Here is a 112,900-nt window from a genome sequence, read left to right as displayed (position 1 = left end):
GCGAGTTCAGTGGAGAGCTTCTTCTGCAAGCCATTTGACGGCCAGGCCCTACTCGCGGCGATCGCGAGGGCATTAACCCAACAGGGACGTAGAAGGTGAACATGGTCATTGACCGCTCAGGCGCTGCTCGATTCCGGCACGCTCGACCAGCCGGGATGTCTTATTCTCGACGTGCGCATGCCCGGCTTTAACGGCCGCGACCTACAGCGCCATCTCGCCTCAAGCGGGAACCCCAAGCCGGTCATCTTCCTCACCGCGCATGGTGATATCCCCATGACCGTCCAAGCCATGAAAGCAGGCGCGGTGGATTTCCTGACGAAACCCGTTCGCGACCAGACGCTTCTGGATGCGGTCAACGCGGCGATTGAGCAGGACTCGGTAGGAAGAATGGAAGCTGCGAGGATCAAGGAATGTGTCGAGCGCTTGCAGACACTGACGCCTCGGGAGCGTGAAGTTATGTCAGGAATTGCACGCAGCCGCCTTAACAAACAAATCGCCTTCGACCTCGGCATCAGCGAGGTCAGGGTCAAACTGCATCGAGGCAACCTGATGCGGAAGATGGAAGTTGCCTCCCTCGGCGAACTGATCAGGGCGTGGGAGGCTCTGCCGGCCGGCATGCGTATGGCGAACGCCGCTTAGCCTTGGTGAGGCCGGAGCACAGGAATCGATGCTCGAGAATTCATGGTCTCAGGTTGATACCTCGTCCATTCGCCGGAATAGGTTGGCGAAGGATCAGTGTGCGCTCTAGTAAGTGTCTTTTCCTTGCCGGATCGATCGATGGCCGGCCGATGTTGCTGTAGAACGGCCGCAGATGCGCGCGGCTGCCAGACAGATCGACGAAGCGGTCGATCGCGCGGCAAGATGCTGAGACGGAACATGCCGCTCCAGGCTGAACTCGTAGAACAGCGCGTCCTCCGCCACTGTTCGCTCGCCCATCATCGGCCGCCCTCGTTTCCGAGGATGACTGAATCAGGATTTCAAGCCCGCAGCAACGCGGACTCTTCAATACGATCGGCCAAGAGCCGCAATCAGACCTCAATGACACAGCGCGGGTCGAAGCCGGGATTTTCTCGATCACCGTGGAGATTTGGATAGCCGGCCTGGTTGGCCAAGACACGGGTACGCCCGACTCTGTAGTCATGTGATCCGTGATCATGACCATGAATCCAGAGCTCGGGCTGGTACCCACCGATCAGAGCGCTCAGGTCCGATGCAAAGGCAGGCGAAAGTGCGCTCCCCTGGTGCCGGGGCTGGACCGACCCGGAATGCGGCGCATGGTGGGTGACGACAACCGTTGGCCCGTGGTGCTCGGTCGCGAGTTCACTGCGAATGAAGGCCAGGTCGAGCCGGTGCTCCGCGGCTGCATGCCAAGGCATGAACCGGCTGTAGTGGCCGTCGTCCTCGCGATACCGGATCAGACGATGATCGTTGAGCTCCTGCCCGGCCACAATCATCGAGATTTTGGGCTTCCGTAGCAGCCTATAATCCGTCCACAAGATGCAGCCGATGAAGCGCACACCATCGATAACGACCGACTGGCGAGCGAGAAGATTGATGTCCGCCGCCGCCGCCGCCGCGCTACCGTCGACGAGAGCGGATTTCATCTCGCTCCCGTAAAACTCATGGTTGCCGGGCACATAGATGATCGGGCGGTCCTTCAAGGACTTCTGCCGTTCGGACTGGATCCATTCGATCGCCGCGGAGATCGGTTTTCCAATGTCGCCGGCGAACACTGCGACGTCGAAGTCCGGGAGAGGCGAAGGGAGTTTGAATGGACCGAATTCGAGGTGCAGATCGGAAATGACGAGCAAGCGCATGCAGCCTCCAATCGATTGAGATCGAGGGAACTCGAACGGATGCGGGCCGGCGGCTGTCAGCCTGCCTTTGCCGCGGCAATTCGTTCGAACAGTTGGACGACGACGGGCGGGGCATAAACGGACGCGTGCGTCGCGTAGGACGCCTCAAACTCAGCGATAGGCATCGCGAAGGCGCCTGCATCGCTCGGCCCAATAACATCCGCCTCTCGACTATCGCCAGTGAACAGAACCTCCGACGGCCTCAGCCCAAGTTGGCTGCACACCATTTGATAGATCTCGTATTGAGGCTTCATCAGTCCTGCTCGAAATGACAGAACAAGCGCATCCGGAACCCCAGGAAGCTGAGCGAGCAAGGCCTGTTCGTAGGGAGCTGCCAAGTTTGAGCAGATTGCGATCTTGAGCTCTGCGCGCTGTAGTGCTGACCATACTTGTTCCATGCCCGGCCGCCGTCGCGTCGAAGCGCACTCCGCCTCGATATCTGCTTCGAGTTCGGCAAGCCGCCGCTCGCCTTCAGGGATGGCCAAATCTCGCGAGAGCTCCCGCAAGCCCACGGATTGGGTGAGTGCTCTCACGGCGAGCATGCTCGAAGGCTCGTTCCGGAGCAGCGAGCGAAATGGACGGCGCTTATCGACGATCTCGACAACGGTGCCGAACGCGTCAAAGCAAATGGCCTTGATCCCCTCAGATGGGATGCCCGTCCACACGATGTCGCTCTCCGAGTAAGCCGGCACATCCGGAGCGATCTCGGTCCGCGGGCTTACGCCCTCTCCCGCTGCAGAGAGGTGCCGCCGAACCGCCATCTGTTCCTCGAATGACCCGCAAAGAAGCTCGAGCGGAGCGCGGCCGTGGAACGGAGCAAGCCGACGCGGGCGCGACAGCCACCTTCGCTCCTCATGCGCACCCGCGATCGACATAAAGAGCTGACGGAGGTCGGCAAAAACACCAAAAGCAACGGAAACACGCATCAACGTATCGGTTTCGAGGGCGAGTGATTTGTGTTGTTGGGCGATCTCAGCCCATTCGCGTAACGTCGCGACGTCGCAAGCCAGCAGGCTTGACTGCTGCTCTTCGGATAAATTCCATCGGCGCCCAATGTTTAAGAAGGTCCGCATCGCCGGTGCGCTCAGGCGAACGCGTTCCTCGAAGCTCCGTTCGATCATGACAATCCTCGTATTGGAGTGAGCTTCCTGGCCCGAGATAGCGACACACTGGCGCGCAGCCGGAAAATCGGCTCCGCGCTTCAAGCCATTGCCACGCCAACGGACCAGCGCGGGTACTGTGTCAAAAGTGATTGGGTGGGAATTGCGCGCCGCTGCCCTCGACCGACAGCAGCGCATTTGTCATGTTTAACGTACGACAGAATCCGACATCGACCGACAGCCCGAAGCTCCCTTTGTGCGGCCCGCCGTGACCGGTAGATCCGATGTCAGAGTGTCATGGGGAACTTAGTGAAGAGCGCAGCAGCACGGATGACATCTCCGTCCAAAACCCGATCGCCGAAGGAGAAGCCGCCGAGCGCTGATAGGCCGTTCAGCGAGGAGTGCTATTATACAAGTTCTATAAAATTATACCACCTCAATGAATCCGGACCGGCAATTTTGACCGGCCAATCGCTTCTCCCCCTCCCCCCAGATGCGCCGATTCCAGGCTTTATCTGCAAAGCAGCACGACTGCTGTTGGATAAGGCGCAAGCCTGGCTTTGGGAAAAATCCGCGGTGTCGCGTAAAACGATCAACGACTTTGAAAGTGGTGCCATTCAGCCAAAAAAAGCATTAAATATGCGCATTCGGCAGGCTCTAGAAGCCGCCGGAGCCAATTTTGTCAGCGGCGAATCCGTCATTGGAGTCGTGGTCTATACCAAGCCGGCGCTGAAAGCGAAGCCCGCCCAATCGACTGGCCAGGCCGCCCGTTAACCATACCAGCAAACCGTCAATGCAATAATTTATACATTCTATATAATTTTATCGTTGCTAACCCTTGCAACGATTGTCCGCGGACGCTTCCGCAACGCATGGAGCAACACGCCCGCGCCTACTGGCTAGCCTGGACTTCTCCCTATCGCGAGGACTTCAATGATCCACGTTGTGCGGCCCATTCCCACGCAAGCACGAGCTGCGATGCGCTCAGCACCGATCGCTAGCTCAGATTGGCAACGCCCACATTCCGCTCGCCGCTGGCCAGGCGGAAATCCTATGGACGACCCATCAATCCTCGATGAAGAGTTCGATGAGATGGGTTGCGAGGTGCCGACGCTCCTCCGCATCGTCAACCAGCCGTAGCAGCCACAGCACTCCTGTGCCCTTGGTCGCCATAGAAATAGGCCAGGAGTGCACCCTTCCCCAAAACCGGCCTGCCTAGCGAAGGTGCGCACTCTAAGACCGAGGTGAGCGAAGTTTCGACGCCTAGTGCGGTTGCCGACACTCGATCGCGCGCCGCGGGCGTTCGCCCCGTTGTTACTTGATCCAATTCAAGCTCAAAGAGAGACGGGAGGCGATCATGTATTAAAATCAACATGCGGGTATCCAGTCGAGTAAGACGACCCGAAATGTGGTGGGATCGTCACCAAAATATGCGGCCAATTGTCGCGCAACCGGCGCAAAAATCAAATTAAAGAGACTTTTTTGACGTGTAGAAAATACCAATTGGCGCGTCAGAAATCTCGTCAAATTACTATACTGATTTTTAGGAGAAACATTTTCAGCGCAAAATAATCCCGCCTGCCGCAAAATAATTCGCGGCAGCGAAATCACGCATTCGAATCAGCCCCACGTAGCGGCAGCAATAATTTCCGTCAACGCGAAAAATAATTGGCTGCGCTTATCGCTATTTTGGGCCCTATATTTGATTTTTTTGCCGATTTTTTTCGGCTTGCCTAGAGAGTCGATCATTCGGCAGAAACGTACTTGCCGAGCGAATCAGTTCGCTGAGGGCCAATCACCGGCCAATTCCAGAACGGAATAGAGGGCTGCGAGAACCGTGATCGGAAGACCGATCCCGGTCTCAAATCCAATGAACCGTAAGGAAGAGGGATAAGCATGTAGATAAAATTTCGCCTCGCGATTGATCGCGAGAGCGCATCGCCATGGCCTTTGCAACAACGGAGGTGTGCAACATGACGAGCTTGGCAGGGATCGTACTCAGACTGGTGACAATCAAAGTCGAATTCGGCGACACTGCTTTCGAGCGAGCATCGCATGCCGCCTCGATCGCTGTTGCTCGGTTCGTGCTCGAACTCGCCGAACAGCGAGCTGCGATAGCGACCAAGCCACCCTGCGCAATCGTGCCCCTAGTCTTAATTTCACGAGACGAAGGTGAGTAAAAGCAAAAAGGACACCATGCCTGCAAGCATGGTGCCCTTTTTGATATCCGTTCGATCGAAGTCCTCAGAGGCCTGAGAACCCACGGACATTCGATCGGTGCCTTGTAACGGCCGAAGCCGCAACTCGACTACGCGACTCTTGTACGCGCGCATCCACGTTCGCGCAAGGGGAGTCGCTTGGTCGAGACCGTCGGCTCGCGCCCAGATCGGTGCTCCAGACCAATGAGCTATAGCCAAACGCAGAACTTTTACGCGGTGCATACCAGCCCAGCGCCTTCGCGCTCTGATCGAGCCATCTCGATCATAAACAAGAACGGCGTACCCAAGACCTCAACACGAGGCTCTCACGTCTGCTCCGTTGGCGAGCCACGCGTCATGTTCTTTGAGAGCAGCCTTGAAAAGAAGGTCCAGGTCCTATCGTTTTCCCGCCCGGGTACGAAGGAAGTGAGGGAACAGCAACTCGTTGACTATATCGATTTCGACGGTCGGCCCGCACGGCACTGGTTCGACCTTCTGCTGCAGACAACCAGCGGCGAGACAATCGCGATTGCTATCAAGCCTTACGACATCGCCGAAAAAAGCGATTTCCGTTCGTCGCTCGAGCTGATCGCAAGTCAAACTCCCAAAGCATTTGCCGATCGAGTTGTGCTGGTCACTGAACGCAATTTCACACGTGATCTTGTTTACAATGCAGAACTCATCCACTCCGTCCGGCTCGATCCAGAGCCTGACAGCGACGACGTTGTGCGCAGTCACCTCGGCGAGTTTCACGGTTCCCTGAGAATTGCGGAATTGACCAGGCGATGCGGCATCGGAGGCTCTGCCTTCCGCTCGGTCGTCCGCCTGATTGCAGCGGGTGACATCCACCTACCTGATCGACGAGCCCGTATCACGCCGGAAACACCGATCAGCCTTCTGGCTCTTGGCGAGGTGCGGTCATGAACGAGATCCGCCCCAGTTCCGAATTGTTGTTCCCCAAATTGCTGCTCTCCCCGGACGATGAGGTTTCGATCGCCGGCGTGATGTATTTCCGCGCCGTGGAGACAGACGACGGCTACATCCTCCGTCGCGTCGACAGCAGGGATTCAGCGAAAGCATTCACGCATGCCGAAATTTGGCACGCCTCGAAGGCGCACGATTGGGAGCACAAGCCCGGTAAGTTCGATCCCAATAGCGTGCGGGTGAAGCAAGCGGCGGGTGTTGACGCCTTGCATCAGCTCGCTGAGGCAGAAGCACCCAAAGTTTTTATGAGGTGGCAGTATGTCACACGAGCCGAACAGTACGTAGCGGCCGGGAAAACCAATTGGACTGAGGAACAGCTGGAAGCTGCTCTTCCTCAGATCGAGAATGACATTTTCAACGACACCCGAACTCAAGAGATTATTGCCAGGAACGTTCGGCGGAGGAAGGGTAAGGCCGGCGAAAAAAGTGGCGCCCACGGAACAGCCAAGAAGCTACCCGCCGGAACCAATATCCCTCACATAGAACGGCCAACGGCTCGAAACCTGTTCCGTTGGAAGCGAAAACTAGCGGAAGGCGGCTTCGTACCATGGGCATTGCGCAACCACGCCAGAAAATCGGGCGGCGGTCGGCGACTGTGCGCAAAACAATCCGAACTGCTGGTCAAGTACGGTTCGCAGTACGCCACCCTCGATCGCCCGACATATGCTCAGCTTCACCAGGATATGAAAGATGAGGCTGAAGAATACAACGAGACGGTAGCACCGGAACGGAAGATCAAGTGCCCCTCAATTGACAGTCTAAAGCGATATGTGGCGGGCCTGAGTAGATTCGCCGTCTGCGTCGGTCGCTTTGGCGAAGAAGAAGCTCGGAGGCGGTTTATCTGGACCGGTCAAGGTCCTGACGTTGTTCGGCCCGGCCAACGCGTCGAAATTGATCATCATGAGATAGATCTCATGACGATCTTGAAGCGTCAGGGGCTTTGGGACGATCTGAATCCAGAGCAGCAGATCCGCGTACAGCGGATGCAACTCTGCGTGGCCCTGGATGTCGCCACAAATTGCGTGTTGGGGGCATGCCTTTCTGAAACACCTTCATCGGCCGACACCATTCGGGTTCTTCGAATGGCAGTTTCGGACAAGTCAGACCTCGCAGAAAACGCGGGAGCTGAATCCGGTTGGCCGCAGCGTGCAAAGCCGGACACCGTCGCGACCGATGGCGGACCCGCTTGTATCGAGCAGAATTTCGTCTTTGCGATCCATGACCTCAAAGCGTGCCACGAGGTCGCGCCTGGTGGGCTTCCGTGGCTTCGCGCAACATTAGAGCGCTTTTTTGGGACGTTTGAGACAAGGTTCGTCTCGGGCTTTAGTGGCCGAACGTTCGGAAGTCCGGCGAAGGTCTTCAACTACAAATCGGAGAAGCTCGCCCATCTGACGACCGATGAATTGGCCCAACTTCTCATTCTTTGGATCGTCGATGTCTATCACAACACACCCTCAGACGGCTTAGGCGGAGAGACACCAGCTTGTGCCTGGAAACGACTGACCGAGACCGTCGGGATTCGGCCAGTACCGGATCGGCGCACAATGCGATCGATCTTCGGGCTAAAGCTTACACGCGAACTCTCGAGCGAAGGCCTGAAGGTGGCCGGGCTTCACTATTCGTCGGAGAAGCTCGGGCGGCTCTTCCTGAATCGACGAGAAGTCGAAGTCGACATCCGCTTCGACCCCAGCGACATCGGCGCGATCGCATTTCGAGTCGGAAATGAGTGGCCGGAAGCTCGCTGCACCGAACCAGGTTTCGACGGCGCCTCGTTGGCCGAATGGTCCCAAACAGTTCACGACCTGAGGCGGTCATTCGCGGCTGACAACAAGCTGACCGGTCCAATCGTGCGCCGAGCAATGCGCACTATCCGCGCAGCGGCGAAAGCTTCCCGCGTCCGAGAAAACATCGCGACCAAGGAATACACCGCTAACGATATCCAGCGGCTGGAGGACGAGGTGTTTCTCGGCTTCTCGATGCCCAAGAGCCCGAGCGCTGAAGCGGACAGCAGCGGCGACTTGCTGGACGGCGGATTTGCGACCGGCACCGCCCTGCTGTCGCCGCCAACGCGGCAGGAACAAACAATCGAGTCCGATGATGCTCCGGACTCCGACGAGTCTGACGATTTCAGCTTCGAAGGATGATTTCCGTGAAACCCAAGCTTGTAGACATTGTGATCGACGGCGATTTCGATCCGACACTTCCTATTCGCAACCTTCAGACCGAGAAAACTCGCCGCAGATCCGAAATCATGGAATCTGTGCGGAGCGTCCACGCCGTCATGCAACGGGAAAGGTTGCTCGCTGAGGCTGTCAGCGATGTGCTGGAAGATTTGGCGGAACGTCGCCAACCAAACGCCTCGCATGGCGCAGAAAATCGGGGCGAAGGCAATGTCGTGGTTGTCGTGGGTGCTAGCGGAGCGGGCAAGAGCACGTCGATCCGCCGGTTGCTCACCAGTCATCCATTGACGGCCGACGGCAAGCTGAACGCACCGGGCAGCAAGCTGATCTCAGTTTCGGCGCCCTCGCCCGCGACCTCATCGGAGCTTAGCCGAGAGGTCCTAAGCGCGCTTGGGTATCCTTTGGTCCGGACACGGATTGATGCGCCTGAGGCTTGGCGCATGGTGCGTGAGCGCATCCGGCACTTGGGCATCGTTGCGCTGCACCTCGATGAGCTCCAGCACGTAGTCCAGACCGTGAATGCAGCTGAGTTGCAGAAGGTCCGGAATAATCTGAAAGCCTTGCTCGTCGATCCGACGCACCCCATTGCGCTTATCGTGTCGGGTACGCCGGAGGTTATCCAGCTCATGCAGCCGGATCGCCAAGTATCCCGGCGCGGTTTCTGGATCGAGTTTCGATCACTTTCCGCTGCGTCGGACGGCAAGATGGTAGGCTCCTTCGTCCAGCAGCTCGCCGAGCGGGCTGAACTGCATGTGGAGTCCTCCGAGATTACGCGCATTGTGCCACGCGCCATTCACGCAGGTTGCTGCCAACTCGGCGTGATTGCCGAGGAAATCCAGTTTGCCATTCGCGAGGCGCTTCGGTCGGATTCGAAGCAGCTTAGCATCGAGCACTTTGCTCGGGCCTACGCGAGACGAACAGGCAATCTCTCTCCATGGAACCCATACATTTCCGAACATTGGCGCGAGATTGATACCGCTCGCGTACTTGCGACCTCCGAAGAGGCAAAATCACCCGGCCATTCGAAGAAGTCACGGAAAGGAGCTACCAAGTGACCCGGCTCCTTTGGCTGCGCGCCGCCCCCCTGCCCTATGAGACGCCGATCTCAAACGCGAGCCGCAACGCGGTCCTGAACCATCAGATGCATGGGGTTCGTGCCTTCTGCACGGACTTAGGCCTGGACTTGAGGGGGTTGCAGGACGGCGAAGAGACGGCGATTGCTCAGCTCGCTCAAATGGTAGGTGTGTGTCCCTCGGCATATCACCGCGGAACAATGCGCCGCAACGGCGATGAATTTGTCCTGCGCGGTGAACGGCTGTTGCAAACGTCCGTAAGGCGAAAGCGCATATTCGTTTGCCCGGCTTGCGTATCGGAAGACATCGCATCCTCCTCCCTGCCGCCGCCTGCGTCAGCCTGTTACCGAAGCCACTGGTTGCTAGATTCAGTTCGGAGCTGCCCAGAGCACGAACTGGAGCTCGTTGAATTGCAGCCCAGCGACCACAAAGCGATAGACGATTTCTCAGTCCACATTGCGCCGCATCTCGACGCCCTTGAGGCATTGCCGAGAAAACGAGCCCCTAGGCCAGAGTTCCGCTTCCAGGCCTATCTTAGCGACCGCCTGGACGAGGTTGCCAGCGCGGGGTTTCTCGATCAGCTGGAATTCCATGTCGCTGCACGCTTTTGCGAGTTGTTGGGCGCGACTTTGAAGATTGGTGAGAACCAGACGCTGAGCTCGCTGTCGAATAGAGATTGGCTGTCCATTGGCGAGCTAGGCTTCGCTTACGCACACGAAGGACCGGACGGAATCCGGGCGGCCCTGCACGAAATACAACGAAAAAGCACATACTCACGCAGCGGGAATGATGGGATCCGCGCCATGCATGGCCGCCTTTTCAAATGGATCTCGCACTATCACGACGACGATGCCCACGCTCCCATCAGGGATATCCTGCGCGAACACATCATAGCTACGGTCCCAGTTCGTCCTGGCGAAACCCTCCTCGGCAAGGTCATCGTTGAACGTCAGAAGCTGCATTCCGTTCGCACGGCCAGCATCGAAACTGGCATTCCTCCGAGGCAGTTGCGCAAGATCCTGCAGGCTCTTGGCCATTTGGGACCGGAACACGCTAACCGACCGAATTCGTGGACGGTGTTCGACGCCGAGCAGCATGCCAACCTGCTGAACGATATCCGTCATTCCATGCCGTTATCGGTGGCGAGCGAGTATTTGGGCGCCGGACCGGCACATGGACGGCTGCTTTTCGAATGGGGCTTCATCCAGCCCTTTGTGCACAAGTCCGCCGAGCACCCGATCAAAGAGCATCAATTTACCAAGCGAGAGCTGGATGACTTCCTATCTCAACTATTGGAGGGCGCCTCGATGGCTACTCCCTCCGATGTCGAAAGGCTTGTCTCGTTGCCCGTCGCGGCCAAACGGGCAATCTGCTCGTCCATGGAAATCGTAGAGCTGATATTGAACCGCCAGCTTCCGACAGTGAAGCGCGCTCCCGGTATCACTGGATTTCTCTCCCTGCTCGTAGATGTCGACGAAATTCGGCCCAAAGTGCGCGGCGAGTACCATGGTGAGGTTACAGCTCGCGAGGCCTGTGCTCTAATACGGACACGGAACGAAGTAGTACTTGCTTTGATCTCGGAGGGTGTATTGCCATCGAGGATCGTGAGAAGTCCTAAAAGTCGACGTCCGGCTCGCGTTATCCCGCTCGTCGCAATTGAGGATTTCAACAAGGCCTATTGCACGCTCGCCGAAATTTCTCGATCCAGATCCGTAGCCTATTCGAGCGTTAAAAGCGCCCTCGCTAGGAATGGCGTAAAGCCCGAATTCTCCAAGGACAGGTTTCAGGTGGAATTCTATCGACGGTCAGAAATCGTATCGATCGAGTTCCAATAGCCCCAAAAAATCGATCAAGCTTTGTGGCCCGGCAGCTCAAACTGCCGGGCTTTTCTTTGCCTGTAGCTCAGCTACGGCTAGTTCGCTAAGTGACACTTTCATTGCATCGTAGTGACACGATCAAAAGCACCGACTTCTATAACTCATTGAAATTGCTAGCGCCCAGATGACAAACTCATTGCATCTTGAGACAAATCTCAAGATGCAAAGAGTTGGTCAACGACACGCGTATTCTGTCACCGTGGCGCAGTCAGTTTGTCACTTGGCCTAAAAGCGTCGGCGTCTCGCCGCCGCGCTTCTGCGCACGGCAGCCATAAAAAGAAGCGGTTCGATCGAACGCGGCACGGCGGGTTCGCGCCAGGAGCGGAAGTCGAGTATTTGCCCAAAAACTGACATTCGGGTTACCTGAGATGGGGGGCACCTGTGTGAGGTCAGCTTTCGACTCTCCTAGTCAATTTTGGAGTTTGGGCTCGCTACGGCCACTTGCCCGCCTTGATTAAGGCGCCAACGCTTCGCGCAGCGGCACCATGAACTCGCGCGCGAGCTGTGACAGCTCCTCGTGCAGCGGATGCAGGATGGCGATCTCATAGGAGATCGACGGCCGGAACGGCCGGCGCACGACGTCGGCCGTGAACGGCGCGCTGACCACGGGATCGACGATCCCGACGCCGACGCCGGCGGCGACGAGTTCGCAGGCCGAGGAGAAGAACTCCGTCTCGGCGACCACATTCCAGCGTGCGCCATATTCCGAGAAGGCGGCGGCGAGCTTCTGGTAGACCGGATCGCCCCGGAACAGCGTGACGAAGGGCGCCCCGTCGAGATCGGCCGGGGTGATCTCCTCGCGCTCCGCCAGCGGATGGCCGAGCGGCAGCATGCACTGGCACTGATAGCTGAAGACCTCCATCTGCGCGGTCGGATAGTCGAGCGGCAGCTCGGCGATGGCGAAATCGAAGGTCCGCGTCGACATCAGCTCCTTCACGCTCTGCGATGCCCGCGTGATGATCTTCATCTGCAAGCCCGGCCGCTCGGCGGCGAAGACCGAGAGCAGCCGCGGCAGCAGGGCGATCGAGATGCTGGGATAAGCGGTGATGGCGAGATGGCCGCGTTTGCCGGCGCGAATTTCGCCTGCGACCCGCGCGGTATTCTCGACCGCCTCCAACGCCCGGCTCGCTTCGGCATAGATCAGGTGGGCTTCAGGCGTCGGCTGGAGGCGCGTGCCGCGGCGCACGAACAGCGGCACGCCGAAATCATGCTCTAGCGCCGCTATCATCGTGCTGACGCCGGGCTGCGAGATCCCCAGCAGTTCGGCGACGCGCGTCATCGTGCCGTGGATCATCAGGGCGCGGAAGCATTCGAGCTGGCGCAGGCGCATGTCGCTTCATATGACTTTCTAATAATGAAGCCAAATCAAATTATTGGATTTGCATAACGCTTGGGCGTTTCCTTGCCGGCATAGCGAATGAGCCAGCGAGGAGATCGCCATGAACAAGCAGGTCGGAGCGCTTCAGCCCGCACTCGAACTGATCCCGGCCCGCAGTGGCGTCGCCGCCAGGGTCAAGCGCGGCCAGAGCATCCGCGTCGTCAACACCCATGGCAAGCAAGTGGTCGACACCTGGGCCTTCAGCGCCGTCGATGTCGACGAGCATTTGTCGATGGAACACAGCCGGGCCGCCATTCTGAAGCTGATGCCGGCGGTCGGCGACACGCTGACCAGCAATCGCCGCAACCCGATGCTGACCGTCGTCGAGGACACCACCCCCGGCATCCACGACATGCTGATCGCCGCCTGCGACGAGCATCGCTATCGCCAGCTCGGCGCGCACGGCCATCACGACAGCTGCACCGACAACCTCAAGGCTGCGCTCGCAGCGCTCGGTCTCGCCGTGCCGCTGACGCCGAGCCCGCTCAACCTGTTCATGAACGTGCCGGTCCGCGCCGATGGAAGCCTCGCCTTCGAGGCGCCGGTCAGCGAGCCCGGCCAGCACATCGCCCTGCGGGCCGAGATGGACCTGATCGTCGTCTTCTCGGCCTGCCCGCAGGACATGGTGCCAGTCAACGCCATGCATCCCACTGACGCGCACTACCAGATCGCCTGACGGGAGGCTCATCATGCGCAAGCTGCCCTCGCTCAACGCCGTACGCGCCTTCGAGGCGACGGCGCGCCACCTCAGCTTCACCCAGGCCGCCAACGAGCTCTGCGTCACGGTGACGGCGGTGAGCCATCAGGTCCGCCATCTCGAAGCCGTGCTCGGCCTGAAGCTGTTCGAGCGCCAGGCGCGGGCGCTCGCGCTGACCGCCGCAGGCGAGACACTGTTCCCGCTGCTGCGCGATGGTTTCGACCGGCTCGCCGACGCCTTCGCCCTGCTCGACGATTCCCGCTCGGCGGACGCCGTGACAGTCTCGACCACGCGCGCCTTCGCCGAGCGCTGGCTGATGCCGCGCCTGCCGGCCTTCCACGCGGCCCATCCGGCGATCACCATCCATATCGATGCCTCCGAGGAGGTGATGGACCTGCGCGCCGAAGGCATCGACCTTGCCATCCGCTATGGCACGGTGCCGGCCGACCAACGCCAGAACGTGCTGCTGGAAGACAGCTACATCGCCGTCGCCTCCGGCAGCCTCTGCCCGGCTGGCCGCAGCACCGGGATCGCCGACATGCTCGGCCGCCCGCTGATCGGCTATCGCTGGAAGAACCGCATGCTCGAAGCGCCGGACTGGCCGGCCTGGCTGGCGCAGGCGCTGCCGGAAACGGCGCCGGATTTCCGCCAGTCCTGGTTCAGCGAGGAAACGCTGGCACTCCACGCCGCCGATCGCGGCCTCGGCCCGCTGCTGTGCAGCGATGTCCTGGTCGACGATGCCTTGCGCAATGGCAACCTGGTCCGCCTCGGCGGCGGCAGCCTGCCGGGCTTCGCCTTCCGGCTGGTCGAGGGCGCGACGCCACGCAAGCGCTCGACCGTGCTGTTCCGCGACTGGCTGCGCGCCGAGGCCGCTGCCTTCCGCCAGCGCGAGGCGCCCGAGCTCAGCCTGTCACGGGCTGCGTGAAATAGGGCAGTTCCTCCGTCCGGACCTGGTATTCGCCGGCCGCGACCAGCCGCTCGACATAAGCGACGATCTCCTCCAGCGGCGCGAACCAGACCTTGCGCGTCGCGAGCACCTGCTCGAGCCAGCGCTCGACCACCGCCCAGCGCGCCAGGCGCCCGGTCAGGAACGGGTGCCAGATCCCCATCCAGAAGCCTCCGGCCTCGTACTGCGCCTCGAATTCGGCGAAAGAGGCGGCGAGGCCCTGCTCCGGCGGCTGCACCGGCATCATATAGCCGATCTCGGCATAGTGCGCGAAAGGCGGCCAGTCGTCCGAACCCCAATGCGGCGGCACCTCGTAGAGATATTTGCCGCCCGAAAGCATCCGATAGGGGATGTCGTCGGCCATCAGCGAGGAATCATAGGAAAAGCCGTGCTCGATCAGGAGGTCGATCGTCGCCTGCGTCGCATTGTAGACCGGAGCGCGATAGCCGCGCGGCGTGCGGCCCGTCATCCGCCGGTGGATGGCGAGCGCCTTCTCGAAGGCGCGGCGCTCGGCCTCCGGCGAGATCTCGGTCGGGTCCTCATGCAGATAGCCGTGATGGCCGATCTCGTGGCCGCCCGTCAGGATCGCCTCGACGGCCTCGGGGTAGCGCTCCATCGTCCAGCCCGGGATGAAGAAGGACTGCTTCAATCCGAGCCGGCGGTAGGTCTCGAGGATGCGCGGCACGCCGACGGTCGGCCCGTAGCGCCCCATGGTGATCGGATAGAGCCGGTTCCAGCTGTCCTTCGGCCTGGCGATATGGATCAGGCTGTCGGCATCGACGTCGAAGGTGATGGCGCAGGCACAGCGCGCGCCGTTCGGCCATGGGATCGGGTTCTGGATCAAGGCCTCGTGCCTCCCATCAAAAAGCACCATTCCGCTCTTCTCGTCATTGCGAGGAGCACAGCGACGAAGCAATCCAGGAGCGGCAGAGCAAAACCTCTGGATTGCTTCGCTGACGCTCGCAATGACGGCGCACCACTACGCCGCTTCGGCGCGGCGGCCGGCGATGAGCTCGTCGACCAGCCCTGGCACCGCAGCATGCGCCTCGGCGATCGAGCGCTTGTGCCGGGCGTCGCCGAACTCCTGATAGTCGATCGCAATCGTATGGATCGACTCGACACCGAGATAGTGCGAGCAGGTCCGGATATGCGGGTCGAGCTGGTTCATGTCGGCGCGCACGCCGCCCGGCCCGAAGCCGAACTCGCCGCGCGAGCTCAGCACCACCAGCGTCTTGCCGCTGAGGATCGGCTCGAGCGGAAAATCGCCGCGCGCCAGGTCGAAGCTGAAAGTCTTGCCGATCCGGATGATCTTGTCGAACCAAGACTTGAGCTGCGCCGGCATGCCGTAATTGTACATCGGCGTGCCCATCACGATGACATCGGCCGCGGCAAGCTCGGCGATCAGCTCGTCGGACAGAGCGAGTTCCGCCTTGTGCTCCGGCGTGCGGGCCTCCTCCGGCGTGAAGGCGGCCGCGACCCAGGCCTCGTTGAGGAAGGGCGGCGGGTCACGCCCGACATCGCGGGCAATCACGTTCGCATCGGGCTCGCGGGCGAGCCAGGCCTCGACGAAGGCCCTGGACAAAGCGCGGCTGAGCGAGCGGTCGCCGCGGGCGCTGGCATCGAGATGAAGAAGCGTCGTCATGGCAGGTCCTCGTTGAGGCGGCAGGCCACCAGGCTCGCCGGTTGCAACGAAGATGGGTTGCCGCCCGTAGTCGCACCAACGAGTTTTTCTTCAGGGCTCTGAAGAGATTTTCATCACACTCCCCGGCGCCGCTAACTGCTTGCCGAAGCGCTGTTTTCCGGCATTTCCGGCCGTTCCAAGAATCTCTCAAGCCGGGTTGAGCAAATCTCACTTTCCGAAGTCGATGCGTGCTGCTGCCATCGTAAGGGATGGGCCGAAAACGATCCGAGGGCAGCCCAGTCCTCATTCCAGCACGGGAGATCAGCATGACCCTGACCAGGCGAGACATGGCCGCGGCGCTCGCGGCGAGCGTCGGCCTCGCAGCCCTGCCGCGGTCGGCGCACGCCGCAGGCGGGCCGCTCAAGGTGGCGATCGCATTGCCGGGCAGCATCGCCGACGGTGGCTGGAGCCAGTCGGCCTTCGAGGTGCTGGCTCAGGCCCGCACCGAGCTGCAGGCCGAGACCGCCTATAGCGAGAAGGTGCACCAGCCGCAGCAGGTCGAGGTGCTCTCCGACTATGCCAGGCGCGGCTACAATCTGGTGATCGGTCATGGCGGCGAATTCCAGGATGCGGTCGATCGCGTCGCCGGCCGCTTCCCCAAGACGAGCTTCCTCGTCACCAACGGCCTGCGCCCCTCGGCCAATGTCGCGACGGCCGATTTCCACTTCTCGCAGCCGGCCTATCTGCTCGGCTTCCTCGCGGCACGGATGAGCAGGACCGGCAAGGTCGGCATCATCGCGGCGCAGAAATTCAAGTTCACCAATGACAGCGTCGCCGGCTTCGAGGCCGGCTTCCGCGCCGCCCGCAGCGACGGCCAGGTCGTCACCACCTGGACCGGCGACTGGGACGATGTCGCCAAGGGCAAGGAAGCTGCCGTCAACCAGCTCGCCCAGGGCGTCGACATCGTCTGGCCGACCATGGACAGCGCCACGGCCGGCAGCCTGCAGGCGGTGCGCGAAAAGGGCGCGATGGCCTTCGGGCTCTATTACGACGCCATCACCAAGTGGCCCGACATCATGCTGCAATCGGCCATTCTCGACGTGCGCGGCCTGCTTTTTGATATGCTGGCCAAGGCCAAGGCCGAGGGCATCGCCGGCCGCAACTACAAATTCGACATCACCATGCCTCAGGCCGTCCGCCTCGGCAGCTTCGGTCCGAAGGTTCCGCCCGAGACCGTCGCCGAGATCGCAACGCTGGTCGAGCGGATGAAGTCCGGCCAACTCGCCGTCCAGCCCGTCTGAACCAAAAGCCAATTTGAGGCCGGGCGTGCCGCAAGAGCGCGCCGGCCAGCGAGGGAGGATCGCATGGCAGTGTCCGATCACGACTATCTCGTCGTCGACGGCGTCTCGAAGACGTTTGGGCGCTTCCGGGCGCTGGACGGCGTCCACCTCACGGTCGCCAAGGCCAGCATCTATGCCGTCCTTGGCGAGAACGGCGCCGGCAAGACCAGCCTGATGAATGTTCTCTACGGCCTCTACCGGCCGGATGAGGGCGAGATCCGCATCGCCGGGCAGCCACTCACGCTGCATTCCCCCGCCGATGCGATCAGCCACCGCATCGGCATGATCCATCAGCATTTCCATCTCGCCGAGGCGCTGAGCGTCACCGAGAACATCGTCCTCGGCCTCGGGCGGCCACTGGCGCGGCTGCGGCTGGCCGAGCATGCGAAGCGCATTGCCGAGATGAGCCGGCAGATCGGCTTCGAGGTCGATCCTGCCGCCGAGGTCTGGCGCCTGCCGATGGGAATGCGCCAGCGCGTCGAGATCCTGAAGGCGCTCTATCGCGGCGCCGACATCCTCGTCCTCGACGAGCCGACCTCGGTGCTGGCGCCGAGCGAGATCGACGGCTTTCTCGCCAGCCTTCGGCGCCTGCGCGCCGACGGCACCACCATCCTCTTCGTCACCCACAAGCTCGAGGAGGTCATGGCGGTCGCCGACGAGGCCTCGGTGATGCGTGCCGGCAAGGTCGTGGCCCGCCGTCGGATCATCGATACGTCGCCAAGGGAATTGTCGCATCTGATGATCGGGCGAGAGCTCGCGATAGAGCCGACCACCCGCAGCACCAGCCCCGGCGCGGACCGTCTGGTCCTGCGCGACCTCGTCGCCGACAATGACCGCGGCGCCCGGGCTCTGGATCAGTTCTCGCTCACCATCCGCGCCGGCGAAGTGGTCGGTCTCGTCGGCATTGACGGGAACGGCCAGCGCGAGCTCGCCGAAGCGATCACCGGGCTGCGGCCGCTGATCTCAGGCCAGATTGTAGCCGATGGCCGCGATCTTCGCCCGCTCGATGCCCGCTCCCGCCAGCGCGAGGCCAGGATCGGCTTCGTGCCAGAGGACCGACACGGCACCGGCCTTGTGCTCGACCATTCGGTCGAGACCAATCTCGTGCTGCGCTCCTTCGATCTGCCACCCGTCGCGCTGCGCGGGCTGCTCGACCGCGCGATGATCGCAGCGACCGGCAAGCGGCTGGCTGCGGAGTACGACATCCGCCTGCGCTCGCCGCGGCAAGCCGCGCGCGACCTTTCCGGCGGCAACCAGCAGAAGATCATTCTGGCGCGCGAGATCGAGGCCGCGCCGCGCATCCTCGTCATCGCTCAGGCGACCAAGGGGCTCGACCTCGGCGCCATCGCCTTCGTTCAGCGCCAGATCCTGGCGCAGCGCGAGAAGGGCGTCGCCATCCTCTACATCTCGACCGAACTGGAGCATGTCATGGAGGTCGCCGACCGTATCGGCGTGATCTGCGCCGGCCGCATCACCGGCGAATTGACGCCGCAGGAGGTCAGCGCAGAGCGCATCGGGCTGCTGATGGCTGGAATCGCCGCGGAGCGCGCAGCATGAGCACGGTCCTCGACATCGCCATCCGGCTGCGCAGCCTCTGGGCGACGCTGATTGCATTGCTGCTCGGCGCCCTGCTGATCGGGCTCGCCGGACACGACCCGCTGACGGCCTATGCCGTGCTCTTCCGCGAAGGCTTCGCCGACTATTGGGGCTTCGCCAACACTTTGGTGAAAGCCAGTCCGATCGTGCTCGCAGCGCTCGCCGTCTGCCTCCCCTACCGAACTGGGCTCTACAATATCGGCGGCGAAGGCCAGATCTATATCGGCGGCCTCTGCGCCACATTGGTGGGACTCGCGCTGCCCGATTGCCCGCCCTGGCTCGGTATTCCGCTCGTGCTCGCGAGCGCCGTGATCGGCGGGGCGGCCTGGGCTGCGATCGCCGGCACACTGAAGGCGTATCGGGGCGTCAACGAGGTCATCGTCACCCTGCTGCTCAATTTCGTCGCCATCCACATCGTCAGCTACGCGGTGAGCGGCCCGCTGCTGGCGGAAGGCGCGCCTTATCCGTTCTCCGAGCAACTGCCTGCGAACCTGCATCTGCCGATGCTGCTGCCGCAGACGGACGCCCATCACGGCGCGCTTTTCGGCCTCGTGCTCGCAGCCTGTCTGCACGTCCATTTCACGCGCACCAGCCACGGGCTCGCGCTCGATGTGATCGGCCGCAACCCGCAAGCTGCGCGCTATGCCGGCATCGCGGTCGAGCGCCAGATCGTCGTGGCGATGGCGCTTGGCGGCGGCCTCGCCGGTCTTGCCGGCGGGCTCGAGATCGTCGGCCTGAAATACCGGCTCTTCCATCTGTTCAGTGCCGGCTACGGCTTCGACGGCATCGTCGTCGCTTTCATGGCCGGCGCGCAGCCGCTGCTGGTGCCGCTCGCCGGGCTGCTGATCGCAGCGTTGAAGGCGGGTTCCGGCAGCATGCAGCGCGCCATCGGCCTAGACGGCAGCATCGTCGAGGCGATCCTCGGACTGGTGGTGATGACCGTCGCCGCCGGCCTCGCCTGGAAGCCTTCGCCGGCATCGCTGCTCGCTTTCCTGCGCTCAAAGCCTGCCCCGGCCGAGCCGATCAACCTCAGCCCGCGAAAGGCGACGCCATGACCGATCTTGCTTTCGACGCCGCCTTCCTCGCAGCCTTGCTGGCGGCTTCCGTCCGCCTTGCCATGCCGATCGCCTTCGCCGCACTGGGCGGCGTCATCGCCGAGCGCAGCGGCGTCTACAACATCGCGCTGGAAGGGCTGATCCTGACCGGCGCGCTCGCCGCGGCCGCCGGAGCCCATGCGACGGGCATGCCCCTTATCGGCCTCGTCGCCGGCATCGCCGCCGGCGCGGTCGGCGGTCTCCTCGTCGCTCTGCTGACCGTGACCTTCCGGGTCAACCAGCTCGTCGCCGGCATCGCCGTCAACATCTTCTGCGCCGGGCTGACGGCGTTCCTCGCGCGGGCCGTGTTCGGCCTCACCACCAGCACGCAGGTGCCGGGCTTCCCAGTGCTCGATCTCGGGCCGCTGTCGGGCTTGCCGATCCTGGGGCCGGCCCTGTTCGGGCATGATGCGCTGACCTATGCCTTCGTCGCACTCTGCCTGCTCGTCACCGCCCTGCTCTTCCTGACGTCCTGGGGGCTCGCCCTGCGCGCAACCGGCGAGAACCCGCGCGCCGCCGACAGCGCCGGCCTGCCGATCATCCGCATCCGCTATCTGGCGCTGATGCTCTCGGGCATGCTGGCGGCACTGGGTGGCTGCCATCTCGTCCTTGCGCAGGTCCACATCTTCTCGGACGGGATGAGCGCCGGAAAAGGCTTCCTCGCACTTGCCGCGATCATCCTCGGCCGCTGGCATCCGGGAGGCGTCGCATTGGCTGCACTGTTCTTCGGCCTTTGTGATGCGCTGCAGTTCCGCCTGCAGTTCGCCATTCCCGGCGTGCCTTACCAGATCTTCCAGATCCTGCCGTATCTGGTCTCGATCGCGGCGCTCGCCTGGACGATCGGGCGCTCACGCCAGCCGGCGGCGGCGGGTCTGATCTATGTCCGCGAGCAGCGGTAAGCTACAGACTTACCCGACGCCGAATTGGCGACCAGCGGGCCGGTCTAGTATCGGCGGCAGACTCAGCCGGAACGCGCCAGAAGCCGATATTGGCATCGCATCCGAAACCGGGCATTCGTCTCGATCATAGCGCAAAACCGGACAGCCTCGGCAGGTCGAGGTCGGGTACCGCGCCGAAGAACGCGGCGACGGCCACCGGCAGCATCGCCGCAGCAAGGATGAGTGCGGCACTTCGCTAGAGATACCGCGGCGCGAAACAGTAGGGATCCGGGCACGGTTCGAAGCGATAGGCGCTGAAATCGCGCAACCAACGCCAGAAGTGCAGAGGATCTTCTGGAAACTCGCTCATGTTCGCGGCCGGACATTCAACAGGTGCTCCGGCCGATCGGTCGAGAAGGCGAGGCCCGGGCCAACCTTCTCGCGGCGCTCGATCAGCGTCACCGCCAAATCATGCCGGTGATCGCGCAGCAAATGGCAAGCCATCAGGACGCCGCTGGCGCCTCCGCCGATGATCATTATGCGCGCCGGTGTCGCATCTGACCGCTTCAAACGCAGCACCTCTCTCGCATCGGCACGTCTCGTTTGGCGTCAGATGGCTACCCACCGTGGTTCGATCGGGCAAGCGCGCAACGTTCAGGTGATACGGTCCGATCCGGTTTTGAGATTGGAGTGTGCGCTCCAAGGCAACTGACAGGCCTCAGCTCCTGGCGGCTTTTAGTGGCCTTGCTGAGCGGCGAGGATCTCACGCATCTTCATACGCGCGAAAGCAGCACCGCCGGCCGTGTACCCGCCATCGATCGCGATCTCGGCGCCGGTGATGAAACCCGCTTCTTCGCCGGCCAGGTAGAGCACGAGATTGGCGCATTCCTGCGGTGTACCCTGACGCTGCATCGGCACGGCCTGTCGCGCCGCCTCGGCGTGGCCGGCGGCCCCTTCGCGGAAGAAGCTCGTGTTCTCGATCACGCCCGGATGAATCGAGTTGACACGGATGTTCCAGCCGGCGAACTCGACGGCCGCCATCTTCGTCAGGCCACGCAGTGCCCATTTGCTGGCGCAATAGGCGGCGTCGTAATGCGCCGTCAGGCCGGCCGTCGAGGAGACGTTGACGATCGAGCCACCGCCCGAGCGCTGCATCAAGGGTGCGGCGTGCTTCATGCCGAGCATCGCGCCCGTCAGGTTGACGTCCATCGTGCGCTGCCAGGCCGCCAGGGTCGCATTCTGGATCCCTTGCCGGCTGATCGTCCCGGCATTGTTGACGAGGACGTGCAGCGCGCCGAACTCCTGCTCGACCCGCCCGATTACCGCGATCCACTGCTCTTCGTCGGCAACGTCATGCGCGAGCCCAATGGCGTTGCCACCAGCAGACCGAATCTCGCGCGCCAACGCGTCCGGGCGATCCGGACCCAGATCCGTCAGCACGACGCAGGCTCCCTCGCCGGCGAACAGCCGCGCCTCCGCCTCGCCTTGCCCGCCTGCCGCTCCAGTGATGAGGGCGATCTTGTCCTTCATGCGCGTCATCGGGATCTTCCCTCGTGCTTGGCCGGTTCGCCAGCCTGACGCAGCAACCTGCTCGCCTGCTCTGGCAATTCGCCCGATCAGTTCGCAAGACAGGTGCCAGTCGCCTGACACGCCGGTTCCGCTGTTCGCTCGGGACCTGTGTCTGTGTCGCGGACAGTGGCCTTCGCAACTGTCCTCGAGAACGACGAAGGATGACAGCGAAAGGCGCTGGCAGGCATGATTTCCGCTTCGGCATCGTTGGTCCGGCTGTTGCAGTGAGGTCGGAGGACCGCCGACAGGCGCACCCCGACTTGTGAGGATACGAGAATGACCCTGGCTTATGTCGTTCGCTGCAATTTCAACGATCCCACCCGGGAACAGGCCTGGAACGACTGGTATAGCGGTCCCAAGCTCAAGCAGATGCTCGACAAGCCCTATTTCCTGACGACGCGGCGCTATCGCCGTGTGAACGGGAGCGGCCGCGACTATCTGGCGTTCTGGACCCTGGTTTCGGCGCAGGCCTTCGAAACCCCGGAATACATGAACGACTGGGGCTTCTTCGAATGGCGGCCCTATATCGTGGACTGGAGCCGCGATCTGTTCGAGGCCGCGCATGGAGACGTCGAGGCCCCGCAGCTCGGCGATGACGGCTTTCTGCGGCTGGTGTCGTTCGAGGGCCTGTCCGCGGCGGAGGCCGAGGCGAAGCGCGCAGAGATGGAGCGCCGCAGGCCTGGCACGGTCTGGCACCGCTCCGTCGGGCTCGACCGCCACACCGAGCTGCTCGGCATCTCGACCGAGCGCAGCAGCGAGATCGGCCCTGCGCTCGCCGGCGTCAATGAGGCGACCTATCGGCCGATCTCGATCTTCGCGGTGACCGAGAATCCCGACGAGGCCGCCTTGGTTTCCTGAAGGTCGATCGTCATGCGACTCTACGGATCGCCAACCTCCCCTTTCGTGCGGAAGGTCAGGGTCTTTGCGGCCGAGCGCGGTTCTCCGATCTGCTTCGTGCCGGAGGATCCATGGCAGAAGACAGATCTGCTGCTTTCGCTCAACCCGCTGGGCAAGGTCCCGGTCCTGGTCTGCGATGACGGCCGGCAGGTCATCGACTCGCTCGCGATCATCGACTTCCTCGATCAGGCGGGCGCCCCGCAAGGTCGCTTGCTAGCCGACGGTGGGCCCGAACGGTGGGACGCATTGCACTGGCATGGCATCGCGCATGGTTTGATCGATGCCACGGTCATCAGGCTGCTCGAAACCAGGCGCCCAATCGAGCTTCAGCTCGCAGCGATCATGACACGCGAGGAAGCGCGGATCGGCCGCATCCTCGCGTTCACCGAGGCGCGCGTGGCGGAGATCGAGCCGCAGCGCGAGGCAAGGCCGGGCTTCGCCGCGCTCCTGCTCGGTGTGGCCCTGGTCTATCTCGATTTCCGCTACCGAGCGGACTGGCGCGCCGATCATCCGCGGCTCGCAGCCTTCATCGGGCGGATCGGCGAGCGACCTTCCTTTCTGGAAACCAGGCCTCCCGGCCCATGAGCCAGATGCACCGTCGCCGGCGTGACACATCATGAGCCAGGCGGGGCCAACTGTGATTTTCTTCCCCTGCTTTCGGAACCGGCAAACCCAGGAGTAGCGAGACCATGACTTTGAAGAGCGAGCCGTGCTTCCTGACGGCAGCACAGGCATCCGCCGCGATCAGGGCCGGGGCCCTGACCTGCGAACAACTCGTCCGCTCCTGCCTGGACCGTATCGAAGCGCGCGATCCGCTGGTGAAGGCCTGGCTCCATGTCGATCCGGCGCGCGCATTGCGATGGGCGCGGGAAATCGACAAGCGACCGGCCACGCATCCGCTGCACGGCCTGCCGATCGGTATCAAGGACGTCATGGATACGGCCGACATGCCGACCACCCAGAACTCGCCCTATTATCAGGGGCACCGCCCGTCGCGCGACGCCGCCTGCGTCGCGATCACGCGGGCACGAGGCGCGCTCATTTTCGGCAAGACCGACACGGTCGAATATGCCTCGGGCGGCCGCAAGGCAGCAACCGGCAACCCGTTCAACCTCGGCCATACACCGGGCGGCTCGTCTTCGGGCTCGGCCGCCGCGGTGGGTGATTTCCAGGTTCCCCTGGCGTTCGGCACCCAGACGGCGGGATCATTGATCAGGCCGGCCTCGTTCAATGGCATTTATGGCTTCAAGCCGAGCTGGGGGGTCGTCAGCGCAGAGGGAATGAAGCAGTTCTCGGTCTCGCTAGACACGGTCGGCTGGTATGGCCGAAGCGTCGAGGACCTCGCTCTTCTCGCCTCGGCTCTGCAGGTTCCCGGCGTCGGCAACGCCACTGCTCCCACCATCGACAAATTGCGGATCGCCTATTGCGAAACACCGTATTGGGAGCAGATCGAGCCGGCGGGTCGGGCGGCTCTGGAGGCCGCCGCGCAGCGCTTGTCGAAGGCCGGCGCCTCGGTCAGCCGGCTGAGCCTGCCTGAGGCCTTTGCCGGGCTGGCTGATGCCCAGACCGCGATCATGCACGGAGAGGGGCGAGCCAGTTTCCTTCCGCAGTATCTGCTGGAACCGGAAACGCTGCACCCCGAGCTCGCCCTGACGGCCCGCGGCGAACGCGGCGTGACGCAAGAGATTCTTCTGGCGGCCTATGTCCTGGCGGGCGAATGCCGCCCAGCCTTCGATGCGAAGTTCGCGGATTTCGATGTCGTCCTGACGCCAGCGGCTCCGGGGGAAGCGCCGGAAGGATTGCAGAACGTCGGGAGCTGGATCTTCAACAGCTTCTGGACGCTGCTGCATGTGCCCTGCCTTGCGATCCCGGCGACCAAAGGGGCGCTGGGCCTGCCGGTCGGCATCCAGCTCGTCGGCCCGCGCATGGCGGACGCCAGGCTGCTCGCAATCGCCTCCACGATCGCGCCCTTCGTCGACATCGAGGCCGAGGACCGACTTCGCACTCTTCGCTCCTAAAGAGGGGCTAGAACCGGGCCGCATTCTCGCGGGCGGCCCGGGGCCTGCGGGCGTTTCGCCGGCAACGCTATCCCAAACGCCGCGCCGTACGAGGACCGCTCACGGCGCGGCGACCTCCGTCGAGACGACAGCCTTGCCCTGCACCCTGCCGTGGGACACCAGTTCGAGCGCCTCCGGAAGCTCGTCGAAGGCAAAATCCCGCATGATGCGCGGGTTCACCGCGCCGTTTCGCCAAAGCTCGAACAGCTCCCTCTGGACCTCGTGCACGAGGGCCGGCGTCCGATCGCGGTAGTCGCTCCATTGCAGGCCGCTGACCGAGATGTTCTTCACGAGCAGATAATTGACCTTCACCGTTGGGATCTCGCCGGCGGCGAAGCCGATCACAACCACGCGCCCACACCAGGCCGTGGCCCGCAGCGCCGCGGCGAAGAAGTCCCCGCCCAGCGGATCGAGCACGACATCGGCACCATGATTGTCCGTGGCCGCGAGGACCTGCTCGCGCAGGCTCTCGCGCAGATCGGGACCGGCGAGATCGATCACGGCATCGGCGCCCGCCTCGCGAACGATGGCGGCTTCCTCCGGCGAGCGCACCCCGGCCAGCACCCTGGCGCCGAGCCCCTTCGCGATCTGGACGGCAGCGAGGCCGACCCCTCCTGCGGCACCGCCGATGAGAACGGTCTCGCCGCGGCTGTATTGGCCACGCTCGATCAAGGCGAAATACGCGGTCTGATAGACAAGCCCCATCGCCGCGGCCGATTGGAACGACAGGCCGTCAGGCAGCTTGTAGGTCTGGTCGGCGCGCGCCAGAGCCTGTTCGGCGAAGGCACCGTTCTCCACCTGGGACATTACGCGGTCGCCGGGAGCAAAACCGGTGACGGACGGGCCGACCTCGCGCACGATGCCGGCGAAATCCTTGCCCGGCGTGAACGGCCGTGGCGGAAGGATCTGGTATTTTCCGGCGATGACCAGCGTGTCGGGGAAATTGATCCCGGCCGCCTTCACATCGACCACCAGCTCACCCGGGCCCGGCTTCAGATCCGGAAGGTCGTCGACCCGCATGGATGCGGGAGCGCCATGCTCCCAGACACGATAGCTGCGCATGCGGTAAACCTCTCGAGATCAAGGGCACTATTGGTCTCGCCGGCCGCTGCCGCGCTCTCGCGACAGCGCTGTGCCAATCGTTCCAATGTCAGCTCCTCAGTGCAACGCGCTTGCCAGTCGAAAACCCGGCAAAGCCCCCTCAAGCAACGCAAAATCTGTCCGCTGGCAGGACACTGTCGGCCTGACCGTCCGCATCGACGACAACGGGAAGGCACCAGCGCGCCCGGGAACCCGTCTGCGCGCTGGCATATGGCTTGCTGATCTTGCCTCGATCCCGGACGGCATCAGGCCCAAGGTTGAGCAGCACAGTGCGGTCGGGGCTCCACTGCAAATGACGGATCGGAGAAACCTCGATGAGTTCCTACGTCTATCTTGCCCATCTTTCGGTTCCCGAGCCGTTGGAAGGGAGATTCAACGCGCTTTACGACGAAGGCTATGTGCCCAACCTGCTCAAGGTCCCGGGCGTGCGCGCCTGCCGGCGTTTCAAGCTGGAATGGGCCGATGGCGACACGCCGGAATATCTGGCGCTGTACGAGCTCGACGATCCGGAAATTCCGAAATCGGCGGAGTGGAAGGAAGCCTCGGTCACCAGCGGATGGGCGCAGGAAGTCCGGCCTCATCTCACGGTGCGCCGCCACGGCATGTTCCGCGAGCTATCCGCCAGGGAACGTGATTGAAGGAAGGCGTCGGTGGCCACCCCTGCCCCGACAGCGCATTCGGCAACTGTCGGCTCGGCCGACAGGATTGACCGCGCCGACGACACCGGCCTGTCGCCGTGGCCGAAAGTCGACATGCAGAGGAATAAAACCGTTCATATTCAACAGCTTAATTTCTCAGATTTCTGGCATTGAATGGCATTGCGATTGCTGAAGGCGGTTAGATGGCGGCGATCGGCCCACCATCGGAAAGCCGGCCCGATCGGGCCGAAGAGGAACGAGACATGGATGTCAGCCTGAAGGGAAGTGTGGCTCTGGTCACCGGCGCCAGCCGCGGACTGGGTAAATCGATCGCCGTCGAGTTCGGACGAGCGGGGGCGAAGCTGGTCATCGTCGGGCGCGATGCCGCGGCTCTGGCGCAAACGGCCGCCGAGGCGAAGGCGGCCGGCGCCCCCGATGTCCACCCTCACCAGTCCGACCTGACCGCACCCGAGGCTGCGGCAGCCAGCGTTGCTGCGGCCTTGCAGCAATACGGTAGGCTCGACGTTCTGGTGAACTGTGCCGGCGACACCAAGCGCGGCGACTTCTTCGCCCTGACCGATGCCGACTGGGCCGATGGTTTCGCGCTGAAATTCCATGGCTGCGTGCGCCTGTGCCGCGAAGCCTGGCCGCATCTCATCGAGAGCAAGGGCGCGATCATCAATATCGTCGGCATCGGCTCACGCACACCAAGCCAGGATTTCACCATCGGCGGCTCGGTGAATTCGGCGCTGCTCAACTTCACCAAGGCGCTGGCCGATCGCGGCATCCGCGACGGTGTGCGCGTCAATGCCGTCAATCCCGGATATTTCCAGACCGAGCGTCTGGCACGCCGCGTCAAGGCACGGATCAGCGAGACCGGGGCCACCGAAGCGGAGGTGGAAGCCGAGCTGCTCGCTGGGCTCAAGATTCGGCGCTTCGGCCAGGCGGACGAGGTCGCGAAACTCTCGGTGTTCCTGGCGTCCGAACACGCGACCTATGTCCAGGGCGTCACCATCGATATCGACGGCGGCGCAACCCGCGGCCTCTGACGCTTAAGCCGTCTCGCAGAAGGCCGCTCATCCCAGGGATGAGCGGCCTTCGATGTGCTGATGCGCGAGCCCTTGAAAGGCGCCGGAACGCCGGGCGCGCAGAAACGCAATACCACCTGCCGGGTGGCCCTCCTCCGGAGTAAAGCCCTGCGGAGCCGATCAGGGTCAACGCGCCAAGGCGCGACGCCTGAGCCATTGCGAGGGGCGATAGCGATCGTCGCCATAGGCCTGTTGCAGCGCTTCCAGCACCGCGAGAATCCGGCCGTGCCCGATCTCTGCGGCCCAGGCCAGCGGCCCCTTCGGATAGTTGACGCCGTAGGTCATGGCGCGGTCGATGTCCTCCGGCGAGGCGCCCCCGCAGTGAGCCGCTTCGGCCGCCTCGTTCGCCAGCATCGCGACCGTGCGCAGTACGACCATGCCTGGCAGGTCGTCGACCTGGCTCACTCTCTTGCCGATTGCCGCGAACAGGCCGGCGGCGGCGCTTAGCGCTGCGGTCGAGGCCTGATCCGCCTTCGCCAGGGCAACCCGGCCGGTCTTTGCAAAGTCGAGCGCGAGATCGCAGAGGACAAGGTCACTCGGCTCGCCGGCAGCCACCCGCATGGTTGCGCTGCGTCCGTCGGTGAAACCGACCGTCGCATTCGCGAGCCGCACCAGGCCGGTGCCGTCACGCTCGCGAATGGCGATGCCGGCGCTGCGAGCGAGATCGCGTAGCGGCTCGGCCCAGCCGAGATCGCCTTCGATCGTTATCTCCGCAGGAGCAGGCCCGGGCTCGACGCCCGCCGGCTGTCGCTTCTCGGCATTCGGCCCGTAATCGTAGAAGCCGCGGCCGGTCTTGCGCCCGAGGCGACCGGCGGCCACCAGCTCCTGCTGGATCAACGAGGGCCGATAGCGCGGATCGCCGAAATAGGCGTCGAAGACCGAACGCGTCACCGCGAAGTTCACGTCGTGGCCGATCAGGTCCATCAGCTCGAACGGCCCCATGCGGAAACCGCCGACCTCGCGCAGCACGGCGTCGAGGGTTTCGGGAGCCGCGGCCTGCTCTTCGAGCAGCCGCAGCGCCTCGGCATAGAAGGGACGCGCCACGCGGTTGACGATGAAGCCCGGTGTCGAGCGGGTCCTGACAGTCACCTTGCCCCAGGCGCTGGCGGTCGCCGTGAGCTGGTCGAGAACCTCGGTATCCGAGGCCAGACCTGCGACGATCTCGACCAACTTCATCACGGGTGCGGGGTTGAAGAAGTGCATCCCGGCGACACGGCCGGGATGGTCGAGGCCGGCGGCGAGCGCTGTCACCGAGAGCGAAGAGGTGTTGGTCGCCAGGATCGCCGCCGGCGAGGTGACCCGCTCGAGTTCGGCGAACAGCGTGCGCTTGATCGCGAGGTCCTCGATGATCGCCTCGATCACCAATCCAGCCGGCGCCAGCGCCGCGAGCGTCGGCGCGACAGTGATCCGGCTGGTGATCGCGTCGCGTTCGCTCTGGTCCAGCCGTCCTTTGGCGACGATGGCATCGAGCCCTCTTGCAATGCCGGCGAGACCCGCTTCGGCAGCGCCAGAGCGTGCGTCGTGGAGCAGGACCGGATGGCCGGCCTGCGCCGCGACCTGAGCGATGCCCGCGCCCATGGCGCCGGCGCCGACGACCGCGACAACCGTATCCTTCGACAGAGCGCTCACCGGCAGAGCTCGCCGGGCTTGTGGGAAAGCCACATCGTTGGAGCTCGTCAGATCGAGAGGAAAGGATCGGTGGTCTCGCCGAGCGCGGGCGCGGCGGCGCGGATCGTGTTCGACCGGAACGTCGGCGCGACCGGCACGGGCAAGGCAGGAATCTCGCGCCCTCCGGCCTTCAGGCTATGGGCGAACAGGCCGCGCTCGGCGAAATGCGGATCGCGCGCCGCCTCTTCCAGCGTCGCCACGATCGAGCAGCAGACGTCCTGCCCGGCAAAGGCGGCCTGCCACTGCGCCGCGCTACGGCTGGCGATGATCGTGGCTATAGCGGACTTGACGGTGCGTGGATCGGCCTCCGGGCTTTGCAGATCTTCAGGCAGCAGAATGATCCGGGTGAAGTTCTGCCAGAACTTGTCTTCCAGCGGCGCCGCGGCGAGGTAGCGATCATCCGCCGTGCGGTAGATCTGGTAGCGCGGCGAGCCGCCGGTGACGAGCTCATCGCCGCCCTTGGGCCAGCCGGCACCGGCAAAGCCGCTGCCCAACCCCCAATAGTTGAAGGTGAACAGGTTGTCGGCCATCGCAATGTCGAGCTGGCAGCCCTGTCCGGTCCGATCGCGCTGGCGCAGCGCCAGCAGGATATTGGTCACTGCCGGCATGGCGCCGCCGGCGATATCGGCGGCGAGGATCGGCGGCAGCACCGGCGCGCCATCCGAGCCGCGCGTGAGGTCGAGCACGCCGGCCTCGGCCATGTAGTTGAGGTCGTGCGCTGCGACATTGGCCTTCGGCCCGCTCTGGCCCCAGCCGGTGATGGCGCAGTAGATCAGCGCGGGGTTGAGCCGGCGCAGCGCCTCGTAGCCGAGACCGAGCCGCTCCATCACGCCCGGCCGGAACTGCTCGATCACGACGTCGGCGCTGACCAGCAGCGGCCTCAGGCGCGCGATCGCATCCGGCGCTTTCAGGTCGATCGCGATGCTCTGCTTGCCGCGGTTCAGCATGGCGAAGTTGATGCTGTCCTCGCCGAGCCTGGGCTCATAGGAGCGCATCTCGTCGCCGCGGCCGGGGCGCTCGATCTTGACGACGCGGGCGCCGGCCTCGGCCAGCATCAGGCTCGCCAGCGGGCCCGGCAGCAAGGTGGAGAAGTCGAGGACGAGGAGACCTTCGAGCGGACGCATCGTCACAGCCCCGCGCGCTGGCGGGCCTTGGCGACCTGCGCCCGGCGGGCCGGGGCATAGGCCGCATCGCCCAGAGCTTCGTGGAGAGCCTGCGTGACGTCGTGATGGGCGGCGAGGCCGGTGCGTTCCAAAAGCTCGATAGGCCCCTCTGGATAGCCAAGGCCGAGCTTGAGAGTCAGGTCCATGTCGCCGGCGCTGGCGAGGCCGCCATCGAGCCGGCGCAGCGCGGCGTTGTAATAGGGCCTGACCAGACGGTCGACGATGCGCCCAGGCACATCGTTGCAGAGTGCGGTCTTGAGACCGTGCGCCTCGAACAATTCGCGCGCCGCGGCGATGGCTGTCGCGGGCGTCGCCGGCTGCCGCACGATCTCGACGAGATCGGAAGGCGCGGCGTTGCCGAGCCTGAAACGGGCGAAGCCGAGCACGAGCCCACCCTCCTCGCCACGGGCCTCGCCGGTATGGACGCCCAGGCACTCGCTGCCGAGCTCGATCAGGATGGCGCGATAGCCCGCCCGGTCGGCGAGCCCGGCATAGACCTCTCCGGCGCCGTCGCCGACCAGCAACAAGATATCTCCATCGGGTGCGGCAGTGGCGATCAGCGAATGCGGCTCGGGAAAGGAGCGGCTGGTGCCGGCTTGAATGACGCGGTGGACCATGGTTCAGGCTCCGAAGATCGCTGTGTTGTCGTAGGAGAGGAAGCCGCGCTTGGTCTTGCGGCCGAGGCGGCGGGCGGCGACCATGCGGCGCAGCAGCGGCGGGCAAGCGGCGCGCGGCTCATGCGTCACGCCATGCAGCGCCTCGCAGAGCAGGACCTGCGTATCGAGCCCGATCAGGTCGAGCAGTTCCATCGGCCCCATCGCATAGCCGAGCGCGCCCTTGATCGCCTTGTCGATCTCGGCCGGCTCCGCCACGCCGTCCTCCACAAGACGGATCGCGTCGTTGTTATAGGGCACCAGGAAGTAGTTGAGGATGAAGCCGGGCGCGTCCTGCGTCTTGACCGGGCGCTGGCCCATTTCCTCGCAGATCCGCCAGGCGCGCTCGAAATGCTCCGGCGCGGTGTTGAGACCCGGCGACATCTCGACCAGCTTCATCAACTGCGCCGGCAGGCAGAAATGCATGCCGACGAAGCGGTCTTCCCGGCCAGAGCGGGCGGCGATCTCGGTGATCGAGAGCGTCGAGGTGTTGGAGGCGAAGAGGGTCTCCGGCGGGCAGACCTCGTTCAGGCCCGCGAACAGCCGGCCCTTGACCTCGAGCTCCTCGAAAATCGCCTCGATCACCAGCCCGCACGGGGCCATGGCGGCGATATCCGAGGTCGCGGAGACCCGCGCCATGATTGCCTCGACCTCGTCAGGCGTGAGCTTGCCACGCTGGACGGACTTGGCGAAGAAGGCCCTCATCTGCCCGACGGCCGCCTCGGCCCGGGCCTGGTCGACATCGTAGATGATGGTCGGGAAGCCGCCGCGGGCCGCGACGATGGCGATGCCGGTGCCCATCGTGCCCGATCCGGCAACGCCGATGGTGATCTTCTCGGTCATGACTGGTCCTAGCGTTCGATGAAGCTGCGGCCGACGAGCTGCCGGTGGATCTGGTTCGTGCCTTCCCAGATCTGCGTGATCTTGGCGTCGCGCATCAGGCGCTCGACCCGGTATTCGCTGATGTAGCCGTAGCCGCCATGGAGCTGGACGGCCTCTGTCGCCATGCGCATGGCAAGGTCGCTCGCTCGCCATTTCAGGATCGAGGCCTCGATGCCGATCTCGCTTTGCCCGGCATCGACGAGGCGGCCGACATGCATCAGCCAGGCGTCGCAGAGGGCGAGCTCGCTGGCGAGCTCGGCGAGCAGGAACTGGATGCCCTGGAACTCGATGATCCGGCGGCCGGACTGCTTGCGACCGTTGATATAGCCGGTCGCGTCATCGAAGGCGGCGCGGGCGATGCCGAGCGCATGGGCCGCGACCGAGGGGCGCGACTTGTTCAGCGAAGCGAGCAGCAGCTTCAGGCCTTCGCCAGGCCCCCGCAGCAGGTTGGCCTTGGGCACGCGGCAATTGTCGAAGGCGAGCGAGGCCGTTGAGGAGGCGCGGTGCCCCATCTTGTGCTCGAGGCCGAGGACCGAAAGGCCGGGCGTGCCTTTTTCCAGCACGAGACAGGAGATCGCCTGCTTGGCGTCGGCGGTCTCGGACCATTTGCCGAAGACGATGTAGAGATCGGCGACGTCGCCATTGGTGATGAAGGTCTTCGAACCGGAGACGACGATATCGTCGCCATCGGGCGTAAACTTGGTGCGCATGCCGGTCGCGTCCGAACCGGCATCGGGCTCGGTGATGACCAGCGCCGCGAGCCCACCTTCGGCGATGCGCGGCAGGAAGCGCTGCTTCTGCTCCTCGGAACCGAAATCGATCAGCGGCTTGATCGCATGGAAATTGGTCGCCCAGATGATGCCGGTCGAGGCGCAGGCGGCCGAGATCTCGCGCACGCAGGCGAGATAGGCGAGATAGGACAGGCCGGCGCCGCCATAGGCCTCCGGCACGAACATGGCATTGAGGCCGAGCGCATTGATGCCCTCGACATTCTTCCAGGGGAAAGTGCCGGTGCGGTCATGCTCGGCGGCGCGCGGCGCGATCTCGTTGCGGGCGAAATCGCGAACATTGGCGAGCAGCAGGGCTTCGTCCTCGGCGAGGCCGAGCTGGTCGTCGAGACGGGTCAGGACAGTCATGATGATCGCTTTCAGAGGGCCATGCCTTGGGCGCCGTCGAGATAGATCGTCTCGCCGGTGAGGAAGGGCAGCCGTTCCTGGAACAGTGTGGCGACGAGCGCCGCGACCTCGCCGGCCTGGGCCGGGCCGCCGACGGGAATGCGCGAGGCCAGGAAGGCGCGCACCTTCTCGGAGGCGAGGATCTCCTTGTTGAGGTCGGTCTCGATGTAGCCGGGCGCGACCGTCAGGAGGCGCACGTCCTTCTTGGCCCATTCGACCGCAAGGCAGCGCGTGATCGCAGCGACTGCCGCCTTGGAGGCGCAATAGGCCGTGTTGCGGCGGACGCCGAGCTTGTCGAAGAACGAGCCCATGTTGACGATCAGGCCGCCGCCGGCCGCGCGCAGATGCGGATAGGCGAGCTGGCAGATCGCGAAGGTCGCCGTCGCATTGGTGCGCAGGACTTCCTCGAACTCGGTGAGCGGCTGGCTGTCAGACGCCGCCTCGACATGGATGCCGGCATTGTTAACGAGGCCGTTCAGCTGACCCGCCTGGGTTTCGAAGCGCTCGATCGCCGCCTTGACGGCCGCGGTATCAAGCACGTCGGCCTGCAAGGGGATCAGCCGCGGCTGCAGCTCCGCCGGAATGTCGATGCCTTCAGGCCCCTGCCCCTTGCGCGACAAGCAGCCAACGACATGACCGCGCCGTGCAAGTTCGAGCGCGATGACCGCGCCGATACCCCGGCTGGCGCCGGTGACGATGATGTTCTGGGTCATCTCAGCGGTCCCGGAAGGTTGGCTTGCGCTTCTCGGCGAAGGCGGCGAGCCCCTCGGCCGCATCCTCTGTGCGATAGGCGAGAGTCGACAGGTCGGCCTCGATCTTCAGCCCCTCGACGAGTGGTGTATCGAGCGCGCGCTGCACCGCCGCTCGGGCGAAGGCGAGAGCGGGCAGTCCGAAACCTGCGAACTCGCCGGCAAAGCTCTTGGCGGCTTCGAGCACGTCGCCTTCCGCAAGACGATTGACCAGGCCGATCCGCAGGGCTTCCTCGGCCTCGACCGTACGCCCGGTCATGATCAGTTCGAGCGCGCGGGCTTCGCCGACCAGCCGCGGCAGCCGCTGCGTGCCACCATAGCCGGGGATCAGGCCGAGCTTGATCTCGGGCAATCCGAGCTTGGCCTTGGCCGTCGCAATGCGGAAGGTGCAGGCCAGAGCGAGCTCAAGGCCGCCGCCGAAGGCATAGCCGTTGATCGCGGCGATTGACGGCACCTTGAGGCCGTCGAGCCTGGCGAAGACGCGCTGGCCAAGCTCGGCTCCGGCGCGCTCTTCGAGGACTGAGCGCCCCATCAATTCCTTGATGTCCGCGCCGGCGCAGAAGGCCTTTTCGCCGGCGCCGGTGATGATCAGGGCACGGATGTCGAGGGCTGCGGCCTGCTCGATCGCGGCCTCGATGTCGCGGATGATCTGGAAGGAGAGAGCATTCAGCGCCTCCGGCCGGTTCAGGGTGATGACGGCACAGGCGCCATCCTGGCGGAGTTCGACCATGTCAGGCGCTCCGTGCGGTCGGCGCGTCGGCGCGCGCGATTGGTTGCGGCCGAAGCACGCCGCTGCGGATCTGCGCGACCATGTCGCGCTTCTGAACCTTGCCGCTCGCGGTCAGCGGGAAGGCGTCGAGCCGAAGGAAGTATTCCGGCATGTCGTATTTCGACAGCCCGGCTTCGGCGAGCTGGCGCAGCATGTCGGCAGGCTCGATATCGGCGCCATCCTTCGCGATGACGGCAAGGCAGACGCGCTCGCCCAGCCGGTCGTCCGGCACCGGAAGCGCCGCGACCTTGAAGACCGCAGGATGGCGAATGGCGAGGTTCTCGATCTGCGAGGGATAGATGTTGTGCCCGCCGCGAATGATCAGGTCCTTGGAGCGGCCGACGATCTCGAGATTGCCGTTCTCGTCGAGGCGACCGAGATCGCCGCTCATGAACCAGCCATGAGCGTTGAACGAGGTTTCCGTCGCCGTCTGGTTGCCGAAATAGCCGAGCATGAGACAGGCACCGCGCCCGCCGATCTCGCCGACCTCACCCTGGCTTGCCTCGACATCGGGCGCATCGACCTGCCAGATTCGGATCTCATAGGCGGAACAGGGCTTGCCGCAGGTCCGGACCATGGTGGCAAGATCATCGTCCGGCCGCGTGTATTGATGCGAGCCATTCTCGGTCATGCCGTAGACGTTCTGCGGCACGATGCCGAGGCCGATGAAACGGCGTGCGACCTCGATCGGGATCTGCGATCCCGCCATGTAGAAGATCTTGACCGAGCCGATGCCGGAGAGCCCGCGCCGGTCGAATTCGCCGAGCAGGTCGATCGCGTGCGTCGGCACGCCCATGACATAGGTCGCGCCGGTCTCGATGATCCGATCGAGCGGGCTTTGACCTTTCGGCAGATCGTTGATCACGAGCTCACAGCCGGCGACCAGCGTCTGCTCCAGCGCGACGGTACCGATATGGTGGCTGAGCGGGCTCAGGGAATAGAGAACCGTGCTGGCATCGAGGTTCCAGTCGCGCACCATCGCCCTGCCATTGGCGAGGAGCGTATTGTCCGAGTGCATCACGCCCTTGGGCTGGCCGGTCGTGCCCGAGGTGAAAGCGAGATAGCAGACCTTGTCCGGGTTGCTGACGGGCGGGACCAGGCCGGCCTCGGCATGGGCGGCCCGGAATGCCGCTGCACCGGCGGGAAGCGCCGTGCCATTTGTCGGCAGCGCGTAGAGGCGACGCATGGCGGGCAGCTTGCCGGCTGCGGCGACGATGTCCTCGCTCTCGGCATCGGCGCCATAGCCCGGCTCGAACAGCAGCGCCGCGGCCCGGCAACGCTCCATCAGCGTGGCGACCTCCGCCACCGTATGATTGCGATGGAGCGAGGGCACAGCGACGAAGCCGGCGCGCGAGCAGGCCAGGAAAGCCACGACCACCTCGACGCGGTTCGATAGCCAGATGCCGACACGGTCGCCCTGTCGCAGGCCGGCTGCGGCGAGATCGGCCGCGGCGGCGTCGGCCCAGGCCACCAGCTCCGACCAGATCAGCCGGCGGCGGCTGTCGGACACGGCGGGAACGTGCGGCCGCGCGCGCGCATGCTCCGCCGCGAGCCCGTAGAGCGTGTCCCCGCGCCATTCGCCCGTCTCGTAGTAATGGCGGGCGATGCCGGGATCATGCAGGGTGAGAAGTGTCGGATGCATGGTCGACCTCAGTGCCCGAATTTCGAGGCATCCGGCTTGCGGCGCTGCGCGAAGGACGCCGCGAGTTCCTGCGATTCCTCGGTATCGAGATAGCCGCGCAGCAGCAGGTCATGCGCCATCCGCGCCAGCCCGCCGACGCCGCTATGCCTGGCGGAGAACGCCGCCTTGAGCGAGGCGAGCGCGAAGGCGCCGCGATCGGCAAGGGTGAGCGCCATCTCGCGCGTCGCTGCGGCGAGCTCGGCATCGGGCACGACCTTGTTGACCAGGCCGTAGTCGAGCGCCTGACGCGCCGTCAGCTTCTCGTTGAGATACCAGATCTCCTTGGCGCGGCGCTTGCCGACGATGTCCTCGAGGAACCAGGTGCCGTAGCCGGCATCGAAGGAGCCGACCATCGGCCCCACCTGCCGGAAGACGGCGCTTTCCTTGGCGATCGCGAGGTCGCAGGTCATCTGCAGGACGTTGCCGCCGCCCACGGCGAAGCCGTTGACGCTGGCGATCACCGGCTTTTGCAAGCGCTCGATCGCATCGTACATTTCGAGCGTCGGCAGGACGCCCGCATAGAGATGGGTCTTCTCCATCCCGTCCTTGCGTCCGCCTGTGCAGAAGAACTTGTCGCCGGCGCCGGTCAGCACAAGGACGCGCGTGCGGGTCTCGTTGCGGACGGTCTCGATGCAATCGCGGATCTCGCGGCACATGACGGCGTTGAACATGTTGCCGTCCTCGGGACGGTTCAGCGTCAGCGTGCCGACGGGGCCGTCTTCGCTGTAGAGGATGGTGTCGTAGGCCATTGCTGTTCAGGTCCTTGTGGCGTTTCCGGGCGGCCTCAGATGATGCCGTTCTTCTTGAGCTCGATGATCGCGGCCTCGTCATAGGCGAGGTGTTCGCGCAGGATTTCGGCGCTGTGCTCGCCGAGGCGCGGCGGCGGTGACGCAATCCCGGCCGTAGCGCCATCGGCATGGATGCCGAGGCCGACCTGCGGCAGATGATGGCCCTCGCGCGTGGCCTGGAAGAACAGCCCGCGTTCGCGAAAATGCGGGTCGTCCACGACTTCGTCGACACGATAGATCGGGCCGGCCGGTACTTTCGCCTCCCCCAGCAAGGCAAGCCACTCGGCCCGCGGCCGCTGGCGCAGGATGGCCTGGATGCGCCCGACGATCTCGTTGCGATTGGCCCGGCGGGCGGCATTCGAGCAGACCGAGGTGCCCTCGGCCTGGCCGGGCTGGCCGACCGCCTGCCAGAAGCGCTGCCAGATCGCATCGTTGCCGAGGCCGAGCGTCATCGGCAGGTCGGCGGTCTCGAAGGTCTGGTAGATCGCGATCACACTGTCCCGGCCGCCGGAGCGGCGGGGCACCTCGCCCGAGCCGAGATAAGGTACGATGCGTGGCGACATGAAGCGGATCATGCTTTCCGTCAGCGAGATGTCCAGCGCGCAGCCCAGGCCGGTGGCATGCCGGCGATGCAGCGCCGCCAGCACGGCGAGCGCCGCATCGGTACCCGCCAGCATGTCCGCGGCAGGTGAGCCGACCTTCTGGGCCTCGCTCTCAGGCAGGCCTGTCAGATCCATGACGCTGCTGTAGCCCTCGGCGATGAGGTCATAACAGGGCAGCCCGGCCTTGGGACCGCTGAGGCCGAAGCCGGTGATCGACAGATGGATCAGGCGCGGCCGCTTTGCCCGCAGTGACGGCGCATCGAGGCGGCTCTTCCTCTGGGCTTCGCCCAGCTGGTTGACGACGACGACATCCGCCCGGTCGATCAGCGCCTCCAGGATCGCCCGCCCCTCCTCGCCGCGGTGGTCGAGCGCGATGCTCTTTTTGTTGCGGTTGACGGTCAGGAACCAGAGCGATTCTCCGTCGAGGAAGGGAGGCCCCCAATGGCGCGCATCGTCGCCAGCCGGCCGCTCGACCTTGATCACTTCGGCGCCGAAATCGCCGAGCAGCATAGTCGCGTAAGGCCCAGCGACCGAACTCGTCAGATCGAGCACGCGCACGCCGTCGAGCATGCCAAATGCAGAGCCCCGGCCTTGCTCCGGCAGATGGCGGGCGGGTGTGTCCAAAGGCGAAATAGGCTGATGTCTCATCATGCTCACCGATTGCCAGAGAGAAACAGCAAAGGGTGTGCCAATCAGGTAAGCTCATAAGATAAAACGATTTTTCGCTTGATCTTGATTTTTCGACAATGTTATGTGACCTCAATGACTACACTTTTTGACGCGACAGTGTCCGTCCTCTCAACAGCCAGAGCCAATGTCCCAGACCGTCGATATTGTCGTCATCGACGACACCGGCAAACTTGCCTTCTCGTCCGCTTCGGCGGCTTCATCCGGCCTTGCCGAGGCGGTGCGCCGCCATCTTGCTGGCCCCGCCGCAGGCCAGCGTTTGTCGGCCTTCGAATTTGCCGAGACAGAGTATGTCATGGTGACGGCGCCCGGGCCGGGATACACCGCAGCGATCGTGCACCCCGAAAGCTCGGGCTCGACGCTGGTCGACTTCGTCCTGAGCGTCGATATCGCCTTCGACATCCTGAACCACTTCCTGACCAACCCCTATGAGGGGATCACGGTCGTCGATCGCGATGCCGTCCTGCGCTATCTCAGCCCCGTGCACGAGCGCTTCTTCGGCCACAGGCGCGGCGACGCCATCGGGCGGCCGGTGCGCGATGTGATCGAGAACACCCGCCTCCATATCGTCGCGCGCACGGGAACGGCCGAGATCGGCCAGGTCCAGGAAATGCGCGACGTCACCCGCATCGTGAACCGCATTCCGATCCAGCGGGATGGACAGGTCGTCGGCGCGATCGGCCGCGTGCTGTTCAAGGCACCGGAGGAGGTGCATGAGCTGAGCCGCCAGATCTCCTCGCTGCGGGCCGAGGTCGACTATTACAAGAAGGAACTCACCGGGCTGCGGCATCGTGCCTTCGGTCTCGACGAGATCGTCGGCGAGAGCGATCCGATCAGGCGGCTCAAGGATGAGATCCGCAAGGTCGCGCCGCTCGACGTGCCCGTGTTCGTCTCGGGCGAGAGCGGCTCGGGCAAGGAACTGGTCGCCCATGCCATCCACAATCTGAGCCGGCGGCACGAGCAGCCGATGGTGCTGGTGAACTGCGGCGCCCTACCGGCGAATCTCGTCGAGAGCGAGCTTTTCGGCTACGAAGCCGGTGCCTTCACCGGGGCCAGGCGCGAGGGACGGGCCGGCAAATTCGAGATGGCCGACAAATCCAGCCTGTTCCTCGACGAGATCGGCGACATGCCGATGGAGACGCAGGTCAAGCTGCTGCGCGTGATCGAGAATGGCGTGTTCGAGCGGGTCGGCAGCAACCGCTCGCGCACCACGAATTTCCGTCTCATCAGCGCAACGAACCGCGATCTGCGCCGCCTGATCGCCGAGGAGGCGTTCCGGGCCGACCTCTATTTCCGGATCAATGGCGTGACGCTCAGCGTGCCGCCACTGCGCGAGCGCGCAACCGACATTCCGCTCCTCGTCCGCCATTTTATGCAGCGGATCGCCCCGCGCATCGGCTCGAACGTCCGGCGTATTCACCCGGGTGCGCTCGACATGCTGCGCGGCCTGCCCTGGCCGGGCAATGTGCGCCAGCTCCACCATGAGGTGCAGCGCGCGATGATCTTCGCAGATGGCCCTGAGCTGACGATGAGCAGCTTCAAGAGCCTCGATGCAACCGGCGATGAGATGGCACCGGCCCTGCCGGCCGCGCCGGTCGCCTCCACGATCCGGGAGACTGTCGGCAATGTCGAGCACGCGCTGATCCGCGAGGCGCTGGAGCGCCTGCGGGGCAACAAGAAACGGGTCGCCGAGGAGCTCGGCATCTCCCGTTCGTATCTCTACAAGAAGCTCGCCGAGATGTCCGTCCGGAGTTGAGCCTCTGGCCAGACGGCCAGAAAGTGTCTTTGGCAAGGACAGTGTTGTCGCCTACAACAGCCCGGCCGCTCGCGGAGCTGATTCTATAATCATTTGATTGAAAAGGATATTTTTTCTGACCGGCGCCTATTTCGGCGTTGGCACGTCGCTTGCGGACTAGTCAGTGAGGACAGCGCTCTGGGAGGGGCAGATGTCGACAAGCAAGCTTATGGCGGTGTTATCCCAAAAGGCCGCCGGACAATGACGGCCCAGCCGGCTCATTCCGCCGATCTGGCACAGCTCACGCTCGCCAAGAGCGGTAGCCTGCTGGCGCGCGGAGAGGCTTCGCCGGTCGATCTGCTCGAGGCATCGCTCGCACAGATCGAGCGCCTGAATCCGCATCTGCACGCCTTCATCACCGTCGCGGCCGACGAGGCACGGGCGGCAGCACGTGATTCCGAGACGCGAATCCACGCCGGCGGCTATCGCGGCGGGGTCGACGGCATCCCTGTCGCCCTCAAAGACAACATCGAAACCGCGGGCATCCGCACCACGTCGCATTCGCGCATCCTGCGCGACCATGTTCCGTCCGAGGACGCTACCGTCGTCGCACGGCTAAAGGCGGCGGGTGCAACGCTCGTCGGCAAGACCGCGACCTTCGAATTCGCTGTCGGTGGGCCCTCCTGGGATCTGCCCTGGCCGCCGGCCATCAATCCATGGAACAAGGCGCATCTGCCCGGTGGCTCCTCGTCCGGTTCAGCCGCGGCGCTCGCGGCAAGGATGGTTGCCGGGGCGCTCGGGACCGATACCGGCGGCTCAGTGCGCTGGCCTGCAGCCGTCTGCGGGGTCACCGGCCTGAAGCCGACCTATGGCCGGGTCAGCCGTCACGGCATCCATCCCAACACCTTCTCGCTCGATCATTGCGGCCCGATGGCACGCACCGTGGAGGACTGTGCCATCCTGCTGCAGGCGATCGCAGGGCATGATCCACGGGATCCCGCCAGTTTCATCGAAGCCGTTCCCGACTATCGCGCCGAACTCGACGGCTCGGTCGCCGGACTCCGGGTCGGACTCGTCCGGCACTGGTATGCCGACCACGCGGCCCCGGAGGTCATCGCGGCGGTCGATGCCGCGGCCGAGCAATTGAGAGACCTTGGCGCCGTGGTCGAAGAGATCGAGCTGCCGCCACTGCAGGACTATGTCGACTGCAAGACGGTGATCTCGCTCGGCGAGCTGTTCGCGATCCACGAGCGCGAGATGAAGACCCGGCCGCAGGATTTCGGGCGCTCGCTGCGCCAGCGCGTCCTTGCCGGCAGCCTCGTGCGCGCCGAGGACTACGTCCAGGCACTGCGCTGGCGCAGCGAGCTGGCGCGGCGCACCTTTGCCGCCTTCCACCGATGCGATCTGCTCGTGACCGCCGGCTGGCTGACTGAGGCCGAACCTAACGATCCCGGCGGAGCGGATTTCTTCCGGACGCGGCTGCTCATCACCATGCCGTTCAGCCTCGTCGGCAATCCGGCGCTCTGCCTGCCTTGCGGCTTCTCGGCAAAGGGCCTGCCTTTGGCCCTGCAGATCGCCGGACGCCCCTTCGACGAGATGAGCGTGCTGCGCGCCGGAGACGCCTATCAGCGCAGCACCGACTGGCATCTGCGCCAGCCACCGCTCGGGCAGTTCGACATCACAACGGAGGTAGCGGCATGAGCGAACAGCCGGTCACGCGCGAGGACATCGCCGCCATTGCAAGGGTCGCGGGACTCGATCTGTCGCCGGCGCTCTTCGACGAGCTGGTCGAGGCCTACCGGCTGATCGAGCCGTCATTGCAGCGCTTGCGCCGCAGCCGCGACCGTGGAGATGAGCCGGCTCACATCTACGATCCACGTGTTTTCACGGCAACCGATCGCTGAATCCGGTTGCAAGGAAGGTCCTCCGGAACGAGCGGCACCGGGCGGGCACGATGCGAGGGGACGGGCGAGGCCCTGCGCCGCAAGAGACAACCGACAATCCAAGGGAGGGGACAATGAAATCCAAGCTTATCAGGCGGCTGGCCGCCGCTGTTGGCCTCGGTGCGATGACGCTCGCATCGCCGGCTCTGGCCGAGAAGGTGCTGCGCGTCGCGATGACCGTCGCGGACGTGCCGCTGACCACCGGCCAGCCCAGCCAGGGAACCGAGGGTCTGCGCTTCATGGGCGGCACCGTCTATGACGGACTGGTCAATTGGGACCTGTCGAGCGCGGACAAGGCAGCATCGCTGACGCCAGGCCTTGCTGAAAGCTGGGCGGTCGATGAGATCGACAAGAGCAAGTGGACCTTCAAATTGCGCCGCGGCGTCAAGTTCCACGATGGCTCGGACTTCGATGCCGATGCCGTCGTCTGGAACTTCGACAAGCTGATGAAGCGCGACGCGCCGCAATTCGACCAAGCCCAGTCCACCCAGGCTTCGCAGTATTACGGCAGCATCCAGTCCTGGAAGAAGATCGATGACTTCACTGTCGAGATCGTGACGAAAGTCCCCGATTCAGTCCTGCCCTACAACCTCGCCAACCTGTTCTTCTCCAGCCCGAAGCGCTGGGAGGAGCTCGGCCGCGACTGGAACAAGGTGGCTTACCAGCCGGCCGGCACCGGGCCATGGAAGGTCGACAAGTTCGTGCCGCGCGAGCGTGTCGAGCTCGTCCGCAACGCCGGCTACTGGAATCCCAAGCGAGTGACGAAATCGGACCGCCTGGTGCTGTTGCCGATGCCGGACTCCAACACGCGCGTCGCGGCGCTGTTGTCCAACCAGGTCGACTGGATCGAGGCCCCTCCCCCGGACGCCGTGCCGCGGCTCAAGCAGTCGGGCATGACGATCGTGAGCAATGTCTATCCGCATGTCTGGCCGTTCCAGATCAGCCTGATGGAGGATTCGCCCTTCAAGGACCTGCGAGTACGCAAGGCGGCCAATCTCGCGATCGACCGCGACGGCCTCGTCAAGCTGCTCGGTGGCCTGGCCGTTCCGGCCAAGGGCATGGTCAATCCAGGACATCCCTGGTTCGGCAAGCCGAGCTTCGACATCAAATACGATCCCGAAGCCGCCAGAAAGCTGCTGGCGGAGGCCGGTTACAGCGAGAAGAAGCCGGCCAAGGTCAGGCTGGTGATCGCGCCCTCCGGGTCAGGCCAGATGCTGCCCCTCCCGATGAGCGAGTTCATCAAGGAGAACTTCCGCGATGTCGGCATCGATCTCGAATTCGTGGTGATGGACTGGGAGGCACTGCGGGCACGCCGCCGGGCCGGCGCCTGGGCGCCCGAGAACAAAGGCATACACGGCGTCAACAACAGCTGGAGCTTCCAGGATCCCGACATCGGCCTGATCAAGGCGGCGGCGTCCTTCGAGCCGGTGCCGACGGGCTTCAACTGGGGGCGCTACGACGATCCGAAGTCCGACGAGCTCGCCAAGGCCGCGAAGTCGAGCTTCGATCCGGCCCAGCAGGAGCGCATCCTCGCCGCGCTGCATGCCAGGATCGTCGACCAGGCGATGTGGCTCTGGGTTGTGCATGACCTCGGTCCGCGTGCGCTCTCGCCCAAGGTCAAGGGCTTCGTGCCGGCGCAGAGCTGGCTGCAGGATCTGACGCCCGTCGACATCCAGTAACATTGCGGCGACGGGTCGGCCGGGCTGTCAAAAAGTCTGGCCGACTCCGGCGCTGGAGAGAAACGATGCTGATCTATTTCCTGCGGCGCGTGCTCTATACGGTCCCGATCGCCCTCGGCGTCTCGATCGTCTGCTTCGCGCTCATCCACCTGGCTCCGGGCGATCCGCTCAGCTCCGTCATGCCCGAAGGCGCCAGCCCTCAGGTCATGGCCGAGCTCAAGGCCGCCTATGGCTTCGACAAGCCGCTGCCGGTCCAGTATCTCACCTGGCTCGGGCGGGTGCTCACCGGCGATTTCGGCTATTCGATCATGACCCGCCGCCCGGTGCTCGGCGAGGTCGGGCCCGCGGTCGTCAACACGCTGATCCTCGCCGTCGCCGCCGTCTTCATCGGCTTCGCCGTCGGCCTGCTGCTCGGGCTGATCGCCGGCTACAGCGCCGGCAGCGTGCTGGATCGCGTCGTGACATCGCTCGCCGTGACCGGCGTCAGCGTTCCACATTATTGGCTCGGCATGGTCCTGATCGTGATCTTCGCGGTCAATCTCAACCTGCTGCCCGCCATGGGCATGGGCGCCAGCGGCTCGGCGGCTTTCGCACTCAACTGGGAAAGCCTGCGGCATCTGATCCTGCCGGCCATCGCGCTCTCAGTCATTCCGGCCGGCATCATCGCGCGTTCCGTGCGTGGCACCGTCGCCGAGGTGCGCAAGCAGGATTTCGTACAGACCCTCTATGCCAAGGGCCTGCCGCCGCAGCGCATCTTCGTGCATATCGTCAAGAACGCGGCGCCGACCGTGCTCGCGATCATGGGGTTGCAGCTGGCGCAATTGCTTGGCGGCTCGATCCTGGTCGAGACGGTGTTTTCCTGGCCGGGCACCGGCTTCCTGCTCAACACGGCGATCTTCACGCGCGACCTGCCGGTGCTGCAGGGCACGATCCTCGTGCTCGCGATGTTCTTCGTCTTCATCAATCTGATCGTCGACCTCATCCAGAGCGCCTTCGATCCGCGCATCAAGCGCGCCTGAACCGGTTCCCGACATGACCAATCTCGCATTCGACGATTCCGGCGCGGCGCCTACGGGACGAAGGCCCCGCTCGCGTAGCTTCTGGCAGAGCGTGGGGCGCCGGCTGGCGCGCGACCCGCTGACGCTGACCTGCGCCGCGATTCTCCTGCTGATCCTGCTGGCAGCGATCTTCGCCCCATTCATTGCGCCGCACGATCCCTACCGCACGAGTATGACGCGACGCCTCCTTGCCGTCGGCGACACCAGGCACTGGCTCGGCACCGACGAGCTCGGCCGCGACCTGCTCTCGCGCCTGATCTATGGCGGGCGGATGTCGCTGTTCATGGGCTTCATGCCGGTGATCCTCGCCACCATGATCGGCGGCGCGCTCGGCATCATCGCGGGCTATGCCGGCGGTGCCCTCAACATGGCGATCATGCGCCTGATCGACGTGTTCTACGCCTTCCCCTCGGTGCTGCTCGCGGTCGCGATCTCCGGGGTCCTCGGCGCCGGCCTGGTCAACAGCCTGGTATCGCTGACTCTGGTCTTCATTCCTCCGGTCGCGCGCGTGGCCGAAAGCGTCACCACCCAGATCCGCAATCAGGATTATGTCGAGGCCGCCCGTGCCACCGGTGCGGCCAGTTGGCGGATCGTCACCGGCCATGTGCTGAGCAATGTCACCGGCCCGATTCTGATCTATGCCTCGAGCCTAATCAGCGTCTCGATCGTCATCGCCTCGGGCCTGAGCTTCCTCGGGCTCGGCGTCGTCCCGCCGGAAGCCGAATGGGGGCTGATGCTGAACACGCTGCGGCAGTCGATTTATATCGCGCCGCTCAATGCCGTACTCCCCGGCGTGATGATCTTCATCACCTCCATGTGCTCCAACCTGATCAGCGACGGGTTGCGCAGCGCCATGGACGTCAAGGTGTGAGGCCGTGATGCTGACCAGACCTTTGCCCGAAGCCATCGCCATGGATGACCACCCGGCCGAGCCGCTGCTGCGCGTCCGCGATCTGCGCAAGCATTTCCCGATCAAGGGCGGCCTGCTCGGCCGCGCCCAGGCCCATGTCCGGGCGGTCGACGGTGTCTCCTTCGATGTCCACGAGGGCGAGACGCTCGGCATCGTCGGCGAATCCGGTTGCGGCAAGTCGACCCTGGCCCGTTTGCTGATCCAGTTGATCGCGGCCGACAGCGGCAGCGTCGCGCTCGCCAACAGCAGCCCGGACAAGGATTCGCTGCGCGCGCTGCGCCGCCAGATCCAGATGGTGTTCCAGGATTCCTACGCGACGCTCAACCCGCGCCTCACCATCGAGGACTCGATCGCCTTCGGCCTGAAGGCCAATGGCAGCAGCCGGACGCAGGCGCGCCAGCGCGCTCATGAGGTGCTCGACATGGTCGGCCTCGTACCGGACATGTTCGCCCAGCGTTACCCGCACGAGCTCTCCGGCGGCCAGCGCCAACGCGTCAACATCGCCCGCGCGCTGGCGCTCGGCCCGCGCCTCGTCATCTTGGATGAGGCGGTGTCGGCGCTGGACAAATCGGTCGAGGCGCAGGTGCTGAACCAGCTCGAAGACCTGAAGCAGCGCCTCGGGCTGACCTATGTCTTCATCTCGCACGACCTCAACGTCGTGCAGTACATCAGCGACCGCGTGCTGGTGATGTATCTCGGCAAGGCGATCGAGGTCGGGCCGGTCGCGCGCATCTATGGCGCACCGCAGCATCCCTATACGCAGGGCCTGCTGTCCTCGCGCCTGTCGATGGACCCGCACCGGCGTGTCAGCGCCGCGCCCCTGTCGGGCGATCCGCCCAATCCGATCGACCCGCCTTCCGGCTGCCGTTTCCGCACGCGCTGTCCGATCGCCGAAGGGCTGTGCGCGCAGCGTGAGCCGGCGCTGGCCGCGACCGCCGACGGCCATGTCGTCGCCTGCCATGCCCGTCAGCCGGGTTCCGGCCACAGCCTCGCGCAGGCTTGAGGGATCGCCGCCATGCAGAACAATGTTCTTCCGATCCAGTCGGAGCTCGCCGGAGCCGCGCCACTGGTCGATGTCCGCGACCTTACCGTCCGCTTCGTCTCGCGCGATCTCGACATTCCCGTCGTCAACGGCGTCAGCTTCGAGCTGGCGCAGGGCGAGGTGCTCTGCCTGCTCGGCGAGTCCGGCTCCGGCAAGAGCGTCACCATGCGCGCTTTGATGCGGCTGTTCCCCGCGACCGCACGCATCGGCGGCAGCATCCATGTCGATGGCCGCGACATCCTGGCCTTACCGGAGCCTGGGCTCCGCCAGATCCGCGGCCGGCTGATCTCGATGATCTTCCAAGAACCGATGACAGCCTTCGACCCGGTCTTCACCATCGGCACGCAGATCGCCGAATCCGTCGCCTATCACGACGGCGTCTCGATGCGAGCCGGGCGCACGCGCGCCCTGGAGCTGCTCGATCTCGTCCAGGTACCATCGGCGAAGCGCCGGCTGGACGCCTATCCGCACGAGCTCTCCGGCGGACTGCGCCAGCGTGCGATGATCGCGCTCGCGCTCGCCTGTCGGCCGAAACTCCTGCTCGCCGACGAACCGACCACGGCGCTCGACGCTACCGTGCAGATCCAGATCCTGCTCCTGCTGCGCCAGCTGCAGCAGGAACTCGGCATGGCGACGATCTTCGTCACCCATGATCTCGGCGTCGCCTGCGAGGTCGCGGACCGCATCGCCGTCATGTATGCCGGCCGCTTCGTCGAGGCCGGCTCGGTCACCGAGGTGATGGACGCGCCGCGCCACCCTTATACGGCAGGCCTGCTGCGCTCGACCATCCATGGCGGCATGAAGGGCGAACGGCTCGACCCGATCCCCGGCTCGCCGCCTGATCTCGCGGCCTTGCCGAGGGGCTGCGCCTTCGCACCGCGCTGCGGCAGCGCCGCTCCCGATTGCCTCGCCGCCCCGCCACCGAATGTCGCGCTCGGCGGCAGCCATCAGGCACGCTGCATCAAGCTGGCCTGAACCGCGCGGTCAGGCCGGAACGGTCAGGGCCAGCAGCTCGGCCGCATTCTCAACACGGTCGAGTGTCCAGATCGCCTCGACCAGCGCCTTGCGCGCGTCCGGTGCGAGCCTCGACGCCGTCAACTCGTCGAACTTCGCTTCGAGCTCGGCATCGCTCAGTGGGCGAGCGAGGCTGCCCCGGGCATCGTCGATCGCGATCGTGCGCTCGTCACCGTTGCCGAGCTTGAAGACGAGCCGCGCGGCGTCGACGCTGAGCGTGGGGTCGGATGTCAGCGAGACCTTCGCGCGCAGTGCCATGACGACCGGATCGCATACACACTGATCGGAAAACTCCGCCAGGCCGGGCTTGCCGTTGAGCAGGGTCGCGGCGACCGCGTGCTGGGTGCTGACCTGTGCCTCGCGGCCGGTCGAGATCGACGGCCTGTCGGCGCGCTGCAGCAGCAACGGGTTGCCAGTGACGATGATGGCCTCGATGTCGTCGAAAGCCGCCGTCGTCTCGGCACGCCAGAGCAGGCAGGCGTCGATCACCGGGTTGATGACGACGCCGCACGGGTACGGCTTGTAGGTATTGCGCGCGAGCTGCCAGCCTTCGCCGAGCCCGGCGGTCAGCGCGGTCAGGTCCGGCGCATCGGCCATCACGGCGAGGAAACCTTGTGAGCCCTCGATCGGCGCGGCGGGACCGTCGAATCCCTTTTCCGCCAAGAGTGCGCTCCAAAGTCCATTGCGAGCGGCCGAGCCGATGCTGACGCTCTTGGCCATGGTGCCGAGACTCTCGACCAGCCCGGCCGATTGTGTCGCGGCCAGGCCCAGCGCCCAGCCCGTCTTCTGCGGATCGAGCTTGAGCGCGCGGCTCGCCGCCGCGGCCGCGCCGAGCACGCCGCAGGTCGCGGTGATGTGCCAGCCCCTGCGATAATGCGCGGGAAAGATCGCGTTGCCGGTACGGCAGGCGATCTCGACGCCGACCGCGAAGCTCGTCAGCAATGCCTGGCCACTCAGCCCCGTGCGTTCTGCCAGGGCGAACAGCGGCGGCGCGATCGGGGCGCTCGGATGGATGACGGTCGGGACATGCGTGTCGTCGAAATCGGCGATGTTGGCGCTGGCGGCATTGACGAAGCTGGCACCGAGCGCGTCGAGCCGGTCGCGGCGGCCGATCACACCTGCCTGAGGGGTGCCGCCGAATTCGCGCAGGGACGCGATCGCGAGCTCGATCGCGGGCTCGCCGCTGCCGCTGATCGCGGTGGCGAAAAAGTTGAGCAGCGAGCGCTTCGCCTCGTGCCGGATCGCGTCGGGCAGGTCCTGCCAGCGGCTGTCCGCGATGAAGCGGGCGAGGTCACGGGTGAGCCCAGTCTGTTCCACGTTAGCCTCGATCCTCACGCCAGCCCGGCATGCGCTTTTAGAATGCTCCCGCCGTCGATTGCGAACGCAAATCGGAGGCCAGACGCCCGCACGCGGGAATATCGGGACAGGGGCGCGCGGAGCCCCGGAAATGTCCTCGCTGCAAACAATGCTGCCCGCCGCGCGGACAGGCTGGAGAACAAAGATCCAAGATATATCCGATATTTAGAAACGCGCCTGTCTGGCATCGCTCTTGCGGACGGATAAGATGTCGACACCTTATGAGCGCCAAGGCATCCCGCGCATGAACAAACCATCTTTGGCCTTCATCGGTACTGGCGCCATCGGCTCGCCCATGGCCTTTCGACTCCTGCAGGCCGGCTTTCCGCTGACCGTCAACAACCGGCGCCGGCAGGGAGCGGAGACTCTGATCAGCGCCGGTGCGCGCTGGGCCGACAGCGCGGCCGAAGCGGCAGGCCAGGCCGAGCTCGTCTTCACCTGCCTGCCGAGCCAAGCGGCGATGGACGATGTCAGCTTCGGCCCTCGCGGCATAGTCGCGGGCGGCAAGCCGCGCTGCGTGATCGACTTCTCGACGACCAGCCCGGATGACGCGATCCGGATGGCCGGGTTGTTCGAGGCCTCCGGAATCGGCTTTCTCGACGCGCCGGTGACCGGTGGCGTGCCGCGGGCTCGGGAGGGCAAGCTCACCGTGATCGCCTCGGGCGCAGAGGATGCCATCGCGCTGGCCCGGCCGGCCTTCGAAGCCGTCGGCTCCACCATCGTCGTCGTCGGCCCCAATGCCGGGCAGGCCCAGACGGTCAAGCTGATCAACAACATGCTGAACTACACGGCGATGGCGGCGACCTCCGAGGCGATGGTGCTCGGCGCCAGGGCCGGCATCGATCCGGCGACCATCCTCTCCGTCGTCAACAACGGCTCCGGCAAGAACTCCGCGACCGAGATCAAGTTTCCCATGGCCGTCCTGCCCCGGACCTTCAATTTCGGGGCGACCAATCGCGTCGCGGCAAAGGATCTTTCGCTCTTCCTCGGCATCGCCGACGAGCTTGAGGTGCCGACACCGATCGCCAGTCTCGTCTCGCAGCTCTGGCGTACCTGGGTACGCGAGCATGGCGACGAAGACCTCACCACGCTGGTGAAGCTGTTCGAATCCTGGTCCGGCGTCGAGGTTCGGGCGAAAGACCAGCAACCATCCGAACCTGCCAGCTGACGTTATTTCGCCAAACCGGCTGAGAGGCTGGTCTCAGGCGGCGCACCCGTTGCGGACTAGGGCTCACGGATCAAGCAGGCAAAGGCGTTCGCCTCACGCCTTGCTGCGGCGCGGCCGCACGTCATGTCGCAGCAAGCCGCGCCCGCCGAGCAACATCCCAAGGTCATATCAGCAAGTGATGAAGGACAAGCCATGACACGTGTCCGCCGACTCAAGACCCTCGTGCCGGCCGCCAATGTCGTCGCCGCCAGCAATGATGCCGACCCGATGGCGGGAGCGCGGCAGGCGGTCACGCTGGCGCGCAAGGCGGAGGCGGAGAAGATCACCGGGCTGTTCACCGCCGATCTGCTGCAGATCGACCAGGCAGGCCTGTCGGGAGAGACCGGCACGCAGGAGCCGATCATCGCCCTGGCGGCACTGAGCCAGGCGACCTCCCATATCGGCCTGGTCGCCACGGTCTCGACCAGCTTCCACCATCCGTTCAACCTCGCCCGGCAGATCGGTACGCTCGATCACGCCAGCGGTGGACGTGCCGGCTGGAATGCCGTGACCTCCTCGGTCGGCGAGGAGAATTTCGGCGAGGCGCTGCCGAGTCCGGAAGAGCGCTACGCGCGGGCGGCGGAGTTCATCGAGATCGTCCATGCGCTCTACGACGCCAACGAGCGTGATGGCGTATCGCGCAGGGTCTCCGGCTCGCTCGCGATCGATCCGGCCAAGTTCCGCCCGATCGCCCATCGCGGCAGCCACTTCACGGTCGAAGGGCCACTCAATGTGCCATCACTGCCGCAGCGGCGGCCGGTCCAGTTTCAGGCCGGGCAATCCGAGGCCGGAATTGCACTTGGCGCCCGCTATGCGGAGGTCGTCTATACCTCCCAGCCGCACCTCGATGGAGCGCTTGCGTTCGCGGCCGAGTTGCGTCGCCGCGCCGTGGGCTTCGGGCGTGGCGCCGGGCCGCCCTTCATCATGAACTCCTTTCATTCGACCATCGGCTCGTCCGAGACCGATGTCGCAAGGCGGGTGCAAGAGAGGCACGACCGGATCGACTATCAGCGCGGCAGGGTGAAGCTCGCCGACATGCTGGGCGGCGATCTCGACCTGTCGGGACTGTCGCTCGACGCGCCGCTGCCGGGCAACCTGCTGCCCGAGGTAGGCAGGATCAATCGCCGCCGTGGCCGCGCCGAAGTCTTCAGCCGCCTAGCGCGGCAAGGATCGACCCTGCGCGAACTCATCATCCAGGCGCAGGACACCGGGCACTGGGCCGTCGCAGGCACGCCGGAGCAGCTCGCCGATGCGATCGAGGAGCGCTATCGCGCCGGCGTGCTCGACCTGCTGACGCTGCACGGGCTCGGCAATCCTGACCAGGAGGACGCGCTCCTCAACGGCCTGCTGCCGGAATTGCGCCGCCGCTCGCTGATCGACAGCGACTATGTCGGCGATGATTTCCGCAGCAATCTGGAGCTTCCGGCCTTGCCGCAGCCGGAATTTGCGACGGCCAGGAGTGCCTGACACCCCGAAGCGCGGCGGACAGGGCGATCCTAGAAATCGCTGGTGATCGACGCTGGCTGTGCCCGCAGATGCCGCCATAGCGCTTCCGCGACCGGGCCATGGGACCGATCGCGCCGGCGTATGGCCGCCACGGTTTCGACCCGGCCGGGCAGGTGTTCGCCGGCGATCGAGAGCAGCCTGCCGTCCTTGAGTTCCTCGGCGATGAGCCATGCCGGCAGATGCCCCCAGGCCAGCCCGTGGAGGATCAGCTCCTTCTTCATCTGATGGTCCGGGACGGAGCAGCGCTGTGAGCCTTCGACCAGGAAATAACTGTCCGGCGAGGGCTGTCGCGCTGTGTCGCGGATGACGCATTGGGTGTAAGGCCGCATCCGCTCGGGCGTGCTCGCCAGTCCGGGGGCGGTCGACAGGAACCCTGGCGCTACCACCGGAACGAACTCCACGGTGCAAAGATCGGCCCGTTCGAGCCGCGGGTCCGACGGATCGGCACGGTGCAGGATCAGGTCGGCATGACCCTCCAGCAAGCGTTCGAGCGGTCCGTTGATCGTCTCGTACTCCAGATGGAGGCGCGTCCGGCTGTGGCCGGCGAAGAACCGGCCGAGCAGGCGCAGGGCGGGTGGCCGCGGACAGACATCACCCAGTACGACGCGCAGGATCGTTTCCTCCCCGCTCGCCAGTTGATCGGCATAGCCGTGCAGATGGTCGAGCTCGCGCAGCATCAACCGGGCGCGCGCATGAAACAGCGCCCCAGCCTCTGTCAGACCCACCCTGTAGCCGCTGCGGTCGAGCAAGGTCAGCTTGAGCACATGTTCGAGACGGGCAACAGCCGCGAACACCGATGGATGCGAGCGATTCAAGGCGAGCGCCGCGGCCTGAAAACTGCCTTTGCTGGCGACGGCGTCGAAACACCTGAGATCGTGAAGCTTAAGCTCATTCAATGTCTTTGTTTCCGACAGAGATTGTCGAAACAGAGTAATATTATACGACGCTGACCTGGCCTAGCGATATGTGCGGCCGGAGCTTTATCCGCCGGGTCCCCGGGGGCAGGCCAGAGCCGAGCCCCGTTCGATCAGAAGGACATGCAGCATGGCCGGTTTCGTCACGCGTCGCAGCGCAATCGCGCTCGGTGGCTGCGCGCTCATGGCGCCAGGCCTGGCCGCAGCGCAATCACCCGGCGGATTCAGCCCCGGCGCAGCGCAAAACGCTGCCAACCCAAATCAGAACAGCAATGAGAGCAAGATGACCGAGACCCGTCATTTCACCGCCGGCGACGGCTGCCGCATCGCCTATCAGCTGACCGGCAGCGCCGACCGGCCCGTCCTGGTGCTGTCGAATTCGATCGCGACCTCGCTCCATATGTGGGACGGGCAGGTGCAGAAGCTGTCGGAGACCTACCGCGTGCTGCGCTATGATTTTCGCGGCCACGGCAAGTCCGATACGCCGGCAGGCGCCTACTCGATCGATCGGTTAGGGCGCGATGTGATCGAGCTGCTCGATTCGCTGGGCATCAAGCAGGCCCATTTCTGCGGCCTGTCGATGGGGGGCTGGGTTGGGCAGTGGCTGGCCGTCCATGCTCCGGATCGGATCGGCCGGCTCATCCTCTCCAACACCGCGGCCTATCTCGGACCCCCCTCCAATTTCGACGCGCAGATCCGGGCGGTGCTCGCGGTCAAGGACATGGCGGACACGGCAGACCAGTTCATGCGCAACTGGTTCCCGGCCTCGATGCTGGCAGGTCCGAACGAGATCGTCGACACCTTCCGGGCCATGGTCCTGGCGACGCCGCCACGAGGTCTCGCCGGATGTTTCGCCGCCTTGCGTGATAACGATCTGCGCCGGACGATCGCGTTGATCAAGGCGCCGACCCTGGTGATCGGCGGCATAGACGACAAGGTGACCCTGGCAAGCCACAGCGAGGAGATCGCTGCGACGATTCCGGGCGCCAAGCTGGTGTTGATGCCGGGCGTTCACATGCTCAATGTCGAGCGGCCGGCGGAATTCCTCGGCGCTGTGACAGGCTTCCTGGCGGCCGCATAGGAATAGGTCTCGAAAGACGGCCTGGCGGCTGTGCAGGGTACTTTCGAGCTTCGAGTGCCTTAGCAGCAGCCGGCAGGCCCGTAGACCTCCTGTGCGCTTGTAGATCAACGCGACCTTCGTGCAGCGAAGACTACGGGTGCCGTAGAGTGCAGGTTTCACTCCAATCAGTGCGCCCCAATTGCCCAAAAGCTGCCCCTATTGTCGGGTCGTCAGATGGTCGCCTGGCCGACTGCGGCTAGGGAAGAGCATCCCTCAAAGGGAGACCTCAAGTGGTGGGCACTTGTAGCGTCTCGGCTAAGCCATCAAAGTTGCGCCGTCTCGCGTCCAACTGAGATGCCGGAAAGGGGACGCTCCAGAAGTCAGCTGTGGGCCAAATTTACTGCCTGCCCCCGCCAAAATGCGCCACCATCGGACCTTGGCTCTTTGCCTGAAAGCCGACGTCACAAGCGCAACATAGGCATGGGAGCGACCCGTGGCGGAGCTGGGCCGATCAACATGACATTCGTGCAGCCATTCGTGTCCTATACGACGGCCGATGCCTGGACATTCGCGCTCAATACCGAGGCGACCTATGATTGGACCAACGACAAGCTGACCGTGCCGGTCAATGCGGTGGTCTCGAAGCTCGTCAAAATCGGGGGGCAGCCGATCAGCCTGTTTGCGGGCGTGCGCTACTACGCCATCACGCCTCAATCAGGCCCTAAGGGCTTCGGAGCCAGGGCCGGTCTGACGTTCCTGTTTCCCACATAAGAACTTCGGCCTGCTGCCGGTTCTGTGGACAGTCGGTTAATGTCAGCGGCGGCGGGATTCCAGGCCAGCGGGGCTGAGCAAAACCAGGCCAGTGGTAGAGTCGCGAGACGATGTGCAGAGGTCCCCAATCGGCGCCCTCTGCATATCGCCGCTTTCGTTTTTTGATCAGCCTTCAGAGATCTTGCCGGTATCGGGATCGAAGCGTTCGGTGGTGGCCTTGACGTTGCCCCTCGGTCCTAATCCGGTTTGAAGTTCTTTCTGGCCCATTTTGAGGACCAGAGCATGAGGCGCAGCCGCTTTTCGGAAGAGCAGATCATTGCGATTTTGAAGGAACAGGAGTCCGGGGTCGCGGTCGCCGATCTGTGTCGCAAGCACGGTGTGAGCGACGCCAGCATCTACAAGTGGAAGGCGAAGTTCGGCGGGATGGAGGTGTCGGAGGCCAGGCGCCTGCGAACGCTCGAGGACGAGAATGCCAAGCTGAAGCGGATGCTGGCCGATGCGATGCTCGACATCGTCGCGCTGAAGGATCTTCTGGGAAAGAAGTGGTGACGCCCACCGCCGCGCGTGAAATCGATGATCGTCGAGCTGGAAAGTGCCCTGAACAGATGCAGCTTCAGGCGCCATTCAACCGTTCGGAGGCATCATCAAATGGCTTTCGGCGGCTCTGCGCTGCAAACTCCCCTCTCTTGCAGGACGAAGGCGGCTTTCAGGCAAATGTCTTCCCGCCAGGGCGGAGCGATCAGCTGGACGCCGATTGGCAGCTTGCCTCCAGTGACCGGCACCGCCGCAACTGGCAGACCGATGCAGGAAATCGGCTGAGTGAATATTCCGAGACTGGGGCGTAACGGCACGATCTCGCCTCTCAACTCCAGCGTCTTCTGTCCGATCGGCTGAGCCGGACAGGGCGTCGCGGGGGCGATGATCAGGTCGACTTCCTCGAACGCCCGCATCATCTGGTCATGAAACCAGCGGCGCGCCCGTTGCGCTTGAATGTACCAGGCCGCGGGCAACATAGCTCCGGCCAGAAAACGGTCACGTGTATCGGGGTCGAAATCATCAGCCCGTTCCCGCAGGCGCCCGAGATGGAGCGTCGAACTCTCGACATTGGTGATCAGGAAGGCGGCTGCCCGCGCGATCGGCGCGCCATCGAGCGCGACGGTCCGCGTCACGGCGAGCGCGCGAGCGACGGCACCGACCGCCGCGGCAGCTTCCGGCATGCCCTCTGTGGCGAAATGTCCGCCCGCCACGGCGATCCGCAGCCCCGTCACGTCCTCGGCCAGCCGCGCCGAGACCGGCTCGGCTGGTCGCCCCGCGCAGGCCGGGTCATCCGCATCGTGCCCTTGCAGCAGATCGTAGGCGAGAGCGAGGTCTGTGACGTCGCGCGCGAAGGGGCCGAGATGGTCGAGCGAGTCGCAGAACGGAAAGCTGCGCGTGCGCGGCAGACGGCCATAGGTCGGTTTCAGGCCGAACACGCCGCACAGCGAGGATGGTACGCGGATCGAGCCATTCGTGTCCGATCCCAGCGAGATCGGCGCCATGCCGGCCGCCGTCGCCGCACCGGAGCCCGAGGACGAGCCCCCCGCCATGCGCGAGAGATCATGCGGGTTGCGGCAAGGCCCGTCATGGACGTTCTCGCCGGTGAAGTCATAGGCGTATTCGCCCATGTTGAGCCCGCCGATCAGCACCGCCCCTGCGGCCGTCAGCCGCTCGATCAGTACGGCGTCGCGGCTGGCGGGTGCCCGTTCGCGGTTGATCTTCGAGCCGGCCCGTGTCGGCAGGCCTGCTATGTCGAACAAGTTCTTGGCGGCGAAGGGCACGCCGGCGAGCGGGCCGAGCGGCTCGCCAGCGGTGCGGGCCCTGTCGAGCGCCGCCGCCTGGGCGAGCGCGCGCGCGGCCGTCAGATCGGTGAAGGCGTTGACCTTTCGGTCGACCCTCTCGATCCGCTCGAGGAAGGCGAGGGTCACGGCCTTGGCGTCAATCGCGCCCGATCTGACTTGCGCGGCGATCCGATGCGCCGGCGCGAAGACGTCGATGCTCACAAAGTCTCCTCCGGCCAAGCCCGCCCAGGCCGGAAGATCGGCGCGAGTTCGAGCGAGTCCTCGGCGATCGGCGCCCTCTCCACGATCTTCGCCATCGCCTCCGCCGCGGCCAGGAAGCAGATCACGCCCTCGCGCTGCTCCGCCGTGATCGCGAGCCCCAGCGAAGGCGCCATCGCATCGAGATGGCCCGCCGCATCGAACTCTCGCTTCGCCTCGCTCATTCCGCCGGCTCCAGGCGAGCATGCGGCTCGCTCGTCATCGTTTTCGACGCCCTTTCCCCAGCGAGCTGACGCGCGCAAAGCCAGAAGAAGCCGGCGACCATGGCATAGGCCAGGCTGATCGAGGGCGTCACGCCAAGCCCCTTGCCGATTCCGATCGCTTCGCCATGCATCAGGCCGAAATAGGTCAGCACTGCGCCAGCGGCGGAGAACGCAGCCGCGTTCAGGAATTGCTTCTCGATCACGAAGACCGCGATCGCGCCCAGCACGAGGCCGGAGAGGATGGCGCCACCGCCCATCAATTCCAGCCCGTGATAGAGCACGCCCATATTGGCCATCTTGTCGATACCCACAGTGGCCGCATTGGTGCCGGCCGCGCCGAGCGCGCCGTCGATCTGTACCTTGGCCCAGGCGGCGAGATGCGGCGTCAGCGCCAGCACGATGGCGGGGGCGTGGCTGGCGGGTGTGGTCTGGAAGGCCTGCGCGCCGATCAGCATGCCGATATAGAGCAGGATCGGCGAGATCGCGACGATCGGCACCAGAGCGAGCAAAAGCGCGACGACGCCGAACCAGCACAGCGCGGCGACGATCACGCCGGTCGCGGCCGAATAGCCGATGCGCCCGCCCATCGCCTTCCAGCCGGGATGGCCGATATAGACCGCGTTGATGAAGGGGTTGCCCATCAGGCAGCCGACCAGCGAGACGACGCCGTCGGCGGTCAGAACGCGCGTCGTCGGATAGTGGTCGCCCGCGGCTTCCGCGCTCTCGACATTGTCCATCGCCTCGACGAGGTCGTAGATGCCAAAGGGGATGGCCGTCACCAGGATGATGCCGAGATAGGTGAAGCCGGAGAAGACATGGTCGAAGGCCGGCAGCGGCAACGCGAAGCCGAAATTGGCGAAGGCCGCTCCTAGCTTGGCGAGACTCATGCCGCCGACGTCGAGCCCGAGCAGCGCAGCGCCCCAGGCGATGGCCATGCCGAAGGCGATGGCGACGAGCCCGGCCGGTACGCCGCGCGGATAGCGCACGCCACCGAACCAGCTCACCAGGATGATGGCGAGGCAGGTCAGCCCGATCGCCGGCGTCAGGAAGATCTCCAGCGCCGGCCGCATCGAGATGAAGGCGATCGAGACGCCGGCGAGCGTGCCTAGCAGGGCGGCGCGGGGCGTGATCCTGCGGACGAGCGGCGCGATGAAGCCGCCGATCATCAGGATGAAGCTCTGGAAGAAGACCCAGACCAAGCCAGCCTCCCAGCCCTTGACCGGATCGCCGGTCATGCTCGCGATTGGCAGCATGATCACGAAGGTGACGACGAACATGTGCGGCACGCTGATACCCGAAGGCAGCGCGCAGACATCGTCGCGGCCGGTCTCCTTCGCCAGCTTCCAGGCGAGCCAGGCGTAGTAGCCAGTCGAGAGCAGCATCATCAGCCCGAGCGCCGGTAGGATGCGCCCGAAGACGATCTGGCTCGGCATCTTCAGCACGAATTGCAGCAGGCCGGTCAACACCAGCAGGTTGACGAGGATATTTGTGCCGAAGCCGAACAGGGCGTTCCAGTCGCCCGGCGCCCAGAGCTTCGGTGAGACTGTTGTCGCGGTAGTCGTCGCCATCTCCCCCTCCTTGCGTCAGGCCGCCTGGTCCTGCGCGGCGAGCGCCGCCAGCACCGTGTCCGTCGTCGAAACCCAGCCGAAGATCCCGCCCTGGGCCGCGATCATGCGCAGCCCGACCTCGTGGAATTCGGGGAAATAGGAGGCGCAGGCATCCGCCAGCACCAGGCAGCGATAGCCGCGGTCATTGGCCTCGCGCACGGTGGTGTGGACACAGACCTCGGTGGTGACCCCGCAGACCAGCAAGGTCTCGATGCCGCGGTTGCGCAGCATCAGGTCGAGATCGGTCTGGTAGAAGGCGCCCTTGCCGGGCTTGTCGATCACCGGTTCGTCGGCGAGTGGCGCCAGCGCCGGGACGATGTCGTGGCCGGCCTCGCCGCGGACCAGGATGCGGCCCATCGGGCCCGGTGCGCCAATGCGCTTTTCGGGCGCGCCGCGCTCGACCTTGGCGCGCGGCGCGTCCGACAAATCGGGCCGGTGGCCTTCGCGGGTGTGGATGACGAGCATGCCGGCGGCGCGCGCGCCAGCGAGCATACGCCGGCAGGGCTCGACCGCCGCCATCAGTAAAGAGACGTCGTTGCCGAGCGCCGCGCCGAAGCCCCCGGGCTCGAGGAAGTCGCGCTGCATGTCGATGATCACGAGCGCGGCGCGTGCCAGGTCGATGCTGAGCGGGAATGGCTTCGCGGCGATCTCGGAGCGGCTCATGGCTGCCTCCGTCAGGGCTGACGGAACAGGCTTTGCAAGGGCTGTGCCTGCCGGCATTCCTGTCGGGCTGGACAGCACAAGGATCCGGAAGGACCGGCAATGGCTTTGAAATCGTCGACGAAACCGACCGGATTCGACGCCGCGTCCTCGCGTGGAAGACCGCGCCGGACCATGCGGCACGCGCCTCGCCAAGCTTCGAGCTGGCAAGGTGCATAATCTTTGCATGCAATGACTAAGAAACTGCCTGTTTAATAGGCTGACCTAAGAAACGGATATGACCTCGTGCCGACGCTGACCAGCATCCTCGCCAGCCATCACGACGGCAGCCGCAGGCTCGCCGAGACGATCGCCGCAAGCTATGCCCGCCTGCGCGCCCATGGCGACGAGGCGCTGTTCATCAGTCTGAAGCCCGAGGCGGAGGCGCTGGCAGAGGCGGAGCGCCTGCAGGCGGAAGGTCCGCAAGGCCGTGCACTCTGGGGCGTGCCGGTCGCTGTGAAGGACAATATCGATGTCGCCGGCCTGCCGACGACCGCCGCCTGCCCGGCCTATGCCTATACCCCAAGCCGGGACGCCAGCGCCGTTGCACGTCTGAGGGCGGCCGGCGCGATCATCATAGGCAAGACCAATCTCGACCAGTTCGCGACCGGCCTCAACGGCACCCGCTCGCCGTACGGGACACCGCGTAACGCTTTGCGTGCCGATCTCGTTCCCGGCGGCTCGAGCTCAGGGTCGGCCAGCGCCGTCGCCGCTGGCATTGTCCCGGTCGCGCTCGGCACTGATACCGCAGGCTCGGGCCGCATCCCGGCCGGCCTACAGAATCTCGTCGGCCTCAAGCCCAGCCTCGGCCTCGTCCCGACAGCCGGCGCCGTGCCGGCCTGCCGCACGCTGGATTGCGTTTCCGTCTTCGCACTGACGGTCGAGGACGCTTGGCTCGTCCTGCAGGCTCTGGCCGGCCCGGATGCGAACGACCCGTTCTCCCGGCCCGTCCCATTCGGACGGCTCGGCGCCTACCCGCCGCGGCAGCGGCTCGGCGTGCCGCGCGAGCAGGATCTCGACTTCGCCGGGGATGAAGGGGCGCGTGCAAGCTTCGAGCAGGCGCGCGGGCGGGCACAGAGCCTCGGCGCCGAGATCGTGCCGATCGACATGACGCCGTTCTACCAGACGGCGAAGCTCCTCTATGATGGGCCTTGGGTCGCCGAGCGCTGGCTCGCCATCCGCGATCTCCATGAACGCGCGCCCGATGCGATCCTGCCGGTGATCCGCGCGGTCATCGCCGGCAAGCCCTTGCCCGATGCGGCCGCCACCTTCGCCGCCCGCTATCGCCTGGCCGAGCTCGCGCTCAGCGCGCGCGCCGCGCTGGAGGGGCTCGACGCGTTGATGGTCCCGACGGCGCCGCGACCGGTAACGCTTGCGGAAATGGCCGCCGACCCGATCGGCGCCAACTCGATGCTCGGCCGCTACACCAATTTCGTGAACCTGCTCGATCTCTGCGCACTCGCCGTGCCCGCCAGCCTCGCCGCCGACGGGACGGCGAGCGGGGTCACCTTCATCGCACCGAGCGGGCACGACGCCGCCTTGGCCGGGATTGGCCGCGCGTTCCACGCTGCGTCCGGGCTGCCGCTTGGCGCGATCGGCGCACCGTATCCTGCTCCTGCGGCCATTCCGGCTGCCGGTCCCGGCATGATCGAGATCGGCGTCGTCGGCGCCCATCTCGCCGGCATGCCGCTCAACGGCGAATTGACAGCGCTCGGCGGCAGCTTCCTGCGCGCCACGACGACCACCGCGGATTATCGCCTCTTCGCCCTGCCGGGCGGACCGCCAGCGCGGCCCGGCCTGCTGCGGGTAAGCCCCGAAGAAGGCGCGCCGATCGCGCTCGAAGTCTGGTCGCTGCCGGTCGCCGGCTTCGGCAGCTTCGTCGCCGGCATCCCCGCCCCGCTCGGCATCGGCACGGTTGCGCTCGCCGACGGCACGCGGGTCAAGGGCTTCCTTTGCGAGGCGATCGCCACGAATGGAGCCCGCGATGTCAGCGATTTCGGCGGCTGGCGCGCTTTCGTCACGGCACAGGCGAACGCGGCCTAGTTGCTCGCGGCTTCCACATAGCTGCGGAACGCATCGCGCACGATGCCGATATGGGCCCGCATCGCTGCCGATGCACCTGACTGATCGCCGCGCAGGATTGCCTGCACGATCAGGTCATGCTCGGCATAGGAGCCGCCCAGACGGCCCGTGGCGCGGAATTGGGCGCGGCGGAAGGGCGAGACTCGAGCCCGTGTCATCAGGGCCAACTCCGCCAGATAGCTATTGTGCGACCCAGCGTAGATTGCCGTGTGGAAGGCCTCGTTCTTCGCGTGGTAATCCGCCGGATCGCCTTTCTGGACGAGCAGGCGCAACGCCTCGTGCAGCGTCTCGAGGCCACGGCGCTCGCCAACCGTCATGTTGCGAGCGGCGAGGCCGGCGCAGAGTGCCTCGAGCTCAGCCATCGCCTCGAACATGTCGTTGAGCTCGCGCGGCGTCGGCAGAGCGACGACGGCGCCGCGATGCGGCCGGACCCGAACCAGGCCCGAGCTGGAAAGCTGGCGGATCGCTTCCCGGACCGGTGTGCGCGAGACGGCGAACCGGGCGGCGAGTTCCTGCTCGTCCAGCGGCGTACCGGGCTCAAGCATGCCCGAGACGATCTCGTCGGCGAGCGTGGCTCGCAGCGTCTCCGTCCTGGTGCGCGGCTGCGCCGCCTGCTTCGGCTTGTCGGAAAGGACGGCTTGGCGCGGCATCGATTGCGTCCGGAGCGGCAGATTCGCCTTGCGATTCTTAGCAGGCGTGAGCCGCAGCGTCATGGCGCGGCGCTGTGCCGGCAGGTCGGGCTCACTCCGCGATCACGCTGACATGGGCTGCGACAACCCGCCAGCCTTCGGGAAACTTCACCCAGGTCTGGCTCTGGCGGCCGACCTTTCCGACCATCGAGTCGCGGCGGAACAGGGTGTTGGCGGTGGCCATCGACTCGCCATAGCTGGTGATGACGGTGCGCTCCAATGTGCGTTCGAGACCGGCCGGCGAGCGCGCCGAGCGGAAGGCGGCGATCTCGGCATGGCCGTAGAGGTTCTCGGCGACGCCATAGCGCAGCGTGGCCGGGCTATCCTTGAACAGCCGGTCGAGCGTCGCGACATCGTTGCTCGTCAGCGCGCGCTCGTACTCGGCGAAAGCCGCCTCGGCTTCGGCCAGCACGGCCGGGTCGTTGATCTTCATCGGCGTTTCCTCATCCCGTCATCGCCTTCTTGCGCAACCCATCTTCCCGCTCACAGCGGCGGATGCGGGATCGCGGTCAGCAATTCCTTGGTATAGTCTGCCTGCGGCGTGCCCAATACCGCCTCGGCCGTACCTTCCTCGACGATCTTGCCGCTGCGCATCACGATCACCCTGTCGCAGAGCAGGCGCACGACGTTGAGATCGTGCGAGACGAAGATGTAGCTCATGGCGAGGCGCTGCTTCAGATCCTCGAGCAGGTTCAGCACCACCGCCTGCACAGATACGTCGAGCGCCGCCGTTGGCTCGTCGAGGATGACGAGGTCGGGGTCGAGGGCGATGGCGCGGGCGATGCCGACGCGGGCCTTCTGCCCGCCAGAGAGCTGGTGCGGGAAGCGGTCGATCAGCTCGACCGGCAGGCCAACCAGCCCGGCCAGTTCCTCGCAGCGAACCCGCAATGCGTCCCGGCCGCGGATTGTGCCCATGCGCAGGATCGGATCGAGGATGGCGCGCTCGGCGGTGAAGCGCGGGTTCAGGCTGTCGGTCGGGTCCTGGAACACCATCTGAATGCGCCGGCGCAGCGGGGTCAGCGCGAACTGCCTGGCCGGGATCGACCCGATGTCCTGTCCGTCGAAGACTATGCGACCAGAGGTCGGATCGAGCAGCCGGTTGACCATCATCGACGTCGTCGACTTGCCGCAGCCGGATTCGCCGACGAGGCCGAGCGTCTCCCCGCGCCTGACCGTGAAACCAATGCCGTCGACGGCGCGGAAGGCGGGCTTTTCCGGCTCGGACTTGCCGGTCAGCTTTCCAAGGAAGGAGCCCGCTGCCGGGCGCGGATATTCCTTGACCAGATTCTCGACGACGAGCAGCGGCGGCGCAGCATCGTCAGCGGGCGCGTGGCCCCGGGAAGATGCTGGCGACCGCGCCGTAGCCTCCGGCAACAAGTCGCGCAGGGTCATTCCGACCCGCGGCGTCGCCTGCATCAGGCGGCGCGTATAGGGGTGCTGCGGATTGCGGAAGATCTCGGCGGCGGCGGCGGTCTCGACGACGCGGCCTTTCTCCATCACCACCACCTTGTCGGAATAGGCGGCTGCGAGGCCGAGATCGTGGGTGATCAGGATCGTCGACATGCCGCGCTCGCGGGTGAGCTCGACGATGAGATCCATCACAGCCTTCTGCGTGGTGACGTCGAGGCCGGTCGTCGGTTCATCCGCGATCAACAACTGCGGCTGGCAGGCGAGAGCGAGCGCGATCACGATGCGCTGGCACATGCCGCCCGAGAGCTCGAAGGGGTAGGCGTCGTAGCGTTCTTCAGGCCGCGCGATCCGCACTTTCTCCAGCGCTTCGATCGCCTTCTTCCGCGCCGTCGCCCGTGTCGCCTGGACATGCTGGAGCAGCACGTCTTCGATTTGCTTGCCGACCTTGCGGATCGGGTTCAGCGCGGCGCGCGGGTTCTGGAAGATCATCGAGATCTCGCGGCCGCGCAGGTCGCGCATCTGCGCTTCGCTTGCGCCGACGAGATCGATGCCCGAGAAGCCGATCGAGCCTTCGGCGACGCGGCCGGCACGGTCGAGGATGCGCACCACCGCATAGGAGGTGACGGATTTGCCTGAGCCGGACTCGCCGACGATAGCGACGGTCTCGCCCTTGCCGACGCTGATGTCGATCGACTTCACCGCCTGGACCTTGCCGCGGCGGGTCGCGAACTCGACCGTGAGGTTCTTGACGTCGAGGAGCGGGGTGGCGGTCATCGCTCAGCTCCTCCGCTGCGGGTCGACAAGGTCGCGCACGCCGTCACCGAGCAGGTTGAAACAGAACACCGCTGTCATCAGCGCGAGCCCGGGGAAGAAGGCGATCCACCACTCGCCCGAGACAATGAAGCTCGCGCCTTCCGCCACCATGATCCCCCATTCTGGCATCGGCGGGCGCACGCCGAGGCCGATGAAGGACAGGCCCGCGGCGTTGAGGATGGCATAGCCCATGGTCAGCGACATCTGCACCGCCATGATCGGCATGATGTTCGGCACGATCTGGGTCAGCAGCAATCGCCATTCCGAATTGCCGGAGAGCCGCGCCGCCTGGACGAAGCCGGCTCCGCGCCGGACATTGGCTTCGGCTCGGGCGACGCGGGCGTAGAGCGGGAAGTTGATGATCGCCGTGGCGATCACGATGTTGGTCACCGAATTGCCGAGCGCCGCGACGATGCCCATGGCGAGCACGAAGAGCGGGAAGGCCATGATCGTATCGGCGATGCGCCCGACGATCGTGTCGACCCAACCGCCGAAGAAGCCGGCGGCGACGCCGGCGAGCCCGCCCAGCAGGAAGACGAGCGCGACCGAGGCGACGGCAATGGTGAAGTCGAGCCGCGTCGCGGCGACGACCCGGCTGAAGATGTCGCGGCCGAGCTGGTCGGTGCCGAACCAATGGGCAGCGCTCGGCGCCTGCAGCGCCGAGTTGGTGTTCGACGCCAGCGGGTCATAAGGCACGATAGACGGCCCGAAGATCGCGGCGAACAGGATCAGCGCGAACAGGCCGAAGGCTAGCCCCGTGACCGGGTTCTCCGAGACGACGTGCCTGGCATGCGCCAGCAGCGAGGTCGAGGGCGGGGCCTCGAAGCGCAGCGGCGGCGGCTCGACCTTGCTCATGTCGTTCATCGGCTCAGCCTTCCAGCCGCACGCGCGGATCGATCACGCCGTAGAGGATGTCGATCGCGAGGTTCAGGGCGACGTAGAGGATCGCCATGGTAAGGACGAAGCCCTGGATCGGCGCATAGTCCGAGGCGATCAGCGCCTCGACCGCATAGGAGCCGACGCCCGGCCAGGCGAAGACCTTTTCGACGAGGACATTGGCGCCGAGCAGGAAGGAGAAGACCATGCCGAGCGTGGTGACGACCGGCAGCATGGCGTTGCGGAAGGCATAGGTGCCGATCACCGTCCGCGAGGACAGGCCGCTTGCGCGCGCGGTGCGGACGAAATCGGCGCCGAGCACGGCGAGCATCGAAGCGCGCGTCATCCGCGTGATCGGCGCCAGCGAGAAGATCGCCAGCGTCAGTGCCGGCAGTGCGATCTGGGAGAGCGCGGCGCGGAAGGTCTCAGGATCGCGCGCGACCACGCTGTCGATCAGCAGGAAGCCGGTGACACGTGGCGGCTCGGAGGCGAAGGCATCGAGCCGGCCAAGCGGCGCCGGCGCCCAGCCGAGGATGAAGTAGAACACATAGACCAGCAGCAGGCCGGTAAAGAAGACCGGCAGGGAGACCCCTGCCGTCGCGATGATGCGGCAGAGATGGTCGATCCAGGAGCCCTGCCTGACCGCCGCGAGCACGCCGAGCGGCAATGCGATCGCCATCGAGATCAGCAGGCCGAACAGCGTCAGCTCGGCCGAGGCCGGCAGGCGCTGGGCGAGATCGGCCGTCACCGGCTGGCCGGTGGTCAGCGACTGGCCGAGGTCGCCCTTCACCAGAGCCCCGACATAGGCGACGAATTGCACCGGAAGCGGTTGGTCGAGCCCGAGCTTGCTGCGGATCTCGGCGATCGCCTGCGGCGTCGCCGCTGGCCCGGCGAAATAGGCGGCCGTGTCGCCGGGCAACACGCGCGTCAGCAGGAAGGTGACGATGATGACGCCGAGGATCGACGGGATCGTCGTCCTCAGCCGCGCGATGATCATGCGCAGCATGATGGAGCCCCTTGAATGGAATCTCGCGCTGGAACCGCGCCGTCATTGCGAGCGAAGCGAAGCAATCGAGAGGTCTCGCGTCGCCGCTCCTGGATTGCTTCGTCGGCTTTGCCTCCTCGCAATGACGGGAGAGGCGCCGCCACCGGGTCACGCCTTGGTCAGGTAGCGGAAGTCCGGCTCGCGGCAGGGCTGGAACTGGTAGCCGCCGATCGACTTCTGCAACGCGACGTCATGGGTCGGCTGGTTGATCGGCACCATCGGTACTTCCGCGTTCACCAGCTTGATGAAGTCGGTGACATTGGTGTCGTAGGCGGCCTTGTCGGGCGCGAAGCGGGCGGCGTCGACGAGCTTGTCCAGTGCCGGGTTCTGGTAGGCGGCGATGTTGAAGATCGAATTGTTGCCGTGCATCGTCCAGAACAGGTAGTAATCGGGATAGTCGAGCCAGCCCGCGAAGCGGTTCAGCACCATCGGGTTGGTCTTCTTGGCGATCTCGGTGCGGAAATTCGCGCCGGGCACCTTGTTGATCTCGACGGTGATGCCGATCGACGCCAGTGCCTCCTTGATCAGAACGGCCATCGGCTCGGCGACAGTGGCGTTGCCGGCGTCGAAATACAGCGTTGTCGAGAAGGGGCCGCCGGCAGCATCGACCAGTGCCTTGGCCTTGGCCACGTCGGTCTTGTAGGGGAAGGGCTGCGGCCAGGCGACTTTCGGCGTCGTGCCGCCCGACATGTCGACGCCGCGCCCGAACAGCGAGGCCTGCAGGATCTTCTCATAGGGCATCACCCAGGCGACCGCCTGGCGCAGCCGCACATCCTTGAACGGGCCGACCTGCGTGTTGAGATAGCAGCCCCAAACGCCGTTCGGGATCGGCACGCCGACGACATTGACCTTGCCGGCGTCGAGCAGGTCCTTGAAATCCTTAGGCGGCAGGCCGTAGGAGACATCGGCGTCGCCGCGCTCCATTAGCGCCCGGCGCGTCGCGGGCGAGGCGATGTCGCGCGCGATGATGCGGCGCAGTTGCGGCAACTTACCGCAGGCCCAGGCATCGTTGCGGGCATAGATCGTCTCGACGCCCGGCTTCCAGCTCTCGACTTTGTAGGCACCCGAGCCGGCTATGTTGTTCTTCAGATATTCCTTGGCGTGCGGGTCCCCGCCGCTGTTCTGGATGGCGAGCTCGGAGTCGAACACGAAGGGGATCGTCACGGCCAGGTTTGGCAGCGTCATCTTGTCCTTGCGGATGAAATCGACGCGGAAGGTCTTGTCGTCGACGACGACGAACTGCTCGGGCTTCTCCAGTGAGCCGGCATTCATCTGGGTCGTCGCGAAGCCGCCGATCATGCAGGCCCGGTCGAGCGACCATTTCACGTCCTTCGCCGTCACCGGGCGTCCGGAATGGAATTTCGCGTCGCGCAGCTTGAAGGTGCAGCTCATGCCGTCGGAGGCGAGCTGCCAGCTCTCCGCCAGCTCGCCTTCGAGCTCACCCATCGCGACCTGATGGCCGCCGCCGCCGGGGATGGGTACGGGCTTGAAACGCAGCAGGCGATCGTAGCAGTTCAGCGCAACGCCGTTCACCGGCTGGGACGAGCCGATACCCTGCATGTCCAGGCTGTTGGGTCCATATTCCTGTACGAGCAGCAAAGTCTCGCTGCGGCTCGGCGCCTGCGCACTCGCGCCCTGCCTCATGATAAAGGGAGCCGCCAAGCCTCCAGCGATAGCCGCGCGACGCGTGATAGCCATTGTGCTCTCCTGGATTGCCGGAACCCTTCGAGGCCTCCGAACGCCTGATCTCAGGACGGGACAATGCAGTTACCGTGCCGGGTCAAAGCCGCGTGGTGACGAGCGCCTACTCTCCCTCAAACAGCTTGCTGCGTCGGCATTTGCATACAATTGGAAAATTATTGCTTATTTTAAGTGCATTTCCTTGCAAGGCCTCTGCATGCGGCAGCTTGGTGCGCGATAGTGCAAGTGAAATTGTGAATCGGCTCGCATCGCCTGACCGCGCTTCGGCTCCTTCCTAAAAGCCGACGTCCGGCTCGCGTTGTCCCGCTCGTCGCAATTGAGGATTTCAACAAGGCCTATCGCACGCTCGCCGAGATTTCTCGATCCAGATCCATAGCATATTCGAGCGTTAAAAGTGCCCTCGCCAGGAATGATGTAAAGCCCGAATTCTCCAAGGACAGGTTTCAGGTTAAATTCCATCGACGGTCAGAAATCGCACAGATCGAGTTCCAATAGCTCCAAAAATCGAATGAATCTTTGTGGCCCGCCGGCTCAAACTGCCGGGCTTTTCTTTGCCTGTAGCTCAGCTACGGCGAGTTCGCTAAGTGACAGTTTCACCGCACCGTAGTGACATGATCAAAAGCACAGACTTCTACAACTCATTGAAATTGCTTGCGCCTAGGCGACAGACCCATTGCACCTTGAGACAACATCCTTGTCAGTGGCTTAGTTTAGCGCTCGTTGGTGGTACACAAACCCGCCGCGGGCGAGACGAAAGTCCCGATGGAATCGGGGGTTCTGGTAAGTGCGAATAGTGTTCAATCCTCTCGCAGCACCAGCCAATTTCCTCGATATTGCCAACGGCCTCGACACCGCGAGACTTCTGCTCTTTCCGACACCACAAACGTCGCGAGGAATCGCCTGGAGCCCGCCGCGCTCTCTCGGGCCGGCCATAAAATGCCTGGCAGATGAAGCCTTTTTGTCTTGGACCCGATCCGTGTTGCACGCTCTAGTCCTACGAGGGACGCGCCTGCCAGAACCACCGGAGAACTCGCGATGCCGCTCATTCGCATCGAACCTGTCGAGGATGAGGTTACTGGCCGCTTCGCGATCGAGATCTATTACCCGGCCGATGCAGAGCGCCCGCTGGTCACCACTGCTCCCCGCTACAAGAGCGCCGCCGCCGCCGAGCAGGACACGATCGCGATCCTCGCGTCGAACGCCAACAATCCCGCTCCGGAGGAGCCGGCCGACCGGCGCTAGCTGAGCCATCACGCCGGCTCAGCCCGGCGCGACCTGGTGCTGGAGCACGATCTCGCGGCCGGTTCGCGCCGATTCCAGGATCGCGAGACAGGTTTCGAGGGTCGCCATGCCCCATGCGCCGGAGTGCAGGGGTGCAATGCCGGCCCGGATGGCAGCATGGAGCTCGTCGACGACCTCGGCACGCGGAACGGTCGGCGCCGGCAGCACCTCCAGCCAGCGGCGGTCGTCGGCATAGACCATCACCCCTTCCGCCAATGGACGAAGGTCGGCCTGCTCGCAGCAGACTGTGATCGGGCCGAAATGATTGTGCCCGAGAGTGGCCGACAGCGGCGCCACGGAGCTCTTGGCCACGCCATAGGTACGAGTGTTCTTGAGCGCGGCCTCCTCCTCCGGCGTCGAGACCCCGATCAATCCGCGACGCGCCGTGCCATAACTCTCGGGATCGCGCCGCTGGCCCATCTCGCCGACCCAGCCGAGTTGCTCGTCGCTGTCATAGCGACCATAGCCGCTATAGGTCAGCGTCGCGCTGGCTCCGTCCGCGAAAACCAGGAGCGCCTGATAGGCGCCTTCCGTCGGGCGCGCCGGATCGAACCGGCCGGTGGTGGCCCGCACGGTCGAGACCAGCCCGCCACCGAGCAGCCGCGCGATATCGACCTGATGGGCACCCTGGCTGAACACGACGCCGCCACCCTGCGCGGTGTCGAGCTCTTCCGGCCGGCGCGGCCGGTAGAGGAAATCGGTGTGGTTCGAGGCCGTGATCATCCGGGCCCGGCCGAACCGCCCTGAACGGATCAGCTCCGACGCCTTGAGATACGGCGCGTCGTAGGAATGACTGTGCCCGACGAGGAGGTGCACTCCGGCGGCATCGGCCGCTTCGATCATCGCCCGGCAGTCGGCGATGGTCAGCGCCATCGGCTTCTCGACGAGGACGTGCTTGCCATGGGCCGCCGCGAGGCGGACATGGGCGACGTGGAACTGATGCGGCGAAGCGATGTAGAGTGCCTCGACCCCGTCGTCGGCGCAGAGTTCCTCGACATTGTCATAGCTGCGCGCCGGTGCATCCGCCCGGGAGAAGTCGCGCTCGAACTGCCGGCGCGCCTCCTCGCGCGGGTCGGCGGCGGCGACGAGCCGCACGAGGGGGTGATGCGCCAGGGTTGGCAGCATCAGCATGAAGGCGCGTCCCAATCCGACGACACCCAGACGTAGCGGTTCAGTCATCACGGCCCCCTAGAGATCGAGCACGAGTTCGGCGGACCTCGCCCGCGACACGCAGATCATGATGTTGCGGGCGCGCTCATGCTCGGCCAGCGCCAGATCGCGATGGTCAGGCTCTCCCGAGACGAGCCGCGTCCGGCACGTGCCGCAGGTGCCGCTTTCGCAGGATGAGGGCAGCACCTTGCCGGCCTCCCGCAGCCGCTCCAGGATCGACTTGTCGGCCGGCACGTCGAAGCGCTCGCCGCTTTTCGCCAGCACGACCGTGAACGGCGCATTGTCTTCCGGCCGAGCCCTGGCCGCACCGAAATCCTCGAAATGCACGGCGGCCGAGGACCAGTGCCCGGTCATGTCGCGCACCGCTTCCATCAATCCGCGCGGCCCGCAGCAATAGAGATGGGCCCCCTTCGGCTCCTCCAGGATCGGCCAGAGATCATAGGCCTTGTCCGGGTCGCCGCCATCATGGTGGATCACCACTCTGCCGCGGAACTCCGGCGTCAGGAACTCGTCCCGGAAAGCCATCATCTCCGGGCTGCGCGTGAAGTAGTAGAGCCTGAACGGCTTCGCCTGCGTCGCCAGCAGATGCCTGATCATGGCGCGGATCGGCGTGATGCCGATGCCGCCGGCGATGAAGATGTAGCTGGACGGACCGGGCTTCAGCGCGAAGTCGTTGCGGGGCGCCGTGATTGCGATCTCGTCGCCGACATGCGTTCTGTCGACCAGGCTGATCGAGCCGCCGCGCCCGCCGAGCTCCCTCTTGACGGCTATGAGGTAGTGATCGGACTCGCCGGGGTCGTTGCAGAGCGAGTATTTCCGCATCTCGCCAGTGGGGATCCTGACGCCGAGATGGGCGCCGGGCGTGAACGGCGCCAGCGCCTCCCCGTCGGCCGGGCGCAGCTCGAACAGGCAGATGTCCTCCGCGACCATCTGCTTGTCCGCGATCGTGACCCTGATGGTCGCCGCTTCCTCGGTCATGTTCCCCTCCGCGAGCCGCTCTCGACAAGCGTTTCGAACCGGACTAGTCATACGCTTAGATATCTAAGTAATTTGCCGTTGGCTAGTCCGTGCCGCAGCTTGGGAGGGGTCCGCATGCTCACCCGTGAAGAGAACGAATTGCTCTGCCGCGTCGAAGGCGACACCCCGATGGGCGGGCTGATGCGGCGACACTGGATACCGGCGCTGCTCTCGGAGCAGTTGGTCGAGAGCGATGGTGCGCCGGTTCGCGTCCGGCTCTTCGGCGAGGATCTCGTCGCCTTCCGCGACACCGACGGGCGTATCGGCGTGCTCGGCGAGTTCTGCCCGCACCGCAAGGCCTCGCTGTTCTTCGGGCGCAACGAAGAATGCGGTTTGCGCTGCCTCTACCACGGCTGGAAGTTCGACGTGGACGGCAAGGTGCTGGAGATGGTCTCAGAGCCGGCTGAAAGCGGCTTCGCCGAGAAGGTCCAGCACAAGGCCTATCCGACTGAAGAAGCCGGCGGCTTCATCTGGGTCTATATGGGGCCGAAGGAGCTGATGCCGGAGTTCGAGCCACCGGCCTGGGCCCCGACGCCTGAGGCCAAGGTCTCGATCGTGAAGATCGACCTGCCGTGCAACTGGGCGCAGATCATGGAAGGGCAGATCGATTCCGCCCATTCCTCCAGCCTGCATTCATCCGACATGAAGCCCGCCCGCGTGACCACGGCGGGCACGACCGCGACGCACTGGACACGGCCATCGACCGACAAGAACCCGCGCATCCAGGTCCAGCTCACCAATTACGGCTTCCGCTACGCCGCGATCCGGCGGCCGATCGTCAACGCGCAGACGCATGACTACATCCGGCTGACGGTCTTCGTCGCGCCCTTCGCGGCGCTGATCCCGCCCAACGCCTCCTATAACGTCGCCACGGTGATCGTGCCCAAGGACGATGTATCCAGCTATTTCCACTTCATCGCCTGGGGCAATGACGACTGCATCGACCAGGAGAGCTGGCGCAAGTTCTGCGTCGCACAGGTCGGCATCGACCTCGACAAGACCTACAAGCCGATGCTGCGCAACAAGGCGAACAATTATCTGCAGGACCGCAAGGCGATGAAGCTTGGGGACTTCACCGGCGTGCCGGGGATCCCGAACCAGGACATCATGATGTGGGAATCGATGGGGCCGATCGCCGACCGCACCAGCGAGCGCCTGGGCGCCAGCGACATCGCCATCGTCCAGTTCCGCCGCGTGATGATCGATGCCGCGCGCAAGCACGCCGCCGGCAGCGGGGCCATCGGCCTGATCGGGCCGCATATCCCGCAGGCCAAGCTGCGCTCCTATCAGGGCATCGTTCCCAAGAGCGAGGACTGGCGCAAGCTCGGCGCCTCGAGCGAGGAGGTCGCGGTGCTCGACGGGATGGAGCAGGACGAGACCGAAGCCGAGATGGCCGCTGCGCGGGGCTGACCGGCAACCTCTCGCAACTGCGAAGTAGTTTTCCGGCATCGCGGCCAAAGCGGGAAAGTCTTTGAACGCGGCCTGTGCGTGCGCGAGTGTTCGCGCCGAGCGCACCCCTGCCGTGAGACCAGCCATGCTCGACAAGCCCGCGCCGACCGGCCGCAGCCTCTATATCGGCGGAAGCTGGCGCCATCCGCTGTCGGGACGCTATGTCGCGACGCTCAACCCCGGCACGAACGAGCCCATCTGCGATGTCGCGGAGGCCTCCGCAGCCGATGTCGATGCTGCGGTCGCGGCGGCGCGGGCGGGTTTCAGGATATGGCGCCAGGTGCCGCCGCTCGAGCGCGGGCGCATCCTGAAGGCGATCGCGGCCGTCGTCCGCGACAATGCCCGCGAACTCGCCGCGCTCGACGCCGCCAATTGCGGCAATCCGGTGCGCGAGATGATCGGTGACGCCGGTATAGCCGCGGCACAGCTCGACTTCTTCGGCGGCCTCGTCACCGAGATGAAGGGCGACACCATTCCGATGGGGCCCGATGCGATCAACCTCACGGTGCGCCAGCCGCTCGGCGTGGTCGCCCGCATCCTCGCCTTCAACCACCCCTTCATGTTCTGCGCCGGCAAGATGGCGGCGCCGCTGGCGGCCGGCAACGCCGTCATCATCAAGCCGCCGGAGCAGGCACCGCTGTCCTCGCTCAGACTGGCCGAGCTCATCGGCGGCCTGTTGCCGGAGGGCGTCCTCAGCGTCGTGCCCGGCGGGCGAGAAGCGGGCACCGCCCTCGCCTCCCATCCCGGCGTCGACAAGGTCGCGCTCATCGGCAGCGTCCAGGCCGGCCGCGCCGTGATGAAGGCGGCGAGCGACACGATCAAGCCGGTGCTGCTGGAACTCGGCGGCAAGAACGCGCTGATCGCCTTCGCCGACGCCGACCCGGAGCGGGTCGCTGCCGCAGTCGTCGCCGGCATGAACTTCACCTGGTGCGGCCAGTCCTGCGGCTCGACCAGCCGGGCCTTCATCCACCGCGACATCTACGACGCCGTGCTCGCCCGGCTGCCGGAAAAGCTGTCCGGCTTCGTGCCCGGCATTCCCACGGACGAGGCCACGACCATGGGCGCGATCGTCAGTGCGAAACAGCATGCCCGCATCCTCGATTTCATCGCCTCGGCGAAGGCTGAGGGTGCGAGGCTGGTCTGCGGTGGCCGCGTGCCGGACGATCCCAGGCTAACCAAGGGCTTCTATATCGAGCCGACGATCTTCGCCGATGTGACGCCGCAGATGCGGATCGCGCGCGAGGAGATCTTCGGCCCGGTTCTCTCCGTCATGCCCTGGAGCGACGAGGCCCAGATGCTGGAGACGGTCAACAGCGTCGAATACGGCCTGACCTGCTCGATCTGGACCAACGACCTCGTCAAGGCGCACCGCACCGCGCTGGCGGCGGAGGCCGGCTTCGTCTGGGTCAACGAGGTCGCCAAGCATTTCCTGGGCACGCCCTTCGGCGGCTGGAAGCAGTCCGGCATCGGCCGCGAGGAATGCCTCGGCGAGCTCATCGCCTTCACCCAGGAAAAGAACATCCATGTCAGCCTGAAGCTACCGGGCTGAGGCTTCAGGGACGATCGCAATCGCTGCCCAGGCAGCTGGTGCATCGTCGTTCTAAAATCCATACGAGGAAACGCCATGAACGACCTGACACTGTCCGGTATCGATGTGCCCGTTGCATCGAGCGACAATGGCATCTGGGGTAGCGACGTCGTCGCGCAGATGCTTCGGGCGCTCGACATCCCCTATCTCGCGCTGAACCCCGGCTCCAGCTTCCGCGGCCTGCACGACAGCCTCGTCAACCATCTCGGCAACCAGCAGCCGCAGATGCTGCTGTGCCTGCATGAGGAACATGCCGTCGCCGTCGCCCATGGCTACGCCAAGGTGACGGGCAAGCCGATGGGCGTCATCCTGCACAGCAATGTCGGCCTGATGCATGGCGTGATGGCGATCTACAACGCCTGGTGCGATCGCGTGCCGATGCTGATCCTCGGCGCGACCGGCCCGGTCGACGCGGCCGAGCGCAGGCCCTGGATCGACTGGCTGCACACCGCCAAGGACCAGGGCGCCCTGATCCGGCCTTATGTGAAATGGGACGACCAGCCCGTCTCGGTGGCGGCCACGATCGACGCGCTGATCCGCGCGACCAACCTCACGCGCAGTGCGCCGCAGGCCCCGACCTATGTCTGCCTCGATGTCTCGATGCAGGAGAAGCGGCTCGAGGAGATGCCGCCTCTCCCTGACCCGAAACGCTTCGCCGTGGCTTCGCCGAGCGCCCCGGCCGCCGCCGAGATCAGGCGAGCAGCGGAGCTGCTACGGAACGCGAAGACGCCGCTCATCCTGTTCGGCCGGATGTCGCGCTCGGAAGGCGACTGGGGCCGCCGCGTCGCACTCGCCGAGCATCTCGGCGCTGCCGTCCTCACCGACATCAAGACTGCAGCCGTCTTCCCGACGGAGCACCCGCTGCACGCGGCCAAGCCGTCCTTCTTCCTCGATGCGCAGGCGGTCGACGCCATCCGCGCCGCTGACGTCATCCTCGCCTTCGACTGGGTCGATCTCGGCGGCACCCTGCGCCAGGCCGACAGCACCCTGTCGGCCCGCGTCATCAACGTCTCCCTGGACCACCATCTCCACAATGGCTGGAGCATGGATCACCAGGCGCTCGCACCAGCCGATCTCCATCTCGCCGCCGATCCCGATGCGACCATGCACCTGATCGCTGACGAGCTGGGAGCCGGCTCCGGCTCAGCGCCGGCCATCCTCCCCACCTTGCCGGCGCTGACCTTCGACGGCGAACGCCCGCTGGACGTCGTCTCGCTCGCCGCAGCCATGGGCGAGGCACTGCGGGACGAGGTGATCAGCCTGGTCCGCCTGCCGCTCGGCTGGGCCACCGAGGCCTGGCACTTTCGACACCCGCTCGACTATCTCGGCATCGATGGTGGAGCCGGCATCGGCTCGGGGCCAGGCATGCTGATCGGCGCGGCGCTGGCGCTCAAGGGCTCGGGCCGGCTCCCGGTGGCGGTCCTGGGCGACGGCGACACCATGATGGCAGCCTCCGCCTTGTGGACGGCGGCGCATTACAAGCTGCCCTTCGTCGCGATCGTCTCGAATAACCGCTCCTTCTACAATGACGAGATCCATCAGGAGCGCGTTGCGAAGCAGCGCCAGCGGCCGGTCGAGAACAAGTGGATCGGCCAGCGCATCGACGAGCCCGATATCGACATCGCCGCGATCGCCAGGGCCCAGGGTCTCACAGGCATCGGTCCGGTCCGGACAGTCGCTGCGCTGCGTGACGCGGTCGCCGAGGCCGTGAAGGCAGCCAAGGCCGGCGCATCGGTCCTGATCGATGCCCGGGTCATGCCAGGCTACAACCCGGCGATGGCCGCCGGCATGACGCGCCATGCCGGGCAAACGCCGAAGGGCTGAACGAGGAACTGCTCAGACGGCCTCGTCAGGATCAGGCACATCGGCAAGATTGCGCTGGACTGCGGCGAGATAGCCGAGAAAACGGGCCTTATCCTCCGGCGTGAAGCCGGCCGTCGCCTTGTGGACGACCTCCTGCGCCAGCGGCAGGAGCTCGCCCCTGAGCGCGTGGCCCTTCGGCGTCAGCAGCACATGCAGCTTGCGCCGATCCTGCAGATCGCGTTCGCGGCTGACGAGGCCTGCCTTCTCCATGGCGGCCAGCGCGGTCAGCGTCGTCGGCTCCATCGTGCCGATCCGGCGGGACAATTCGCGCTGGGTCAGCCCATCCTCCTGCCAGAGAGCTCGCAGGAAATACCACATGCCGGTGGTGACGCCGTGCGGCTCGATCTTGCTCTGCAGATAGCGCTGGGTCGCGCGGTTCGCCATCCGCAGCTGGTAGCCAACACTGCTCTCGAACGGCAGACCGTGCGCCATTTCGGGCGGCCTGCCATCCTCGTCGCCTGTCGTCGCCACGATCGCCTTGTCTCCGAATATCAGGGCCGGCCAAATATAGGTGGCAATGACGCCCCCGATAGCCCGCCCCACCTGCCCATCCTGAAAAGTTTGACTGGCCAAGCAAGATAATCTTGGACCTTGCCCGCGCCGCGTCACTAACGTGGCGGCTGCGTAGGCTGCGGACTCCAACGAAGACGGCTGCGCGAGGGAAGGATGACATGCCGCCGACTCAGTCGGGCTTCCGCCGCTTCAGGCGCCTTCGTGCCGGGCGCCGTTCAACTGCTGGCGCAGTTGCACAAGGGGCGAGGCGATGAGCGACGGCCAGCCAAGGGATGAGCACACAATGCCCGCTGCGGCCGCCAAACTGCGTCTTGCCGAGACCGTGAAGGAGGCCGACCTGGTCATCGACGGCGTGACGATGCGGTTCGAGACGCGCGAGGGCGCCGTCACCGCCGTCGACGACATGTCGTTCTCGGTCGAACGCGGCGAGTTCGTCTCGATCATCGGTCCGTCGGGGTGCGGCAAGTCGACCGTCTTCAACATCCTGGGCGGGCTGGTGCGCGGCTACGAGGGCAAGGTCAGCGTCGGCGGCGACCTGATCTCGGGCCCGCATCCGTCGATTGGCATGGTCTTCCAGGAGGAATCGACCTTTCCCTGGCGGACGGTGCTCGACAACGTCGCCTTTCCGCTCGAGGTCAAGGGCGTACGCAAGGCCGAGCGCCACGAGAGGGCGCGGCACTTCATTGACATGGTCGGCCTGAACGGCTTCGAGCAGCGCTACCCGGCCGAGCTCTCCGGCGGCATGCGCCAGCGCGTCGCCATTGCCCGCACGCTGGTGTTCGAGCCAAAGATCCTGCTGATGGACGAGCCCTTCGCCGCGCTGGACGAGCAGACCCGCCTGCTGCTCGGCGACAAGGTCCTGAAAATTCAGGAGGAGTTGAAGCAGACCACCCTGCTGATCACCCACAATATCACCGAGGCCGTGCAGCTCTCCGACCGGGTCATCATCATGACCTTCCGCCCCGGCAAGGTGAAGCGCATCGTCGACATCCGGCTGCCACGGCCGCGCACGGGCGATGTCGTCGGCAGCGAGGCCTTCGGCCGCCATGTCGCCGAGATCTGGAACGATCTGCGCGAAGAGGCCTCGCGCGGCATGGCCGAATCCGAGGCGGGTGCCCGCCGCAGGAAGGCTTGAGCCATGCGGCTCGCTGCGATCCCGCCGCTTGCGATCGGCCTTGCCACGGTCGGCCTCGCCCTGGGAGTGGTCGAGATCCTGCTGCTGCTCGGCCTCCTCAACCAGTTCGTCATCCCCTTGCCCTCGGCGGTGCTCGGCAGCTTCGGCCGGCTGTTCGCCGAGGAACAGTTGCTGGAGCGGTTGATGATGACGGGCAGCGAGGCGCTGGCCGCAAGCGTGCTCGTCTCGATCGTCGGCATCTCGCTCGGGGTGCTGCTCTACAAGGTCCGCATTCTCGCACTCGCGACCGAGCCCTGGGTGGCGGCCGTGGCGGCCGCCCCGGTGGTGCTGGCCTATCCGCTTTTCCTCGTCATCTTCGGGCGCAGCGCCGCCACGATCATCGCGATGGGCTTCGTGGCCGGGCTCGCTCCGGTCATCCTGAAGACGCTGGAAGGGCTGAAGGGCGTCAGGAAGAGCCTGATCAATGTCGGGCTGAGCTACAATCTCACGCCCTCGCAGCAGTTCTGGAAGATCGAATTCCCGGCGGCCATCCCGACCATTTTCGTCGGCGTTCGCCTCGGGCTCGTCTTCGCGCTGATCAATCTGATCGGCGTCGAGTTCCTGATCAATTTCGGCGGGCTCGGCCAGTTGATCAACGATCTGGCGGAGCGCTACGACCTCGCCGGCGTCTTTGCGACGATCGTCTTCGTCATCCTCGTCAGCGTCGTCATTTTCGCAGGGCTCGAGCGCATGGAGCGCTGGTTCCGGCCCGGGCGCTAGCGGCAGGCCGCGCCTTGTCGCGACTGCCAGCGCACCGCATGATGACCTCCAAGAAGACAAGCCCGGGAGGCCGTGATCAATCTCCGTCAGCTTCGCTATTTCGTCGGAATCGCCGAGGTCGGGAACATCACCAAGGCGGCGGAGCAGCTCAATGTGGCGCAACCTGCCCTGGGCCTGCAGATCCGGCAGCTCGAGCAGAACCTCCAGACGGAACTTCTGCTGCGCCATTCGCGCGGCGTCGTGCTGACGCAGGCGGGCGAGCTGCTGCTGGAGCGCGCAAGGCGCATCCTGCAGGAGGTCGAGGACGCCAGGCGCGATGTTCGGGCACTGGCCGGGAACGATCAGGAAATGCTGACGATTGGGCTGACGCCGAGCATCATGCTCCAGATCGGCCCCGATCTGCTGATCGACGCCAAGAACGGCATACCCTCGGTCGCGCTCAGCCTGGTCGAGGAATTGAGCCACGTGCTCATCGCCGCGATGGAGCGCGGCGAGCTGAACGCCGCCTTTGCCTATGGCGTCGACCAGCCGCGCCCGGGCATCGAGCGGACGGCTCTGTTCGAAGAGGAACTGGTGCTCATCCGGCCGATCGCCGACGAGCCGCTGCCGGAGACGGTGACCCTCGCCGAGGCCCTGAGCCATGATCTCGTGCAGGCCGGGGAGCGCGACATGGTCCAGCAGCTGCTCAAGGCAGCCGCCGAGAAATTCTCGCTGCCGCTGCGCATCGTCTACGAGGCTCAATCCGTCCCGGCCATGCGCGCGCTCGTCGTGCGCGGCGTGGCGGCGAGCGTGATGCCGTATGGTACGGCGATCGAGGAGCTGCGCGCCGGCAAGCTCGCCATGCAGCGCATCTCGGACCAGCCGCCGAAGCGGACGCTCTACCTGATCAGACCGGGGAACGCGCCGGCGTTCCGTCAGCAGGAGGCGGTCGACCGCTTCTTCGCCTCGGTCACCGAACACCTGCTGGAATCGCTGGGCTCGCTCGCCCGCCGCGTCGGCTCCTGAGCCGCTCCCATACGGGCGACGTCTTGTTCTCATTTCGCGGAAGTCTTTGTGCCGCCGCCCGGCGCGGCGCACTCTGCCACAAAATGAGGGCGCGCCCGACGCGCCGGAGCACGCGGCGATCAGGTTACTACGCAACCTGATCGGATCCGGCTCTAGCTGGGAGGAATTGCGTGTCGGATCTGCGCCTGTCCATCGCCATCGGCGACTATGATCGCAACCGCCCCCTGCTCGATGGGGCGGTCCAGATCGACGGTGTCGACCCCGTCTTCATGAAGCTGGTGCCGGAGGAAATCTTCTTCCGCGCCTTCCGCCATGCCGAGTTCGACGTCTGCGAAGCGTCGCTGTCGAGTTTCACCCTCAAGACGGCGCGCGGCGACAGCCCCTATGTCGGCGTTCCCGCCTTCCTGTCGCGCGCCTTCCGCCACACCGGCATCTTCATCAGGACCGATCGCGGCATCGCGCGTCCGGAGGATCTCAGGGGCAAGCGCATCGGCTGCCCGGAATACCAGCTCACCGCCTGTGTCTGGATCCGCGCCATCCTCGAAAATGACTATGGCGTGAAGCCGAGCGATGTGACCTGGGTTCGCGGAGGTCTGGAGCAACCCGGCCGCGCCGAGAAGATCAGTATCGAGCTTCCGCCGGAGATCACGGTCGAGCCGGCGCCGGCCGACCGCTCGCTCAACGAGATGCTGATGGCCGGCGAGATCGACGCCTATATCGGGCCGCGGTCACCGCCGGCCTTCGATGCCGGTCACCCGAAGATCGCGCGCCTGTTCCCGGATCCGACCGCCGCCGCGTCGGACTATTATCGCCGCACCCGCATCTTCCCGATCATGCATGTGCTGTGCGTACGCCGCAGCATCGCCGAGGCCCAGCCTTGGCTGCCGGCCGCATTGCTGAAGGCCTTCGAGCAGTCCAAGGCCGCCGCTCTCGCCAAGCTCTCGGACACATCCGCTACCAAGATCACGCTGCCTTTCGTGGAGGAGCAATTGCAGGCGGCGCGCACCCTGATGGGCCAGGATTTCTGGTCCTATGGTGTCGGCCCCAATCGCCATGCGCTGGAGGCGTTCCTCGAGGCCCATCATAGCCAGGGACTGTCCTCACGGCGGCTTGCCGTCGACGAGCTCTTCCATTCCAGCACGCTGGAGGCCTTCAAGATCTGAGGGAGGCGCGCAATCTCCAGAGTTTCCACTTCGCCACAGAAGCGAAGGCAAGACGACGCAGGCCAGCCGCACCGAGCTGGCGCCACGGGAGGACAGGATGACGACGTTCAAGACGGTCATGTCGACGCTTGCGGCACTCGGCTTCGCGCTCTCGATCGCGCAGGACGCCGCGGCCCAGGACAAGCTCAAGCTGGCGATCGGCCAGCGCGGCAACTGGGATACCTCGGTGTCCGAGATCGGCACGAGGCTCGGCATCTTCAAGAAGCACAATCTCGAGCTCGAGATGCTCTACACCCAGGGCGGCGGCGAGACCCAGCAGGCCGTGCTCTCCAACAGTGTCGACATCGGCGTCGCCGGCGGCATCATGGGTGCGCTCTCGGCCTATTCGAAGGGTGCGCCGATCCGCATCATCGGCGCCGAGACCACCGGGGCGAAGGACCTCTACTGGTACGTCAAAAGCGATTCTCCGGTGAAGGCGCTCAAGGACCTGCAGAACCACACGGTCTCGTTCTCGACCAATGGCTCGTCGACCCATGGCGTCGTCAACGCCTTCATCAAGGAGAACAGCCTCAAGATCCGGCCGACCGCCACCGGCGGCCCGGCGCCGACGCTGACCCAGGTGATGTCCGGCCAGATCGATGTCGGCTGGGCCGCCCCGCCCTTTGGCCTGCCTCAGCTCGACAAGGGCGAGATCCGCGTCGTCGCGACCGGCAACGACACCCAGACCTTCAAGGGCCAGACGGTCCGTCTGCTGATCACCAACACCAGCGTGCTCCAGAACAAGAAGGCCGTCATCGATCGCTACATGGCCGCCTATCGCGAGACCGTCGACGCTATGTATTCCAGCGATGCGGCGATCAAGGCCTATGCCGATTTCGTCGGGATTCCGGAGACCATCGCCAAGCGCACGCGGGACGATTTCTTCCCGAAGGAGGCGCTCGACCCGGACAAGATCGTGGGCCTCGACGCCATCGTTCCCGATGCGGTGGCGCTGAAATACACCGCCCAGCCCTTGACCAAGGATCAGCTCGCCGAGCTGATTCAGATTCCGCCGCGCAAGTGAGCCTGCCCATCGACGGCCTCGTCCAGCTGGAGTGACGACGCGATGACGACAACGACCCTCGCCCATCCGCAAAGCCGCCCGGCCAGGATGGGCCAGGCGCGGGCGGTTCTGCTGACCCGGGTCGGCATCATCCTGGCGCTCTTGGCGATCTGGGAGGTGACGGCGCGCTCGGGGCTGCTTTATCGCGATGTCGTGCCGTCGCTGCTGCTCATCATCCGGGCGCTCGCCCATCTCCTGATCGAGCCGACCTTCTATGCCAATCTCGGCGTCACTGCCGGCGAGGTCGCGCTGGCGATCCTCATCGGCGGCGGCGCCGGGGTCGCCGTCGGCATCCTGCTCGGAAGCAATCGCTTCCTGCAGCGCGCCTATGAGCCGCTGCTGCACTACCTCGGGCCGACCCCGAAGATCATCTTCTTCCCGCTGCTGATCATGTGGTTCGGCGTCGGGCCGGGTTCCAAGGTCTCGATGGGGGCGCTGTCCTCGTTCTTTCCGGTCGCGATCAGCGTCGCCGCGGCGATGCGCGAGATCGATACCGTGCTGATCCGGGTCGGCCTCAGCTTCCGGCTCAATGTCGGCCAGATGATCTGCAAGATCTACCTGCCCGCGATGCGCGCACCGGTCATCAACGGCCTGCGCATCGGGCTTGGCGTCGCCATCATCGGCACGCTGCTGGCCGAGACCAAACTCGCCAATCAGGGGCTCGGCTACGCCGTGATCCAGACCTATGCGACCTTCGACATGCCGCGCATGTATGCGCTGCTGATCGTCGTCTTCCTGCTGGCCGTCGGCGTGAACGTGGTGCTCGGACGCTACACAGAGCTGCGCAGCACCAGGCGCCCCTCGGATGCGCACTGAACCTGCCGGCGGGACGATCCCGGCCACGAAGCAGCAGGCGGGCATCCCACGCGCAGCCTATTGGCTGGCAATGCTTCCGCCCTTGTTCTGGTCGGGCAATTTCCTGATAGCGCGGCTGATGCGCGAGGCCATTCCGCCCGTGCAGATGTCGTTCTGGCGCTGGAGTCTGGCCCTTCTCATCCTTGCGCCGTTCTGCTGGCGGCCGATCGCCAGCTCCTGGCCGCGCATCCGCAGCAACCTGCCATTCCTCGCGCTGCTCGGCGCGATCGGCGTGACCGCTTTCAACTGCTTCGTCTATGCGGCGCTGCGCCATACGCCGGTCGCCAATGCGGCACTGGTCAATTCCCTCCTGCCCGTCGTCACCTTCACACTCGCCTATCTGATCCTGAACCAGGGCCTGACGCGGCGACAGCTTGCCGGGATCGCGCTCTCGCTCTGCGGCGCGGTTCTGGTGATTTGCCGCGGGGACCCGCGGATGCTGCTGAGCGTCGCGCTCAACCGGGGTGACATTCTGGTCTTCGCCGGCATGAGCTGTTGGGCGCTGTACACCGTGCTGATCCGCTGGCGACCGACGGGCCTCCCGCCGATGGCATTTCTCGGCGTGACCGTATTCTTCGGCGTCCTGTTCCATTTGCCGGCCGTCGCCTGGGAATACGCAGCGCAAGGCGGCTTCCGGCTCACCATGGCGACCGCCGGCGCGCTGATTTATTTCGCGGTCTTCCCCTCGATCCTTGCCTATATCTTCTGGAACCGCTCGGTCACGACGCTCGGTCCCGGCAGGACCGGCATGTTCATGCACCTCCTGCCGCCGACCAGCGCTGTGCTGGGCTTCATCGTGCTCGGCGAGCGGATCGCCTGGTTCCACTTCGCGGGCTTCGCCATCATCGTTCTCGGCATCTGGCTGGTCACGTCAGCGCCCCGCCAGGCGTAAGCCAAGGCGCCCGTTACTCTCGGTATCCGGGCGCAGCGCCTACCGACGAGCCCTTTTTCCGTCTCAGCGGCGGCTGCCCGAAAGCCGGCCCTGATGCCCACTGGACAGGAAACGCATGAACGCTGGCGGAATCTCGATATAGCCGAGAGCTTCCTGGCGGATATCGAAATCCGCGATTGCCTCGGTCAGCATCTCGAACTCCCGCTCGCCATCGGAGCCCCGCGAGGACGAGATCAGCTGTGCAGCTCGCAGCACAGCAGCTTTCCGCTGTTCATAAGACGAGATCACTACGGCGTCGGCGTTGGGCATGACACCACCTCATCGCTACGCAACTCACATCCGCTACGCTAGCGACCCGACCGCTGGAATGCGAGTCGCTTATGCGCCGATGCCATTGAGCCGTCGTATTGGCGCGCAGCGGTGCTGCCGCACACTCATTCAGGGTCTGTATCGTTCAACCATCTCGACGATCCGGCGTGCAGCATCCAGCGCTGCGCTCCGGTCCTGCGAGAAGTTCAGGCGGATGCTGTGCGGATGCGGGCCGAACTCCGTCCCCGGCGTCACGATCACGTTCGCCTGCTGGCGAAGCAGCCGGACGAAGTCGAGCGGCGCAACGCGCAGGGCCGGCAGGGTCGGGAATACGTAGCTTCCGGCCTGCGGGCGCCGGGTCGGGAAGCCGGCCTCGGCGAAGATCGCCAGCAGATCGTCGCGGATGCGCTGATGGTCGCTCACCCGCTGCTCCATCCAGCCTGCCGGCTCGGCGAACCAGGAGCGCAGCACTGCCTGATTGTAGCCCGCCGCCCGTAGCGACACGATCGCCTGCAGCTTCTCCATCCGGTCGATGATCGCCGGCGCGCCGAAGGCGACGCCGAGCCGGTAGCCGCTCAGCGACTCCGTCTTGGACGGGCCCATGATCGTCACGCATTGCTCGTCGGGAAGGCCGCTCGCGCGGATATGCGTATAGCTTTCGCCGTCATAGCGCAGGCGGGAGTAGAGCTGGTCGGCGACGACCGTGACGCCGTAGCGCTTGGCCAGGTCTGTGATCCGCCCGATCTCGCGCTGCGAGTAGACCGCTCCGGTCGGGTTGTTGGGGTTGGAAAAGACGAAGACCTTCGCGCCGGCCACGAAGGCCGCCTCCAGTGCCGACAGGTCGAGGCCGGCTCCTTCGCCACCGCCGAGATAGTCCATCGCGACCGGCATGACCTCGCCGCCGAGAAACTGCACCAGCTTGCGGTTGGCGAAATAGTCCGGCTGGACGATCGCGACCTTGTCGCCTGGGGCGACGGTCGCGGCCATCGCCAGGAACAGCGCGCCCTGCGTGCCGGGCGTGACGATGAGGCCGGCATCGGTCGAGACCGGGGCGCCAGTGAAGGCCTCGAGCCGCATCGCCAGCTCGGCGCGGATGTCCGCTGAGCCGCGATATTCGGTGTAGGCTTGGCGCCCGCCGATCCGCACCGCCTCGGCGAAGCGCTCCATGGCGTCCGGCGGCGGCGGGAAGGCGTCGACATCGCCATGCGAGAAGTCGACGGCGCGGCCCGGCAGCGCCTCCCCAATCATCAGGGCCCGGGTGTCGGCATCCGAGCGCCGCACCTCCTGCCCCGGTGCGTTGTCGGTCGAGAGGGCTGCGAACTTGTTGGCGAGCGAAGACATGGCGTTTCCTGTTGACGGCTCGATGAGCGAGGCTTGGTGTTCGGTCGGTGAGGCTCGGGCGGCGCTCAGTGGGGCCCGAGCGCCCTGCGGAAAACGTCCGGCTCGACATTGCCGCCGGAGAGCAGCACGACGGTACGCCGCCCGCGCAACGCTTCGGGCCGCGCCAGTAGCGCCGCCAGGGCGACGGCCCCGCCAGGCTCGACGACGAGGCGGAGATGCTCGAAGGCGAAGCGGATGGCGGCGAGCACCTCGTCATCCGAGGCCGTCAGCACCCGCGACAGCTTGCGACGGTTGAAGGAGAACGGCATTTCGGCCGGCGTCGGTGCCAACAGCGCGTCGCAGAGCGAGCCGGAGAGGCGTTCGTTGACCTCGCGCTTGCCGCTCGCGAGCGAGCGCCTGGTATCGTCGAAATCCTCGGGCTCGGCCGCCCAGAGTTCCGCCCGCGAGCCTGCCGCCTCCATGGCGAGCCCCGTTCCGGCGGCGAGCCCGCCGCCTCCGCAGGGCACGATCACAAGATCGACCGTGCCGTCTGCCTGCTCGGAGGCTTCGAGGAAGGCCGTGCCCTGGCCGGCGATGACGAAGCGGTCGTCGCCCGGCGGCACGACCGCCACCGGCATGCGTGCGGCGATCCGCGCCGCGATCTCTTCGCGCGATTGCCTGCCGCGCTCGTAGAGCACGACCTCGCCCTCGTTCTCGCGCACCTTGGCGATCTTGTTGGCGGGGGCGTCGCTCGGCATGACGATGGTCGCGCGGATGTCGAGCATCCGGCCCACTGTCGCGACCGCCTGGCCGTGATTGCCGGTCGAGTAGGCGACGACACCGCCGGGGAACGCCGCGCGATCAAGGCGGTGCAGTCGGTTATAGGCGCCGCGGAACTTGAAGGCGCCGGAGCGCTGCAGGTTCTCGCATTTGAGCAGGATCTCGCCACCGGTCAGCTGGTCGAGGGCGGGCGAGTGTAGCAGCGGCGTGCGGACCGCCACGGGCTGCAGGACGCGCGCGGCGTCGAGGACGTCGTCGGGGCTCGGCAGGGGCATGTCGGTCATGTCAGTGGGCCAGGATGCGCGACAGGAAGAGGCGAGCGCGTTCCGAGGCCGGCTCGGCGAAGAAGCGCACGGTTTCGGCGACCTCGACGATCTCGCCCTGGTCCATGAAGACGACCCGGTCGGCGGCGGCCTTGGCGAAGCCCATTTCGTGGGTGACGACGACCATGGTCATGCCCTCGCGGGCGAGCTCGAGCATCACCGCCAGCACCTCGCCGATCATCTCCGGATCCAGGGCGGAGGTCGGCTCGTCGAACAGCATGGCGACCGGGTCCATGGCCAGCGCCCGGACGATGGCGATGCGCTGCTGCTGCCCGCCCGAGAGCTGCGCCGGATAGGCCGCTTCCTTGTCGGCGAGACCGACACGCCGAAGCAGGCGGCGGGCCTTGTCCTGCGCTTCGTCACGGCTACGCTTGAGTACGTGGATCTGCGCCAGGCAGATGTTCTCCAGCACCGTGAGGTGCGGGTAGAGCTCGAAGTGCTGGAACACCATGCCGACCCGCGCACGGACCCTGGCGGCTGCCGCGGACTTCGACGGGAGATCCTCGCCGTCGATCGCGATGCGGCCCGCCTGGACCGGCTCGATCCCGTTGATGCATTTGACGAAGGTGCTCTTGCCTGAGCCCGACGGCCCGCAGATCACCACGACTTCGCCGCGCGCGACATCGAGGCTGCAGTTCCGCAGGACCGGCACGTCGCCATAGCTCTTGGACAATCCTTCGATCCGTATCATCTCGACCATGTCGTTCATGCTGTCCCGCGGTTGCGAGGGAATGGGGCGCCGGCGACGCTAACGCGCACGCTGCCGGTCGCTGCTCAGGCGCTGCGCCAGGGTGCTGCCGGCGGTGCAGAGGGCGAAGTAGACGAGCGCGGCGAACACATAGAGCTCGACGATGCGGTTCTGGGTGTTCGCGACGATGCTGGCCGAGGTCATGAAGTCGTGGAGGGACACGACATAGACCAGCGACGTATCCTGGAAGAGCACGACGCCCTGCGTGACCATCAGCGGCGCCATCTTGCGCAGCGCCTGCGGCAGCACGACGAGCCGGACCGCCTGGAGATAGGTCATGCCGGAGGCCTGCGCGGCCTGCCACTGCCCCGGCCGGACGCTATTCAGGCCGGCCCGGATGATCTCGGAATAATAGGCCCCCTCGAACATGACGAAGGCGATCAGCACCGAGTAGAGCGCGCCGACCGGCCGGCCGAGCAGGAGCGGCACCAGGAAATAGAACCAGAAGATCACCAGGATCAGCGGAACGGCCCTGAAGCCGTTCACATAGAGCGCGGCGAGCATCGCCAGGACGCGGAAGCGCGAGAGGCGGACGATGGCGATGACCAGGCCCAGCGCCAGGCCGCCGATCATGGCGATGGCAGTCAGCCCGAGGCTGAGGCCGAGCCCCTTCGCCAGGAAAGGCAGAGCGCCCAGAATGACGGAGATGTCGAAGCCGGACATTGCTCATCCCCTCGCGGTCGGACCGGGGATCGAGACCCTGCGCTCGATGACCGCCATCAGCGTCGTCACCATCAGGGCGATCGTCATGTAGACGACGGTCGCGGCGGTGAAGGCCTCGAAGCCCTGATAGGTGAAGCTCTGGATCTGCTGGGTCTGCGCCGTCAGCTCGTAGACGCCGATCGTCAGCGCGATCGAGGAGTTCTTGAAGATCGTCAGGAATTCCGAGGTCAGCGGCGGAACGACGATCCTGAAGGCCTGAGGCAGCAGGACGAGCCGATAGGCCTGCACGGTGGAAAGCCCCGAGGCGCGCGCCGCCATCGACTGGCCGTGGGGCACGGCGGCGATGCCGGCGGCGACCTGGACCGCGACGCGCGAGGCGGTGAACAATCCCAGCGCCACGATCGCCGTCACGACTTCGGGATAGGGCAGCTCCCGCTTCAGCCATGTCCCCGCGGCCTTCGGCAGCAGCTCGGGCACCACGAAGAACCAGAGGAACATCTGCAGGAGCAGCGGCACGTTCCGGAACAGGTTGATATAGGAGCCTGTGGCGAGGCGCACCACGCCGGAAGCACCGCTGTGAAAGATGCCGATCAGCGTCCCGAGGCTGAGTGCGATGACCCAGGCTGCGATCGAGACCGCCAGCGTCATGACGATGCCCTGGCCGAGCCACTCCAGATAGGGGGACTGGACGAGGACGCCCCAGTTCCATGCGTAGTTCATGGCGTACTCTTCCCCGCCCTGCCCCGAAGCTCCCGCCCCGCCTCACTCGGGGATCCCGATGATCTGGAAGGTGGTCGCCAGCGGTGCCGAGAGCGGCACGCCCAGTGGCTCGAACCAGGTCTGGTAGACCTTCTGAAGCTCGCCTTCGCGCGCCAGCCGGGCGAGCGTCGCATTGACCAGAGACAGGAACACCGTGCTGTTCTTCTGAACGAGGAAGCCGTAGCTGTCGTAGGAGAGCGGCTTGCCGACGACCTCGTAGTCTGTGGACGACGGCGCCTTGCTGCGAAGCCCGAACAGCAGGATGTCGTCGGTCGAGAATGCGTCGACGCGGTCGGTCGACAGGGCAAGGAAACCCTCCGAATTGTCCCGCACCGGCACGATCCGGATGTTCAGCTTGTCGCGCTCGATAATGGATTTGATCAGGCGCTCGGGGACCGAGTTGATCGGCAGGGCGATCGACTTGCCCTTGAGGTCGGCGAGCTCGGCGATGCCGGACTTCGACTTCACCAGGAGCCGCGTCGAGGAGATGAAGAAGGGGCTTGAGAAATCGACCTGTGCCTGGCGCCCGATCGTGTTGACCGCCGACTCGCAGGAGATGTCGACGGTGCCGTTGGCGACCAGCGGGATGCGATTCTGCAGATTGACCGGTACCCATTTGATCTCGAGATCGGGCAGGCCGAGGGCCGTTTTCACGGTCGCCGCGACTTTGATGCAGAGATCGGTCGAATAGCCGGTCGGCTTCCCCTGCGCGTCGATATAAGAGAAGGGAATCGACGCCTCGCGATAGCCGATCGAGATCGACTTCTTCGCTTTGATCCGGTCGATCACGGCGTCCGTCGCTTGCGCTCGCGCCGCCGACGCCACTCCCAGTGCCAGGCTGACGCCGATGGCGGCCAGCCCCAAGATCCTGCCCTTCATGTCCCGCTCCATTATCGTTGTCGGTTGATCGCAAGCGTCAGGCGATGGCTTCGAGCAGCTCCGCGAGGCTCGACACCGTCAGGTCCGGCCGGGCCTCGGCCGCGCCCTCCCCGGACAGCCCGAGCAGGCGGTTCGGCCGGTTGATCCAGGCCGATGTGAGCCCGAGCCTGTTGGCGGGCGTGATGTCGGCGCGAAGGCTCTGGCCGACATGGAGGACGCGCTGCCGCGGAATGCCGGCTGCGTCGAGATCGGCGAGCGCCGTGGCGAAATGCTCGTCGCTGGGCTTGTAGGCGCCGACGCGCTCGGCCGTGACGATGATGTCGAAGCGGATGTTCATCTTGGCGCAGGACGAGGCGAGCGAGGCGTTGTCGATGTTCGACAGCGCCCCGATCCTGGCGCGCGCCTGCAGTGCCTTCAGTCCAGCCTCCGTGTCCGCATAGGCCGGCCAGTCGTGCGGCGTCCGCGAGAATGCTTCGCGCCGGGCAGGATGGACCGCGACGCCGTAGTCGCCCGAGATCCTGTCGAAGCAGCGGCGCAGCACCTCGGGATAGAGATGGGCCGGGCGCTCCTTCTGGATCGCGGCGCGGGCGCGGTCGAAGGACATGATCAGCTCGTCGCCGCTCGCGGTCACCCGCTGCTCCTGCGCCCAGGCCTGGAGGAAGGCGACGATCGACGGCTCCCAGTCGATCAGGGTGCCGTAGACGTCGAAGGTGACGGCGTCGAAGTCGGACAAGCGAAGCATTGGAAAACCGTTCCGTTCAAGCTGGAATAAATTAGCGATAATCGCTAATTTGAAAGCCGTCAACTCCTTCACGATTCCGAGCGGCCCAGAGAGCTTCAGGGCGCATCGCCGCCCTGCTGCGCCGATTGACTTATGAAAACACCTCGATGAAAAGGGAGCCAGTTGACGCCTTCAAATCGCTAATCTCGCACAGGGCGGACGTCGTTTGGACCCTATGAGCATCGTGGATCCGGCATCGCGCCGGGACAGCCGGTCGGCCGCCGCGGTCGTCGCCGACGATCTGCGCGCCGCTATCCTCCGCAACCGGCTGCCGGGCGGCGAGCGGCTGCGGCAGGACGCCATCGCCACGCAGTTCGGCGTGAGCCAGATGATCGTTCGCGAGGCCTTCAAGCAGCTCGTCGGCGAGGGCTTCCTCACGGCCGAGCCGCGCCGCGGCGTCGCCGTCGCAGTGATGAGTCGCGACGAGGCCTGGGAAATCAGCCAGTTGCGCGCGATCCTGGAATGCCAGGCCTTGCGCTGGGCGATCCCCAACATGGTGCGCGCCGATTTTCTTGCTACTGCAAAGGTGCTCGACGAGCTCGACACTGCCACGGCCGTCGACGCCAAGATCCTGCTGAACGGCCGCTTCCACCAGATCCTCTACGCGCCGGCGAGGCGTCCCCGCACGCTGGAGATGATCGAGACGCTGCGGATGAATTTCGAGCGCTACCTCCGCTACACCTGGGAGCAGACGCATCATCTCGAGCAGTCCCAGGCCGAGCATCGCAGCATTCTGACGCTCTGCGAGATGCGCGACGTCGAGCGGGCCTGCGACCTGCTGCGCAAGCATGTTCTCGCCACGGGCGACCTGCTCGTCGACAGCCTCACGCCGAAGGCCTAGCCCGCCTGCCGGGGAAGCGCCCGCCGCGCGTGCTCGATGCGTGATCATATTATCGCTAATCGCTAGAATTGGAGCGCTGCTCGCCGAGCCGCTCCGCTGGACCCGGGACAGGGAAGAGGCACATGACCTACCAGCGGGTCGGCATCATCGGAGCCGGCGTCATCGGACATGCGATCTTCGACGCCATCGTCACCCAAAATCTCGCCGCAGTGGACTACGTACTGGTCGACGAGCGCTTCGCGCCACCTGCCGACGCGACGCGCCTGCGCGAACATCTCGTCACAGATTCACGATGGCATGTCGTCATGCCGGTGGCCGGAGTGACCTCCATCAAAGCCGCAGCCCACCATCGACCGCGATCTCGGCGCCGTTGATGTAGCTGCCCTCGGGCGAGCAGAGCAGCAGTGCGATCCCGGCACAATCATCGGCGCGGCCGAGCCGGCCGAGGGGAATGCGGGCGAGCACCTGCTCTTCCCGTCCGGGCTGGGCCAGGACGCCGCGGTTGCGATCGGTCAGGATCGCGCCGGGCTGGATGATATTGCAGGTGACATCAGGGACACGCAGGCTCCGCGCCAGGTTGAGGATCATGTTGGTCTGCGCCGCCTTGGTGGCGGCGTAGTAGAAATGCGTCGGATTGGGACGCTTCTCCTGCACGCTGCCGATCGCGATCAACCGGCCGAAGCCGCGGTCCAGCATGCCCGGCAGGAAGGCCTGCAAAAGCCGCACAGTGGCGTGGAGATTGATCTGCGTCTGAGTCGCCATTGCGGCCTCCGAGACCACATCCCAGGTTTCGAGCGTTTCGACGGAGGCGCAGAGTACGAGGATGTCGGGCTCGATGCCGTTCGCCGTCAGCTCCGCCGCCATCGCAGTGGGGGCCGCAGCTTCGGCAAGATCGGCGATCAAAGGCGAGGCCGCGAGGCCTCTCGCTTGCAGATCGGCAGCGGCCGCGCGGGCCGTGGCTGCGTCCCGATCATGAATGATCGCATGCGCGCCACCTTCGGCGAGCCGCGTCGCGATCGCCAGCCCGATGCCGCGCGCCGCACCGGTGACGAGGGCGACGCGCCTCGAAAGTTGACCCGCCATCAGCCGAGCAGCGGCTTCACGCGGGCGACGGCATCGTCCATCGCCTGCTGCGGCGGCTTGCGACCGAGCACGGCGGCTTGCGTTTCCTCGATGAAGATGTCATGGGCGCGAGCCTGCTCGTCGAAGGCCGGCAAATGGATGCGCGAGGCCTTCAATGCGGCGGCCTCGTCGGCGGCATAGGGCATCGCCGCCTTCAACTTCTCGTCGGCATAGGTCGAGATGCGGGTCGGCCCGTTGCCGTTGAGCGCCATCGCCGTCGTGCCGGCCTTCGAGGACAGCGCGCGGATGAATTCCCAGGCGAGCGGCTTCTGCTTGGCGTTCTTCGGGATCATCAGCGACCAGAACTCGACCGTCGGCGCGAACGCCATCTTCCCGGCGAGATCGACCGCCATCGGTGGTAGCAATGACTTGAAGCGCCCGCCATACTTGCCCTTGGCCGGATCGTTGTAGGAGACCAGCCGGGCGAAGGGATTGATCGTCATCGCCGCCCTGCCCTGCTGCATCCAGGTGGTGATCTCCTCATTGTTCACCGTGGCAAAATTCCGTGGCAGCACGCCGGCCTTGTAGAGATCGGCGAGGATGGTCAGCGCCTTGACCATGGCCGGCTCGTTGGCGGTGAGCTTGCCGTCGGCCGTCATGTAGTCGCCGCCGAGGCAGCGCGAGACCGTCAGGAAATTCGAGGCGAAGACGGCGGTGAAGGCGAGGCCGTGGACCTGCGTGCCGTCCTCGCGCTTGAAGGTGAGCTTGCGCGCGACCTCGACCAGCTCTTCGAAGCTCGCCGGGAGCTTGCTGATGCCGCGCTCCTCCAGCAGCGCCTCATTGTAGATCAGCGCATTGGTGGCGTGGCGGACCGGGATGCCATGCAGCGCGCCGTCGACCTTGAGCGGGGCGATCAGCCCCGGTGCGAAATCGTCGAAGGCCTCGATCGGCGCATCCTTCATGAACGCATCGAGCGGCTCGAACAGCTTGAGATTGCGCGGCACAGCGCGGCCATTGACGAGATAGGCGACGTCGATCGAGGTCTCGGCCAGCGAGGCCTCGCGCAGCAGGCGCTCGTGCACGGCGTTGACGTCGCCGAAGGTGACCCAGTTCAGGTTCGCCCCGCTCGCCTTGCGGAAGGCCTCGGTGGCATCGCCGCCTGGCCCTGTCGTGGCGGCGGTTTGGTGGACGCGATGGCCGAGGGCTGTGAGTGTCTTTGCCTGTGCGAAGGCGCGGCCGGGCAGGACAGATGCGGCAGCGGCACCCAAGCCAAAGGTGCGGCGCGAGAGAATGGTCTTCGACATGGCTCTTCTCCTGATCTGTCGCCCGCCCCGTCTTTCCGGGGCTTCGCGCAGCGAAGAGCCCGGAATCCAGAACCACAGGCGGAGATCGCCTACATGCTACAGTTCGAGCGCCTCCATTCGACGCTCCGGCGCTTCTAGATTCCGGGCTCGCTGCTGCGCAGCGCCCCGGAATGACAGTGTGCTTCAGGCTGGCAGCAGAGGCTGCACGCGCTTGACCAGCGAGGCCATTGCCTCCTCGGGCGTCTTCATGCCGAGCACCGCGGCTTCCGCCTCTTCCTTGAAGAGATCGCCGGCGCGGGCCGCTTCGTCGAAGGCCGGCAGCGGCACGCGCGCCACCTTGAGCACCTTCAACTCCTCGGCAGCGTAAGGGACCGTCCCGGCGAAGCTCTGGTCGGCATAGGTCGAGGCACGCACCGGTCCGTTGCCGTTGAGCGCCGCCTTCAGGGTCGCCTCCTTCGAGGCCATCGCCTTGATGAAGCTCCAGGCGAGGTCCTTGCGCCTGGCGTTTTTCGGGATGACCATGCCCCAGAACTCGACCTTGGCCGGAGCGGCATCGTACTTGCCGGCCAGCGTCTTCGAGGCCGGCACGGCGATCGTCTTGATCTTGCCGGAGAATTTCGACTTTTGCGGATCGTTGTAGATGCGGTTGCGGCCCATGCTCTGCAGGCTCATCGCCGCCCTTCCCTGCTGCATCCAGACATTGACGTCCTCGGGCGAGAGCGTCGCGAAATTGCGCGGGAAGGCATTGGCCTGGAAGAGCTCGCGCAAGGTCCTGATCGCGGTCAGCATCGGCGGCTGGTCGGCAGCGCATTTGAAGTCGGGCGTGATGAACTCGCCGTCCCAGGCGCGGGCAAGGTCGATCACGTTCGGATAGGTCACCCCCGGCGTGCACAGGCCTACCACCTGCGTGCCGTCCCCGCGGCGATAGCTGCAGGCCTTGGCGATCTCGATCATCTCCTCGATCGTCGCCGGCGGCTTGGAGAAGCCTTTCTCGGCCAGGATCTCCTCATTGTAGTGCAGGCCGGAGGAGGCATGGCGGAACGGCACGGCGAGCTGCTTGCCGCCGACATTCATGCCCTTCATCAACCCCGGGAAGATGTCGGCCAGGTCCTCGACCGGGTCGCGCTTGAGATAATCGTCGAGCGGCTCGAATAGGCCCGCGGCACGCGGCACCACCTGCGTGTTGACGACGAAGCCGACATCGACCGAGGTCTCGCCGAGGCTCGCCTCGCGGAACAGCCGCTCCTGCAGCGGGCCGGTGTCGAATGTCGTCCACTGGACGTTGACGCCATTCTTCGCGGCCCAGTCCTTGGTGATGTCGCCGCCCTGCGCGCCAGTCGCGACCGTCTGCATGACGCGATGGGTAAAGACGTTGAACGGCCCGCTCTGCTGCGCGCGGGCGCCTCCGGTCCCAAGCGCCGTGAAGCTCAACCCGAGAATGCCGGCGCCGAACTGCCTACGATTCAGTCCCGTCTCCGTGCCCATGCCTGTCCTCCCGATGGTTCGCGAGTTCCGCGATGGCGGCTTCAGCCGCTTCGAAATGCTTGTTCATGGCGGCCGAGGCCGCGGCCGGATCGCCGGCACGGATCGCCTCGACGACGCGGACATGCCGCTCGAAGGTGCGTCGCCAGTCATCCTTGGTGCGCTTCTCGCGCGAATTGAAGATCTCCATGACCTCGCGGATCACCGGCCTGAGGCCCCTGATCTGGAAGTCGAGCAGGCGGTTGCCGGACGAGGCCGCAATCGCCTCATGGAAGTCGAGATCGGCCTCGATCCAGCGCGGCACATGGCCGAGCGCGTCTTCCATGCGGGCGAGAATGAGATCGAGCCTCTCGATATCCTCAGCCGAGCGACGCTCCGCGCTATGGGCCGCGATCGGTGGCTCGAGGATGCGGCGCAGCTCCACCGCCTCGGTCAGGCCATTGGCGCGGCCGCGCACGGCGAAACGATAGAAGCGGTCGAGCGGAGCGGCGTCGAGCGCCTGCACCCGGGTCGGCTTGCCCTGCTGGATATGGACGACGCCCATCGCCGCGAGCTGGCGGATCGCCTCGCGGGCGATCGGCTTGCTGACGCCGAAGGAGGTGGCGATGCGCGCCTCTGACGGCAGGGCGTCGCCGGGCTTCAGCCTGCCATCCTGGATCGCCTGGGTGATGCGCTGGATCACGGCGTCGCCCAGCCGCATCGGCACGACGTCGCCGCCAGCGAATGGGTCGTCGCCACCGAGCAAGGATGAAGCGGCATCGCTCATCGATCACCTCCGTTTGGGGATCATTGACAGACGCCGCTCAGCTTGGCAACTGTTCAACCTATCAGATAAGTTGAACAGCCGAAGGACACCCCTTCATGTCGGGCAGCCGCATCTCGAGGGTCACCGCACATCCACTGCGGGCGACTCTGCCCAAGGTCCAGCGGACCTCGCAGGGCGACTATCCGGCGATCGAGATCGTCGTGGTCGAGGTCGAGACTGAAGACGGCACCATCGGGTTCGGCGAAGGGCTCTGCCGCCGCGGCGCCGCCGGCTATGCCCGCTTCATCGAGGAGGCACTGGTGCCTCGCCTGATCGGTCGCGATGCCGCCGACCGACGTGCGCTCTGGAAGGCGATGCGCGCCGCCCTGTCCGGACGCCCGGGCGGCCAGATCGTCGAGGCGATCGCCGCGGTCGACATCGCGCTCTGGGACATTGCCGGGAAGCAGGCTGGCCTGCCGATCCACAAGCTGCTCGGCGGCATGGGACGCACCGAAGTCGCGGCCTACGCCTCCTCGATCAACTGGCTCGATGACGCCACCGTCGAGGCCGAGGTCGCCGCCGTGCTGAAGGCCGGCTTCCGCGAGATCAAGGTCAAGCTCGGCCATCCGCTCCGGGATGCGATCGCGCGTGCCAAGCTCGTCCGCAAGCTCGCAGGCGACGACATCGCCCTCTATGTCGATGCCAACTGGGCCTATGATGTCGATGATGCGTTGATCGTCGGGCGGGCGCTGGCCGATCTCGGCTATGGCTTCTTCGAGGAGCCGATCGCGCCGCAGGATCGCGAGGGCTATCGCCGCCTCGCCCAGCACCTGCCGATCCGCCTCGCCGCTGGCGAGAGCGACTTCGTCGCTAGCGATGCGCTGATCTCGCTGCAGGACCGCTCGCTCGGGCTGATCCAGCCTGACGTGACGCGCTCGGGCGGGATCAGCGAGACCTGGCGGATCTGCGAGCTCGCCGCCGCTTTCAACACGGCCTACGCCCCGCATGTCGGCTGGTCCGGCGCGATCTGCGTCGCCGCCAGCCTGCAGCTTGCCGCCGCGGCCGAGACCTTTCGCACCTTCGAGTGCATGGTCTACCAGAACCCGCTGCGCGACGCCTTCACCCGCCCGATCGTCGGCGAAGGCTCGCGGCTCATCGACGGCAAGCTTTCCGTGCCGCAGGGGCCGGGTCTCGGCGTCGAGATCGACCGCGATGCGCTCGCGCGCTTCAGGATCGCGTGATGAGCGCCCGTACGCCCCTCTCCGCCATCGCGCTGGTCTCGCCGGTGCAGCTGATGATCGGCGGCATCATCTTCCTGCCGGCGATCTACGTATTCTGGCTCAGCCTCAACCAGTCTTCCTTCGGCCAGGCCGCGAGCTATGTCGGCTTCGCCAACTACGCCAAGGTGCTGGGCGATGCCTATTTCTGGAAAGCGCTGCTCAACACGGTGATCGTCGTTGCCGTGGTGGTGCATGTCGAGCTCCTGCTCGGCCTCGGCATGGCGCTGTTCTTCGCCTCGGGCGTGCCGTTCCGGCCGCTGCTGCTCGCGATCGTGCTCGCGCCCTATGCGGTCAGCGAGGTCTCCGCGGTGGTGATGTGGCGCTTCCTGTTCGAGCCCGACGTCGGGATGATGAGCCGGTTGCTGATGTCGCTCGGCCTGCCGCCGATCGAATGGGCGGTGAACCCGAGCCATGGCCTCGCCATGGTCAGCCTGCTCTCGATCTGGCTGCATCTGCCCTTCAGCTTCATCATCCTCTATGCCGCGCGGCTCTCGATCCCGAGCGATCTCTACGAGGCCGCAGCGATCGACGGCGCCTCGCCCTGGACCTCGTTCCGCCGGGTGACCCTTCCGCTCTTGATGCCGGCGCTGCTGATCGCCGCCCTGTTCCGCTACATCTTCGCCTTCCGGCTGTTCTCCGAGGTCTGGCTGATGACCGGCGGCGGCCCGGCGCGCTCGACCGAGGTGATGGCGGTCTATCTCTATCTCGAGGCCTTCCGCTACAACGCCTTCGGCCCGGCCGCCGCCACCGGCTGGCTCCTGGTGCTCGCCTCGCTCCTGCTCGCGCTGTTCTATCTGCGCCGGCTCTACAGGGAGATGTTCGCGCGTGCCTAAGCTTCTGCGCCATCTCCTCAAGCTCGTCGGCGTGCTCGCGATCGTCGCCTGGTCGCTGGTGCCGATCGGCCTGATCGCCATGTCGTCCTTCAAGGCCGACCGCGACATTTTTTCAACTACGGGCGCGCTCTCTTTTTCTCCGACCCTGGCGAACTACCAGGCGCTCTGGAGCCGCTGGGGCGATTTCTTCTTCGGGCTGTGGAACAGCTTCCTGGTCACGGTCGGCGCGACCGTGCTCGCCGTCGGTGTCTCCCTGCTCGCGGGCTTCGCCTATTCGCGCTTCGCCTCGAAGGGCCTGCAGGCCTCTGCCTTCTTCCTGATCTTCATCCGGCTGATCCCGCCGATCGTGATCACGCTGCCGCTCTTCCCGGTGGTGAACTGGCTCGGCCTCAACGACACCCATTTCGTGCTGATCGTGCTCTACGCCACCTTCTTCGTCTCGCTCGGGACGGTGGTGATGCGCACCTTCATCGACCAGATCCCGCGCGAGCTCGACGAAGCCGCGATGATGGACGGCGCCTCGCAGATGCAGATCATCGCCCGCGTCATCCTGCCGATGGCGGCTCAAGGGATGCTCGCCGTCTCGGTCTTCGTCATCGTCTACGCCTGGAACGAGTTCCTCTTCGCCTTCATCTTCACCACCACCAAGGCGAAGACCGCACCGCTGGTGATCTCCGAGATGATCGGCGCCGTCGAGGGCGTCGAATGGGGCGTGCTCTTCGCCGCCTCGACCGTGCAGCTCGTGCCGGTGCTCGCCTTCGTCATCCTCATGCAGAAGCATCTCGTCGCGGGCCTGACCGCCGGCGCGGTGAAGGGGTAGGACCATGACCCAGCTCGACGACTTCAGACGCGCCATCCGCGAGGCCGATCCGCAGCTCAGCCGCTTCGACCCCCTGCCCCGGATCATCTGCCTCGATGATTTCGACCGCGGCATGTGCGGCTGGACTCAGCTCGTCGGCAATTACGAGGACACGTTGGACGCGATGCTGCCGGGCTATGCCCAGCACAGCCACGCCATGCTCTCGACCCTGCCGAACTGGGATTTCGGCTCGCATGGCGGCGTCGACGGTTCCTACGCGCTGAAGATCGCGACGCGGCCGAAGAAGGGCGCGCAGAACGTCGCGATCAAGCGGCTGACCTTCCGCAAGCCGGGACCGATCCGGCTCGAGGCCTATTTCACCTTCAAGCCCGAGGCGACCGAGCTGCAGCTTTCGGAGACCGACATCCGCTCCTTCGGCTTCCTCTACGATCTGCAGATCGGCGACAGCTCGGGGCCGGGCGATCGCGTCATGCCGCATTTGCGCTTCCTCAACGCGCAGGACGGCAAGCACATCCAGAGATGGCAGTTCAAGCGCCGGACGACTCCGATCAAGCCGATCGGCAATGCGGGGAAGACAATCACCCACTATCATCTTGCTCCCGACGACTGGGAGGATCTGCCGGGCGGCGAGCAGCGGCTCTGCTACAATGAGATCCCGACCAAGGTGAACTGGCACTATCTGCGCTTCGACTTCGACCTCGCCTCGATGCAGGCGACGCGCTTTCAGGTCAACGACCGCGTCTTCGCCATGGACGGCTTCGACTGCATCCGCATACCCGCGATGAAGAACCTGTGGTGCATGCTCAATCTCGCCTTCTTCGCCGAGACCGACACCGACAAGCGCGCCTTCGCCTATCTCGATTCCGTCTGCCTGTCGGGAGAGTTCTGATGCTGCCCGAGAATCTCACCGCCGTCGTCGCCCGCAACGAAACCTGGACCGGATTAAGCGCCACCGAGCCCTACGAGGCCGGCTGGGCCAAGGAGGCGATCGTCTTCGTTCGCGCGTTGAAGGAGCCGAAAGGGCCGCTGCCCAAAGCGAGGGTCGAGATCTCGGCCGATGGCATGCATTGGTGCGCCGAGGGCTCGGAGTTCGCGCTGCCGGCGGCGAAGGACGCCGTGACCTTCCAGCGCATCAGCCATTTCGGCAATTTCCTGCGCGTTGCCGCGACGCTGCCCGATGGCGCCGAGATCACCCTGCTGGTGACGTTTCATCTCAAAGCCTGACCGCCCCCGGCGCAGAATGCGCCGCTTGCGGACCTCGGCCTGTGACCGGGAGACGGACATCGTCACCTGCAGCCTGCCGGGCATCGACGGCCGGTTGCTGGGCGCGATCCTGAGCCCTTCGACCCATGAACCCAACGCTGTCGGGCGGGGTGAGGACTGGCCCCTGTTGAACGCCTGATCTCTCGGTCAATTGCTGACATCACACCTCGCGCCCAAGCCCGGGCTCGAATTGCCGGCACATTTCGCGCGCCTCGCTTGCCGTTCAAGCTAACTGAACACTTGTTTAGTTATTAGGGCACTGATACGCTGCCTGGCAGGTGAGGAAATTCCGGCTTCGGCCGGACGCAGGCGAGGTCCTCGTGGACATGACCACAGAGGCGAACACGTTCCCGAAGCTGCTCTTGCACCACGCGTCGTGTCATGCGGGTCGGCCCGCCATGCGCGAGAAGCGCTACGGCATCTGGAAGACCTGGACCTGGGCCGAACTCTTGCATGAAGTGCAGTCGCTCGCTTTGGGACTCGCCAAAGCCGGCGTGAAGCCGGGAGAGCGCGTCGCGATCATCGGCAACAACCGCGCACGGCTCTACTGGAGCATCCTGGCGGCCCAATGCCTCGGCGCGGTGCCGGTCCCGATCTATCCCGATGCGGTCGCGGACGAGATGGCCTTCCTCCTCGCCCATGCCCGCACCTGCGTGGCGATCGTCGAGGACCAGGAGCAGGTCGACAAGCTCCTCTCCATCCAGGACCGGCTGCCGCTCCTGCGCCTCGTCGCCTATGAAGATCCTCGCGGCTTGCGCGACTATCCCCAGACCGGTTTTCTCGTCAGCCTCGATGCGATCATGGCCCGGGGGCGCGAGCTCGGCTCGGGCGAGGCGATTGCGCCGCGCTTTGCCGACCTCGTCGCGCGCACTGAAGGCGATGATACCTCCATCATCCTCTACACCTCCGGCACGACCGGCCGGCCGAAAGGCACCGTGATCGCCGCCGAGCGCGCGATCAAGGCCGCCGCGGCTACCGTCGCGGCCGACGGGCTCGACGCCACCGATGAGGTCGTCGCCTATCTGCCGATCGCCTGGGGCGGCGACCACTATCTCAACTATGCCCAGGCGCTGGTCGCAGGCTTCTGCATGTCCTGCCCGGAAGAGCCGGAGACCGTCGCCGAGGACATGTTCGAGATCGGCCCGACCTTCTATTTCGCTCCGCCGCGCGTGCTCGAGAACCTGCTGACCCGGATCATGATCGAGATGGAGGATGCCGGGCGTGCCAAGCGCTGGCTCTTCGACCGCTTCATGACGGTGGCGCGGCGCTGGGGTGAGGCCATCCTCGACGGACGGCCGGTGCCCCTCCACGGCCGTCTGCTCTATGGTCTCGGGGAAGCCCTGATCTACGGGCCGATCAAGAACGTCCTCGGCTTCTCACGGCTGCGGGTGGCCTACACCGCCGGCGAGGCGATCGGGCCCGACCTGTTCTCGTTCTTCCGCTCTCTCGGCATCAACCTGAAGCAGTTCTACGGGCAGACCGAGGCCTTCCTGTACATCTCTGCCCAGCCCAACGGGGAAATCCGGGCCGAAACCGTCGGCCCGCCCGCACCTGGCGTCGAGATCCGCATCGCCGAAGGTGGCGAGGTCCAGTTCCGCTCGCCAGGCCAGTTCGTGGCCTATCTCGACGATCCCGAGCGCACCGCCGAGACACTCACCGACGACGGTTTCGTCCGCACCGGGGATGCCGGCTTCTTCGACCGCAGCGGCCATCTGCGGATCATCGACCGCGCCAAGGATGTCGGAAAACTGCTGGGCGGCGCGATGTTCGCGCCCAAATACATCGAGAACAAGCTCAAGTTCTTCCCGAACATCAAGGAGGCGGTCGCCTTCGGAGCGGATCGGCCGTTCGCCACCGCCTTCATCAACATCGACCTGCTGGCGGTCGGAAACTGGGCCGAGCGCAACGGGATCAGCTTCGCATCCTATCAGGAGCTGGCGGCCCTGCCGCAGGTCTACGACATCGTGCGGGGGCATATCCGGCAGGTCAATCGCGACCTGCTGGCTGAGCCGACCATGGCCGGCGCCACGATCTCCCGCTTCGTCATCTTGCACAAGGAGCTCGATGCCGACGACGGCGAGCTGACCCGGACCCAGAAGGTCCGCCGCGCCTTCGTCGAGGACAAATACGCCGCCCTCATCGCCGCGCTCTATGACGGCTCGCAGAGCTGCTTCGTCAGCACCGAGGTCACCTTCGAGGACGGCCGCAAGGGGCGGATCGAGGCGCTGCTCGCCATCGCCGATGTCGACGAGCCCTCCGCGCGCGCCGAGGCGCTGGCCGCATGACCGGTAATGCAGCCAGCCTCGCGCTGCCGCTTGCGCCGATGGCGCCGGCCGTGGCGCATGTCACTCCTGCCGCTGTCGCCAGCAAGCCCTTGCTGGCGGTCGAGAACGTGTCCCTGCGCTTCGGCGGCGTGAAGGCGCTCAGCGACGTCTCCTTCGACATCCGGGCCGGCGAGATCAGGGCGATCATCGGGCCGAACGGCGCCGGCAAGACCTCGATGCTCAATTGCATCAACGGCTTCTACCGGCCGAGCAGCGGCCATGTCGCGCTCGACGGGATCCGCCACTGTCATCTGCGGCCATCCCTCGCCGCACGCAACGGCATCGCCAGAACCTTCCAGAACGTCGCCCTGTTCAAGGGCATGACCACGCTCGACAACATCATGACCGGCCGGGCGCTGAAGATCCGCAGCGGCTTCCTCAAGCAGCTCGTCAGGCACGGGGCCGCCCTGCGCGAGGAGATCGAGCACCGGCGCAAGGTCGAGGAGATCATCGACTTCCTGGAGATCCAGGCCATCCGCAAGACGCCGGTCGGCAAGCTTCCCTACGGCCTGCAGAAACGGGTCGAGCTCGGCCGGGCGCTGGCGATGGAGCCACGCCTGCTGCTGCTCGACGAGCCGATGGCCGGCATGAACCTCGAGGAGAAGGAGGACATGAGCCGCTTCATCGTCGAGGCCAACCAGGCGTTCGGCACCACGATCACACTGATCGAGCATGACATCGGCGTCGTGATGAACCTCTCGGACCGCATCGTCGTGCTGAACCATGGCTGCAAGATCGCCGACGGCACGCCGGAGGAGGTCCGGCGCAACCCGCAGGTCATCGACGCCTATCTCGGGCCGGGAGAGTGACGATGGCTGCTTTCGATCCGGTCAAGGTCGCGTTCTTCGTCGAGGTCCTCGTCAGCGGCCTCCTGTCGGGCATCCTCTATGCGCTGGTCGCGCTCGGCTTCGTCCTGATCTTCAAGGCGTCCGGCGTCTTCAACTTCGCGCAGGGCGCGATGGTGCTCGTCGCGGGCCTGGCCTTGGTGCGGACGCTGAACTGGCTGGAGGCACATCTGCCGTTCTGGCTCGCCCTGCTGCTGGCCCTGTCCTTCGCCGGGGCGCTGATGACCGGGATCGCCTGGGCGGTCGAGCGTTTCGTGCTGCGCAAGCTCGTCAACCAGACCGCGCTCGCGCTCTTCATGGCCACGATCGGCATCACCTTCGTGCTGGAAGGGCTCGGCCAGCAGATCTTCGGTGCCCAGGTCTACAAGCTCGATATCGGCCTGCCGCGCGAGAACATCTTCGCGCTGGAGAGCCTCTTCGACGGCGGCATCCTGCTCAACACGCTCGATCTCTGGTCGGCGCTGCTCGCCGCGGCGATCGTGGGCGCCCTCGCCTTCTTCTTCCAATGGACCCGCACCGGCCGCGCGCTGCGCGCCGTCGCGGACGACCATTCGGCAGCGCAGTCGGTCGGCATCCCGCTGACACGCGTCTGGTTCATCGTCTGGGTCGTGGCCGGCCTCGTCGCCATCGCCGCCGCCGCCGTCTGGGGCTCCAAGGTCGGCGTGCAGTTCTCGCTCGTCTATGTCGCGCTCAAGGCGCTCCCGGTCATCATCGTCGGCGGGCTGACCTCGGTCCCCGGCGCCATCCTCGGCGGCCTGCTGATCGGAGCGGGCGAGAAGCTCGCAGAAGTCTATCTCGGCCCATCCCTGGGTGGGGGCATCGAGCACTGGTTCGCCTATGTCGTGGCCCTGGTCGTGCTGCTGGTGCGCCCCCAGGGCCTCTTCGGCGACCGCATCATCGAGCGGATCTGACATGTTCTACCGCGAAGCCGGACATTTCCGGGACAACTACCAGGCCGACATGGCGCTCTTCCCGATCCGCGAAGACCGGATCGGCGTCTCGCTTCTCCTCTTAGCCGCCTTCGTGGCGATCCCCCTGCTCCACCTGGCCGGGATCGGCCCCTTCTCCGGCGACTACCTCTTCAACGCGATCCTGATCCCGGTCCTCATCCTCTCCATCGCGGCCATCGGGCTCAACGTCCTGGTCGGCTATTGCGGGCAGATCTCGCTCGGGGCCGGCGCCTTCATGGGGATCGGCGCCTACGCTGCCTACAACATCGCCGTCCGGCTGCCCGGCATGCCGCTGATCGGCACCTTCCTGCTCGCGGGCGGCGTCGCAGCGTTCGCCGGCGTCCTCTTCGGCATCCCGTCGCTGCGCATCAAGGGGCTCTATCTCGCGGTCGCGACACTCGCAGCACAGTTCTTCTTCGACTGGTGCTTCCTGCGCCTGGGCTGGATCACCAACTACACGCCGTCCGGCTCGGTCTCGGCGCCCGCGCTCGTCGTCTTCGGCTGGGAGGCGGACAAGCCGGTCGAGCGCTACCTGCTCGTGCTGACGATCGCGGCAGCGGTCGCTTGGGGGATCGCCAACCTCGTCCGCGGCAATATCGGGCGCCAATGGATGGCGACGCGCGACATGGACATCGCGGCCGAGATCATCGGCATCAGGCCGCTCGAGGCCAAGCTCACCGCCTTCGCCGTCTCGTCCTTCGTCCTCGGCCTTGCCGGCGCGCTCTGGGCCTTCGCCAATCTGCGGTCCTGGGAGCCCTACGCCTTCTCGATCGACCGTTCCTTCCAGCTGCTCTTCATCGTGATCATCGGCGGCCTCGGCTCGATCGTCGGCTGCTTCCTCGGCGCCGCCTTCATCTGGCTCCTGCCGCTGGTGGTGGAGGCCGTGCCGCGCTGGCTTTCGATCCCGATCTCGGCCGATGCCGCCGCCAACCTCACGCTCGCGGCCTTCGGCGTCCTGATCCTGCTCACCCTGATCTACGAGCCGCACGGCCTCGCCCGCGTGTGGGCGATCACCAAGCACAAGCTCAGACGCTGGCCCTTCCCCTACTGAACGACATCCAAGGCCCGGCAAGTGGCCGCATACCAAGGAGGAACGCATGGCTCATCGCATTTCAAGGCTGTCGGCGCTGCTCATAGGCGCCGCCCTCGCCTCGCCATCAGCCGTCTTCGCCCAGGAGAACGGGCAGTTCATCCCGGTCCTCTCCTACCGAACCGGCCCCTTCGCTCCTAACGGCATTCCCTGGGCGGACGGCATCGTTGACTATCTGGAACTGCTCAACCAGCGCGATGGCGGCATCAACGGGGTCAAGATCCTCTACGAGGAATGCGAGACCGGCTATGCGACCGACCGGGGCGTCGAATGCTATGAGCGCCTCAAGGGCAAGGGGCCGACGGGCGCAGCCTTCGTCAACCCGCTGTCGACGGGCATCACCTTCGCGCTGACCGAGAAGGCGCCGGTCGACAAGATCCCGCTGGTCACGGCGGGGTTCGGGCGCTCGGAATCGAAGGATGGCAGCGTCTTCACCTGGAACTTCCCGCTGGTCGGCACCTACTGGACCGCGGCGGACGTCGCCATCCAGCACATCGCCAAGGAACTCGGCGGAACCGAGAAGCTCTCTGGCCGCAAGATCGTGCTGCTCTACCATGACTCGCCCTTCGGCAAGGAGCCGATCCCGGTCCTCGAAGCGCTCGCCAAGAAACGCGGCTTCCAGCTCACCATGATCCCGGTCGCCAATCCCGGCGTCGAGCAGAAGTCGCAATGGCTGCAGATCCGCCAGATCCGCCCCGACTATGTCGTGATGTGGGGCTGGGGCGTGATGAATCCGACCGCGATCCAGGAGGCGGCCAACGTCAACTTCCCGCGCGACAAGATGATCGGCTTCTGGTTCGCAGGCGCCGAGCCTGATGTCGTGCCCGCCGGCGCCAACGCGGTCGGCTACAAGGCGCTGATGCTCCAGCATGGCGCCGGCCGGGCGAAGGTGCACGACGATCTCGACAAGTTCGTCTACGGCAAGGGCCTCGGCAAGTCGAAGCCCGCCGATACCAGCGGGGTCCTGTTCAATCGCGGCATGGTCGGGGCGATGCTCGCGGTCGAGGGCATCCGCACCGCCATGAAGAAGTTCGGCAACAAGCCGATGACGGGCGAGCAGGTGCGCTGGGGCCTGGAGAACATCGACCTCGACGCGGCCCAGCTCAAGAGCCTCGGCTTCGAGGGCATGATCAGCCCGGTGAAGATCTCCTGCGCCGATCACGAGGGCTCGAACAAGTCGCGACTCCAGCAATGGGACGGCAAGGGCTGGAAGATCATCTCCGACTGGTACACGGCCGACGAGACGATGCTGGCGCCGATGCTCAAGGACGCCGCCGCGCGCTACGCCAAGGAGAAGAGCATCACCCCGCGCGACTGCAGCAAAGAGAGCTGAGCGGCAGCCGGGGAGCAGGGCGATGCAGCGTCCCGAACAGGACGGAGGGGAGAGCGAGCGGCTCTCCCCGATCCTGACCGTCAACAATATCGAGGTCGTCTACGACCATGTCGCGCTCGTCCTGAAGGGCGTTTCGCTGACGGTGCCCGAGCGCGGGGTCGTCGCCCTGCTCGGCGCGAACGGAGCCGGCAAGACGACTGCTTTGCGGGCGATCTCGAACCTGCTGAAGGGCGAGCGCGGCGAGGTCACGAAGGGGTCGATCACCTTTGCGGGCGAGCGCGTCGACCGGCTGACGCCGAACGATCTCGTCCGGCGCGGCTGCATCCAGATCCTGGAGGGTCGCCGCTGCTTCGGCCATCTGACGATCGAGGAGAACCTGCTGACGGGGGCCTATACCCGCCCCGACGGCGCCGCCGCGATCCGCGGTGATCTCGATCAAATCTACGAGACCTTTCCCCGCCTGCGCCAACGCCGCACCTCGCTCGCGGGCTACGTCTCCGGCGGCGAGCAACAGATGTGCGCCATCGGCCGCGCCCTGATGTCGAAGCCCCGCATGATCCTGCTCGACGAGCCCTCCATGGGGCTGGCGCCGCAGGTCGTCGAGGAGATCTTTGGAATCGTGCGGGAGTTGAACCTGCGCGAAGGCGTCTCCTTCCTGCTCGCCGAGCAGAACACCCGCATGGCGCTCAAATACGCGACCTATGGCTATATCCTGGAGACGGGGCGCGTGGTCATGGACGGCCCGGCCGAGGCGATGCGCGAGAACGACGACGTCAAGGAGTTCTATATCGGCCGGGCTGACGCGCAGGGCGCCAATTTCCGCAATGTGAAGACCTATCGGCGCCGCAAGCGCTGGCTGAGCTGAGCCGTCCTCAGGACGGCATCGTCTCGGCGATGCGGCGCGACTGGCCCCGGAATTCCGCCACTACCTTGCCGGTCGCCGCATCGACGACCGAACAGTCGTAGATCGCGGTCCGGCTCGTGCGCGAGCGCTCCAGCGCGTGGGCGACGAGGCGGTCGCCCGGCTGCACCGGGCGCACGAAGGCGATCGTGCAATGCTGGGCCACGGCCTGGCTGCCATGGCTGTTGCAGGCGATCGACAAGGCGGTGTCAGCCAGCGTGAACAGGACGCCGCCATGGCAGGTACCGAAGGCGTTCAGCGCGTTCGGCGGGACGGTCATCTCCAGTTCCGCCTCGCCGGGCCCGACCTTGCGCAGGCGGAAGCCGAAGCTGCGTGCGGGGACATCGCCGGAGAGCATGAAATCGGCGCAACGCCGCGCCAGGGCCTCGGCATCGTCAGGCGGCATGGTCGGCTGCTGCATCGCTCGGCTCCGTAGCGGGAGCGGCCTTGCGGTCGCGGTCAAGATGCGGTGCGTCGAGGAGGCACGAGGCGGCGCTGGCGATGCTCAGCTCGCCAGCCGCGACACGATCCAGCATCGCCTCGAACGCTTCGTCCAGTCGTTCGACAACCGAGCGTTTCACGATGGCTGCGGCGGCATCGGCGACGAGGCGGCGGAGCCGGGCGCGGCGTCGCTCGCGGTGCTGTGCCGGGTCATCGGGGGCGATGGCGTCGACCGCCGCGAGCAAGGCGGCAACGCCCTGGCCGGAGTTCGCGACCGTCTCCAGCACGGGCACCGCCTGCTGCTCTTGCGGGCGCAGGGACAGCATGGCGCGCAGCTGGCGTACCGTGCGGGAAGCTAGCGGCAGATCGGCCTTGTTGACGACGAGGATGCTCGCGATCTCCAGGATGCCGGCCTTGATCGCCTGGACGTCGTCGCCAAGTCCCGGCGCATTCACGACGATGCGGATGTCGGCGACATCGACGATCTCGACCTCCGACTGGCCGGCTCCGACGGTTTCGATCACGACTACGTCCCAGCCCGCGGCGTCGAAGACGTCGACGATGTGATGGGTGGTCTCCGAGAGGCCGCCCAGATGCCCGCGCGAGGCGACGGAGCGGATGAAGACGCCCTCGTCCTCGGTATGCCGGCCCATCCTGATCCGGTCGCCGAGGACGGCCCCGCCGGAGAGCGGGCTCGACGGATCGACCGCCGCGACTGCGACGGTCCGGCCCGCTTTGCGCAGCTCCGCCACGAAGGCATCGACGAGGGTCGATTTCCCCGCACCGGGCGGGCCGGTGAAGCCGATGGTCAGGGCGCGGCCGGTCCAGGGCTGGATCGCCGCCTGGAGGGCGATGGCGGCCGGCCCACCCTCCTCCATCAGGGTGATCGCCCGGGCGATCGCTCTGCGCTCTCCCTCGCGCAAACGGGCCGCGAGGGACGAGACGGCCGTGTCAGCCCCCATTTGTCAGGCGATGACGAGAGGATGGCCGAAGCCGAGCTCGCGACGCAGGCAGGCGACGATCTCGCCATGCGTGACACCCGCCTCGGCGGCGTCGATGACCTTGCCGAAGGTGTTCTCGCCCTCGCTGTTGGCGGCGCGGGCGAGATCGTCCAGCGCGCGCGTCACGGCGACCTGGCTGCGCTCACGCTTGAAGGCCTTGAAGCGTTCGACATGGCGCTCCATCGCCGCCAGGTCCGGACGATCGGCCGGCGGAACCGTCGGGTCCTCGTCGACCCGGTAGCAGTTCACGCCGACGACCTTGCGCTCGCCGGTCTCGACCTGCTCTTGGAAGGCGAGCGCGGAGTCGCCGATCATCGTCTGCACCAGCCCGGCCTCGGCCGCCTTGTACATGCCGCCGGCGGCGTCGACCTTGGCAATCACCGCCTCGATCTCCGCTTCCATCTGGTCGGTCATGCGCTCGATGTAATAGGAGCCGCCGAGCGGGTCGATGACGTCACAGAGGCGCGCTTCCTCGCGCAGGATGTTCTGGGTCGCGACGGCGACGCGCGCCGTCTCCTCGCTCGGGGTCGCGATCGCTTCGTCATAGGCGTCGGTATGCAGCGATTGGAGGCCGCTCAGGATACCGGCCATGGCCTGCACCGAGACGCGGGCGATGTTGTTCAGCGGCTGCTGCTGCGTCAGGTCGACGCCCGAGGTCTGGCCGTGGAACTTGAAGCGCCAACAGGCCGGGTCCTTGGCGCCAAGCCGATCGCGCGCGATGCGGGCCCAGATGCGCCGCCCCGCCCGGAACTTCGCGATCTCCTCGAAGAACGAGATCGAGATGTCGAAGAAGAAGGTGAAGCGACGCAGCACGTCGTCGATGTCCAGGCCGCGCCGGATACAATCCTCGGCATATTGGATCGCGGTCGAGAAGGTGAAGCCCATCGTCTCGGCCGGAGTCGCGCCGGCCTGCTGCATGTGCTGGCCGACGACCGAGACCGGATTCCAGTTCGGCACATGCCGGCGGCAGAACTCGATATGGTCGAGCAGCACGCGCCGCGAGCCGGGCAGCGACAGCCGGTAGAATTGATGGTTGGCGATGAAATGCGAGATGTAGTCGCTCTGGTTGGAGGTGCCGGTCACGCGCGACCAGTCGACGCCGCGGCGGCGGGCGACACCCAGCGTGAAGCCGAGCAGCGTGAACGGCGACGGGTCGTTCATCGCCGTGGAGATTTCGCCGATCGGCACCCCGTCGAGGGCCTGGTCCATATGATCGGTCGTGTTGATCACCGTGCCGCAGGTGCCGAGCAGGACGGTGTCGACCTCGTCGCAATCGATGCCGCGGAAGCCGGAACAGCAGGGAAGCAGGCTGATCGCGCTCGCGCCGAGCTCGATGATCCGGCGGACGCGCTGGTTGTAGTCCTCCGGGGTCCCGAGCCCGATCAGCTGGCGCTGGGTCCATGTGCGGCCGCGGTGCATCGAGGGATAGATGCCGCGCGTATAGGGGAACTGTCCCGGGAAGTTCAGGTCGTCGAGATAGCGCTCGCCCGCCCAGTCCCGCGGGGTATAGAGCGGCTGGACCTCGATCCCCGAGCGGTTGCGGACCGGCGTCTCGCCCGCCATCTGGCGGCCATAGGCGGCTCGCCATTCGCCCTGGGCTTGCTCGAAGCCCGGCAGGGGCAGCTGCACGGCGGTCTGGCTCATCGGGATGCCTCCGAGAATTCATCCGCGCGCCGCTCGCGCGCTTGCAGGCCAAGGGATGCGACGCAGTCGACGATGTCCTCGCGGCCCGCGCCAGGCCCGAAGACTTGGCTGACGCCGGCCGCGATCAGCGCGGGCTTTTCCTCTTCGGGAACGATGCCGCCGACGATGACGCCGACATGGTCGAGGCGCGCCTCGCGCAGGGCCGCCATCATCTTGGGAACGATGAGGTGGTCGGTGGCGAGCGAGCTGATGCCGATGACCTCGACGTCCTCCTCGAGGGCAAGCTTGACGACGCCGGCGATGGTCTGCCAGGGCGGGGTATAGATCACCTCCATGCCGGCATCGCGCAGATAGGCGGCGACGATCCGGCTGCCGCGATCATGGCCGTCAAGGCCGATCTTGGTGACCAGAACCCGGATGGGGCGGGACGTGCTCATCTGCGGCCAGCCTTCTCGTCCCGGCGCTCCCCGAAAGCGGCCATGAATGCATCGACGATCTGATCGAGGCTGCCGCCGAGACGGCGATACCAGACGGGGGTCCAGTTCAGGGCGCCGATGAGGAGGAGCCGCATCAGCTTCGGATCACGGCCGCTCTCCAGGTGCAGCTCGCCGATCAGCGCGCGGAACCGCGCCTCGTAGCGTTCACGCTGGACCTTCAGCTCCGCCTTCGCCTCGGGGACATCGTCCGGAAGCACGCGCACGATCACGCGCGCATAGGCACTGTCGTCGAGGATCGCCTCGAGATGGGCCTTGATCGATCGCCGGAAACGAAGCTGGGAATCGGCCTCCCCCGCGACCGCCTGCTCGAGATGCGCGAGCATGCGATCAACCCCTTCCGTGTAGACGGCGATCAGCAGCGCCTGCTTGGTAGGGACATGGAAATAGACGGCGCCTGGCGTGACGCCCGCCACCTGCGCGATGTCGCGAATGGTCGTCGCGTGATAGCCTTTGTCCGCAAAATGCGAGGCGGCCGCGTCAAGGAGCGCGGGGAGCCTGCTCGCTTGTCTTTTGGAGGCTGTTGCGGCCAAGGGAAACCTCAGAGCTAACTGAACGATTGTTTAGCAAATCCGGATATGGAAGGCAAGCAATCCTCACCCCGTCCATCCAGCTCCTCAACCTGACTGGCGTTCCCAGTGTGCGGCACTGCATCTCATCTGGGGAAGCTTGAACTTGCCGGCAACTGCCTCCCACAGAAAGCCGAGCCAACCGGAGCATGACCCAGCTGCGCTGCCCAGCACCCAACTGGGCCGCCCGAATGCGGACGTTCGAGATGACAGGAACCGGCCAGTCGAGTTCCTGGACGAGCCCTGCTCCCTGGCGCTGCTCTACTCTCTAAAGTTCAGAAAAACGCACGCCGCCTCTCGAAACGATCAATCGACGACAAGACAGGCAGAGATTTCAAGTGTAAATCGGCCGTCTCACACGAGAGATGGACAGAGGAGGCCTCGGCCTGCCTTTTCGATGGGAAACTCTGGCCCCATGGAAACGCGAAGGCGCTCGCAGTAGATCGCAAACTGAACAGCCGCCTGTGTGCGTGACCTGAGTCCCAGGCGGCGCAATATCTCTTTCTGCTGGGATTTGACGGTTGCCTCGCTCGAGCCACGCACCCAGGCGATCTGCTTGTTGAGGTAACCGAGGGCGGTCAACGCAAGCACCTCCAGATGCCCGTCACTCAAGCTCTGGATTCGCTCACGGAATTCTCTTTCCGCCGGCAGGTAATTCGAATTAAGGCCCACCTTGGGGCCTCTCCTGCGGCCATGCCCGCGATGTCCAATGGATATCGATAATTCGGGCGCAATCTCGGTCATTGGGACGATCCTCGAGCGTCGCAACCAGACATAGAGCCGGCAGCGGAAATCTGGGGTCCGCAGCCTCAGGCGAATTCCATGATGACGGCGTCGACAGCCAGCGAGTCGCCTTCCTTGGCCAGGATCTTGGCGATGGTGACGTCCTTCTCGGCGCGCAGCACGTTCTCCATCTTCATCGC

Annotated in this window: 104 protein-coding genes and 6 pseudogenes (1 of these 110 cut by a window edge); 57 read left to right on the top strand and 53 right to left on the bottom strand. The window is 65.4% G+C overall.

The features are described from left to right. Together AC3WLC_RS29315 and AC3WLC_RS29310 are read left to right on the top strand one after the other, a co-directional pair. Positions 1-99: pseudogene (locus tag AC3WLC_RS29315) on the top strand (response regulator) (it extends 266 nt beyond the left edge of the window). Positions 100-111: 12 nt separating this feature from the next. Further along, a pseudogene (locus AC3WLC_RS29310) lies at positions 112-639 on the top strand (response regulator transcription factor); the annotation flags it as partial. Between the two features lie 88 nt (positions 640-727). On the opposite strand, the pseudogene AC3WLC_RS29305 reads toward AC3WLC_RS29310, so the two are convergent. From AC3WLC_RS29305 to AC3WLC_RS29295, 3 genes and pseudogenes are all read right to left on the bottom strand, one after another. Further along, positions 728-939 (bottom strand): annotated as a pseudogene (locus AC3WLC_RS29305) (transposase); the annotation flags it as partial. 89 nt (positions 940-1,028) lie between these two features. After that, entirely contained in the window at positions 1,029-1,817 is a 789-nt protein-coding gene (locus tag AC3WLC_RS29300; RefSeq protein ID WP_493687421.1) for a metallophosphoesterase, read from the bottom strand. Between the two features lie 56 nt (positions 1,818-1,873). Continuing rightward, positions 1,874-2,977 carry an HAD family hydrolase gene (locus tag AC3WLC_RS29295; RefSeq protein WP_493687420.1) on the bottom strand — a complete coding sequence of 368 codons (1,104 nt, stop codon included), beginning with the start codon at positions 2,975-2,977 and terminating at the stop codon, positions 1,874-1,876. Between the two features lie 309 nt (positions 2,978-3,286). Between AC3WLC_RS29295 and AC3WLC_RS29290 the strand changes: the two genes are divergently transcribed. The 5 genes from AC3WLC_RS29290 to AC3WLC_RS29270 all read left to right on the top strand — a co-directional run bounded on the left by AC3WLC_RS29290 (position 3,287) and on the right by AC3WLC_RS29270 (position 11,226). Next, the gene (locus tag AC3WLC_RS29290; RefSeq protein WP_493687419.1) at positions 3,287-3,730 is read left to right on the top strand and encodes a hypothetical protein; all 444 of its coding nucleotides are present in this window, start codon (positions 3,287-3,289) and stop codon (positions 3,728-3,730) included. 1,781 nt (positions 3,731-5,511) lie between these two features. Continuing rightward, positions 5,512-6,078: a PDDEXK family nuclease gene (locus tag AC3WLC_RS29285; RefSeq protein WP_493687418.1), complete on the top strand. Its 567-nt coding sequence runs from the start codon at positions 5,512-5,514 to the stop codon at positions 6,076-6,078. Continuing rightward, positions 6,075-8,282, top strand: a complete 2,208-nt coding sequence (locus AC3WLC_RS29280) for a TnsB C-terminal domain-containing protein (RefSeq protein WP_493687417.1) — start codon at positions 6,075-6,077, stop codon at positions 8,280-8,282. Before AC3WLC_RS29285 ends, AC3WLC_RS29280 begins: the two co-directional genes overlap by 4 nt. Positions 8,283-8,287: 5 nt before the next feature. Continuing rightward, entirely contained in the window at positions 8,288-9,373 is a 1,086-nt protein-coding gene (locus AC3WLC_RS29275) for a TniB family NTP-binding protein (protein WP_493687416.1), read from the top strand. After that, the gene (locus AC3WLC_RS29270; RefSeq protein WP_493687415.1) at positions 9,370-11,226 is read left to right on the top strand and encodes a TniQ family protein; all 1,857 of its coding nucleotides are present in this window, start codon (positions 9,370-9,372) and stop codon (positions 11,224-11,226) included. Before AC3WLC_RS29275 ends, AC3WLC_RS29270 begins: the two co-directional genes overlap by 4 nt. Before the next feature lie 496 nt (positions 11,227-11,722). Here AC3WLC_RS29270 and AC3WLC_RS29265 read toward each other — a convergent pair whose 3' ends face one another. Then, complete coding sequence (locus AC3WLC_RS29265; RefSeq protein ID WP_493687414.1) at positions 11,723-12,598, bottom strand: LysR substrate-binding domain-containing protein; 876 nt, start codon at positions 12,596-12,598, stop codon at positions 11,723-11,725. A gap of 109 nt (positions 12,599-12,707) precedes the next feature. Between AC3WLC_RS29265 and AC3WLC_RS29260 the strand changes: the two genes are divergently transcribed. After that, positions 12,708-13,322, top strand: coding sequence for a DUF1989 domain-containing protein (locus AC3WLC_RS29260; protein WP_493687412.1), 615 nt, complete (start codon positions 12,708-12,710; stop codon positions 13,320-13,322). Between the two features lie 13 nt (positions 13,323-13,335). Then, positions 13,336-14,268, top strand: coding sequence for a LysR family transcriptional regulator (locus AC3WLC_RS29255; RefSeq protein WP_493687411.1), 933 nt, complete (start codon positions 13,336-13,338; stop codon positions 14,266-14,268). Here AC3WLC_RS29255 and AC3WLC_RS29250 read toward each other — a convergent pair. Next, positions 14,246-15,163, bottom strand: coding sequence for a polysaccharide deacetylase family protein (locus AC3WLC_RS29250; protein WP_493687410.1), 918 nt, complete (start codon positions 15,161-15,163; stop codon positions 14,246-14,248). The genes AC3WLC_RS29255 and AC3WLC_RS29250 overlap by 23 nt on opposite strands. A 105-nt stretch (positions 15,164-15,268) precedes the next feature. Beyond that, positions 15,269-15,931, bottom strand: coding sequence for an FMN-dependent NADH-azoreductase (locus tag AC3WLC_RS29245; protein ID WP_493687409.1), 663 nt, complete (start codon positions 15,929-15,931; stop codon positions 15,269-15,271). 305 nt (positions 15,932-16,236) lie between these two features. Here AC3WLC_RS29245 and AC3WLC_RS29240 point away from each other — a divergent pair, with 305 nt between their 5' ends. The 4 genes from AC3WLC_RS29240 (at position 16,237) to AC3WLC_RS29225 (ending at position 20,839) form a co-directional block, all read left to right on the top strand. After that, positions 16,237-17,211 carry a BMP family protein gene (locus AC3WLC_RS29240; RefSeq protein ID WP_493687408.1) on the top strand — a complete coding sequence of 325 codons (975 nt, stop codon included), beginning with the start codon at positions 16,237-16,239 and terminating at the stop codon, positions 17,209-17,211. A 63-nt stretch (positions 17,212-17,274) separates the two neighbouring features. Beyond that, complete coding sequence (locus AC3WLC_RS29235) at positions 17,275-18,807, top strand: ABC transporter ATP-binding protein (RefSeq protein ID WP_493687407.1); 1,533 nt, start codon at positions 17,275-17,277, stop codon at positions 18,805-18,807. Then, positions 18,804-19,901 (top strand): ABC transporter permease, encoded by a 1,098-nt coding sequence (locus AC3WLC_RS29230; protein WP_493687406.1) that lies wholly within the window; start codon positions 18,804-18,806, stop codon positions 19,899-19,901. The genes AC3WLC_RS29235 and AC3WLC_RS29230 overlap by 4 nt, the downstream gene beginning before the upstream one ends. Further along, positions 19,898-20,839, top strand: coding sequence for an ABC transporter permease (locus tag AC3WLC_RS29225; protein WP_493687405.1), 942 nt, complete (start codon positions 19,898-19,900; stop codon positions 20,837-20,839). Before AC3WLC_RS29230 ends, AC3WLC_RS29225 begins: the two co-directional genes overlap by 4 nt. 235 nt (positions 20,840-21,074) lie before the next feature. Here the strand turns inward: AC3WLC_RS29225 and AC3WLC_RS29220 are convergent. Both AC3WLC_RS29220 and AC3WLC_RS29215 read right to left on the bottom strand, forming a co-directional pair. Then, positions 21,075-21,322: pseudogene (locus tag AC3WLC_RS29220) on the bottom strand (FAD/NAD(P)-binding protein). Positions 21,323-21,553: 231 nt separating this feature from the next. Beyond that, complete coding sequence (locus AC3WLC_RS29215) at positions 21,554-22,357, bottom strand: SDR family NAD(P)-dependent oxidoreductase (protein WP_493687404.1); 804 nt, start codon at positions 22,355-22,357, stop codon at positions 21,554-21,556. Positions 22,358-22,663: 306 nt separating this feature from the next. On the opposite strand from AC3WLC_RS29215, the gene AC3WLC_RS29210 reads away from it, so the two are divergent. The 3 genes from AC3WLC_RS29210 (at position 22,664) to AC3WLC_RS29200 (ending at position 25,302) form a co-directional block, all read left to right on the top strand. Continuing rightward, positions 22,664-23,245 (top strand): hypothetical protein, encoded by a 582-nt coding sequence (locus AC3WLC_RS29210; RefSeq protein WP_493687403.1) that lies wholly within the window; start codon positions 22,664-22,666, stop codon positions 23,243-23,245. A 12-nt stretch (positions 23,246-23,257) separates the two neighbouring features. Further along, a complete protein-coding gene (locus AC3WLC_RS29205) occupies positions 23,258-23,869 on the top strand; it encodes a glutathione S-transferase family protein (protein WP_493687402.1) in 612 nt (203 codons plus the stop codon). 104 nt (positions 23,870-23,973) lie between these two features. After that, entirely contained in the window at positions 23,974-25,302 is a 1,329-nt protein-coding gene (locus tag AC3WLC_RS29200) for an amidase (protein ID WP_493687401.1), read from the top strand. 99 nt (positions 25,303-25,401) lie between these two features. Here the strand turns inward: AC3WLC_RS29200 and AC3WLC_RS29195 are convergent, their stop codons facing one another. Beyond that, positions 25,402-26,403, bottom strand: coding sequence for an NADPH:quinone oxidoreductase family protein (locus AC3WLC_RS29195; RefSeq protein WP_493687400.1), 1,002 nt, complete (start codon positions 26,401-26,403; stop codon positions 25,402-25,404). Between the two features lie 353 nt (positions 26,404-26,756). On the opposite strand from AC3WLC_RS29195, the gene AC3WLC_RS29190 reads away from it, so the two are divergent. The 3 genes from AC3WLC_RS29190 (at position 26,757) to AC3WLC_RS29180 (ending at position 28,129) form a co-directional block, all read left to right on the top strand. Then, positions 26,757-27,080 carry a hypothetical protein gene (locus tag AC3WLC_RS29190; RefSeq protein ID WP_493687399.1) on the top strand — a complete coding sequence of 108 codons (324 nt, stop codon included), beginning with the start codon at positions 26,757-26,759 and terminating at the stop codon, positions 27,078-27,080. 12 nt (positions 27,081-27,092) lie between these two features. After that, positions 27,093-27,254 carry a hypothetical protein gene (locus AC3WLC_RS29185; RefSeq protein ID WP_493687398.1) on the top strand — a complete coding sequence of 54 codons (162 nt, stop codon included), beginning with the start codon at positions 27,093-27,095 and terminating at the stop codon, positions 27,252-27,254. Between the two features lie 89 nt (positions 27,255-27,343). After that, positions 27,344-28,129: an SDR family oxidoreductase gene (locus AC3WLC_RS29180; protein WP_493687397.1), complete on the top strand. Its 786-nt coding sequence runs from the start codon at positions 27,344-27,346 to the stop codon at positions 28,127-28,129. Positions 28,130-28,294: 165 nt separating this feature from the next. Here AC3WLC_RS29180 and paaH read toward each other — a convergent pair whose 3' ends face one another. From paaH to AC3WLC_RS29130, 10 genes are read right to left on the bottom strand one after another with little or no spacing between them, the layout of a single operon-like run. Continuing rightward, positions 28,295-29,797: a 3-hydroxyacyl-CoA dehydrogenase PaaH gene (gene paaH, locus AC3WLC_RS29175; RefSeq protein ID WP_493687396.1), complete on the bottom strand. Its 1,503-nt coding sequence runs from the start codon at positions 29,795-29,797 to the stop codon at positions 28,295-28,297. Positions 29,798-29,844: 47 nt separating this feature from the next. Beyond that, the gene (locus AC3WLC_RS29170; protein ID WP_493687395.1) at positions 29,845-30,960 is read right to left on the bottom strand and encodes a CaiB/BaiF CoA transferase family protein; all 1,116 of its coding nucleotides are present in this window, start codon (positions 30,958-30,960) and stop codon (positions 29,845-29,847) included. Between the two features lie 2 nt (positions 30,961-30,962). Next, the gene (locus tag AC3WLC_RS29165; protein WP_493687394.1) at positions 30,963-31,616 is read right to left on the bottom strand and encodes a 3-hydroxyacyl-CoA dehydrogenase family protein; all 654 of its coding nucleotides are present in this window, start codon (positions 31,614-31,616) and stop codon (positions 30,963-30,965) included. A gap of 3 nt (positions 31,617-31,619) precedes the next feature. Continuing rightward, positions 31,620-32,495 (bottom strand): 3-hydroxyacyl-CoA dehydrogenase family protein, encoded by an 876-nt coding sequence (locus tag AC3WLC_RS29160; RefSeq protein WP_493687393.1) that lies wholly within the window; start codon positions 32,493-32,495, stop codon positions 31,620-31,622. An 8-nt stretch (positions 32,496-32,503) separates the two neighbouring features. Next, a complete protein-coding gene (locus AC3WLC_RS29155; RefSeq protein WP_493687392.1) occupies positions 32,504-33,670 on the bottom strand; it encodes an acyl-CoA dehydrogenase family protein in 1,167 nt (388 codons plus the stop codon). A gap of 11 nt (positions 33,671-33,681) precedes the next feature. After that, positions 33,682-34,422 carry an SDR family NAD(P)-dependent oxidoreductase gene (locus tag AC3WLC_RS29150; RefSeq protein ID WP_493687391.1) on the bottom strand — a complete coding sequence of 247 codons (741 nt, stop codon included), beginning with the start codon at positions 34,420-34,422 and terminating at the stop codon, positions 33,682-33,684. Position 34,423: 1 nt separating this feature from the next. Then, positions 34,424-35,188: an enoyl-CoA hydratase/isomerase family protein gene (locus AC3WLC_RS29145; protein ID WP_493687390.1), complete on the bottom strand. Its 765-nt coding sequence runs from the start codon at positions 35,186-35,188 to the stop codon at positions 34,424-34,426. 1 nt (position 35,189) lies between these two features. Continuing rightward, positions 35,190-36,869 (bottom strand): class I adenylate-forming enzyme family protein, encoded by a 1,680-nt coding sequence (locus AC3WLC_RS29140; RefSeq protein ID WP_493687389.1) that lies wholly within the window; start codon positions 36,867-36,869, stop codon positions 35,190-35,192. 8 nt (positions 36,870-36,877) lie between these two features. Then, a complete protein-coding gene (locus AC3WLC_RS29135; protein ID WP_493687388.1) occupies positions 36,878-37,657 on the bottom strand; it encodes an enoyl-CoA hydratase-related protein in 780 nt (259 codons plus the stop codon). A gap of 35 nt (positions 37,658-37,692) precedes the next feature. Next, positions 37,693-38,868: a CaiB/BaiF CoA transferase family protein gene (locus tag AC3WLC_RS29130; protein ID WP_493687387.1), complete on the bottom strand. Its 1,176-nt coding sequence runs from the start codon at positions 38,866-38,868 to the stop codon at positions 37,693-37,695. A 244-nt stretch (positions 38,869-39,112) separates the two neighbouring features. Here AC3WLC_RS29130 and AC3WLC_RS29125 point away from each other — a divergent pair, with 244 nt between their 5' ends. The 8 genes from AC3WLC_RS29125 to AC3WLC_RS29090 all read left to right on the top strand — a co-directional run bounded on the left by AC3WLC_RS29125 (position 39,113) and on the right by AC3WLC_RS29090 (position 48,327). Beyond that, a complete protein-coding gene (locus tag AC3WLC_RS29125) occupies positions 39,113-40,741 on the top strand; it encodes a sigma-54 interaction domain-containing protein (RefSeq protein ID WP_493687386.1) in 1,629 nt (542 codons plus the stop codon). A gap of 240 nt (positions 40,742-40,981) precedes the next feature. After that, positions 40,982-42,421 carry an amidase gene (locus AC3WLC_RS29120; protein ID WP_493687385.1) on the top strand — a complete coding sequence of 480 codons (1,440 nt, stop codon included), beginning with the start codon at positions 40,982-40,984 and terminating at the stop codon, positions 42,419-42,421. Continuing rightward, positions 42,418-42,624, top strand: a complete 207-nt coding sequence (locus tag AC3WLC_RS29115; protein ID WP_493687384.1) for a hypothetical protein — start codon at positions 42,418-42,420, stop codon at positions 42,622-42,624. The genes AC3WLC_RS29120 and AC3WLC_RS29115 overlap by 4 nt, the downstream gene beginning before the upstream one ends. A gap of 113 nt (positions 42,625-42,737) precedes the next feature. Continuing rightward, entirely contained in the window at positions 42,738-44,342 is a 1,605-nt protein-coding gene (locus tag AC3WLC_RS29110) for an ABC transporter substrate-binding protein (protein WP_493687383.1), read from the top strand. Between the two features lie 65 nt (positions 44,343-44,407). Next, on the top strand, positions 44,408-45,361 hold the full coding sequence (locus tag AC3WLC_RS29105) for an ABC transporter permease (RefSeq protein WP_493687382.1): 954 nt from the start codon (positions 44,408-44,410) through the stop codon (positions 45,359-45,361). Positions 45,362-45,374: 13 nt separating this feature from the next. Next, entirely contained in the window at positions 45,375-46,271 is an 897-nt protein-coding gene (locus AC3WLC_RS29100) for an ABC transporter permease (RefSeq protein WP_493687381.1), read from the top strand. Between the two features lie 7 nt (positions 46,272-46,278). Next, on the top strand, positions 46,279-47,313 hold the full coding sequence (locus AC3WLC_RS29095) for an ABC transporter ATP-binding protein (protein WP_493687380.1): 1,035 nt from the start codon (positions 46,279-46,281) through the stop codon (positions 47,311-47,313). A gap of 12 nt (positions 47,314-47,325) precedes the next feature. Next, the gene (locus tag AC3WLC_RS29090) at positions 47,326-48,327 is read left to right on the top strand and encodes an ABC transporter ATP-binding protein (protein ID WP_493687379.1); all 1,002 of its coding nucleotides are present in this window, start codon (positions 47,326-47,328) and stop codon (positions 48,325-48,327) included. Between the two features lie 9 nt (positions 48,328-48,336). On the opposite strand, the gene AC3WLC_RS29085 is transcribed toward AC3WLC_RS29090, so the two are convergent. After that, complete coding sequence (locus AC3WLC_RS29085; RefSeq protein WP_493687378.1) at positions 48,337-49,683, bottom strand: MmgE/PrpD family protein; 1,347 nt, start codon at positions 49,681-49,683, stop codon at positions 48,337-48,339. A 247-nt stretch (positions 49,684-49,930) separates the two neighbouring features. Between AC3WLC_RS29085 and AC3WLC_RS29080 the strand changes: the two genes are divergently transcribed. After that, entirely contained in the window at positions 49,931-50,890 is a 960-nt protein-coding gene (locus tag AC3WLC_RS29080) for an NAD(P)-dependent oxidoreductase (protein ID WP_493687377.1), read from the top strand. Between the two features lie 192 nt (positions 50,891-51,082). After that, entirely contained in the window at positions 51,083-52,396 is a 1,314-nt protein-coding gene (locus tag AC3WLC_RS29075; protein WP_493687376.1) for an NtaA/DmoA family FMN-dependent monooxygenase, read from the top strand. A gap of 29 nt (positions 52,397-52,425) precedes the next feature. Here the strand turns inward: AC3WLC_RS29075 and AC3WLC_RS29070 are convergent, their stop codons facing one another. After that, on the bottom strand, positions 52,426-53,331 hold the full coding sequence (locus AC3WLC_RS29070) for a LysR family transcriptional regulator (protein ID WP_493687375.1): 906 nt from the start codon (positions 53,329-53,331) through the stop codon (positions 52,426-52,428). Positions 53,332-53,632: 301 nt separating this feature from the next. Here AC3WLC_RS29070 and AC3WLC_RS29065 point away from each other — a divergent pair, with 301 nt between their 5' ends. The 3 genes and pseudogenes from AC3WLC_RS29065 to AC3WLC_RS29055 form a co-directional block, all read left to right on the top strand. After that, positions 53,633-54,430: an alpha/beta fold hydrolase gene (locus tag AC3WLC_RS29065; protein ID WP_493687374.1), complete on the top strand. Its 798-nt coding sequence runs from the start codon at positions 53,633-53,635 to the stop codon at positions 54,428-54,430. 489 nt (positions 54,431-54,919) lie between these two features. Then, positions 54,920-55,180 (top strand): annotated as a pseudogene (locus AC3WLC_RS29060) (transporter); the annotation flags it as partial. A 282-nt stretch (positions 55,181-55,462) separates the two neighbouring features. Next, positions 55,463-55,746: pseudogene (locus tag AC3WLC_RS29055) on the top strand (transposase); the annotation flags it as partial. Between the two features lie 78 nt (positions 55,747-55,824). Here the strand turns inward: AC3WLC_RS29055 and AC3WLC_RS29050 are convergent. From AC3WLC_RS29050 to AC3WLC_RS29035, 4 genes are read right to left on the bottom strand one after another with little or no spacing between them, the layout of a single operon-like run. After that, entirely contained in the window at positions 55,825-57,219 is a 1,395-nt protein-coding gene (locus AC3WLC_RS29050) for an AtzE family amidohydrolase (protein WP_493687372.1), read from the bottom strand. Further along, entirely contained in the window at positions 57,216-57,440 is a 225-nt protein-coding gene (locus AC3WLC_RS29045) for a DUF4089 domain-containing protein (RefSeq protein ID WP_493687371.1), read from the bottom strand. Before AC3WLC_RS29045 ends, AC3WLC_RS29050 begins: the two co-directional genes overlap by 4 nt. Continuing rightward, positions 57,437-59,047, bottom strand: a complete 1,611-nt coding sequence (locus tag AC3WLC_RS29040; RefSeq protein ID WP_493687370.1) for a regulator — start codon at positions 59,045-59,047, stop codon at positions 57,437-57,439. Before AC3WLC_RS29040 ends, AC3WLC_RS29045 begins: the two co-directional genes overlap by 4 nt. Before the next feature lie 15 nt (positions 59,048-59,062). Continuing rightward, a complete protein-coding gene (locus tag AC3WLC_RS29035) occupies positions 59,063-59,749 on the bottom strand; it encodes a cysteine hydrolase family protein (protein WP_493687369.1) in 687 nt (228 codons plus the stop codon). Between the two features lie 282 nt (positions 59,750-60,031). On the opposite strand from AC3WLC_RS29035, the gene atzF reads away from it, so the two are divergent. Beyond that, the gene (gene atzF / locus AC3WLC_RS29030) at positions 60,032-61,828 is read left to right on the top strand and encodes an allophanate hydrolase (protein WP_493687368.1); all 1,797 of its coding nucleotides are present in this window, start codon (positions 60,032-60,034) and stop codon (positions 61,826-61,828) included. Here the strand turns inward: atzF and AC3WLC_RS29025 are convergent. From AC3WLC_RS29025 to AC3WLC_RS29000, 6 genes are all read right to left on the bottom strand, one after another. Next, positions 61,825-62,517: a GntR family transcriptional regulator gene (locus AC3WLC_RS29025; protein ID WP_493687366.1), complete on the bottom strand. Its 693-nt coding sequence runs from the start codon at positions 62,515-62,517 to the stop codon at positions 61,825-61,827. The two genes, atzF and AC3WLC_RS29025, sit on opposite strands and share 4 nt — an antisense overlap. 91 nt (positions 62,518-62,608) lie before the next feature. Then, positions 62,609-62,989, bottom strand: coding sequence for an oxalurate catabolism protein HpxZ (gene hpxZ / locus AC3WLC_RS29020; protein ID WP_493687365.1), 381 nt, complete (start codon positions 62,987-62,989; stop codon positions 62,609-62,611). A 50-nt stretch (positions 62,990-63,039) separates the two neighbouring features. Beyond that, positions 63,040-64,740: a dipeptide ABC transporter ATP-binding protein gene (locus tag AC3WLC_RS29015; protein ID WP_493687364.1), complete on the bottom strand. Its 1,701-nt coding sequence runs from the start codon at positions 64,738-64,740 to the stop codon at positions 63,040-63,042. Positions 64,741-64,743: 3 nt separating this feature from the next. Beyond that, on the bottom strand, positions 64,744-65,634 hold the full coding sequence (locus AC3WLC_RS29010) for an ABC transporter permease (protein ID WP_493687456.1): 891 nt from the start codon (positions 65,632-65,634) through the stop codon (positions 64,744-64,746). Between the two features lie 13 nt (positions 65,635-65,647). Next, on the bottom strand, positions 65,648-66,661 hold the full coding sequence (locus tag AC3WLC_RS29005; protein WP_493687363.1) for an ABC transporter permease: 1,014 nt from the start codon (positions 66,659-66,661) through the stop codon (positions 65,648-65,650). 147 nt (positions 66,662-66,808) lie between these two features. Beyond that, positions 66,809-68,413 carry an ABC transporter substrate-binding protein gene (locus AC3WLC_RS29000; RefSeq protein ID WP_493687455.1) on the bottom strand — a complete coding sequence of 535 codons (1,605 nt, stop codon included), beginning with the start codon at positions 68,411-68,413 and terminating at the stop codon, positions 66,809-66,811. A gap of 1,023 nt (positions 68,414-69,436) precedes the next feature. Here AC3WLC_RS29000 and AC3WLC_RS28995 point away from each other — a divergent pair. Next, complete coding sequence (locus AC3WLC_RS28995; protein ID WP_493687362.1) at positions 69,437-69,643, top strand: hypothetical protein; 207 nt, start codon at positions 69,437-69,439, stop codon at positions 69,641-69,643. 18 nt (positions 69,644-69,661) lie between these two features. Here the strand turns inward: AC3WLC_RS28995 and AC3WLC_RS28990 are convergent, their stop codons facing one another. Both AC3WLC_RS28990 and AC3WLC_RS28985 read right to left on the bottom strand, forming a co-directional pair. Next, entirely contained in the window at positions 69,662-70,861 is a 1,200-nt protein-coding gene (locus AC3WLC_RS28990; RefSeq protein ID WP_493687361.1) for a Gfo/Idh/MocA family oxidoreductase, read from the bottom strand. Positions 70,862-70,870: 9 nt separating this feature from the next. Beyond that, positions 70,871-71,830 carry a PDR/VanB family oxidoreductase gene (locus tag AC3WLC_RS28985; RefSeq protein WP_493687360.1) on the bottom strand — a complete coding sequence of 320 codons (960 nt, stop codon included), beginning with the start codon at positions 71,828-71,830 and terminating at the stop codon, positions 70,871-70,873. Between the two features lie 114 nt (positions 71,831-71,944). Between AC3WLC_RS28985 and AC3WLC_RS28980 the strand changes: the two genes are divergently transcribed. The 3 genes from AC3WLC_RS28980 to AC3WLC_RS28970 all read left to right on the top strand — a co-directional run bounded on the left by AC3WLC_RS28980 (position 71,945) and on the right by AC3WLC_RS28970 (position 76,730). Then, positions 71,945-73,279, top strand: coding sequence for a Rieske 2Fe-2S domain-containing protein (locus tag AC3WLC_RS28980; RefSeq protein WP_493687359.1), 1,335 nt, complete (start codon positions 71,945-71,947; stop codon positions 73,277-73,279). 124 nt (positions 73,280-73,403) lie between these two features. After that, a complete protein-coding gene (locus AC3WLC_RS28975) occupies positions 73,404-74,867 on the top strand; it encodes an aldehyde dehydrogenase family protein (protein ID WP_493687358.1) in 1,464 nt (487 codons plus the stop codon). Between the two features lie 75 nt (positions 74,868-74,942). Further along, positions 74,943-76,730: a thiamine pyrophosphate-binding protein gene (locus AC3WLC_RS28970; RefSeq protein ID WP_493687357.1), complete on the top strand. Its 1,788-nt coding sequence runs from the start codon at positions 74,943-74,945 to the stop codon at positions 76,728-76,730. 12 nt (positions 76,731-76,742) lie between these two features. Here the strand turns inward: AC3WLC_RS28970 and AC3WLC_RS28965 are convergent, their stop codons facing one another. Next, complete coding sequence (locus AC3WLC_RS28965; protein ID WP_493687356.1) at positions 76,743-77,240, bottom strand: MarR family winged helix-turn-helix transcriptional regulator; 498 nt, start codon at positions 77,238-77,240, stop codon at positions 76,743-76,745. Between the two features lie 325 nt (positions 77,241-77,565). Between AC3WLC_RS28965 and AC3WLC_RS28960 the strand changes: the two genes are divergently transcribed. The 7 genes from AC3WLC_RS28960 (at position 77,566) to AC3WLC_RS28930 (ending at position 84,193) form a co-directional block, all read left to right on the top strand. Continuing rightward, on the top strand, positions 77,566-78,417 hold the full coding sequence (locus AC3WLC_RS28960; RefSeq protein WP_493687355.1) for an ABC transporter ATP-binding protein: 852 nt from the start codon (positions 77,566-77,568) through the stop codon (positions 78,415-78,417). 3 nt (positions 78,418-78,420) lie between these two features. Next, a complete protein-coding gene (locus AC3WLC_RS28955; protein WP_493687354.1) occupies positions 78,421-79,176 on the top strand; it encodes an ABC transporter permease in 756 nt (251 codons plus the stop codon). A gap of 72 nt (positions 79,177-79,248) precedes the next feature. Further along, a complete protein-coding gene (locus AC3WLC_RS28950; protein ID WP_493687353.1) occupies positions 79,249-80,181 on the top strand; it encodes a LysR family transcriptional regulator in 933 nt (310 codons plus the stop codon). Positions 80,182-80,351: 170 nt separating this feature from the next. Beyond that, positions 80,352-81,344, top strand: coding sequence for an ABC transporter substrate-binding protein (locus AC3WLC_RS28945; protein ID WP_493687352.1), 993 nt, complete (start codon positions 80,352-80,354; stop codon positions 81,342-81,344). Positions 81,345-81,441: 97 nt separating this feature from the next. Beyond that, positions 81,442-82,407, top strand: a complete 966-nt coding sequence (locus tag AC3WLC_RS28940) for an ABC transporter substrate-binding protein (RefSeq protein ID WP_493687351.1) — start codon at positions 81,442-81,444, stop codon at positions 82,405-82,407. 42 nt (positions 82,408-82,449) lie between these two features. Continuing rightward, entirely contained in the window at positions 82,450-83,262 is an 813-nt protein-coding gene (locus AC3WLC_RS28935; protein WP_493687350.1) for an ABC transporter permease, read from the top strand. Continuing rightward, positions 83,252-84,193 (top strand): DMT family transporter, encoded by a 942-nt coding sequence (locus AC3WLC_RS28930; protein ID WP_493687349.1) that lies wholly within the window; start codon positions 83,252-83,254, stop codon positions 84,191-84,193. Before AC3WLC_RS28935 ends, AC3WLC_RS28930 begins: the two co-directional genes overlap by 11 nt. 63 nt (positions 84,194-84,256) lie before the next feature. Here the strand turns inward: AC3WLC_RS28930 and AC3WLC_RS28925 are convergent, their stop codons facing one another. From AC3WLC_RS28925 to AC3WLC_RS28890, 8 genes are all read right to left on the bottom strand, one after another. After that, the gene (locus tag AC3WLC_RS28925; protein ID WP_493687348.1) at positions 84,257-84,502 is read right to left on the bottom strand and encodes a hypothetical protein; all 246 of its coding nucleotides are present in this window, start codon (positions 84,500-84,502) and stop codon (positions 84,257-84,259) included. Between the two features lie 129 nt (positions 84,503-84,631). After that, positions 84,632-85,843 (bottom strand): pyridoxal phosphate-dependent aminotransferase, encoded by a 1,212-nt coding sequence (locus tag AC3WLC_RS28920; RefSeq protein WP_493687347.1) that lies wholly within the window; start codon positions 85,841-85,843, stop codon positions 84,632-84,634. 65 nt (positions 85,844-85,908) lie between these two features. After that, the gene (locus AC3WLC_RS28915; protein WP_493687346.1) at positions 85,909-86,886 is read right to left on the bottom strand and encodes a threonine/serine dehydratase family protein; all 978 of its coding nucleotides are present in this window, start codon (positions 86,884-86,886) and stop codon (positions 85,909-85,911) included. Between the two features lies 1 nt (position 86,887). Further along, complete coding sequence (locus tag AC3WLC_RS28910) at positions 86,888-87,616, bottom strand: amino acid ABC transporter ATP-binding protein (RefSeq protein ID WP_493687454.1); 729 nt, start codon at positions 87,614-87,616, stop codon at positions 86,888-86,890. 57 nt (positions 87,617-87,673) lie between these two features. Further along, a complete protein-coding gene (locus AC3WLC_RS28905; protein ID WP_493687345.1) occupies positions 87,674-88,336 on the bottom strand; it encodes an amino acid ABC transporter permease in 663 nt (220 codons plus the stop codon). 3 nt (positions 88,337-88,339) lie between these two features. Next, on the bottom strand, positions 88,340-89,056 hold the full coding sequence (locus AC3WLC_RS28900) for an amino acid ABC transporter permease (RefSeq protein WP_493687344.1): 717 nt from the start codon (positions 89,054-89,056) through the stop codon (positions 88,340-88,342). Positions 89,057-89,098: 42 nt separating this feature from the next. Next, the gene (locus tag AC3WLC_RS28895; protein WP_493687343.1) at positions 89,099-89,974 is read right to left on the bottom strand and encodes an amino acid ABC transporter substrate-binding protein; all 876 of its coding nucleotides are present in this window, start codon (positions 89,972-89,974) and stop codon (positions 89,099-89,101) included. 37 nt (positions 89,975-90,011) lie between these two features. Further along, positions 90,012-90,716, bottom strand: coding sequence for an HAD-IA family hydrolase (locus AC3WLC_RS28890; RefSeq protein ID WP_493687342.1), 705 nt, complete (start codon positions 90,714-90,716; stop codon positions 90,012-90,014). A 214-nt stretch (positions 90,717-90,930) separates the two neighbouring features. Between AC3WLC_RS28890 and AC3WLC_RS28885 the strand changes: the two genes are divergently transcribed. Beyond that, positions 90,931-91,596: a GntR family transcriptional regulator gene (locus AC3WLC_RS28885; RefSeq protein ID WP_493687341.1), complete on the top strand. Its 666-nt coding sequence runs from the start codon at positions 90,931-90,933 to the stop codon at positions 91,594-91,596. A gap of 122 nt (positions 91,597-91,718) precedes the next feature. Then, entirely contained in the window at positions 91,719-91,970 is a 252-nt protein-coding gene (locus tag AC3WLC_RS28880; RefSeq protein ID WP_493687340.1) for a hypothetical protein, read from the top strand. Here AC3WLC_RS28880 and AC3WLC_RS28875 read toward each other — a convergent pair. The 4 genes from AC3WLC_RS28875 to AC3WLC_RS28860 all read right to left on the bottom strand — a co-directional run bounded on the left by AC3WLC_RS28875 (position 91,927) and on the right by AC3WLC_RS28860 (position 96,210). Next, positions 91,927-92,679 (bottom strand): SDR family NAD(P)-dependent oxidoreductase, encoded by a 753-nt coding sequence (locus AC3WLC_RS28875; RefSeq protein ID WP_493687339.1) that lies wholly within the window; start codon positions 92,677-92,679, stop codon positions 91,927-91,929. The two genes, AC3WLC_RS28880 and AC3WLC_RS28875, sit on opposite strands and share 44 nt — an antisense overlap. Continuing rightward, complete coding sequence (locus AC3WLC_RS28870) at positions 92,679-93,962, bottom strand: ABC transporter substrate-binding protein (RefSeq protein ID WP_493687338.1); 1,284 nt, start codon at positions 93,960-93,962, stop codon at positions 92,679-92,681. Before AC3WLC_RS28870 ends, AC3WLC_RS28875 begins: the two co-directional genes overlap by 1 nt. 183 nt (positions 93,963-94,145) lie before the next feature. Next, on the bottom strand, positions 94,146-95,447 hold the full coding sequence (locus tag AC3WLC_RS28865; RefSeq protein WP_493687337.1) for an ABC transporter substrate-binding protein: 1,302 nt from the start codon (positions 95,445-95,447) through the stop codon (positions 94,146-94,148). After that, positions 95,419-96,210, bottom strand: a complete 792-nt coding sequence (locus AC3WLC_RS28860; protein ID WP_493687336.1) for a FadR/GntR family transcriptional regulator — start codon at positions 96,208-96,210, stop codon at positions 95,419-95,421. Before AC3WLC_RS28860 ends, AC3WLC_RS28865 begins: the two co-directional genes overlap by 29 nt. 95 nt (positions 96,211-96,305) lie before the next feature. On the opposite strand from AC3WLC_RS28860, the gene AC3WLC_RS28855 reads away from it, so the two are divergent. The 11 genes from AC3WLC_RS28855 (at position 96,306) to AC3WLC_RS28805 (ending at position 107,792) form a co-directional block, all read left to right on the top strand. Then, positions 96,306-97,430: a mandelate racemase/muconate lactonizing enzyme family protein gene (locus AC3WLC_RS28855; protein ID WP_493687335.1), complete on the top strand. Its 1,125-nt coding sequence runs from the start codon at positions 96,306-96,308 to the stop codon at positions 97,428-97,430. Beyond that, positions 97,430-98,302, top strand: a complete 873-nt coding sequence (locus AC3WLC_RS28850) for a carbohydrate ABC transporter permease (protein ID WP_493687334.1) — start codon at positions 97,430-97,432, stop codon at positions 98,300-98,302. Before AC3WLC_RS28855 ends, AC3WLC_RS28850 begins: the two co-directional genes overlap by 1 nt. Next, positions 98,295-99,122, top strand: a complete 828-nt coding sequence (locus tag AC3WLC_RS28845) for a carbohydrate ABC transporter permease (protein ID WP_493687333.1) — start codon at positions 98,295-98,297, stop codon at positions 99,120-99,122. The genes AC3WLC_RS28850 and AC3WLC_RS28845 overlap by 8 nt, the downstream gene beginning before the upstream one ends. A 4-nt stretch (positions 99,123-99,126) precedes the next feature. Then, positions 99,127-100,011, top strand: coding sequence for a DUF6772 family protein (locus AC3WLC_RS28840; RefSeq protein ID WP_493687332.1), 885 nt, complete (start codon positions 99,127-99,129; stop codon positions 100,009-100,011). Further along, positions 100,011-100,346, top strand: coding sequence for a hypothetical protein (locus tag AC3WLC_RS28835; RefSeq protein WP_493687331.1), 336 nt, complete (start codon positions 100,011-100,013; stop codon positions 100,344-100,346). The genes AC3WLC_RS28840 and AC3WLC_RS28835 overlap by 1 nt, the downstream gene beginning before the upstream one ends. Positions 100,347-100,711: 365 nt before the next feature. Then, positions 100,712-102,670, top strand: coding sequence for an AMP-binding protein (locus AC3WLC_RS28830; protein ID WP_493687453.1), 1,959 nt, complete (start codon positions 100,712-100,714; stop codon positions 102,668-102,670). Positions 102,671-102,708: 38 nt separating this feature from the next. Then, on the top strand, positions 102,709-103,518 hold the full coding sequence (locus AC3WLC_RS28825; RefSeq protein ID WP_493687452.1) for an ABC transporter ATP-binding protein: 810 nt from the start codon (positions 102,709-102,711) through the stop codon (positions 103,516-103,518). A gap of 2 nt (positions 103,519-103,520) precedes the next feature. After that, a complete protein-coding gene (locus AC3WLC_RS28820; RefSeq protein ID WP_493687330.1) occupies positions 103,521-104,465 on the top strand; it encodes a branched-chain amino acid ABC transporter permease in 945 nt (314 codons plus the stop codon). Position 104,466: 1 nt separating this feature from the next. Continuing rightward, positions 104,467-105,555 (top strand): branched-chain amino acid ABC transporter permease, encoded by a 1,089-nt coding sequence (locus tag AC3WLC_RS28815; protein ID WP_493687329.1) that lies wholly within the window; start codon positions 104,467-104,469, stop codon positions 105,553-105,555. Positions 105,556-105,601: 46 nt separating this feature from the next. Next, entirely contained in the window at positions 105,602-106,927 is a 1,326-nt protein-coding gene (locus tag AC3WLC_RS28810) for an ABC transporter substrate-binding protein (RefSeq protein WP_493687328.1), read from the top strand. Between the two features lie 22 nt (positions 106,928-106,949). Beyond that, positions 106,950-107,792 (top strand): ABC transporter ATP-binding protein, encoded by an 843-nt coding sequence (locus AC3WLC_RS28805; protein ID WP_493687326.1) that lies wholly within the window; start codon positions 106,950-106,952, stop codon positions 107,790-107,792. A 7-nt stretch (positions 107,793-107,799) separates the two neighbouring features. Here AC3WLC_RS28805 and paaI read toward each other — a convergent pair whose 3' ends face one another. From paaI to AC3WLC_RS28770, 7 genes are all read right to left on the bottom strand, one after another. After that, complete coding sequence (paaI, locus tag AC3WLC_RS28800; protein ID WP_493687325.1) at positions 107,800-108,249, bottom strand: hydroxyphenylacetyl-CoA thioesterase PaaI; 450 nt, start codon at positions 108,247-108,249, stop codon at positions 107,800-107,802. Next, positions 108,224-109,231, bottom strand: a complete 1,008-nt coding sequence (gene meaB, locus AC3WLC_RS28795) for a methylmalonyl Co-A mutase-associated GTPase MeaB (protein ID WP_493687324.1) — start codon at positions 109,229-109,231, stop codon at positions 108,224-108,226. Before meaB ends, paaI begins: the two co-directional genes overlap by 26 nt. A gap of 3 nt (positions 109,232-109,234) precedes the next feature. After that, positions 109,235-110,914 (bottom strand): acyl-CoA mutase large subunit family protein, encoded by a 1,680-nt coding sequence (locus AC3WLC_RS28790; protein ID WP_493687323.1) that lies wholly within the window; start codon positions 110,912-110,914, stop codon positions 109,235-109,237. Next, on the bottom strand, positions 110,911-111,351 hold the full coding sequence (locus AC3WLC_RS28785) for a cobalamin-dependent protein (RefSeq protein WP_137879071.1): 441 nt from the start codon (positions 111,349-111,351) through the stop codon (positions 110,911-110,913). The genes AC3WLC_RS28790 and AC3WLC_RS28785 overlap by 4 nt, the downstream gene beginning before the upstream one ends. Further along, positions 111,348-111,941 carry a TetR/AcrR family transcriptional regulator gene (locus AC3WLC_RS28780; RefSeq protein ID WP_493687322.1) on the bottom strand — a complete coding sequence of 198 codons (594 nt, stop codon included), beginning with the start codon at positions 111,939-111,941 and terminating at the stop codon, positions 111,348-111,350. The genes AC3WLC_RS28785 and AC3WLC_RS28780 overlap by 4 nt, the downstream gene beginning before the upstream one ends. A 390-nt stretch (positions 111,942-112,331) precedes the next feature. Beyond that, entirely contained in the window at positions 112,332-112,721 is a 390-nt protein-coding gene (locus AC3WLC_RS28775) for a helix-turn-helix domain-containing protein (RefSeq protein ID WP_493687321.1), read from the bottom strand. 65 nt (positions 112,722-112,786) lie between these two features. Then, the coding region (locus AC3WLC_RS28770) for a biotin/lipoyl-containing protein (RefSeq protein ID WP_493687451.1) at positions 112,787-112,900 on the bottom strand (114 nt) is incomplete at its 5' end.

The organism is Allobosea sp. GW821-FHT03A12, from assembly GCF_058986765.1.
Note: the sequence above shows the minus strand (reverse complement) of the source record. Positions and strands in the feature narration are given on the sequence as shown.

Coding starts and splice junctions, on each gene's coding strand:
- AC3WLC_RS28855 (WP_493687335.1), top strand. CDS start 96,306: ATGTCGGGCAGCCGCATCTCGAGGGTCACCGCACATCCACTGCGGGCG.
- paaI (WP_493687325.1), bottom strand. CDS start 108,249: ATGCAGCAGCCGACCATGCCGCCTGACGATGCCGAGGCCCTGGCGCGG.
- AC3WLC_RS29210 (WP_493687403.1), top strand. CDS start 22,664: ATGACCCTGGCTTATGTCGTTCGCTGCAATTTCAACGATCCCACCCGG.
- AC3WLC_RS28850 (WP_493687334.1), top strand. CDS start 97,430: ATGAGCGCCCGTACGCCCCTCTCCGCCATCGCGCTGGTCTCGCCGGTG.
- AC3WLC_RS29240 (WP_493687408.1), top strand. CDS start 16,237: ATGACCCTGACCAGGCGAGACATGGCCGCGGCGCTCGCGGCGAGCGTC.
- AC3WLC_RS29065 (WP_493687374.1), top strand. CDS start 53,633: ATGACCGAGACCCGTCATTTCACCGCCGGCGACGGCTGCCGCATCGCC.
- AC3WLC_RS29115 (WP_493687384.1), top strand. CDS start 42,418: ATGAGCGAACAGCCGGTCACGCGCGAGGACATCGCCGCCATTGCAAGG.
- AC3WLC_RS28805 (WP_493687326.1), top strand. CDS start 106,950: ATGCAGCGTCCCGAACAGGACGGAGGGGAGAGCGAGCGGCTCTCCCCG.
- AC3WLC_RS28880 (WP_493687340.1), top strand. CDS start 91,719: ATGACCTACCAGCGGGTCGGCATCATCGGAGCCGGCGTCATCGGACAT.
- AC3WLC_RS29100 (WP_493687381.1), top strand. CDS start 45,375: ATGACCAATCTCGCATTCGACGATTCCGGCGCGGCGCCTACGGGACGA.
- AC3WLC_RS28990 (WP_493687361.1), bottom strand. CDS start 70,861: ATGACTGAACCGCTACGTCTGGGTGTCGTCGGATTGGGACGCGCCTTC.
- AC3WLC_RS28830 (WP_493687453.1), top strand. CDS start 100,712: ATGACCACAGAGGCGAACACGTTCCCGAAGCTGCTCTTGCACCACGCG.
- AC3WLC_RS29215 (WP_493687404.1), bottom strand. CDS start 22,357: ATGACGCGCATGAAGGACAAGATCGCCCTCATCACTGGAGCGGCAGGC.
- AC3WLC_RS29035 (WP_493687369.1), bottom strand. CDS start 59,749: ATGAGCCGCTCCGAGATCGCCGCGAAGCCATTCCCGCTCAGCATCGAC.
- AC3WLC_RS29200 (WP_493687401.1), top strand. CDS start 23,974: ATGACTTTGAAGAGCGAGCCGTGCTTCCTGACGGCAGCACAGGCATCC.
- AC3WLC_RS29125 (WP_493687386.1), top strand. CDS start 39,113: ATGTCCCAGACCGTCGATATTGTCGTCATCGACGACACCGGCAAACTT.
- AC3WLC_RS28860 (WP_493687336.1), bottom strand. CDS start 96,210: ATGAGCGATGCCGCTTCATCCTTGCTCGGTGGCGACGACCCATTCGCT.
- AC3WLC_RS28955 (WP_493687354.1), top strand. CDS start 78,421: ATGCGGCTCGCTGCGATCCCGCCGCTTGCGATCGGCCTTGCCACGGTC.
- AC3WLC_RS29250 (WP_493687410.1), bottom strand. CDS start 15,163: ATGGTGCTTTTTGATGGGAGGCACGAGGCCTTGATCCAGAACCCGATC.
- AC3WLC_RS29130 (WP_493687387.1), bottom strand. CDS start 38,868: ATGCTCGACGGCGTGCGCGTGCTCGATCTGACGAGTTCGGTCGCTGGG.
- AC3WLC_RS28995 (WP_493687362.1), top strand. CDS start 69,437: ATGCCGCTCATTCGCATCGAACCTGTCGAGGATGAGGTTACTGGCCGC.
- AC3WLC_RS28865 (WP_493687337.1), bottom strand. CDS start 95,447: ATGGGCACGGAGACGGGACTGAATCGTAGGCAGTTCGGCGCCGGCATT.
- AC3WLC_RS29300 (WP_493687421.1), bottom strand. CDS start 1,817: ATGCGCTTGCTCGTCATTTCCGATCTGCACCTCGAATTCGGTCCATTC.
- AC3WLC_RS29245 (WP_493687409.1), bottom strand. CDS start 15,931: ATGACGACGCTTCTTCATCTCGATGCCAGCGCCCGCGGCGACCGCTCG.
- AC3WLC_RS29290 (WP_493687419.1), top strand. CDS start 3,287: ATGACATCTCCGTCCAAAACCCGATCGCCGAAGGAGAAGCCGCCGAGC.
- AC3WLC_RS29075 (WP_493687376.1), top strand. CDS start 51,083: ATGACACGTGTCCGCCGACTCAAGACCCTCGTGCCGGCCGCCAATGTC.
- AC3WLC_RS28975 (WP_493687358.1), top strand. CDS start 73,404: ATGCTCGACAAGCCCGCGCCGACCGGCCGCAGCCTCTATATCGGCGGA.
- AC3WLC_RS28900 (WP_493687344.1), bottom strand. CDS start 89,056: ATGAACTACGCATGGAACTGGGGCGTCCTCGTCCAGTCCCCCTATCTG.
- AC3WLC_RS29090 (WP_493687379.1), top strand. CDS start 47,326: ATGCAGAACAATGTTCTTCCGATCCAGTCGGAGCTCGCCGGAGCCGCG.
- AC3WLC_RS28920 (WP_493687347.1), bottom strand. CDS start 85,843: ATGTCTTCGCTCGCCAACAAGTTCGCAGCCCTCTCGACCGACAACGCA.
- AC3WLC_RS29005 (WP_493687363.1), bottom strand. CDS start 66,661: ATGCTGCGCATGATCATCGCGCGGCTGAGGACGACGATCCCGTCGATC.
- AC3WLC_RS29080 (WP_493687377.1), top strand. CDS start 49,931: ATGTCGACACCTTATGAGCGCCAAGGCATCCCGCGCATGAACAAACCA.
- AC3WLC_RS28930 (WP_493687349.1), top strand. CDS start 83,252: ATGCGCACTGAACCTGCCGGCGGGACGATCCCGGCCACGAAGCAGCAG.
- AC3WLC_RS29205 (WP_493687402.1), top strand. CDS start 23,258: ATGCGACTCTACGGATCGCCAACCTCCCCTTTCGTGCGGAAGGTCAGG.
- AC3WLC_RS28810 (WP_493687328.1), top strand. CDS start 105,602: ATGGCTCATCGCATTTCAAGGCTGTCGGCGCTGCTCATAGGCGCCGCC.
- AC3WLC_RS29040 (WP_493687370.1), bottom strand. CDS start 59,047: ATGGCGACGACTACCGCGACAACAGTCTCACCGAAGCTCTGGGCGCCG.
- AC3WLC_RS29280 (WP_493687417.1), top strand. CDS start 6,075: ATGAACGAGATCCGCCCCAGTTCCGAATTGTTGTTCCCCAAATTGCTG.
- AC3WLC_RS29095 (WP_493687380.1), top strand. CDS start 46,279: ATGCTGACCAGACCTTTGCCCGAAGCCATCGCCATGGATGACCACCCG.
- AC3WLC_RS28885 (WP_493687341.1), top strand. CDS start 90,931: ATGAGCATCGTGGATCCGGCATCGCGCCGGGACAGCCGGTCGGCCGCC.
- AC3WLC_RS29260 (WP_493687412.1), top strand. CDS start 12,708: ATGAACAAGCAGGTCGGAGCGCTTCAGCCCGCACTCGAACTGATCCCG.
- AC3WLC_RS29145 (WP_493687390.1), bottom strand. CDS start 35,188: ATGGTCGAACTCCGCCAGGATGGCGCCTGTGCCGTCATCACCCTGAAC.
- AC3WLC_RS28915 (WP_493687346.1), bottom strand. CDS start 86,886: ATGACCGACATGCCCCTGCCGAGCCCCGACGACGTCCTCGACGCCGCG.
- AC3WLC_RS29140 (WP_493687389.1), bottom strand. CDS start 36,869: ATGCATCCGACACTTCTCACCCTGCATGATCCCGGCATCGCCCGCCAT.
- AC3WLC_RS28935 (WP_493687350.1), top strand. CDS start 82,450: ATGACGACAACGACCCTCGCCCATCCGCAAAGCCGCCCGGCCAGGATG.
- AC3WLC_RS28985 (WP_493687360.1), bottom strand. CDS start 71,830: ATGACCGAGGAAGCGGCGACCATCAGGGTCACGATCGCGGACAAGCAG.
- AC3WLC_RS28785 (WP_137879071.1), bottom strand. CDS start 111,351: ATGAGCACGTCCCGCCCCATCCGGGTTCTGGTCACCAAGATCGGCCTT.
- AC3WLC_RS28895 (WP_493687343.1), bottom strand. CDS start 89,974: ATGAAGGGCAGGATCTTGGGGCTGGCCGCCATCGGCGTCAGCCTGGCA.
- AC3WLC_RS29165 (WP_493687394.1), bottom strand. CDS start 31,616: ATGGTCCACCGCGTCATTCAAGCCGGCACCAGCCGCTCCTTTCCCGAG.
- AC3WLC_RS29255 (WP_493687411.1), top strand. CDS start 13,336: ATGCGCAAGCTGCCCTCGCTCAACGCCGTACGCGCCTTCGAGGCGACG.
- AC3WLC_RS29160 (WP_493687393.1), bottom strand. CDS start 32,495: ATGACCGAGAAGATCACCATCGGCGTTGCCGGATCGGGCACGATGGGC.
- AC3WLC_RS28875 (WP_493687339.1), bottom strand. CDS start 92,679: ATGGCGGGTCAACTTTCGAGGCGCGTCGCCCTCGTCACCGGTGCGGCG.
- AC3WLC_RS28790 (WP_493687323.1), bottom strand. CDS start 110,914: ATGAGCCAGACCGCCGTGCAGCTGCCCCTGCCGGGCTTCGAGCAAGCC.
- AC3WLC_RS29190 (WP_493687399.1), top strand. CDS start 26,757: ATGAGTTCCTACGTCTATCTTGCCCATCTTTCGGTTCCCGAGCCGTTG.
- AC3WLC_RS29045 (WP_493687371.1), bottom strand. CDS start 57,440: ATGAGCGAGGCGAAGCGAGAGTTCGATGCGGCGGGCCATCTCGATGCG.
- AC3WLC_RS29105 (WP_493687382.1), top strand. CDS start 44,408: ATGCTGATCTATTTCCTGCGGCGCGTGCTCTATACGGTCCCGATCGCC.
- AC3WLC_RS29110 (WP_493687383.1), top strand. CDS start 42,738: ATGAAATCCAAGCTTATCAGGCGGCTGGCCGCCGCTGTTGGCCTCGGT.
- meaB (WP_493687324.1), bottom strand. CDS start 109,231: ATGGGGGCTGACACGGCCGTCTCGTCCCTCGCGGCCCGTTTGCGCGAG.
- AC3WLC_RS28960 (WP_493687355.1), top strand. CDS start 77,566: ATGCCCGCTGCGGCCGCCAAACTGCGTCTTGCCGAGACCGTGAAGGAG.
- AC3WLC_RS29010 (WP_493687456.1), bottom strand. CDS start 65,634: ATGAGCAAGGTCGAGCCGCCGCCGCTGCGCTTCGAGGCCCCGCCCTCG.
- AC3WLC_RS29135 (WP_493687388.1), bottom strand. CDS start 37,657: ATGGCCTACGACACCATCCTCTACAGCGAAGACGGCCCCGTCGGCACG.
- AC3WLC_RS28835 (WP_493687331.1), top strand. CDS start 100,011: ATGCTGCCCGAGAATCTCACCGCCGTCGTCGCCCGCAACGAAACCTGG.
- AC3WLC_RS28775 (WP_493687321.1), bottom strand. CDS start 112,721: ATGACCGAGATTGCGCCCGAATTATCGATATCCATTGGACATCGCGGG.
- AC3WLC_RS29170 (WP_493687395.1), bottom strand. CDS start 30,960: ATGCGTCCGCTCGAAGGTCTCCTCGTCCTCGACTTCTCCACCTTGCTG.
- AC3WLC_RS29225 (WP_493687405.1), top strand. CDS start 19,898: ATGACCGATCTTGCTTTCGACGCCGCCTTCCTCGCAGCCTTGCTGGCG.
- AC3WLC_RS28970 (WP_493687357.1), top strand. CDS start 74,943: ATGAACGACCTGACACTGTCCGGTATCGATGTGCCCGTTGCATCGAGC.
- AC3WLC_RS28940 (WP_493687351.1), top strand. CDS start 81,442: ATGACGACGTTCAAGACGGTCATGTCGACGCTTGCGGCACTCGGCTTC.
- AC3WLC_RS28890 (WP_493687342.1), bottom strand. CDS start 90,716: ATGCTTCGCTTGTCCGACTTCGACGCCGTCACCTTCGACGTCTACGGC.
- AC3WLC_RS28840 (WP_493687332.1), top strand. CDS start 99,127: ATGACCCAGCTCGACGACTTCAGACGCGCCATCCGCGAGGCCGATCCG.
- AC3WLC_RS29285 (WP_493687418.1), top strand. CDS start 5,512: ATGTTCTTTGAGAGCAGCCTTGAAAAGAAGGTCCAGGTCCTATCGTTT.
- AC3WLC_RS28925 (WP_493687348.1), bottom strand. CDS start 84,502: ATGCCCAACGCCGACGCCGTAGTGATCTCGTCTTATGAACAGCGGAAA.
- AC3WLC_RS29120 (WP_493687385.1), top strand. CDS start 40,982: ATGACGGCCCAGCCGGCTCATTCCGCCGATCTGGCACAGCTCACGCTC.
- AC3WLC_RS29155 (WP_493687392.1), bottom strand. CDS start 33,670: ATGACTGTCCTGACCCGTCTCGACGACCAGCTCGGCCTCGCCGAGGAC.
- AC3WLC_RS29230 (WP_493687406.1), top strand. CDS start 18,804: ATGAGCACGGTCCTCGACATCGCCATCCGGCTGCGCAGCCTCTGGGCG.
- AC3WLC_RS29195 (WP_493687400.1), bottom strand. CDS start 26,403: ATGCGCAGCTATCGTGTCTGGGAGCATGGCGCTCCCGCATCCATGCGG.
- AC3WLC_RS29025 (WP_493687366.1), bottom strand. CDS start 62,517: ATGCCGCGCCAAGCCGTCCTTTCCGACAAGCCGAAGCAGGCGGCGCAG.
- AC3WLC_RS28905 (WP_493687345.1), bottom strand. CDS start 88,336: ATGTCCGGCTTCGACATCTCCGTCATTCTGGGCGCTCTGCCTTTCCTG.
- AC3WLC_RS29265 (WP_493687414.1), bottom strand. CDS start 12,598: ATGCGCCTGCGCCAGCTCGAATGCTTCCGCGCCCTGATGATCCACGGC.
- AC3WLC_RS28825 (WP_493687452.1), top strand. CDS start 102,709: ATGGCGCCGGCCGTGGCGCATGTCACTCCTGCCGCTGTCGCCAGCAAG.
- AC3WLC_RS29150 (WP_493687391.1), bottom strand. CDS start 34,422: ATGACCCAGAACATCATCGTCACCGGCGCCAGCCGGGGTATCGGCGCG.
- AC3WLC_RS29015 (WP_493687364.1), bottom strand. CDS start 64,740: ATGACCGCCACCCCGCTCCTCGACGTCAAGAACCTCACGGTCGAGTTC.
- AC3WLC_RS28870 (WP_493687338.1), bottom strand. CDS start 93,962: ATGTCGAAGACCATTCTCTCGCGCCGCACCTTTGGCTTGGGTGCCGCT.
- AC3WLC_RS28910 (WP_493687454.1), bottom strand. CDS start 87,616: ATGATACGGATCGAAGGATTGTCCAAGAGCTATGGCGACGTGCCGGTC.
- AC3WLC_RS28980 (WP_493687359.1), top strand. CDS start 71,945: ATGCTCACCCGTGAAGAGAACGAATTGCTCTGCCGCGTCGAAGGCGAC.
- AC3WLC_RS28815 (WP_493687329.1), top strand. CDS start 104,467: ATGTTCTACCGCGAAGCCGGACATTTCCGGGACAACTACCAGGCCGAC.
- AC3WLC_RS29180 (WP_493687397.1), top strand. CDS start 27,344: ATGGATGTCAGCCTGAAGGGAAGTGTGGCTCTGGTCACCGGCGCCAGC.
- AC3WLC_RS29235 (WP_493687407.1), top strand. CDS start 17,275: ATGGCAGTGTCCGATCACGACTATCTCGTCGTCGACGGCGTCTCGAAG.
- AC3WLC_RS29295 (WP_493687420.1), bottom strand. CDS start 2,977: ATGATCGAACGGAGCTTCGAGGAACGCGTTCGCCTGAGCGCACCGGCG.
- AC3WLC_RS28820 (WP_493687330.1), top strand. CDS start 103,521: ATGGCTGCTTTCGATCCGGTCAAGGTCGCGTTCTTCGTCGAGGTCCTC.
- hpxZ (WP_493687365.1), bottom strand. CDS start 62,989: ATGAAGATCAACGACCCGGCCGTGCTGGCCGAAGCCGAGGCGGCTTTC.